The sequence below is a fragment of the Citrobacter sp. Cpo045 genome (genome assembly GCF_030332875.1).
GTDB classification, from domain to species: domain Bacteria; phylum Pseudomonadota; class Gammaproteobacteria; order Enterobacterales; family Enterobacteriaceae; genus Citrobacter; species Citrobacter portucalensis.
Genome location: NZ_JAOWGZ010000091.1, coordinates 346029 through 461371, shown reverse-complemented (window position 1 = coordinate 461371; position 115343 = coordinate 346029). Strand labels below are relative to the sequence as shown.

Annotated in this window: 109 protein-coding genes and 1 tRNA gene (2 of these 110 cut by a window edge); 62 read left to right on the top strand and 48 right to left on the bottom strand. The window is 53.3% G+C overall.

Annotated elements, in window-relative coordinates; all coding sequences use genetic code 11:
- On the top strand, positions 1–343 hold the 3' end of the coding sequence (gene rlmB / locus OGY13_RS10875) for a 23S rRNA (guanosine(2251)-2'-O)-methyltransferase RlmB (protein ID WP_003830482.1). The gene continues 389 nt to the left of window position 1, outside the view; only the last 343 of its 732 coding nucleotides appear in the window; its start codon lies beyond the left edge, outside the window; the stop codon is at positions 341–343.
- 120 nt (positions 344–463) lie between these two features.
- The gene (locus tag OGY13_RS10870) at positions 464–2086 is read left to right on the top strand and encodes an isovaleryl-CoA dehydrogenase (protein ID WP_213752398.1); all 1623 of its coding nucleotides are present in this window, start codon (positions 464–466) and stop codon (positions 2084–2086) included.
- A gap of 86 nt (positions 2087–2172) precedes the next feature.
- On the opposite strand, the gene yjfN is transcribed toward OGY13_RS10870, so the two are convergent.
- Together yjfN and bsmA are read right to left on the bottom strand one after the other, a co-directional pair.
- Positions 2173–2448: a DUF1471 family protease activator YjfN gene (yjfN, locus tag OGY13_RS10865; RefSeq protein WP_079939047.1), complete on the bottom strand. Its 276-nt coding sequence runs from the start codon at positions 2446–2448 to the stop codon at positions 2173–2175.
- A 147-nt stretch (positions 2449–2595) separates the two neighbouring features.
- Positions 2596–2925, bottom strand: a complete 330-nt coding sequence (gene bsmA / locus OGY13_RS10860) for a biofilm peroxide resistance protein BsmA (RefSeq protein WP_057066585.1) — start codon at positions 2923–2925, stop codon at positions 2596–2598.
- 181 nt (positions 2926–3106) lie between these two features.
- Between bsmA and yjfP the strand changes: the two genes are divergently transcribed.
- On the top strand, positions 3107–3856 hold the full coding sequence (yjfP, locus tag OGY13_RS10855; protein WP_213752397.1) for an esterase: 750 nt from the start codon (positions 3107–3109) through the stop codon (positions 3854–3856).
- On the opposite strand, the gene ulaR is transcribed toward yjfP, so the two are convergent.
- Complete coding sequence (gene ulaR, locus OGY13_RS10850) at positions 3853–4608, bottom strand: HTH-type transcriptional regulator UlaR (protein WP_003025646.1); 756 nt, start codon at positions 4606–4608, stop codon at positions 3853–3855. The two genes, yjfP and ulaR, sit on opposite strands and share 4 nt — an antisense overlap.
- Positions 4609–4714: 106 nt before the next feature.
- Positions 4715–5779 carry an L-ascorbate 6-phosphate lactonase gene (gene ulaG, locus OGY13_RS10845; RefSeq protein ID WP_003025649.1) on the bottom strand — a complete coding sequence of 355 codons (1065 nt, stop codon included), beginning with the start codon at positions 5777–5779 and terminating at the stop codon, positions 4715–4717.
- 367 nt (positions 5780–6146) lie between these two features.
- Between ulaG and ulaA the strand changes: the two genes are divergently transcribed.
- From ulaA to OGY13_RS10815, 6 genes are read left to right on the top strand one after another with little or no spacing between them, the layout of a single operon-like run.
- Positions 6147–7544 (top strand): PTS ascorbate transporter subunit IIC, encoded by a 1398-nt coding sequence (gene ulaA / locus OGY13_RS10840; protein ID WP_003830456.1) that lies wholly within the window; start codon positions 6147–6149, stop codon positions 7542–7544.
- A gap of 15 nt (positions 7545–7559) precedes the next feature.
- Positions 7560–7865: a PTS ascorbate transporter subunit IIB gene (gene ulaB, locus OGY13_RS10835; RefSeq protein ID WP_003025655.1), complete on the top strand. Its 306-nt coding sequence runs from the start codon at positions 7560–7562 to the stop codon at positions 7863–7865.
- Between the two features lie 10 nt (positions 7866–7875).
- Positions 7876–8343: a PTS ascorbate transporter subunit IIA gene (ulaC, locus tag OGY13_RS10830; RefSeq protein WP_006686330.1), complete on the top strand. Its 468-nt coding sequence runs from the start codon at positions 7876–7878 to the stop codon at positions 8341–8343.
- 13 nt (positions 8344–8356) lie between these two features.
- The gene (gene ulaD / locus OGY13_RS10825) at positions 8357–9007 is read left to right on the top strand and encodes a 3-keto-L-gulonate-6-phosphate decarboxylase UlaD (protein WP_003025660.1); all 651 of its coding nucleotides are present in this window, start codon (positions 8357–8359) and stop codon (positions 9005–9007) included.
- A gap of 9 nt (positions 9008–9016) precedes the next feature.
- On the top strand, positions 9017–9871 hold the full coding sequence (locus OGY13_RS10820) for an L-ribulose-5-phosphate 3-epimerase (protein ID WP_213752396.1): 855 nt from the start codon (positions 9017–9019) through the stop codon (positions 9869–9871).
- A complete protein-coding gene (locus OGY13_RS10815) occupies positions 9871–10557 on the top strand; it encodes an L-ribulose-5-phosphate 4-epimerase (protein WP_020996261.1) in 687 nt (228 codons plus the stop codon). The genes OGY13_RS10820 and OGY13_RS10815 overlap by 1 nt, the downstream gene beginning before the upstream one ends.
- A gap of 131 nt (positions 10558–10688) precedes the next feature.
- On the opposite strand, the gene yjfY is transcribed toward OGY13_RS10815, so the two are convergent.
- Positions 10689–10964, bottom strand: a complete 276-nt coding sequence (gene yjfY, locus OGY13_RS10810) for a DUF1471 family protein YjfY (RefSeq protein ID WP_003025668.1) — start codon at positions 10962–10964, stop codon at positions 10689–10691.
- Positions 10965–11263: 299 nt separating this feature from the next.
- Between yjfY and OGY13_RS10805 the strand changes: the two genes are divergently transcribed.
- The 6 genes from OGY13_RS10805 to OGY13_RS10775 all read left to right on the top strand — a co-directional run bounded on the left by OGY13_RS10805 (position 11264) and on the right by OGY13_RS10775 (position 14692).
- The gene (locus OGY13_RS10805) at positions 11264–12028 is read left to right on the top strand and encodes a TSUP family transporter (protein ID WP_003830447.1); all 765 of its coding nucleotides are present in this window, start codon (positions 11264–11266) and stop codon (positions 12026–12028) included.
- Between the two features lie 158 nt (positions 12029–12186).
- Entirely contained in the window at positions 12187–12582 is a 396-nt protein-coding gene (rpsF, locus tag OGY13_RS10795; RefSeq protein WP_003025672.1) for a 30S ribosomal protein S6, read from the top strand.
- 6 nt (positions 12583–12588) lie between these two features.
- Complete coding sequence (gene priB / locus OGY13_RS10790; RefSeq protein WP_003025674.1) at positions 12589–12903, top strand: primosomal replication protein N; 315 nt, start codon at positions 12589–12591, stop codon at positions 12901–12903.
- 4 nt (positions 12904–12907) lie between these two features.
- Positions 12908–13135 carry a 30S ribosomal protein S18 gene (rpsR, locus tag OGY13_RS10785; protein ID WP_000135199.1) on the top strand — a complete coding sequence of 76 codons (228 nt, stop codon included), beginning with the start codon at positions 12908–12910 and terminating at the stop codon, positions 13133–13135.
- A gap of 41 nt (positions 13136–13176) precedes the next feature.
- On the top strand, positions 13177–13626 hold the full coding sequence (gene rplI / locus OGY13_RS10780; RefSeq protein WP_003025676.1) for a 50S ribosomal protein L9: 450 nt from the start codon (positions 13177–13179) through the stop codon (positions 13624–13626).
- A 142-nt stretch (positions 13627–13768) separates the two neighbouring features.
- Positions 13769–14692 (top strand): DMT family transporter, encoded by a 924-nt coding sequence (locus tag OGY13_RS10775; RefSeq protein WP_008786017.1) that lies wholly within the window; start codon positions 13769–13771, stop codon positions 14690–14692.
- Positions 14693–14756: 64 nt separating this feature from the next.
- On the opposite strand, the gene OGY13_RS10770 is transcribed toward OGY13_RS10775, so the two are convergent.
- Positions 14757–15407, bottom strand: a complete 651-nt coding sequence (locus tag OGY13_RS10770; RefSeq protein ID WP_032942177.1) for a LysM-like peptidoglycan-binding domain-containing protein — start codon at positions 15405–15407, stop codon at positions 14757–14759.
- Positions 15408–15626: 219 nt separating this feature from the next.
- Here OGY13_RS10770 and bamJ point away from each other — a divergent pair, with 219 nt between their 5' ends.
- Together bamJ and cycA are read left to right on the top strand one after the other, a co-directional pair.
- Entirely contained in the window at positions 15627–16247 is a 621-nt protein-coding gene (gene bamJ, locus OGY13_RS10765) for a BamJ family beta-barrel-assembly machinery protein (RefSeq protein ID WP_032934269.1), read from the top strand.
- Positions 16248–16555: 308 nt separating this feature from the next.
- Positions 16556–17965 (top strand): D-serine/D-alanine/glycine transporter, encoded by a 1410-nt coding sequence (gene cycA, locus OGY13_RS10760; protein WP_008786019.1) that lies wholly within the window; start codon positions 16556–16558, stop codon positions 17963–17965.
- Positions 17966–18112: 147 nt separating this feature from the next.
- On the opposite strand, the gene ytfE is transcribed toward cycA, so the two are convergent.
- Complete coding sequence (gene ytfE / locus OGY13_RS10755; RefSeq protein WP_003025690.1) at positions 18113–18775, bottom strand: iron-sulfur cluster repair protein YtfE; 663 nt, start codon at positions 18773–18775, stop codon at positions 18113–18115.
- A gap of 244 nt (positions 18776–19019) precedes the next feature.
- On the opposite strand from ytfE, the gene OGY13_RS10750 reads away from it, so the two are divergent.
- Positions 19020–20591 carry a methyl-accepting chemotaxis protein gene (locus OGY13_RS10750; RefSeq protein WP_213752395.1) on the top strand — a complete coding sequence of 524 codons (1572 nt, stop codon included), beginning with the start codon at positions 19020–19022 and terminating at the stop codon, positions 20589–20591.
- Positions 20592–20659: 68 nt separating this feature from the next.
- On the opposite strand, the gene OGY13_RS10745 is transcribed toward OGY13_RS10750, so the two are convergent.
- From OGY13_RS10745 to OGY13_RS10735, 3 genes are all read right to left on the bottom strand, one after another.
- Entirely contained in the window at positions 20660–21625 is a 966-nt protein-coding gene (locus OGY13_RS10745; RefSeq protein WP_125363035.1) for a DMT family transporter, read from the bottom strand.
- A gap of 76 nt (positions 21626–21701) precedes the next feature.
- Positions 21702–22526, bottom strand: coding sequence for an AraC family transcriptional regulator (locus tag OGY13_RS10740; protein ID WP_020996259.1), 825 nt, complete (start codon positions 22524–22526; stop codon positions 21702–21704).
- A gap of 81 nt (positions 22527–22607) precedes the next feature.
- Positions 22608–23456 (bottom strand): SDR family oxidoreductase, encoded by an 849-nt coding sequence (locus tag OGY13_RS10735; RefSeq protein WP_213752394.1) that lies wholly within the window; start codon positions 23454–23456, stop codon positions 22608–22610.
- 90 nt (positions 23457–23546) lie between these two features.
- Here OGY13_RS10735 and OGY13_RS10730 point away from each other — a divergent pair, with 90 nt between their 5' ends.
- A complete protein-coding gene (locus OGY13_RS10730) occupies positions 23547–23927 on the top strand; it encodes a winged helix-turn-helix transcriptional regulator (protein WP_032934267.1) in 381 nt (126 codons plus the stop codon).
- A gap of 47 nt (positions 23928–23974) precedes the next feature.
- Here the strand turns inward: OGY13_RS10730 and cpdB are convergent, their stop codons facing one another.
- Positions 23975–25918, bottom strand: coding sequence for a 2',3'-cyclic-nucleotide 2'-phosphodiesterase (cpdB, locus tag OGY13_RS10725; RefSeq protein ID WP_213752393.1), 1944 nt, complete (start codon positions 25916–25918; stop codon positions 23975–23977).
- A gap of 189 nt (positions 25919–26107) precedes the next feature.
- Here cpdB and cysQ point away from each other — a divergent pair, with 189 nt between their 5' ends.
- Positions 26108–26848: a 3'(2'),5'-bisphosphate nucleotidase CysQ gene (gene cysQ / locus OGY13_RS10720; protein ID WP_153753860.1), complete on the top strand. Its 741-nt coding sequence runs from the start codon at positions 26108–26110 to the stop codon at positions 26846–26848.
- On the opposite strand, the gene OGY13_RS10715 is transcribed toward cysQ, so the two are convergent.
- On the bottom strand, positions 26838–27395 hold the full coding sequence (locus tag OGY13_RS10715) for a YtfJ family protein (protein WP_003830421.1): 558 nt from the start codon (positions 27393–27395) through the stop codon (positions 26838–26840). The genes cysQ and OGY13_RS10715 overlap by 11 nt on opposite strands.
- Positions 27396–27723: 328 nt before the next feature.
- Between OGY13_RS10715 and OGY13_RS10710 the strand changes: the two genes are divergently transcribed.
- On the top strand, positions 27724–27930 hold the full coding sequence (locus OGY13_RS10710) for a DUF1107 domain-containing protein (RefSeq protein WP_003025710.1): 207 nt from the start codon (positions 27724–27726) through the stop codon (positions 27928–27930).
- A gap of 66 nt (positions 27931–27996) precedes the next feature.
- Here the strand turns inward: OGY13_RS10710 and paeA are convergent, their stop codons facing one another.
- Positions 27997–29337, bottom strand: coding sequence for a polyamine export protein PaeA (gene paeA / locus OGY13_RS10705; RefSeq protein WP_003830418.1), 1341 nt, complete (start codon positions 29335–29337; stop codon positions 27997–27999).
- 272 nt (positions 29338–29609) lie between these two features.
- Complete coding sequence (gene msrA / locus OGY13_RS10700; RefSeq protein ID WP_213752392.1) at positions 29610–30248, bottom strand: peptide-methionine (S)-S-oxide reductase MsrA; 639 nt, start codon at positions 30246–30248, stop codon at positions 29610–29612.
- Positions 30249–30460: 212 nt separating this feature from the next.
- Here msrA and tamA point away from each other — a divergent pair, with 212 nt between their 5' ends.
- Genes tamA through OGY13_RS10685 form a run of 3 tightly spaced genes read left to right on the top strand, consistent with a single transcriptional unit; the run spans position 30461 to position 36314 of the window.
- A complete protein-coding gene (gene tamA, locus OGY13_RS10695) occupies positions 30461–32194 on the top strand; it encodes an autotransporter assembly complex protein TamA (protein WP_003025718.1) in 1734 nt (577 codons plus the stop codon).
- Positions 32191–35967 (top strand): autotransporter assembly complex protein TamB, encoded by a 3777-nt coding sequence (gene tamB, locus OGY13_RS10690; protein WP_213752391.1) that lies wholly within the window; start codon positions 32191–32193, stop codon positions 35965–35967. Before tamA ends, tamB begins: the two co-directional genes overlap by 4 nt.
- Positions 35968–35969: 2 nt before the next feature.
- Positions 35970–36314, top strand: coding sequence for a gamma-glutamylcyclotransferase family protein (locus tag OGY13_RS10685; RefSeq protein WP_003025723.1), 345 nt, complete (start codon positions 35970–35972; stop codon positions 36312–36314).
- Between the two features lie 57 nt (positions 36315–36371).
- On the opposite strand, the gene OGY13_RS10680 is transcribed toward OGY13_RS10685, so the two are convergent.
- The 3 genes from OGY13_RS10680 to ppa form a co-directional block, all read right to left on the bottom strand.
- Positions 36372–38381, bottom strand: a complete 2010-nt coding sequence (locus OGY13_RS10680; RefSeq protein WP_020996258.1) for a TonB-dependent receptor domain-containing protein — start codon at positions 38379–38381, stop codon at positions 36372–36374.
- A gap of 84 nt (positions 38382–38465) precedes the next feature.
- The gene (gene yncE, locus OGY13_RS10675; RefSeq protein ID WP_128612171.1) at positions 38466–39536 is read right to left on the bottom strand and encodes a 7-bladed beta-propeller protein YncE; all 1071 of its coding nucleotides are present in this window, start codon (positions 39534–39536) and stop codon (positions 38466–38468) included.
- Positions 39537–39735: 199 nt separating this feature from the next.
- On the bottom strand, positions 39736–40263 hold the full coding sequence (ppa, locus tag OGY13_RS10670; RefSeq protein ID WP_003025726.1) for an inorganic diphosphatase: 528 nt from the start codon (positions 40261–40263) through the stop codon (positions 39736–39738).
- A gap of 309 nt (positions 40264–40572) precedes the next feature.
- Between ppa and ytfQ the strand changes: the two genes are divergently transcribed.
- From ytfQ to OGY13_RS10645, 5 genes are all read left to right on the top strand, one after another.
- On the top strand, positions 40573–41529 hold the full coding sequence (gene ytfQ / locus OGY13_RS10665) for a galactofuranose ABC transporter substrate-binding protein YtfQ (protein ID WP_003025728.1): 957 nt from the start codon (positions 40573–40575) through the stop codon (positions 41527–41529).
- A gap of 103 nt (positions 41530–41632) precedes the next feature.
- Complete coding sequence (ytfR, locus tag OGY13_RS10660; protein ID WP_213752390.1) at positions 41633–43135, top strand: galactofuranose ABC transporter, ATP-binding protein YtfR; 1503 nt, start codon at positions 41633–41635, stop codon at positions 43133–43135.
- Positions 43136–43148: 13 nt separating this feature from the next.
- Positions 43149–44171, top strand: a complete 1023-nt coding sequence (gene ytfT, locus OGY13_RS10655) for a galactofuranose ABC transporter, ATP-binding protein YtfT (RefSeq protein ID WP_003830397.1) — start codon at positions 43149–43151, stop codon at positions 44169–44171.
- Positions 44158–45159 carry a galactofuranose ABC transporter, permease protein YjfF gene (yjfF, locus tag OGY13_RS10650; protein WP_008786036.1) on the top strand — a complete coding sequence of 334 codons (1002 nt, stop codon included), beginning with the start codon at positions 44158–44160 and terminating at the stop codon, positions 45157–45159. Before ytfT ends, yjfF begins: the two co-directional genes overlap by 14 nt.
- Before the next feature lie 103 nt (positions 45160–45262).
- Positions 45263–46375 (top strand): methyl-accepting chemotaxis protein, encoded by a 1113-nt coding sequence (locus OGY13_RS10645; RefSeq protein ID WP_191215219.1) that lies wholly within the window; start codon positions 45263–45265, stop codon positions 46373–46375.
- A 76-nt stretch (positions 46376–46451) separates the two neighbouring features.
- On the opposite strand, the gene fbp is transcribed toward OGY13_RS10645, so the two are convergent.
- Complete coding sequence (gene fbp / locus OGY13_RS10640) at positions 46452–47450, bottom strand: class 1 fructose-bisphosphatase (RefSeq protein WP_003830390.1); 999 nt, start codon at positions 47448–47450, stop codon at positions 46452–46454.
- Positions 47451–47625: 175 nt separating this feature from the next.
- Between fbp and mpl the strand changes: the two genes are divergently transcribed.
- Entirely contained in the window at positions 47626–49002 is a 1377-nt protein-coding gene (gene mpl / locus OGY13_RS10635) for a UDP-N-acetylmuramate:L-alanyl-gamma-D-glutamyl-meso-diaminopimelate ligase (protein ID WP_003830388.1), read from the top strand.
- A 99-nt stretch (positions 49003–49101) separates the two neighbouring features.
- On the opposite strand, the gene yjgA is transcribed toward mpl, so the two are convergent.
- On the bottom strand, positions 49102–49653 hold the full coding sequence (yjgA, locus tag OGY13_RS10630) for a ribosome biogenesis factor YjgA (protein ID WP_008786039.1): 552 nt from the start codon (positions 49651–49653) through the stop codon (positions 49102–49104).
- A 95-nt stretch (positions 49654–49748) separates the two neighbouring features.
- Between yjgA and pmbA the strand changes: the two genes are divergently transcribed.
- From pmbA to OGY13_RS10575, 11 genes are all read left to right on the top strand, one after another.
- Positions 49749–51101 carry a metalloprotease PmbA gene (gene pmbA / locus OGY13_RS10625; RefSeq protein ID WP_003830385.1) on the top strand — a complete coding sequence of 451 codons (1353 nt, stop codon included), beginning with the start codon at positions 49749–49751 and terminating at the stop codon, positions 51099–51101.
- Between the two features lie 86 nt (positions 51102–51187).
- Positions 51188–51574 carry a cytochrome b562 gene (cybC, locus tag OGY13_RS10620; RefSeq protein ID WP_003025756.1) on the top strand — a complete coding sequence of 129 codons (387 nt, stop codon included), beginning with the start codon at positions 51188–51190 and terminating at the stop codon, positions 51572–51574.
- Between the two features lie 332 nt (positions 51575–51906).
- On the top strand, positions 51907–52215 hold the full coding sequence (locus OGY13_RS10615) for a glycine dehydrogenase (protein ID WP_003025758.1): 309 nt from the start codon (positions 51907–51909) through the stop codon (positions 52213–52215).
- Between the two features lie 10 nt (positions 52216–52225).
- Positions 52226–52588 (top strand): SFCGS family glycine-rich protein, encoded by a 363-nt coding sequence (locus OGY13_RS10610; RefSeq protein WP_003830384.1) that lies wholly within the window; start codon positions 52226–52228, stop codon positions 52586–52588.
- A 2-nt stretch (positions 52589–52590) separates the two neighbouring features.
- Positions 52591–52890 (top strand): DUF4312 family protein, encoded by a 300-nt coding sequence (locus tag OGY13_RS10605; RefSeq protein ID WP_003025762.1) that lies wholly within the window; start codon positions 52591–52593, stop codon positions 52888–52890.
- A gap of 23 nt (positions 52891–52913) precedes the next feature.
- Positions 52914–53690: a DUF4311 domain-containing protein gene (locus tag OGY13_RS10600; RefSeq protein ID WP_003025764.1), complete on the top strand. Its 777-nt coding sequence runs from the start codon at positions 52914–52916 to the stop codon at positions 53688–53690.
- Between the two features lie 11 nt (positions 53691–53701).
- Positions 53702–54346, top strand: a complete 645-nt coding sequence (locus OGY13_RS10595; protein WP_003830379.1) for a DUF4310 family protein — start codon at positions 53702–53704, stop codon at positions 54344–54346.
- A gap of 78 nt (positions 54347–54424) precedes the next feature.
- Positions 54425–55558 (top strand): amidohydrolase/deacetylase family metallohydrolase, encoded by a 1134-nt coding sequence (locus OGY13_RS10590; protein WP_153687696.1) that lies wholly within the window; start codon positions 54425–54427, stop codon positions 55556–55558.
- On the top strand, positions 55542–56660 hold the full coding sequence (locus OGY13_RS10585) for a DgaE family pyridoxal phosphate-dependent ammonia lyase (RefSeq protein WP_032942188.1): 1119 nt from the start codon (positions 55542–55544) through the stop codon (positions 56658–56660). The genes OGY13_RS10590 and OGY13_RS10585 overlap by 17 nt, the downstream gene beginning before the upstream one ends.
- Positions 56657–57397 (top strand): 2-dehydro-3-deoxy-phosphogluconate aldolase, encoded by a 741-nt coding sequence (dagF, locus tag OGY13_RS10580; protein ID WP_149281799.1) that lies wholly within the window; start codon positions 56657–56659, stop codon positions 57395–57397. The genes OGY13_RS10585 and dagF overlap by 4 nt, the downstream gene beginning before the upstream one ends.
- A 21-nt stretch (positions 57398–57418) precedes the next feature.
- A complete protein-coding gene (locus OGY13_RS10575; protein WP_125363014.1) occupies positions 57419–59332 on the top strand; it encodes a BglG family transcription antiterminator in 1914 nt (637 codons plus the stop codon).
- Positions 59333–59365: 33 nt separating this feature from the next.
- On the opposite strand, the gene nrdG is transcribed toward OGY13_RS10575, so the two are convergent.
- The 5 genes from nrdG to treR form a co-directional block, all read right to left on the bottom strand.
- Positions 59366–59830 (bottom strand): anaerobic ribonucleoside-triphosphate reductase-activating protein, encoded by a 465-nt coding sequence (nrdG, locus tag OGY13_RS10570; RefSeq protein WP_048227187.1) that lies wholly within the window; start codon positions 59828–59830, stop codon positions 59366–59368.
- Between the two features lie 120 nt (positions 59831–59950).
- The gene (gene nrdD / locus OGY13_RS10565; RefSeq protein ID WP_003830363.1) at positions 59951–62089 is read right to left on the bottom strand and encodes an anaerobic ribonucleoside-triphosphate reductase; all 2139 of its coding nucleotides are present in this window, start codon (positions 62087–62089) and stop codon (positions 59951–59953) included.
- A 408-nt stretch (positions 62090–62497) separates the two neighbouring features.
- Positions 62498–64150: an alpha,alpha-phosphotrehalase gene (treC, locus tag OGY13_RS10560; protein WP_213752389.1), complete on the bottom strand. Its 1653-nt coding sequence runs from the start codon at positions 64148–64150 to the stop codon at positions 62498–62500.
- Positions 64151–64199: 49 nt separating this feature from the next.
- On the bottom strand, positions 64200–65618 hold the full coding sequence (gene treB, locus OGY13_RS10555) for a PTS trehalose transporter subunit IIBC (RefSeq protein ID WP_048215055.1): 1419 nt from the start codon (positions 65616–65618) through the stop codon (positions 64200–64202).
- Positions 65619–65775: 157 nt separating this feature from the next.
- Positions 65776–66723, bottom strand: a complete 948-nt coding sequence (gene treR / locus OGY13_RS10550; protein ID WP_032942194.1) for a trehalose operon repressor TreR — start codon at positions 66721–66723, stop codon at positions 65776–65778.
- A 191-nt stretch (positions 66724–66914) separates the two neighbouring features.
- Here treR and mgtL point away from each other — a divergent pair, with 191 nt between their 5' ends.
- From mgtL to OGY13_RS10530, 5 genes are all read left to right on the top strand, one after another.
- On the top strand, positions 66915–66968 hold the full coding sequence (mgtL, locus tag OGY13_RS25045; protein WP_223240846.1) for a mgtA regulatory leader peptide MgtL: 54 nt from the start codon (positions 66915–66917) through the stop codon (positions 66966–66968).
- A 144-nt stretch (positions 66969–67112) separates the two neighbouring features.
- Positions 67113–69821, top strand: a complete 2709-nt coding sequence (gene mgtA / locus OGY13_RS10545) for a magnesium-translocating P-type ATPase (RefSeq protein WP_394804100.1) — start codon at positions 67113–67115, stop codon at positions 69819–69821.
- A 375-nt stretch (positions 69822–70196) separates the two neighbouring features.
- Complete coding sequence (locus tag OGY13_RS10540) at positions 70197–71174, top strand: TRAP transporter substrate-binding protein (protein WP_008786055.1); 978 nt, start codon at positions 70197–70199, stop codon at positions 71172–71174.
- A gap of 62 nt (positions 71175–71236) precedes the next feature.
- Positions 71237–71746: a TRAP transporter small permease gene (locus OGY13_RS10535; RefSeq protein ID WP_020996255.1), complete on the top strand. Its 510-nt coding sequence runs from the start codon at positions 71237–71239 to the stop codon at positions 71744–71746.
- A 30-nt stretch (positions 71747–71776) separates the two neighbouring features.
- Positions 71777–73063, top strand: a complete 1287-nt coding sequence (locus OGY13_RS10530; RefSeq protein ID WP_213752388.1) for a TRAP transporter large permease — start codon at positions 71777–71779, stop codon at positions 73061–73063.
- 91 nt (positions 73064–73154) lie between these two features.
- Here OGY13_RS10530 and ridA read toward each other — a convergent pair whose 3' ends face one another.
- The 4 genes from ridA to pyrL all read right to left on the bottom strand — a co-directional run bounded on the left by ridA (position 73155) and on the right by pyrL (position 75166).
- Positions 73155–73541 (bottom strand): 2-iminobutanoate/2-iminopropanoate deaminase, encoded by a 387-nt coding sequence (gene ridA, locus OGY13_RS10525; protein ID WP_000047544.1) that lies wholly within the window; start codon positions 73539–73541, stop codon positions 73155–73157.
- A gap of 76 nt (positions 73542–73617) precedes the next feature.
- On the bottom strand, positions 73618–74079 hold the full coding sequence (gene pyrI, locus OGY13_RS10520) for an aspartate carbamoyltransferase regulatory subunit (RefSeq protein WP_003025816.1): 462 nt from the start codon (positions 74077–74079) through the stop codon (positions 73618–73620).
- Between the two features lie 13 nt (positions 74080–74092).
- Complete coding sequence (gene pyrB, locus OGY13_RS10515; RefSeq protein WP_003025818.1) at positions 74093–75028, bottom strand: aspartate carbamoyltransferase; 936 nt, start codon at positions 75026–75028, stop codon at positions 74093–74095.
- Between the two features lie 36 nt (positions 75029–75064).
- On the bottom strand, positions 75065–75166 hold the full coding sequence (gene pyrL / locus OGY13_RS10510) for a pyr operon leader peptide (protein ID WP_003025819.1): 102 nt from the start codon (positions 75164–75166) through the stop codon (positions 75065–75067).
- A 238-nt stretch (positions 75167–75404) separates the two neighbouring features.
- Here pyrL and OGY13_RS10505 point away from each other — a divergent pair, with 238 nt between their 5' ends.
- Complete coding sequence (locus OGY13_RS10505) at positions 75405–75857, top strand: YhcH/YjgK/YiaL family protein (RefSeq protein ID WP_048215052.1); 453 nt, start codon at positions 75405–75407, stop codon at positions 75855–75857.
- 108 nt (positions 75858–75965) lie between these two features.
- Here OGY13_RS10505 and argF read toward each other — a convergent pair whose 3' ends face one another.
- Together argF and argL are read right to left on the bottom strand one after the other, a co-directional pair.
- Positions 75966–76970 (bottom strand): ornithine carbamoyltransferase, encoded by a 1005-nt coding sequence (gene argF / locus OGY13_RS10500; RefSeq protein WP_079934455.1) that lies wholly within the window; start codon positions 76968–76970, stop codon positions 75966–75968.
- On the bottom strand, positions 76940–77035 hold the full coding sequence (gene argL / locus OGY13_RS25120) for a putative translational regulatory protein ArgL (RefSeq protein ID WP_370867251.1): 96 nt from the start codon (positions 77033–77035) through the stop codon (positions 76940–76942). The genes argF and argL overlap by 31 nt, the downstream gene beginning before the upstream one ends.
- Before the next feature lie 98 nt (positions 77036–77133).
- Between argL and rraB the strand changes: the two genes are divergently transcribed.
- From rraB to OGY13_RS10485, 3 genes are all read left to right on the top strand, one after another.
- Positions 77134–77559 (top strand): ribonuclease E inhibitor RraB, encoded by a 426-nt coding sequence (gene rraB / locus OGY13_RS10495; protein ID WP_060682821.1) that lies wholly within the window; start codon positions 77134–77136, stop codon positions 77557–77559.
- A 51-nt stretch (positions 77560–77610) separates the two neighbouring features.
- A complete protein-coding gene (gene miaE, locus OGY13_RS10490; RefSeq protein WP_008786061.1) occupies positions 77611–78369 on the top strand; it encodes a tRNA isopentenyl-2-thiomethyl-A-37 hydroxylase MiaE in 759 nt (252 codons plus the stop codon).
- A 165-nt stretch (positions 78370–78534) separates the two neighbouring features.
- Positions 78535–79365 carry a hypothetical protein gene (locus OGY13_RS10485; RefSeq protein WP_060682819.1) on the top strand — a complete coding sequence of 277 codons (831 nt, stop codon included), beginning with the start codon at positions 78535–78537 and terminating at the stop codon, positions 79363–79365.
- A gap of 26 nt (positions 79366–79391) precedes the next feature.
- Here OGY13_RS10485 and OGY13_RS10480 read toward each other — a convergent pair whose 3' ends face one another.
- The 4 genes from OGY13_RS10480 to pepA form a co-directional block, all read right to left on the bottom strand.
- A complete protein-coding gene (locus tag OGY13_RS10480) occupies positions 79392–79895 on the bottom strand; it encodes a GNAT family N-acetyltransferase (RefSeq protein WP_003025856.1) in 504 nt (167 codons plus the stop codon).
- A 206-nt stretch (positions 79896–80101) separates the two neighbouring features.
- Complete coding sequence (locus OGY13_RS10475) at positions 80102–82957, bottom strand: valine--tRNA ligase (RefSeq protein WP_213752387.1); 2856 nt, start codon at positions 82955–82957, stop codon at positions 80102–80104.
- Positions 82957–83400, bottom strand: coding sequence for a DNA polymerase III subunit chi (gene holC / locus OGY13_RS10470; RefSeq protein WP_003830256.1), 444 nt, complete (start codon positions 83398–83400; stop codon positions 82957–82959). Before holC ends, OGY13_RS10475 begins: the two co-directional genes overlap by 1 nt.
- A 119-nt stretch (positions 83401–83519) precedes the next feature.
- On the bottom strand, positions 83520–85031 hold the full coding sequence (pepA, locus tag OGY13_RS10465) for a leucyl aminopeptidase (protein ID WP_003025870.1): 1512 nt from the start codon (positions 85029–85031) through the stop codon (positions 83520–83522).
- Between the two features lie 153 nt (positions 85032–85184).
- Between pepA and OGY13_RS10460 the strand changes: the two genes are divergently transcribed.
- The 3 genes from OGY13_RS10460 (at position 85185) to lptG (ending at position 87480) form a co-directional block, all read left to right on the top strand.
- Positions 85185–85235, top strand: coding sequence for a hypothetical protein (locus tag OGY13_RS10460; protein WP_212723231.1), 51 nt, complete (start codon positions 85185–85187; stop codon positions 85233–85235).
- A 62-nt stretch (positions 85236–85297) separates the two neighbouring features.
- Positions 85298–86398, top strand: a complete 1101-nt coding sequence (gene lptF, locus OGY13_RS10455) for an LPS export ABC transporter permease LptF (protein WP_032942200.1) — start codon at positions 85298–85300, stop codon at positions 86396–86398.
- Complete coding sequence (lptG, locus tag OGY13_RS10450) at positions 86398–87480, top strand: LPS export ABC transporter permease LptG (protein ID WP_008786067.1); 1083 nt, start codon at positions 86398–86400, stop codon at positions 87478–87480. Before lptF ends, lptG begins: the two co-directional genes overlap by 1 nt.
- A gap of 103 nt (positions 87481–87583) precedes the next feature.
- On the opposite strand, the gene OGY13_RS10445 is transcribed toward lptG, so the two are convergent.
- Positions 87584–89101: a helicase HerA-like C-terminal domain-containing protein gene (locus OGY13_RS10445; protein WP_213752385.1), complete on the bottom strand. Its 1518-nt coding sequence runs from the start codon at positions 89099–89101 to the stop codon at positions 87584–87586.
- Positions 89102–89248: 147 nt separating this feature from the next.
- Positions 89249–90268, bottom strand: coding sequence for an NADPH-dependent aldehyde reductase Ahr (ahr, locus tag OGY13_RS10440; RefSeq protein WP_048236253.1), 1020 nt, complete (start codon positions 90266–90268; stop codon positions 89249–89251).
- A 230-nt stretch (positions 90269–90498) separates the two neighbouring features.
- Here ahr and OGY13_RS10435 point away from each other — a divergent pair.
- A tRNA-Leu gene (locus OGY13_RS10435) sits at positions 90499–90583 on the top strand.
- Between the two features lie 222 nt (positions 90584–90805).
- Complete coding sequence (locus OGY13_RS10430) at positions 90806–92245, top strand: tyrosine-type recombinase/integrase (protein ID WP_250153105.1); 1440 nt, start codon at positions 90806–90808, stop codon at positions 92243–92245.
- A gap of 11 nt (positions 92246–92256) precedes the next feature.
- Here the strand turns inward: OGY13_RS10430 and OGY13_RS10425 are convergent.
- Positions 92257–93368 (bottom strand): IS3 family transposase gene (locus OGY13_RS10425; protein WP_213752384.1). Its coding sequence is split into 2 segments (ribosomal slippage): positions 92257–93107 and positions 93107–93368, totalling 1113 coding nucleotides; the frame shifts between segments, so codons are not numbered across the junction.
- Here OGY13_RS10425 and OGY13_RS10420 point away from each other — a divergent pair.
- The gene (locus tag OGY13_RS10420; RefSeq protein WP_284143398.1) at positions 93342–93782 is read left to right on the top strand and encodes a restriction endonuclease; all 441 of its coding nucleotides are present in this window, start codon (positions 93342–93344) and stop codon (positions 93780–93782) included. The genes OGY13_RS10425 and OGY13_RS10420 overlap by 27 nt on opposite strands.
- Before the next feature lie 208 nt (positions 93783–93990).
- Here the strand turns inward: OGY13_RS10420 and OGY13_RS10415 are convergent, their stop codons facing one another.
- The 11 genes from OGY13_RS10415 to OGY13_RS10365 form a co-directional block, all read right to left on the bottom strand.
- Positions 93991–96714: a phospholipase D-like domain-containing anti-phage protein gene (locus tag OGY13_RS10415; protein WP_213752383.1), complete on the bottom strand. Its 2724-nt coding sequence runs from the start codon at positions 96712–96714 to the stop codon at positions 93991–93993.
- 3 nt (positions 96715–96717) lie between these two features.
- The gene (locus OGY13_RS10410) at positions 96718–99564 is read right to left on the bottom strand and encodes an anti-phage-associated DUF1156 domain-containing protein (RefSeq protein WP_213752382.1); all 2847 of its coding nucleotides are present in this window, start codon (positions 99562–99564) and stop codon (positions 96718–96720) included.
- Positions 99564–100151, bottom strand: a complete 588-nt coding sequence (locus OGY13_RS10405) for an anti-phage-associated DUF3780 domain-containing protein (RefSeq protein ID WP_047743273.1) — start codon at positions 100149–100151, stop codon at positions 99564–99566. Before OGY13_RS10405 ends, OGY13_RS10410 begins: the two co-directional genes overlap by 1 nt.
- Complete coding sequence (locus OGY13_RS10400) at positions 100148–103216, bottom strand: anti-phage-associated DUF499 domain-containing protein (protein ID WP_213752381.1); 3069 nt, start codon at positions 103214–103216, stop codon at positions 100148–100150. The genes OGY13_RS10405 and OGY13_RS10400 overlap by 4 nt, the downstream gene beginning before the upstream one ends.
- A 24-nt stretch (positions 103217–103240) precedes the next feature.
- The gene (locus OGY13_RS25115; protein ID WP_371417121.1) at positions 103241–103357 is read right to left on the bottom strand and encodes an excisionase family DNA-binding protein; all 117 of its coding nucleotides are present in this window, start codon (positions 103355–103357) and stop codon (positions 103241–103243) included.
- A 486-nt stretch (positions 103358–103843) separates the two neighbouring features.
- Positions 103844–104107 (bottom strand): hypothetical protein, encoded by a 264-nt coding sequence (locus OGY13_RS10390; protein ID WP_047743275.1) that lies wholly within the window; start codon positions 104105–104107, stop codon positions 103844–103846.
- Positions 104108–104379: 272 nt separating this feature from the next.
- A complete protein-coding gene (locus tag OGY13_RS10385) occupies positions 104380–105252 on the bottom strand; it encodes a phosphorothioated DNA-binding restriction endonuclease (protein WP_213752380.1) in 873 nt (290 codons plus the stop codon).
- A gap of 501 nt (positions 105253–105753) precedes the next feature.
- Positions 105754–107010 carry an NAD(P)/FAD-dependent oxidoreductase gene (locus OGY13_RS10380; RefSeq protein WP_213752379.1) on the bottom strand — a complete coding sequence of 419 codons (1257 nt, stop codon included), beginning with the start codon at positions 107008–107010 and terminating at the stop codon, positions 105754–105756.
- Entirely contained in the window at positions 106997–107251 is a 255-nt protein-coding gene (locus tag OGY13_RS10375) for a (2Fe-2S)-binding protein (RefSeq protein ID WP_048227173.1), read from the bottom strand. The genes OGY13_RS10380 and OGY13_RS10375 overlap by 14 nt, the downstream gene beginning before the upstream one ends.
- A complete protein-coding gene (locus OGY13_RS10370) occupies positions 107248–108351 on the bottom strand; it encodes an NAD(P)/FAD-dependent oxidoreductase (protein WP_213752378.1) in 1104 nt (367 codons plus the stop codon). The genes OGY13_RS10375 and OGY13_RS10370 overlap by 4 nt, the downstream gene beginning before the upstream one ends.
- A complete protein-coding gene (locus OGY13_RS10365; protein ID WP_213752377.1) occupies positions 108348–109289 on the bottom strand; it encodes a 4-hydroxyproline epimerase in 942 nt (313 codons plus the stop codon). Before OGY13_RS10365 ends, OGY13_RS10370 begins: the two co-directional genes overlap by 4 nt.
- Positions 109290–109322: 33 nt before the next feature.
- On the opposite strand from OGY13_RS10365, the gene OGY13_RS10360 reads away from it, so the two are divergent.
- The 6 genes from OGY13_RS10360 to OGY13_RS10335 all read left to right on the top strand — a co-directional run.
- Positions 109323–109505, top strand: a complete 183-nt coding sequence (locus tag OGY13_RS10360; RefSeq protein ID WP_048215035.1) for a hypothetical protein — start codon at positions 109323–109325, stop codon at positions 109503–109505.
- Between the two features lie 92 nt (positions 109506–109597).
- Positions 109598–110413, top strand: coding sequence for an AraC family transcriptional regulator (locus tag OGY13_RS10355; protein ID WP_008786078.1), 816 nt, complete (start codon positions 109598–109600; stop codon positions 110411–110413).
- 138 nt (positions 110414–110551) lie between these two features.
- Positions 110552–111472, top strand: a complete 921-nt coding sequence (locus tag OGY13_RS10350) for a dihydrodipicolinate synthase family protein (RefSeq protein WP_213752376.1) — start codon at positions 110552–110554, stop codon at positions 111470–111472.
- Between the two features lie 14 nt (positions 111473–111486).
- Positions 111487–113094 (top strand): aldehyde dehydrogenase (NADP(+)), encoded by a 1608-nt coding sequence (locus tag OGY13_RS10345; RefSeq protein WP_213752412.1) that lies wholly within the window; start codon positions 111487–111489, stop codon positions 113092–113094.
- Positions 113095–113105: 11 nt separating this feature from the next.
- The gene (locus OGY13_RS10340; RefSeq protein WP_213752375.1) at positions 113106–114707 is read left to right on the top strand and encodes an APC family permease; all 1602 of its coding nucleotides are present in this window, start codon (positions 113106–113108) and stop codon (positions 114705–114707) included.
- Positions 114708–114718: 11 nt separating this feature from the next.
- Positions 114719–115343, top strand: the 5' portion of a protein-coding gene (locus OGY13_RS10335) for an Ldh family oxidoreductase (RefSeq protein ID WP_213752374.1). The gene runs 386 nt beyond the window's last position; 625 of the gene's 1011 nt are visible here — the first part of the coding sequence; its start codon is at positions 114719–114721; its stop codon lies off the right edge, out of view.

Genomic DNA, 115343 nt, shown 5'->3' with positions numbered 1-115343 from the left:
TTCCGCACAGTTGAATGCGACGGCGAAGAAAGTGGCCTGTGGTGCGGCAGAAAGCGTACCGCTGATCCGCGTCACCAACCTGGCGCGCACCATGCGTATGCTGCAGGAAGAGAATATCTGGATCGTCGGAACCGCAGGTGAAGCCGACCATACTCTCTATCAGAGCAAAATGACCGGTCGTCTGGCGCTGGTGATGGGCGCAGAGGGTGAAGGTATGCGCCGTCTGACTCGCGAACACTGTGACGAACTGATCAGCATCCCGATGGCAGGGAGCGTTTCGTCATTGAACGTTTCAGTTGCGACGGGTATCTGCCTGTTTGAAGCCGTCCGCCAGCGCGGCTAATTCATTCTCTATGTCTCTTAAGCCATCCCTCGGGATGGCTTTTTTGTGACCTGAATCCCAGGCACTCTCTTGTCTGGCTGACCATACTTAAAGCGACGGCCATTGAAGGAGGGAGACACAATGCACTGGCAAACGCATACCGTTTTTAACCAACCTGTACCGCTCAATAACAGTAACTTATATTTGTCCGATGGCGCGCTGTGCGAAGCGGTTATCCGCGAAGGCGCTGGTTGGGACAGCGATCTTCTCGCCAGTATTGGTCAGCAGCTAGGGACTGCCGAGTCGCTCGAACTGGGCCGTCTGGCCAATGCTTTTCCACCTGAACTGTTGCGCTACGACCCGCAGGGGCAGCGGCTGGATGATGTGCGTTTTCATCCTGCCTGGCATTTGCTGATGCAGGGATTATGCGCCAACCGCGTACATAATCTGGCCTGGGAAGAAGATGCGAGGCAGGGAACATTTGTTGCCCGGGCGGCCCGTTTCATGCTGCATGCGCAGGTGGAGGCTGGCACGTTGTGTCCGGTGACCATGACTTTTGCCGCCACGCCGCTGTTACTTCAGATGTTACCCGCCCCCTTTCACGACTGGCTTACGCCGCTGCTAAGCGACCGTTATGACTCGCATTTACTGCCAGGTGGGCAAAAGCGTGGGCTGCTTATCGGCATGGGCATGACTGAGAAACAGGGTGGTTCAGATGTGCTGAGCAATACCACTCAGGCAGAACGTCTTGCTGACGGCTCGTATCGGCTGGTGGGACATAAGTGGTTTTTCTCCGTGCCGCAAAGCGATGCCCATTTAGTGCTGGCCCAGGCTAAGGGGGGATTATCCTGCTTTTTTGTGCCGCGATTTTTACCTGACGGGCAGCGTAATGCTATCCGTCTTGAGAGATTGAAAGATAAGTTAGGCAACCGCTCCAACGCCAGCTGCGAGGTTGAATTCCACGATGCGATTGGCTGGCTATTGGGTGACGAAGGGGAAGGTATACGCCATATCCTGAAAATGGGGGGGATGACGCGTTTTGACTGTGCGCTCGGTAGTCACGGTATGATGCGGCGTGCTTTTTCCGTCGCGATTTACCATGCGCACCAGCGGCAGGTCTTTGGCAAGCCATTGATTGAACAGCCGATGATGCGTCAAGTGTTAGGTCGGATGGCGCTACAACTGGAAGGTCAAACGGCGTTACTGTTTCGACTGGCGCGGGCCTGGGACCGTCGTGCTGATGCTAAAGAAGCGCTGTGGGCCAGGTTGTTCACGCCAGCGGCGAAATTCTCCGTTTGCAAAAGCGGTATGCCATTTGTGGCAGAGGCGATGGAAGTGCTGGGTGGGATTGGCTATTGCGAGGAGAGCGAGCTGCCGCGTTTGTATCGTGAAATGCCGGTAAACAGTATCTGGGAAGGCTCTGGCAACATTATGTGCCTTGATGTGTTGCGAGTACTGACCAAACAACCCGGCATATACGAGATGCTCAGTGAAGCCTTTGCGGAAGTCAAAGGGCAAGACCGACATTACGATCGAATGGTACGTCAGCTCCAGCAGCGTTTACGTAAACCCAGCGAGGCATTGGGGCGGGAGATTACGCAGCAGCTTTTCCTGCTCGGTTGCGGGGCGCAGATGTTGCGCTATGCCTCTCCACCTGTGGCGCAGGCCTGGTGCCAAATGATGCTTGATACGCGGGGGGGACTACGATTGTCTGAGCAGGTGCTGAACGATTTGCTTCTGCGGGCAACGGGGGGATTACGGTAATAATATGCCTGATGGCGACGCTTTCGCGTCTTATCATGTCTACAGTTCACTGTAGCTCAGATAAGTTTACGCCATCCGGCAATGTGTTAAGCATAGAGTATGGCCTGTACGCGCCAGTTGTCGGGCTGCTGATCTTCGTACATTTGAATGATCCGATACCATGAGGCACCTTGTTCATCCGCTTTTAACGCGACTATACGTTCTACATCCTGCGGATTTCCTGCAATGTTACTGACAGATATCTGGCCAATTTCATTCAGGCCCGTAACACAGTCAGCACTGGCGAACTCGGCAGACTGCGCCGTAGTATCTACCAGTCCGGCAGAAAGCAGCAGTGAGGATAAGGCAAGTGATTGTTTCATCGTCAGCTCCATTATTCGTACCCCTACACACGGCAGGGCATTCCATCGCGATAATAAACCTCAAGCTTCCTGCTGTTGGTTTATTGTGCACAGGTAAACGCATAGGGGCGCAAAGCAATGTAAAGCTGACTAAATTTCAACCCAATGTTATTTACGATACAAAATAGCCTGTGAATACCATTGGCCTGTCACGATGGTTTCATCCACTAATAAAACCACGTAGTAATCAGCTTTAGCCGCGGCGGCTTTGGCACGGATCTCTGCCAGCGCATCATCCGGAGAGCCTCTTACCAGTGCGCTAACCGTCCCTAATCGCTGTAACCCATTACTCTGGTCACGGCGGATCTCCTGCGGGTGGTCGGCAACGGGCGGTGCGGGTTGCGGCGTTCCCTGTAGCACGCTACAGGCGCTTAAAAACATAACCAACAACAAAGAGGCAAACCGACGCATAACTCTATCTCGTTTCCTGATAGCCATAGTGTAGTGCCTTATTAATTTCCCTTTAGGGGAATGTTCCCGAATTGTTATCTCTCACGCGATTTTCGAATGAAAATGTTGCGAAAGCGTAACCCAGTTCTCAACATTATGAATCATTGCCGAACACATTCGCTTGCGTTAAGTATTGCTGCATGGCATACCAGAAAGAAAGAGGCGACAAATGATCGAAATTGAAACACGACAGTTGGCGGGTATCCCTGTCCTGCACGCCGTTCCGGCTGGCAAACGCGAATGTTCACTCCCTTGTATTATCTTCTATCACGGGTTTACATCTTCAAGTCTGGTTTACAGCTATTTTGCCGTTGCGCTGGCTCAGGCCGGGTTCCGCGTCGTCATGCCAGATGCGCCCGACCATGGCGCTCGCTTCAAAAGCGATGCCAAGGTGCGAATGCACCGCTTCTGGCATATTTTGCAGCAAAGTATGCAGGAGTTTACGACGTTACGTGCGGCGCTGGTGGCGGAAAATTGGCTTTCAGATGAGCGGCTTGCCGTCGGTGGGGCGTCGATGGGGGGAATGACAGCATTGGGCATAATGGCGCGCCATCCCGAGGTTAAATGTGTAGCCAGCCTGATGGGTTCAGGCTATTTTACCCGGCTTGCGCAGACGCTTTTTCCCCCTTTACTGGTTCAGACCCCAGAGCAGCAGGCGGAATTTGATGCCGTTATCGCCCCGCTTGCCGAATGGGATGTTACGCATCAGTTACCACGCCTCGCTGACAGGCCGTTGCTGCTGTGGCATGGACAGGATGATGATGTTGTACCCGCTGTTGAAACCTTCCGCTTACAGCAAGCGCTGATTCAGGCAGGTTTGGACAACAATCTGATCTGCCTGTGGGAAGCGGGCGTACGACATCGCATCACGCCAGAAGCGTTGGCCGCAACAGTGACGTTTTTCCGCCAGCACCTTTAAACGCGCATAATGCTCACGCCCTGGGCTTCAAGCTGTTGCAGAATCTCTGGGTTTGCATTTTTGCCAGTAATCAGCATGTCGATTTGGTCGGCGCGGCTGAACAGCATCCCCGCGCGTTCACCGACCTTACTGCTATCGACCAACACCACCAGTTTGCCCACCACGTTAAGCATCTTCTGCTCCGCCATCGCGGTCAGCATATCGGTTTTATACAGTCCGTCCGCGGTCAACCCTTTGCCACTGGTGAACATCCAGTGCCCGGCATACAGGCTATTTTCACTGCCTTGCGGGCTAAGCGTGATGGATTGGCTTTTGTTATATTGCCCTCCCATGATGATCACGCTGTCATGCTCCTGGTCGATCAGATAGTTCGCCAGCGGCAGATAATTAGTGATGATCTGCACCGGCTTGCCGCACATTTCGCGACCCAGCAGAAAGGCTGTCGATCCGCAGTTGATCACCACGCTTTCACCCGCATTCACAAGCTGGGATGCCGCCTTGGCAATGCGAACTTTTTCATCGTGGTTCTGTGCCTGGTGCAGATTCATTGGCGTCCAGCGCGGTCGCTGCTGGGTAATAGCTTCTGCGCCATTGCGGACTTTCTTGAGTTTGCCGCTTTCATCGAGTTTGTTGATATCCCGGCGTGCTGTGGCGGGTGAAATCCCCAGACGCTCAATCACGTTCTCAACGGTAACAAAGCCCAACTGCGCCAGCATATCCAGCAATATTTGATGTCTTTGTGCTTCAGTCATGAGCTATTCCGATACAAATTGATTTGAAAAGATGATATTTGAAATAGCCTGGAAATACTAAAGTAAATGGGAAAAAATGCCGGGATGGCCCGGCATTTTGTGTGGATCACAAGAACGATTTAAACGGTAAATCCGGTTCAATCGTGAAGCAGTCGTCAAAGCCGCGCGGATAGTGATATTCAAAGTTATCTTTGTCCAGCGGCCAGGTGAACTTGCCACCCACCTGCCAGATAAAAGGCTTAAAGCCATACTTCAGCCGATCCTTTTTCATCTCCCACAGTACGCGGATCTCCTGAGGATCGGCCTGGAAGTTTGACCAGATATCGTGATGGAAAGGGATCACCACTTTTGTATTCAGGGCCTCCGCCATACGCAGCATGTCGGAACTGGTCATTTTGTCCGTAATTCCCCGTGGATTCTCGCCGTAGGATCCGAGCGCGACGTCGATCTGGTGCTCATTGCCATGTTTTGCATAGTAGTTGGAGTAGTGTGAATCACCGCTGTGATAAAGCGTACCGCCCGGCGTTTTGAACAGATAGTTTACGGCGCGGGCATCCATACCATCCGGCAGCACGCCTGCCGCTTTTTGATCGGCAGGAAGCGTGATCAATGCCGTACGATCAAACGCATCAAGCGCATGAATTTCAATATCTTTCACTTTCACCACATCGCCAGGTTTTACCACGATGCAGCGCTCTTTTGGTACACCCCAACCGATCCACAGATCCACACAAGTCTGCGGTCCAATAAACGGCACGTCGTCGGCACAGTTCTGCATGACGGCTGCTGCAACATTTACGTCGATGTGATCGTTATGATCGTGCGTGGCCAGCACCGCATCGATCTGACGAATGGCAAACGGATCAAGAACAAACGGCGTGGTGCGCAGGTTTGGCTGCAGCTTCTTCACGCCCGCCATGCGTTGCATCTGGTGACCGGTTTTCATCAGCGGGTTACCGTGACTCTGTTTACCCGTACCGCACCAGAAATCGACGCAGACGTTAGTTCCGCCTTCAGACTTTAGCCAAATTCCGGTACAGCCAAGCCACCACATAGCGAAAGTGCCAGGTGCGACCTGTTCCTGCTCGATCTCTTCATTGAGCCAGCTTCCCCACTCCGGGAATGTGCTCAGAATCCATGATTCACGCGTGATGCTTTTTACTTTACTCATCGCAATTACCTTCATGTTTGTTCAAGTTGAATCAAATTATGATTTGTTTTGATTGATACTGACATCATTTTCTCAAGAAGGCAATGCGCTGATTTTTGGTGTTGAATGGGAAAATGTGAACAAATTACAACGTGACAAGAGGGTTTATATGAAATGTATTTTTGTATTTTATTGTTTTAAATGAATTTATTTTGACGTGTATGAATTTGAAGTAAATCCACTCTGCAAGTAAGAGAATTATTTGCGTACTTCATCACATTTAATCAAATTCAATCTTGTTGTGATTACTTTTGAAAATTAGAGTGAGGGCACAACATCCTGGGCATCTGTAATGAATGTTCAGCAACTTCGTCTACTGGAGATCGTTATGGAGATCCTCTACAACATCTTTACCGTCTTTTTTAATCAGGTCATGACCAATGCACCGTTGCTGTTGGGTATTGTGACCTGCCTCGGCTACATCCTGTTGCGTAAAAGTGTCAGCGTCATTATCAAAGGCACGATCAAAACGATTATCGGTTTTATGTTATTGCAGGCAGGGTCGGGCATTCTGACCAGCACGTTTAAACCGGTGGTGGCGAAGATGTCTGAGGTTTACGGTATCAATGGCGCGATCTCCGATACCTATGCCTCCATGATGGCAACCATCGAACGAATGGGTGATGCCTACAGTTGGGTAGGGTACGCCGTACTGTTAGCGCTGGCGCTGAACATTTGTTACGTACTGCTACGGCGTATTACCGGCATTCGAACCATCATGCTGACTGGGCACATCATGTTCCAGCAGGCGGGGCTGATTGCCGTCTCTTTCTACATCTTTGGTTACCCGATGTGGACCACCATCATCTGTACCGCGGTGCTGGTGTCGCTCTACTGGGGCATTACCTCCAATATGATGTACAAACCGACGCAGGAAGTAACTGACGGCTGTGGTTTTTCCATCGGTCACCAGCAGCAGTTCGCCTCCTGGATTGCTTACAAAGTCGCGCCGTATCTGGGTAAGAAAGAGGAGAGCGTAGAAGATCTCAAGCTGCCAGGCTGGCTGAATATCTTCCATGACAACATCGTTTCCACCGCGATTGTGATGACCATCTTTTTCGGGGCGATCCTGCTCTCTTTCGGCATAGATGTGGTTCAGGCGATGGCGGGTAAAACCCACTGGACGGTCTATATCCTGCAAACCGGTTTTTCGTTTGCTGTCGCTATCTTCATCATCACCCAGGGCGTACGTATGTTCGTTGCTGAACTTTCAGAAGCGTTCAACGGTATCTCTCAACGTCTGATCCCCGGCGCGGTGTTGGCTATCGACTGCGCAGCGATTTACAGCTTTGCCCCCAACGCGGTTGTCTGGGGCTTTATGTGGGGCACCATCGGCCAACTGATTGCAGTAGGTATTCTGGTTGCCTGCGGCTCTTCCATCCTGATTATCCCAGGCTTTATCCCGATGTTCTTCTCGAACGCCACTATCGGCGTATTTGCTAACCACTTTGGCGGCTGGCGCGCGGCGCTCAAGATTTGCCTGGTGATGGGGATGATAGAAATCTTCGGCTGCGTTTGGGCGGTGAAACTCACCGGTATGAGCGCCTGGATGGGCATGGCGGACTGGTCAATTCTGGCACCGCCGATGATGCAAGGCTTTGCCTCCATCGGCATCGTGTTTATGGCCGTCATTATTCTGATTGCACTGGCTTATATGTTTTTCGCAGGACGCACGTTGCGCGCTGAGGAAGACGCAGAAAAACAACTGGCAGAACACTCTGCTTAATAAGGAGTTCCGATTATGACCGTACGTATTCTGGCTGTGTGTGGCAATGGGCAGGGCAGTTCCATGATCATGAAAATGAAAGTGGACCAGTTTTTAACCCAGTCAAATATTGACCATACGGTAAACAGCTGCGCCGTGGGTGAATACAAAAGTGAACTGAGCGGTGCGGATATCATCATCGCTTCTACGCATATCGCCGGTGAGATTACCGTTTCTGGCAATAAATATGTCGTTGGCGTACGCAACATGCTGTCTCCTGCCGATTTTGGACCAAAACTGCTGGAAGTGATCAAAGCGCATTTCCCACAGGACGTGAAGTAAGGGGCGGCATATGAAATTACGTGACTCGCTGGCAGACAATAATTCCATCCTTTTGCAAGCCGAGGCCAGTACCTGGCAGGAAGCGGTAAAGCTTGGTGTGGATCTGTTGGTTAAGGCCGATGTGGTTGAACCACGCTACTACCAGGCCATCCTTGATGGCGTTGAGCAGTTTGGCCCGTACTTTGTGATTGCGCCTGGCCTGGCAATGCCGCACGGCCGTCCGGAGGAAGGAGTTAAGAAAACCGGTTTTGCGCTGGTGACGCTGAAAACGCCGCTGGTGTTTAACCACGAAGATAACGACCCGGTCGATATTCTGATAACGATGGCGGCAGTTGATGCCAACACTCATCAGGAAGTGGGCATCATGCAGATCGTGAATCTCTTTGATGACGAAGCCAATTTCGACCGTTTACGCGCCTGTCGCACCGCGCAGGAAGTGTTGGATTTAATTGATAACGCCACTGCGGCGGCTGTTTAAAAGGATACACAAAATGTCATTACCTATGTTGCAGGTTGCGCTGGATAACCAATCAATGTCTTCCGCGTATGAAACGACGCGTCTGATTGCCGAAGAGGTCGATATCATTGAGGTGGGCACTATTCTTTGCGTGGCAGAGGGCGTGCGCGCCGTTCGCGATCTAAAGGCGCTTTACCCGCATAAAATTGTGCTGGCGGACGCCAAAATTGCCGATGCGGGAAAAATCCTCTCCCGCATGTGTTTCGAAGCCAACGCTGACTGGGTCACCGTCATCTGCTGTGCGGATATCAACACCACCAAGGGGGCACTGGAGGTGGCGAAAGAATTTAACGGTGATGTACAGATTGAACTGACGGGTTACTGGACCTGGGAGCAGGCGCAAGAGTGGCGTGACGCGGGCATTGGGCAAGTTGTGTATCACCGCAGCCGTGATGCGCAGGCAGCAGGTGTGGCGTGGGGAGAGGCGGATATCAGCGCGATCAAACGCCTGTCCGAGATGGGCTTTAAAGTCACCGTCACCGGCGGTCTGGCGTTGGAAGATCTGCCGCTGTTCCAGGGAATTCCGATTCACGTATTTATTGCCGGTCGCAGCATTCGTGATGCCGCCTCTCCGGTGGAAGCGGCCCGTCAGTTCAAACGTTCTATCGCCCAGCTGTGGGGATAAGGAGCGACTATGTTGTCGAAACAGGTCCCGCTCGGTATTTATGAAAAGGCACTCCCCGGCGGGGAGTGCTGGCTGGAGCGCTTGCAGTTGGCGAAGGAACTGGGCTTTGACTTTGTCGAAATGTCGGTTGATGAAACCGACGCTCGCCTGGCGCGTCTTGACTGGAACCGCGAGCAGCGACTGGCGCTGGTGGCCGCTATCGCCGAGACAGGGATACGGGTGCCGTCCATGTGCCTGAGCGCTCATCGACGTTTCCCGCTGGGCAGTGAAGATGATGCGGTACGCGAACAAGGGCTGGAGATCATGCGTAAAGCGATTCAGTTTGCGCAGGATATCGGTATTCGCGTTATTCAACTGGCCGGTTACGACGTCTATTACCAGCAGGCCAATAACGAAACGCGTCGTCGGTTTCGCGATGGGCTGAAAGAAAGCGTAGAGATGGCGAGCCGTGCACAGGTGACGCTGGCGATGGAAATCATGGATTATCCACTGATGAATTCGATCAGTAAGGCGCTGGGATACGCTCACTATCTCAACAATCCGTGGTTCCAGCTGTATCCCGATATCGGCAATTTGTCGGCGTGGGACAACGATGTGCAGATGGAGCTGCAGGCGGGAATGGGCCATATCGTTGCCGTACACGTGAAAGATACCAAACCCGGCGTATTCAAAAATGTGCCGTTTGGTGAAGGGGTTGTCGATTTCGAACGTTGTTTTGCGACGCTCAAACAGAGTGGGTATTGCGGGCCATACCTGATTGAGATGTGGAGTGAAACGTCGGACGATCCGGCTCGTGAAGTGGCGAAGGCGCGCGACTGGGTGAAAGCGCGTATGGTCAGCGCCGGTCTGGTGGAGGCGGTGTAATGCAAAAACTCAAACAGCAGGTTTTTGAGGCTAATATGGATCTGCCGCGCTACGGGCTGGTGACGTTTACCTGGGGTAATGTCAGCGCCATCGACCGCGAACGCGGGATGGTGGTGATTAAGCCCAGCGGCGTCGACTACCAGACAATGACAGTGGACGACATGGTAGTTGTGGATCTGCACGGCAACGTGGTGGAAGGACGCTATCGTCCTTCTTCCGATACCGCCACCCATCTGGCGCTGTATCGTCGCTATTCCTCTCTTGGCGGCGTGGTGCATACCCACTCAACCCACGCGACGGCATGGGCGCAGGCAGGTCTGGCAATTCCTGCGCTAGGCACGACGCATGCGGACTACTTCTTTGGTGATATCCCCTGCACCCGGGCGTTAACTGAAGCGGAAGTTCAGGATGAGTATGAGCTGAATACCGGCAGGGTGATTGTTGAAACGCTGGGGGAGGTGGAACCTTTGCATACGCCAGGCGTAGTGGTGTACCAGCATGGCCCGTTTGCCTGGGGCAAAGACGCTCATGACGCGGTACATAACGCGGTGGTGATGGAAGAGGTGGCAAAAATGGCATGGATTGCGCGTGGCATTAATCCGGCACTCAGCGCTATCGACAGTTATCTGATGAATAAGCACTTCATGCGTAAGCACGGCCCAAATGCCTATTACGGGCAGAAGTAGGAAAAAACGTTCCGGAGCCAACTCTTCATGGGGATGAGATCGGTCTGGCTTCGGGATTGTTTTGCAAAAAAAGCCCCCAGTGAAGGGGGCAAGTCAAACTGTGGCAATGTTCTCGTTGGTTATTTCTGGTGTTAACGATAAATATCTGCACTGGCGTGCATATTTCCGTTACTACCGGGTTCCCTGGTGAGGATCACGTGGTAGTAGGTTGCGCCTTGCGCATCGGTCTCTTCATTCAGGGCCTGAGTGGCTTCACTTTCAGTGGCGAAGTTATGATTTATGTAAATGACGCCTAAGCTCTGCACATCATCCATGTTCCTGGCCTGATGGTTATCAATTTTGATGGCTGCCGTTGCATTTGCACTGAGCAAAAGCACAGCCAGAAGGGTCAAAACACGGGCTCGCATATGTACCTCCTCGACTGCGGTCTCTGGTTGCCTCTCTCCTGTGAGTGATTAACTTCTGATGTAATTTTAACCGCTACCAGCGCAGTCGATAGCGACCATTTCTGATGCAGTTGTTCAAAAAATTACCGCATAACCATCTTTTCTTTAATTAACAGTCTGCTGGTGTAAACCGCTGCGGTGAAAAAATACCTGCCTTTCGCGCAAAAGCTCTTACCAAATAGTCAATTTAATCGGGTGAGTACGCCGTTTATAGTGAGCCGGATAATTAATATAACTTTATGATAATAAGGCAAAAACTTATGGATACTTCATTCATGGATTTCAGCTATTTCGTGGTTATGTTTATGGTCGCGCTGGTGGCTGGCTTTATTAACGTGGTGTCGGGTGGTGGTGGATTTCTCTCTATTGGCGCACTCTTAATTTCTGGTTTACCCCCGGCTAATGCGCTGGCAACCAATAAAATTCAGGCTCTGGGTAGCTCGCTGACCTCCGGAATTTACTTTTTACGCCGAGGACATATCAACGTGCAGGAGCACAAGTATGTGTTTTTATCTGCCTTTATCGGTTCTGCGCTGGGAACGACGCTTATCCAGTTCATTGAACCGGAACTGCTGAAGAAACTGCTCCCAATCCTGATTATCGCTGTCGCCATTTACTTTATTTTTGCGCCAAACCTTAGCGAACCGAAAAGAAAGCAGCAGGTATCCCTGTTTCTCTTCTCGTTGATCGGTGGGGGATGTATTGGTTTTTATGATGGCTTTCTCGGTGCTGGGGCAGGTTCCTTTTATACCCTCAGCTATATTCTGCTGTGGGGATACAGTATTGATAAAGCGCAAATCCACTCGAATTTTATTAACCTGGCGTCGAACATCGCCTCGATTTTGTTCTTCATTTTCGGCGGTAAAATGATCTGGTCGCTGGGTTTGGTGATGTTTGCAGGGCAATCCCTTGGCGCACGTCTTGGTGCGACAGTCGTACTGACGCGCGGTAAGAAAGTCATCCGACCCATGATTGTCATTGTCTCCATTTGTATCAGCATCAAAATGCTGCTGGATATGTATTAATGGCGACATGATAAATAATCGTACAAGCACCTTGAGTTTACCTGCTGACCCCAGTATTATGACGCGTCATTTTTCAGCCGACCTTTAACACGTTCCTTGCCTCCATGGGCCTCGGCTGACCCAGACAGGAGGCTGAATAATCCGTAAGGAGCAATTCGATGCGTCATTACGAAATCGTTTTTATGGTCCATCCTGACCAGAGCGAACAGGTTCCGGGTATGATCGAACGCTACACTGCTGCCATCACTGGTGCAGAAGGCACGATCCACCGTCTGGAAGACTGGGGCCGCCGTCAGCTGGCTTACCCGATCAACAAACTGCACAAAGCTCACTACGTTCTGATGAACGTTGAAGCGCCGCAGGAAGTGATCGATGAGCTGGAAACTACCTTCCGCTTCAACGATGCCGTTATCCGCAGCATGGTTATGCGTACTAAACACGCTGTTACCGAAGCATCTCCGATGGTTAAAGCGAAAGACGAGCGTCGTGAACGTCGCGATGATTTCGCTAACGAAACCGCAGATGATGCTGAAGCTGGGGATTCTGAAGAGTAATTTCTGATGACCAACCGTCTGGCGTTGTCCGGCACTGTGTGCAGGGCCCCCCTTCGAAAGGTCAGTCCATCAGGAATTCCTCATTGCCAGTTCGTGCTTGAGCATCGTTCTGTGCAGGAGGAAGCCGGGTTTCACCGGCAGGCGTGGTGCCAAATGCCCGTGATTATTAGCGGACACGAAAACCAGGCCATTACTCACAGTATAACGGTCGGTAGCGCAGTGACCGTTCAGGGGTTCATCTCTTGCCACAAGGCAAAGAACGGCCTGAGCAAAATGGTTCTGCATGCCGAGCAGATTGAATTGATAGATTCTGGAGACTAGCCATATGGCACGTTATTTCCGTCGTCGCAAGTTCTGCCGTTTCACCGCGGAAGGCGTTCAAGAGATCGACTATAAAGATATCGCTACGCTGAAAAACTACATCACCGAAAGCGGTAAGATTGTCCCAAGCCGTATCACCGGTACCCGTGCAAAATACCAGCGTCAGCTGGCTCGCGCTATCAAACGCGCTCGCTACCTGTCCCTGCTGCCGTACACTGATCGTCATCAGTAATCGGTCACGGTCCATTAATACGACTTTGAGAGGATAAGGTAATGCAAGTTATTCTGCTTGATAAAGTAGCAAACCTGGGTAGCCTGGGTGATCAGGTTAACGTTAAAGCGGGCTATGCTCGTAACTTCCTGGTACCACAGGGTAAAGCTGTTCCTGCTACCAAGAAAAACGTTGAATTTTTCGAAGCGCGTCGCGCTGAGCTGGAAGCTAAACTGGCTGACGTTCTGTCCGCTGCTGAAGCTCGTGCTGAGAAAATCAACGCACTGGAAACCGTAACCATCGCGTCTAAAGCTGGCGACGAAGGTAAACTGTTCGGTTCCATCGGTACTCGCGACATCGCTGACGCTGTAACTGCAGCTGGCGTTGAAGTAGCTAAGAGCGAAGTTCGTCTGCCGAACGGCGTTCTGCGTACCACTGGCGAGCACGAAGTGAGCTTCCAGGTTCACAGCGAAGTGTTTGCTAAGCTGACTGTAAACGTAGTTGCAGAATAAGTTTTTATTCTGATGACCGCGTAAAAGCGCCGGCCCTGTGCCGGCGTTTTGCTTTTCTGTTCCCCCGCTTTTCTCTCTGGCTATTCTTTATCCTTTTCGGGATAATCACAAAAATAAAACATTATTTCAAAGTGGTGATGGAATGGAACCAACGCACCAACCTCTGTTTGCGCGTAAAAATGTTGTCTACCTGAGCGCAGCGTTCTGCTGTCTGTTGTGGGGGAGCGCCTATCCGGCGATCAAAAGCGGATATGAGATCTTCCAGATTGCCACGGATGACATTCCCTCAAAGATTGTCTTTGCCGGATATCGCTTTCTGTTTGCGGGATTATTGCTGCTACTGCTGGCGGTAGCGCAGCGTAAACCGATTGGCCGGTTAAGCCCGCGTCAGTACGGCCAACTCACGCTGTTGGGGCTAACGCAAACCTCGCTGCAATACATCTTCTTTTACATTGGCCTGGCGTTCACGACGGGAGTGAAAGGGTCCATCATGAATGCGACCGGGACCTTCTTCAGCGTGCTGCTGGCCCATTTTATCTACCATAACGACAAACTGAGCTACAACAAAGCGCTGGGCTGTATTCTGGGCTTTACCGGTGTAATGGTGGTGAACTTTAGCAGCGGAATGGATTTTAGCTTCAGCCTGTTAGGAGACGGCTCAGTAGTGATGGCAGCCTTTATTCTCTCTGCTGCCACGCTATATGGAAAACGTATTTCTCAGACGGTGGACCCGACGGTAATGACAGGGTACCAGTTGGGCGGTGGCGGCCTGGCGTTGGTTATCGGCGGCTACGCTTTTGGCGGCACGCTAACCGTACACGGTGCGTCTTCGGTGGCGATTCTCGGCTACCTGACGTTACTCTCTTCGGTCGCTTTCGCCTTGTGGAGTATTCTGCTCAAGCATAATCGCGTGGGGATGATTGCGCCGTTTAACTTCCTGATCCCGGTTTCGGGTGCAGTGCTGTCGGCAATATTCCTCGGTGAAAACATTCTCGAATGGAAATATGCGGTAGCGCTGGTGCTGGTGTGTTCGGGGATCTGGTGGGTGAACAAGGTGAAACGCTGACGTTTCACCTTGATGCCTGATGGCGCTATCTCTTATCAGGCCTGGAATCGCGGGGTCACAGTGCTTAACGGGCGCGGATAAAACTGCCGTTAGGCTGGCGGGTAAACAGTACCTGCTGACCATTCCCGGTATCAATGGTTAATCCCGTCACCACGCCATTGGCATTCTGCCTGATCTGTATCATCTGACCGTCTTTCAGATTGCTCAGTGGTTTTCCGGCGCCTTCAACCTGTGCCATCGCATACACATCGGTTGGCGGGAGGTTATGGTCACGGAATACCTGCGCCAGCGTTTTACCTGAGTCTACGCGGTAGGAGCGCCACTGCTGGTCAATTCCGCTATCCTGTTGGAAAGGTTGTGTCTGCGGCTGAGATTGCTGGACCTGAGGCTGGGCATCAGGTTCTCCTTCCTGGATTGGCTCTGGCGCAACCGGAGCGACCTGGCCGGGATCATTTTGCGGCGGGACAAGCTGTGCCTGCAGCTGAGCCTCGGTCGGTGGCTGCGATTGTGACTGTAAATCCAGCTGGGCAGTACGCGTCACCACAGGGGTATCGCTGGTGTCACTGGAAGGGAGCAGGAAACCTATCACCAACACAATAGCAGCAATAATAATGCCGCGGCGGTGCATAGGCGGTAGCGGGTCCATAATGCGAAAATTGTCCGGTGCATGCCAGATTTTCGCCAGGGTTGGTTTTAATTCAAAGCGCCCGGGCATGGCTTTCCTCCTGCTCCGCGTCTCGTTCCTCGATCATAGAGTATAGATGGCTAACGCTATGATGTTCGTCATATTACCCGCTTTCGTGACGTCAACGCGGGATATTCCTATTGTTTATGTTTCCTCGCGATTTGTCATCTGTTCCCGAGACAAAGTTTTACCGGATGCGGCATGGCTGATATGCTGCCCGCTACTTTACATCCGATGAAAGGAAATATGATGGCTAACCCGACTTTTGACACTATCGAAGCGCAAGCAAGCTACGGCATTGGTTTGCAGGTAGGACAACAGCTGAGCGAATCCGGACTGGAAGGACTGTTGCCTGAAGCGCTGGTAGCGGGTATCGCTGACGCGCTGGAAGGTAAGCACCCGGCAGTGCCGGTTGATGTTGTGCATCGCGCACTGCGTGAAATCCACGAACGTGCTGATGCAGTTCGTCGCGAGCGTTTCCAGGCTATGGCGGCTGATGGCGTCAAATATCTGGAAGAAAACCGTGAGAAAGACGGTGTGAACAGCACTGAATCTGGTTTGCAGTTCCGTGTTCTGACCCAGGGTGAAGGTGCTATTCCGGCACGTACTGACCGCGTTCGCGTGCACTACACCGGTAAGCTGATCGATGGTACCGTGTTTGACAGCTCTGTCGCACGTGGCGAACCGGCTGAATTCCCGGTTAACGGCGTAATCCCAGGCTGGATTGAAGCGCTGACCCTGATGCCGGTAGGTTCCAAATGGGAACTGACTATTCCTCAGGAACTGGCTTACGGCGAGCGTGGCGCTGGCGCGTCCATTCCTCCGTTCAGCACGCTGGTGTTCGAAGTTGAGCTGCTTGAGATCCTGTAAGCAGTGACTTCTGTTCCCCCCGAAGCCGGGGGGAGCAAAAAAATAGCGTGAAAAGCTATAGTTACGTCGTTGTCGATATTTTATCTTGCAAATGCCCCATCAGCGTGTATTTTTGTGAGCTGATTCGCGCTATCAGAGTGATATGACACTCACTTTAAACATTAAATTAACATTATATCTAAATCTTAGTATTCATCCCGCCAATTCTTACCTAATATCGATGAGTCCTGATAACAGGATCGTCGTATCATAGACACACTAAAGGCCGTAGAGCCTGAACAACACAGACAGGTACAGGAAGAAAAAACATGGTAGATCAGGTAAAAGTCGACACCGCTGAAGAGGCGTCGTCTGAACAGTCGCTACGGCGCAATCTCACAAACCGTCATATTCAACTTATTGCTATTGGTGGCGCTATCGGTACTGGCCTGTTTATGGGCTCCGGTAAAACCATCAGTCTCGCCGGACCGTCGATCATCTTTGTGTATATGATCATCGGTTTTATGCTGTTTTTCGTGATGCGCGCAATGGGTGAATTGCTGCTCTCGAATCTGGAGTACAAATCGTTTAGTGATTTTGCCTCTGACCTGCTCGGGCCATGGGCCGGGTATTTTACCGGTTGGACCTACTGGTTTTGCTGGGTCGTTACCGGGATGGCAGACGTTGTCGCGATTACCGCGTATGCGCAATTCTGGTTCCCCGAACTCTCAGACTGGGTCGCCTCGCTGGCGGTGATCGTGCTACTGCTGAGCCTTAACCTCGCCACCGTAAAAATGTTCGGTGAGATGGAGTTTTGGTTCGCGATGATCAAAATCGTTGCCATTATCGGCCTGATTGTCGTCGGTCTGGTGATGGTGCTGACGCACTTCCAGTCGCCAACCGGCGTTCAGGCATCGTTTACGCACTTGTGGAATGACGGTGGCTGGTTCCCGAAAGGTCTGAGCGGCTTCTTTGCCGGCTTCCAGATAGCGGTGTTCGCATTTGTGGGTATTGAGCTGGTGGGTACGACCGCAGCAGAAACCAAGGATCCGGAGAAATCTCTGCCGCGCGCCATTAACTCGATTCCAATCCGTATCATCATGTTCTACGTGTTCGCGCTGATCGTGATTATGTCCGTTACACCGTGGAGCTCGGTAGTACCAACCAAGAGCCCATTCGTTGAACTGTTTGTGCTGGTTGGTCTGCCTGCTGCGGCGAGCCTGATCAACTTTGTGGTGCTGACTTCAGCTGCCTCTTCTGCAAACAGCGGCGTGTTCTCTACCAGCCGTATGCTGTTCGGTCTGGCGCAGGAAGGCGTTGCGCCTAAAGCGTTTGCCAAGCTGTCTAAACGCGCAGTTCCGGCGAAGGGTTTAACCTTCTCCTGTATCTGTCTGCTGGGCGGCGTGGTGATGCTGTACGTGAACCCGAGTGTGATTGGCGCCTTCACCATGATCACCACCGTATCTGCGATTTTGTTCATGTTCGTCTGGACCATCATTCTTTGCTCGTACCTGGTGTACCGCAAGCAACGTCCTCACCTGCATGAAAAATCAATCTACAAGATGCCGTTAGGCAAGCTTATGTGCTGGGTATGTATGGCGTTTTTCGTCTTCGTACTGGTACTGCTGACGCTGGAAGATGATACCCGTCAGGCGCTGATCGTCACGCCGTTGTGGTTCATCGCGCTGGGTCTGGGCTGGTTGTTTATCGGTAAGAAACGTATGGCAGGCGTGCGTTAATCGCTAAGACGTGAGATGTAGGCCGGATAAGGCGTTTACGCCGCATCCGGCACTATGCTGGCGGGATTGCCTGATGCGGCTTCGCCTTATCAGGCCTACGTTCGAGGTCGTTGTAGGCCCGGTAAGCGCTAGCGCCACCGGGCTTTTTTATTCACCTGCGAGGGCACGCGGGAACAACACATTGTTTTCCAGGCTGATGTGTTCCATCAGGTCGTCAATCATCTCGTTAATGCCGTTATACATGGCTTTCCAGGTGGTGCAGGCCTCTGGTGGCGGCGTTACGTTATGGGTGATGTGTTTGATCACTTCCACCAGTTCACCCGCATCGTCATGTTCGCTTTCCATCACGCTGATTGGCCCCATCGCCTGGCTACCCATGCCCTGTTTGATCATCGGGAACAGGATCTGTTCTTCTTTCATCATGTGGCTGGACAGCTCTTCATGCAGCATGGTCAGGTTTTTCGCCAGACCGCGCGGTACGTTCGGTTTGTCTGCGTGAACGCGTTCAACTTTAGTGGCCTGCAGGATCAGCTCCGGCAGCTGTTCGCGGTGTCTGTCGTGATAACGCACGATGATATGGTCGATGATTTCAGCCAGAGCCACGGTACGCCAGTCTTTCTCCAGCGGCTGTTCAGCCAGCTGCGCGAGCTGCGCCTCAATAACGTCTAAATCCAGCTCTTTACGCGCGGCAGCGCGTGCCAGCGTTTGCTTACCGCCGCAGCAGTAATCCATATCGTATTTACGAAACAGGGCCGAAGCGCGAGGAATAGAGAGCGCCAGTTCACCTAAAGGTTGATCGCGATAAGACATTGCCGTTACCTCATTCTCAATAATATAAGATGTATTTTAAATGCAACTTATGACGAAGGATATAACCCTTTCGGGGTGGGGTGTTTTGTGATGAGCGTCACGAAAATTTCTTATCTCGTTAAGATGCTGAATCTTATTGGAAAGGAGAAGTACGGCGAAAAAAGCCGCACGACAGGATTAAATAAGCGCACGCCGCTGCCGATAGTTAGACCTCAGACAATACCTGCATAATAAAAGGCTACAGATGTTCAAACGAATCAAAGTGATAACCTTACTTATCACCGTGTTACTCGCGCTGGGCGCAATGCAGCTCATCTCCGCGGGCGTCTTTATTGGCGCACTCAATAACGATAAGCAGAACTTTAACGTGTCTCAACTTTCCAGCCAGAACGTGGCCGAGTTTACCGATGCGTGGATTAGCCTGAACCAGGCTCGCGTCACGCTCAACCGGGGCATGCTGCGTTTACAGGGAACGATGGCCAGCGATATTAACGGCGGTCAGTTGCAGGAGCTGGTGAACACGGCAAATCGCCTGTTGGCCGAATCGAAAGAGCATTACGATAAATACTACGCTCTGCCGGAAACGCCGGGGCTGGATGAGCATCTGGCCGATCGACTGGAAGAGCAGTACGGCATCTATTCTGCGACGCTGGCAAAAATGAACGCGCTGCTGGCTGAAGGAAAGCTGGAAGAGATGTTCAAGCAGAATGCCGAGCAAAAGCAAACGGCCATGCAGGAAGTTTATCGGGAATGGCGTAGCGCGCAAACGGCGCTGGCCGCTGCCGGAGTGCAGGACAATGAGAGTGATTACCAGAAGATAATCTGGCTGCTGTCCGTGGTGATGCTGATTGTCGTCACCGTGATTATCGCCAGTTGGCTGGCGATGCAGCGAGTGCTGCTCAAGCCGCTCCACGAGGTGATGGGACATATTCGCCACATTGCCGCCGGTGACCTGACGCACCCCATCAGCGCCGATGGCAGCAATGAAATGGCGCTGCTGGCAAGTAACGTCCGTGACATGCAGCAGGCGCTGGCGAATACGGTCAGCGTGGTGCGTGACGGGGCCGATACCATCTATACCGGTGCGGGTGAAATCGCCGCAGGCAGTAACGATCTCTCTTCACGTACCGAGCAGCAGGCCGCCTCTCTGGAAGAGACCGCAGCCAGCATGGAACAACTTACCGCAACCGTGAGACAGAACGCAGATAACGCGCGTCAGGCGACCAGTCTGGCAAAAAATGCTTCACAGACGGCGCAAAAAGGCGGAACCGTGGTTGATGGTGTGGTGCGTACGATGGATGAAATCGCCACCAGTTCCAGCAAAATCGCGCAAATTACCAATGTTATCGACGGTATTGCCTTCCAGACCAATATCCTTGCGCTAAACGCGGCGGTGGAAGCGGCGCGTGCGGGCGAGCAGGGGCGCGGATTTGCCGTGGTCGCAGGCGAGGTTCGGACGCTGGCGCAGCGTAGCGCTCAGGCGGCGAAGGAGATCAAAGCGCTGATAGATGACTCAGGGAATCGGGTCAATGCCGGTACGGCGCTGGTGCATGAAGCGGGTGAAACGATGGCGGAAATAGTTAGCGCCGTGACCCGCGTGACCGACATCATGGGGGAGATTGCCTCAGCTTCTGATGAACAAAGTCGGGGTATCGATCAGGTAGGCCAGGCGGTTGCCGAAATGGATCGCGTCACGCAGCAAAACGCCTCGCTGGTAGAAGAGTCCGCTTCCGCCGCTGCAGCGCTTGAAGAGCAGGCCGCACGGTTGAACCAGACGGTAGCGGTGTTTAAGGTGTCGCGCCGGATGGCGGCGTAAACGCCTTATCCGGCCTACATGAGATCGTACAGTCCTTGTAGGCCGGATAAGCAGCGCCATCCGGCATATTATGATTGTGAAACTACCACGACGCTCAGTTTCTGCGGCTTGGCTCTGACGGCTATCACCACCCCAACCATCAGCAGCGCAATACCGCTAACCGTCAGCAGAGGTGGAAATTCCTCGCGCAGAATAAAGGTGTACAACAGGCCAGCCAGCGTTTCGAAGACAATCAACGGGCCGAGGATCACCGTCGGCAATTTTTGGCTGGCGACGTTCCAGCACAGTGCGCCAACCCACGAACACAATACCGCAATGGCTATCATCAGACCGATAAACACGCCCGGACGCGGACCGAAGGGTAGAGCGAAGTCCGGTGTTTGCCCGTTCAGCCACAGGCAGGCGGCAATGTAACCGAGCAGAGAAACGGGCAACGTTACCAGAGCCTGGGCCGTCGCCCACATCATCGGGTGCTTATCCGGGTTCTCGCGCAGCCAGCGGGCATTACGCAGCGCATACCATGCCCAACACACCACCGAGACAAGCGCCAGCGCGATGCCGGAACCATAACGCCAGCCACTAAAGTCTGGTAACCCCTGATTCAGCTCCGAGATATTCACGCACAGCAGTCCTATACCAATCAATACCAGCGCAGGCGACAGACGCCACCATGATAATTTGCCGTCACGCTGGCTGTAGAGTAGGTTAGCGAAGACCGGGATCACCACCGGCAATGTACCAATAATCATCGTGGAGACCGGTGCGCCGGTGCGCTGGATGGCGCTTGCCAGGCAAACGTAATAAATCAGATTCCCCATCATTGTTAGCGTCAGCGCAGTTACCCAGTCTTTCCGCACGAGTTGACGCAGGCGCGCACGTCCCAGCCAGGCAATCGGCAATGCGATCAGCCCCAGCGCCAGATAACGCCCCATCGACTGCAATACCGCCGGGTATTCCGGTACGATCAGCGGTCCAACAAAAATTAATCCCCACATCAGCCCGGCCAACAGGGCATACAACACACCGCTAATCATTTTGGACATCCACATCGTTTAACAATACGTCGAGTGTAGGCAGGAAAAATGCTGCCGTATTGTATGAGATTGCTGATCAACGCCGGACGACTTGTTTCTGATAACGCACCGGCGTAATGCCGTAGCGATGGGTAAACGCGCGGGTGAGATGCGACTGGTCGGTGAGGCCGGTTGCGGCGGCGACCTCTGCGGCGGGCATACCGTAAGTGAGAAAACCTTTGGCTCGCCACAACCGGATCGCCATCAGCATCTGGTGCGGCGTGACGTGGAAATGAGACTTAAACTGGCGCTGAAAATGCCAGGGACTCAGCGATGCAACCCGCGCCAGCTCGTCGAGCGTGACCGGATGCATATAATTATCGTGCAGATACTCACGTACCCGTTCAAAGCGATGCGCCCCCTCCGTTAATACTGGCGCATGGCGGGCCAGCGGCTGGAACGTGTCGATCAGATCGAGTAGAAGGCCTTTTTGCGCCAGCGGATCTTCAGTGTTCCACAGGCCGTGGATCAGCGAGCAGATCTGGCGCGAGCGCAGCGGATCGTGACGCGTTACGTCATGAAACCACCAGTGGCGGATCCCGGTGACCTCTTCCAGAAGGTCGGGTTCAAGATAAATCATCCGATAGCGCCAGCCGTCGGCGGTTTCGGCTTCGCCGGTATGCAGCTCATCGGGATTCATGGTGACGACGGAATGGGCGGGGGCAACATACTGCGTGCCGCGATAGCGAAAACGTTCGGCTCCGGCTTCTATCGCGCCAATGCCAAACGCTTCATGGGTGTGCGGCTCGAAAGCGTAACGCGAGATGTGTGCATGATACAGCTCAACGCCCGGCACCTGCGCCAGATGGCGAAAGCGGGCGCTGTCTTTCTCATCAATAAACTGCTCAGGTACACCTTGCACGTTTTCTCTCCCCACGCATCATCCTGTCATTATCAGAGAGGATGCGCGGGGATGCCACCACAATTAACTAATTTTTAACACTTACACGATGCCTTTGACGCTGTCAGCCAACGAGGTGGTCGGGCGACCAATCAGTTTGCTCAGCGTATGGCTGTCGTCGAACAGACCACCTTTGGAGGCGCCAGTGTCTGAGTCAGCCAGCATGTCCGCCAGCCCGGCAGGCAGGCCTACACCTTTTAGCGCGGCGGCAAAATCTGCTTCGCTCAGGTTCTGATACACCACTTTTTTACCACTCTGTTTTGCCAGCTCGGCAGCCAACTGGCTCAGGGTCCAGCCTGCGTCGCCCGCCAGTTCATAAGTTTTACCGGCGTGACCGTCTTCACTGATGACGCGCGCGGCGGCAGCGGCATAGTCGTCGCGGGTCGCTGAGGCGATTTTGCCTTCACCTGCAGCCCCGATAAACACGCCGTGTTCCAGTGCAGCCGGTGCGCTGGCGAGATAGTTTTCGGTGTACCAGCCGTTACGCAGCAGCGCGTAGGCGATACCGGATTCAGCCAGCATCTTCTCGGTTGCCACATGCTCATCAGCCAGCCCCAGCGGGGAGGTGTCGGCGTGCAGCAGGCTGGTGTAGGCGATGAATTTCACGTGCGCGGCTTTCGCTGCGTTGATCACGTTACGATGCTGCGGGGCACGTTGTCCCACTTCGCTGGAGGAGATTAGCAGTAGCTTGTCGATGCCCTGTAAGGCAGCCGTCAAGGCGGCTTCATCGCTGTAATCCGCCTGACGAACGGTAATGCCCTGCTGGCTAAGCGCCGTCGCTTTAGCGGGATTACGCACAATTGCCACAATCTGGCTGGCAGGAACGGTTTTCAGCAGAGATTCAATAACGTGTTGGCCCAGTAGGCCGGTGGCGCCGGTAATTGCGATCATGGAGTGACTCCTTGGTATTGGTCTTGTGTTTAATCACGCTAACACCTAAACTAACTTTTAGTAAGTACGCACAAAAAGGTTAGTATGAAAATGACAGCTTCGACGCTCTCCCAGCAGTTACGCGATGGCAACTTGTTTGCCGAACAGTGTCCCTCCCGTGAGGTGTTAAAACACGTCACCAGCCGCTGGGGCGTGTTGATTCTGGTGGCGCTGCGCGACGGTACGCACCGTTTCAGCGATTTGCGCCGTAAGATGGGCGGGGTCAGTGAAAAGATGCTGGCGCAATCCCTGCAAGCGTTAGAGCATGACGGGTTTATCAATCGGGTGTCGTATCCGGTGGTGCCGCCGCACGTGGAGTATAGCCTGACGCCGTTGGGTGAGCAGGTGAGCGATAAAGTCGCCGCGCTGGCGGACTGGATAGAACTGAATTTGCCGCAGGTTTTAGCGCAGCGGGACGAACGGGCTGCGTAGTTTTGTAGGCCGGATAAGACGCTATTGCGCCGCATCCGGCACGAAAATTACTTACTTAAATCCAGCTGATAAATAGCGAAACCGATGTCATCGGTCGCGACTTTCTTCAGCGGATACTGGCCTTTCTCTTTAATAAATGCCGCGGCTTTATCAGACGGTGATGTTTCAAAGCGAATATCCAGTGGTGTATCGCTATGAATTGGCGCCAGACGCCAGTTGTTATCTGCCGCCGGGTGAATTTCACCGGCACGCTTCGTCTCAGCACCAATCCAGGCCGCCAGCACCGAGCGGTTTTCATCCGGAGAAGCAAACGCGATGTGGCTGTCGCCGGTTCCGGCAAACTTACCGCCGTAGGCGCGGTAGTTGTTGGTCGCGACGAGGAAGGTGGCATTCGGATCGATTGGTTTGCCGTTAAAGGTCAGATTTTTAATACGTTCCGCTTTCGGGTTAATGGTCTGACATTCACCGTCGTAGCGAGCAGGTTGTGAAACATCAATCTGATAATTCACGCCGTCAATCACGTCGAAGTTATAGGTACGGAAGCCATCCCAGTTAATCAACGACTGTGGTTTGCTGCTGTGGATATCAATCTGATTGAACTGCCCGGCGGAACATTCCAGCCACTCTTTCACCTCTTTGCCACTGGCTTTCACTACCACCAGGGTGTTGGGATAAAGATACAAATCAGCGGCGTTACGGAAGGTTAACTGGCCTTTTTCGACTTCTACGAAGCTTGCCGGATCGTTCTTGCGTCCACCGACCTTAAACGGCGCGGCGGCGGAAAGTACCGGCAGTTTTGCCAGATCCGGATCGCCCTGAATAAAGTGTTCCACATAGGCTTTCTGCGCGTTGTTCACCACCTGTACGGTCGGGTCATCCTGTACCAGCGCCAGATAGCTGTACATGTTGTCGGCGGATTTACCGATCGGTTTGCTGACAAACTCACGCGTGGCGTCGTGATCGGCTTTCAGGATCTCAACGATTTTTTTGTCTTCTGCTGCCAGTGATTTTTTGGCTGCGGCGTCATAGATCGGGCGCGCCTCGGCTTTCGCCTGAGTGACCTGCCATTTACCGCTGTCGTTATTCAGCACTAAATCCACCACGCCCAGGTGATCGCCCCACATACCCGGCATCACAGCAGGAACCCCATTCAGCGTACCTTTTGTGATATCTGCGCCTTTAATATTGGCAAAGTCTTTACCCGGGAAGACGGCGTGAGCGTGACCAAACATAATGGCATCCACGCCCGGTACTTCGCTGAGGTAATAAACGGAGTTTTCCGCCATCGTTTGATATGGGTCGGCAGAAAGCCCGGAGTGAGCAACCACCACCACGACATCGGCGCCTTTTTCTCTCATTTCCGGAACGTATTTGCGTGCAGTTTCCGTAATGTCGTTCACCGTGACTTTGCCGCTGAGGTTGGCTTTATCCCAGGTCATAATCTGCGGTGGCACAAAGCCAATATAGCCAATCTTCAGCGTTTGCTTGTTCCCTTCCTTGTCGACCACCTCAGTGTCTTTGATCAAGTAAGGCGTAAATAGCGGCTTCTTGGTCTTAACGTCGATGATATTGGCGTTAACGTAAGGGAATTTCGCCCCGGCCAGCGCGTTGTACAGATACTCCAGACCGTAGTTGAATTCATGGTTGCCGAGGTTACCCACCGCGTAATCCAGGGTATTCAGCGCCTTATATACCGGGTGAGTTTCGCCCGCTTTCAGCCCCTTGGCCGCCATGTAATCCCCGAGCGGGCTGCCCTGAATCAGATCGCCATTATCAACCAGCACGCTGTTTTTGACTTCACCACGCGCAGCGTTGATCAGACTTGCCGTACGTACCAGACCGAATTTTTCAGTCGGTGTATCTTTGTAATAATCGAAATCCATCATATTGCTATGCAAATCAGTGGTTTCCATTATACGCAGATCGACGGTCGCGGCATTGACGCTGGCTGCAATCAGCGTTGCCAGAAGCGTTGCACTAAACTTAATCATCAGGGGGCATCCTTTTAAGATCTAAGCCACAAAAGAAAATGTATATAAATCTTCTTGCTTACAGAACTGTGAATCATGACATGAATATAGCGTTTAAAACCGCAGACGCTATCACAGTTGGCGGATCCCCTGACGATCGGGTATAAGTAAAACAACGAGTTAACACCACTGACAGAAACGAGGTGGAGAATGCTAGAACATGTATGCCAGCTTGCACGGAACGCGGGCGATGCCATTATGCAGGTCTACAATGGAATCAAACCGATGGAGATTACCAGCAAGCAGGATGATTCTCCGGTCACGGCGGCAGATATCGCCGCGCATACGGTGATCCTCGAAGGATTACTGGCGCTGACGCCGGATATTCCGGTTCTGTCTGAAGAGGCGCCTCCTGGCTGGGATGTTCGCCAGCATTGGCAGCGCTACTGGCTGGTAGACCCGCTGGACGGGACCAAAGAGTTCATTAAGCGTAACGGTGAATTTACCGTCAATATTGCGCTGATCGAGAAAGGAAAGCCGGTTCTGGGCGTGGTTTACGCGCCGGTAATGAAAGTGATGTACAGCGCAGCAGAAGGTAAAGCGTGGAAAGAAGAGTGCGGCGTACGCAAACAAATTCAGGTTCGTGACGCGCGTCCGCCGCTGGTGGTCATTAGCCGCTCGCATGCCGACAATGAGTTAAAAGAGTATCTGCAACAGTTGGGCGAGCACCAGACCACCTCGATTGGCTCATCGCTGAAGTTCTGCCTGGTGGCGGAAGGGCACGCACAGCTGTATCCGCGTTTTGGGCCAACCAACGTGTGGGACACCGCCGCTGGTCATGCCGTTGCCGCCGCAGCCGGAGCGCACGTTCACGACTGGCAGGGGAAACCTCTGGATTACACCCCACGTGAATCGTTCCTCAACCCCGGCTTCCGCGTCTCTATTTACTGAGTAATTTGTGCAGCAGGGCAATTACCTGCTGCACCTCTTCCTGCGTTAATGCGCCATCTTTTGCCCACTGCACGCGTCCGTCCTTGTCGAGTACGACGATAGCGGAACTCTCTTCATCCAGTTGCCAGGCTTTACGCGCAATGCCATTGCTGTCGACAATGAATTGCGACCACGGGTAGAGCTTCTTATTGCTCTCCAGACTGCTGCGCACAAACATACCGGAGCCGGGAATGGCGTCATCCGTGTTGACAATAGTAGTGGTCTGGTATTTGTCGTGCGGCAGGTTGGCGGCTTTGATTGCCTCGATCAGCGTCGCATTTTTCTCTTTGGCGGAGGTGCGTCCGGCAATGTGTTGCACAATTCGCACTTTGCCTGGCAACTGCGCGCTATTCCAGCTTTTGTAGCTAAACTTATCGTTATCGAGAATCAGTTCGCCGCGATCGGCGATCCCCACCGGCGGTACGCGCTGGTCAGTCTCAAACTTATGTGCGGAGGCAATCATCGGCAGTAGCAGGCACGACAGCGCCAGCAGTTTTCGTAAGGTCATAGGTTTTCCTTCTTTCTTTTATTTTGCAGGTGATCCGACCACTTGGGTCTGGAATTTAATCATATGTGCGAATGATGCTTTTTCCCGCAAGCGCGATGCCAGTTTGCGGACGGGCGCACAAATCCTGCGAAAAATGAAGGCTTATACTGAAGACAGCGAAGCGTTGAAAAGATAATTCTGAATAATTGTAACTTGAAGGTAAATAAACTTATACACGCTGGAAACATCAACGAGATAGTCTATAGTCATAGGGCATTAAAATTTGCGCCTGAGGATTGTCGGACCGATTGTGGTACCGCAAAGGCGTAATGCTCAGCAGGAGACAACAATGAAAATTTTCCAACGATACAACCCGCTGCAGGTGGCGAAGTACGTGAAGATCCTGTTTCGTGGACGGTTATATATCAAGGATGTAGGCGCTTTTGAATTTGATAAGGGTAAGATTCTTATCCCAAAAGTGAAGGACAAACTGCATTTTTCCGTGATGTCCGAAGTTAACCGTCAGGTCTTGCGTCTGCAAACTGAGATGGCTTGATCAAAGTGCTATGCAGTAGTTAAAAAAACGGCTCCTGATGGGAGCCGTTGATGTTTCTGTAAGGTGTTAAGACGCCTTTGCCTCTTCTTTTGCATCTGGCAGTTTTGGTACCAGAACGGTAGGTTTACTGTCCAGACGCGTCACCAGCAGCTGATCGATCTTGTAGTTATCGATATCCACCACTTCAAATTTGTAACCTGAATACTTCACCGAGTCGGTGCGTTTCGGGATTTTACGCAGCATGAACATCATAAAGCCGCCGATGGTTTCATAGTTGCCGGACTGCGGGAACTCGTCGATATCCAGCACGCGCATTACGTCATCAATCGGTGTACCGCCGTCGACTAACCATGAGTTTTCATCACGTGCCACAATCTGCTCTTCCAGACCCTGACCTACCAGATCGCCCATCAGCGTCGTCATAACGTCGTTGAGGGTGATAATCCCCACCACCAGCGCGTACTCGTTCATGATGACGGCAAAGTCTTCGCCTGCGGTTTTGAAGCTTTCCAGCGCTTCAGAGAGCGTCAGCGTGTCCGGGACGATCAGCGTATTGCGGATCTGTACGCCGCTGTTCAGCGCCATGCTTTGGTTTGCCAGTACGCGGTTGAGGAGATCCTTTGAATCAACATAACCAATGATGTGGTCGATATCTTCGTTACACACCAGGAATTTGGAGTGCGGATGTTCCGCCACCTTGTTCTTCAGGCTTTGCTCATCTTCATGGAGATCGAACCAGATAATATTCTCGCGCGAGGTCATTGAAGACGGGACGGTACGGGATTCCAGTTCGAACACATTTTCAATCAGCTCATGCTCCTGCTTGCGCAGAACACCCGCCAGCGCACCCGCTTCGACCACGGCGTAAATGTCGTCCGAGGTGATGTCGTCTTTACGCACCATTGGGATCTTAAACAGACGGAAAATGTTGTTTGCCAGACCGTTAAAGAACCACACCAGCGGGCGGAAGACCAGCAGGCAGAAGCGCATCGGGTTGATGATACGCAAAGCCACAGCTTCTGGCGCAATCATACCGATGCGTTTCGGGGTTAAATCCGCGAACAGGATGAACAGGCCAGTAACCAGCGAGAACGACAGAATAAAGCTTAACTGTTCGGACAGCTCTGGAGTGAAGTACTTCGAGAAAAGGCTGTAAAACGCCGGGGAGAATGCTGCATCACCGACGATACCGCCGAGAATGGCGACCGCGTTAAGGCCAATTTGCACGACGGTAAAAAACATGCCGGGGTTTTCCTGCATCTTCAAAACACGTTGTGCGTTTACGTTGCCTTCATCGGCAAGCAGTTTAAGTTTTATTTTGCGTGATGCAGCAAGCGAGATCTCAGATATCGAGAAAAACGCACTCACGGCGATCAGGCAGAGAATGACTAAAATACTGTTTAACATATCTTATCCGACCGTTCGGGTCAGATCCTCGGAAGGGAGAAGTTGATACTCGTCGTCTTTCAAGCTGCAGGTGAGTTAGCTGCACTCATTCACCCCAGTCACATAGTTCTCTATGCTCCTGGGGATTCACGAGTTTGCCGCCTGCCTGCAACTCGAAATCCTTAGAGTATAAATCCAATGGAATATTCATTGAAAACCGGCTCGTGGAAGTGAGCCGGTAAATTCAGAAGCTAGTATAGCGTAAGGTACTGTAAAGTCGCCAGAGGGGGAAATTATCCTTGTGGGGGCAGGCAAACACCAATACCACCAATGCCACAATATCCGTAAGGATTTTTGTGCAGATACTGCTGGTGATCGTCCTCGGCATAATAGAACGGGGTTGCCGTAGTGATTTCCGTGGTAATGGTGCGCTCGTCGCCTGCGGCGGTCATTGCTGCCTGAAAACGTTCAAGGCTGGCCTGTGCGGCGGCGGTTTGTTCCGGCGTTAACGGGTAAATGGCGGAGCGATACTGCGTGCCCTGGTCGTTCCCCTGACGCATGCCTTGAGCCGGGTCGTGATTTTCCCAGAACACCTGCAGCAGTTGTTCGTAGCTGATAACATGCGGGTCATAGACGATGCGTACCGCTTCGGCATGCCCGGTATCGCCAGAACACACTTCACGATAGGTTGGGTTTGGGGTGTAGCCGCCGGTGTACCCGGCTGCGGTGCTGTATACCTCGGGTAATGACCAGAATAAACGTTCAACGCCCCAGAAGCATCCCATGGCGAAATAAGCTATCTCCATACCGTCGGGCACGTTGGTCATCGAATGTTGGTTAACCGCATGCAGCGTTGCCACTGGCATCGGGGTGTTGCGTCCAGGTAGCGCATCTGCTTGAGTAACAAGATGCTTTCTATCAAATAAACTCATGGCCGTTCTCCCGAAATCAGTCATTTGGGTTAAGGTTGTAACGAGACGCGTCTTTGCCCACAATAAACGGCGTGAATACGTCTAGAGTTAAACATAAGAAATATTTGGGTTGTCGTCTGTTTTTCAACTCTTATTGTTGATTTTTTGTTAAGCCGAGGAACGGCATAGTATTTTTTTCCAGGGGTGGGAAAAAAGGATATTCAGGAGAAAATGTGCCACATATCCGTCAGTTATGTTGGGTGGGATTACTGTGCTTAAGTGGCTCCGCCGCCGCCGCGAATGTTCGCTTACAGGTCGAAGGATTATCAGGACCGCTGGAGAAAAACGTCCGTGCGCAGCTGTCCACGATTCAAAGTGATGAAGTCACTCCAGACCGACGCTTTCGTGCGCGCGTTGATGATGCCATCCGCGAAGGGCTAAAAGCGCTGGGCTACTTTGAGCCGACCATTGATTTTGAACTGCGTCCACCGCCGGCAAAAGGCCGCCAGGTGCTGATTGCCAAAGTGACCCCCGGCGAGCCGGTGCTGATTGGTGGCACTGAGGTGATTTTGCGCGGTGGCGCGCGTACGGATAAAGATTATCTGGATCTGCTGAAAACACGCCCGGCAATCGGCACCGTGCTGAATCAGGGGGACTATGACAACTTCAAAAAGTCACTCACCAGCGTGGCGCTGCGCAAAGGCTACTTCGATAGTGAATTTAATAAAAGCCAGCTCGGGATAGCGCTTGAGCGTCGCCAGGCGTTCTGGGATATCGATTACAACAGCGGCGAACGCTATCGCTTTGGGCATGTCACCTTTGAAGGCTCGCAAATTCGCGATGAGTATCTGCAAAATCTGGTGCCCTTTAAAGAAGGTGAAGAGTACGAGTCGAAAGATCTGGGCGAACTGAACCGTCGTCTGTCGGCGACCGGATGGTTTAATTCCGTGGTCGTCGCACCGGAGTTTGATAAAGCCCGCAAAACCAAGGTGCTACCCCTGAAAGGCGTGGTCTCACCGCGAACCGAAAACACCATCGAAACCGGGGTCGGTTATTCAACTGACGTCGGGCCACGGGTGAAGACCTCGTGGAAAAAGCCGTGGATGAACTCCTACGGGCACAGCCTGACGACCAGCGCCAGTATCTCGGCGCCAGAGCAGGTGCTTGATTTCAGCTATAAAATGCCGCTGTTAAAGAACCCGCTGGAGCAGTATTACCTGGTACAGGGCGGCTTTAAGCGTACCGATTTAAACGACACCGAGCAGGATTCCACAACGCTTGCGGTTTCCCGTTACTGGGACCTCTCCAGCGGCTGGCAGCGCGCGATTAACCTGCGCTGGAGCCTCGACCACTTTACCCAGGGTAATGTCACCAACACCACTATGCTGCTCTATCCGGGCGTGATGATCAGCCGGACGCGTTCACGCGGCGGCCTGATGCCTGTCTGGGGCGATTCCCAGCGCTACTCTATTGATTACTCGAACACGGCCTGGGGTTCAGATGTTGATTTCTCCGTTTTCCAGGCGCAAAACGTCTGGATCCGCACGCTGTACGACAGGCATCGCTTTGTGATGCGCGGTAATCTCGGCTGGATTGAAACCGGAGACTTCGACAAAGTGCCGCCGGACCTGCGTTTCTTTGCCGGGGGCGATCGCAGTATTCGCGGCTACAAATACAAATCTATTTCGCCGGAAGGCAGCGACGGCAAGCTGAAAGGGGCCTCCAAGCTGGCAACCGGCTCGCTGGAATACCAGTACAACGTGACCGGTAAATGGTGGGGGGCGATGTTTGTCGATAGCGGCGAAGCGGTCAGCGACATTCGCCGAAGCGATTTCAAAACCGGTGCCGGGGTCGGCGTACGCTGGCAATCGCCGGTTGGACCTATCAAGCTCGACTTTGCCGTCCCGGTCGGCGACAAAGATGAACATGGTTTACAGTTTTACATCGGTCTGGGGCCTGAATTATGAGTTTATGGAAGAAGATAAGCCTCGGCGTGCTGATTTTTATCCTGCTGTTGTTAGGCTCGGTGGCGTTCCTCGTCGGTACCACCTCGGGCCTGCATCTGATCTTCAAAGCCGCTAATCGATGGGTTCCGGGTCTGGAAATTGGTCAGGTCACCGGCGGCTGGCGGGATTTATCGCTCAAAAATATTCGCTACGACCAGCCTGGCGTGGCGGTGAATGCTGGTGAAGTGCATCTGGCCGTGGGGCTTAACTGTCTGTGGGACAGCAGCCTGTGCGTCAACGATCTGGAGCTGAAAAACATCAACGTGGCGATCGACAGCAAAAAGATGCCGCCATCCGCGCCGGTTGAGGAAGAAGAGAGCGGTCCGCTTAATCTTTCCACGCCTTACCCCATCACGCTTTCGCGCGTGGCGCTGAACAACATCAATATCAAAATCGATGACACCACGGTTTCAGTGCTGGATTTTACTTCCGGCCTGAACTGGCAGGAAAAAACGCTGACGCTGAAGCCAACGTCATTACAGGGGCTGCTGATTGCTCTGCCTAAAGTGGCGGAAGTGGCACAGGAAGAGGTTGTCGAACCGAAGATTCAAAACCCGCAGCCGGATGAAAAGCCGCTCGGGGAAACGCTAAAAGATCTGTTCTCAAAGCCGGTACTGCCGGAAATGACCGATGTCCATCTGCCGCTCAATCTCAATATTGAAGAGTTTCGCGGCGAGCAGCTGCGTGTGACCGGGGATACGGATTTAACAGTACATAGTATGCTGCTGAAAGTGAGCAGCATAGACGGCAACATGAAGCTCGACGCGCTGGATATCGACTCGAATCAGGGAACGGTAAAAGCCAGCGGCACGGCGCAACTGACCGACACGTGGCCGGTTGATATTACGTTAAACAGCACGCTAAACATCGACCCGTTAAAAGGCGAAAAGGTGAAGCTGAAGGTTGGCGGCGCGCTGCGCGAACAGCTGGAAGTCGGCGTCAATCTGTCTGGTCCGGTAGATATGGACCTGCGTGCGCAGACGCGCCTGGCAGAAGCCGGATTGCCGCTCAACATTGAGGTGGTGAGTAAGCAGGTTTACTGGCCGTTTACCGGTGAGAAACAGTTCCAGGCCGATGACATCAAGCTCAAACTGACCGGCAAGATGACCGACTATACGCTGTCGATGCGTACCGCCGTGAAAGGTCAGGATATTCCTCCGGCTACCATCACGCTGGATGCCAAAGGCAACGAGCAGCAGATTAATCTCGACAAACTCAGCGTTGCGGCGCTGGAAGGGAAAACCGAGCTGAAAGCGCTGGTGGACTGGCAGCAGGCGATCAGCTGGCGCGGGGAGCTAACGCTGGATGGTATCAATACCGCGAAAGCGATCCCGGACTGGCCGTCAAAACTGAATGGCCTGGTGAAAACGCGCGGCAGTCTGTACGGCGGAAGCTGGCAGATGGAAGTTCCTGAGCTGAAGCTGACCGGCAACGTGAAGCAGAACAAGGTCAATGTGAACGGCTCGCTGAAGGGGAACAGCTACCTGCAGTGGACGATTCCGGGCCTTCATCTGGAGCTGGGACGCAACAGTGCGGACGTAAAAGGCGAACTGGGGGTTAAAGACCTCAACCTCGACGCGACGATTGATGCCCCAAGCCTGGATAACGCGCTGCCGGGGCTGGGCGGTACGGCGAAAGGGCTGGTAAAAGTTCGCGGTACGGTTGAAGCGCCGCAGCTGCTGGCGGATATTACCGCCCGTGGTCTGCGCTGGCAGGAACTTTCCGTTGCTCAGGTGCGCGTCGAAGGCGATGTGAAATCGGCCGAGCAAATCGCCGGTAATCTCAACGTTCGCGTAGAGCGGATTGTACAACCTGACGTGAATATTGGTCTGGTGACGCTCAACGCCAAAGGCAGTGAAAAGCAGCATGAACTGCAGTTACGCATTCAGGGTGAGCCGGTTTCAGGGCAACTGGATCTTGCCGGGAGCTTTGATCGCAAAGAACAGCGCTGGAAAGGGGAGTTAAGCAATACCCGCTTCCAGACGCCGGTCGGTCCGTGGTCGCTCAACCGGGCTATCGCGCTGGATTATCGTAATCAAGAACAGAAAATTAGTATCGGGCCGCACTGCTGGAACAACCCGAATGCGGAGCTGTGCGTACCACAAACCATTGATGCCGGTGCAGAAGGTCGCGCGGTGGTGAATCTTAACCGCTTCGACCTGGCGATGCTAAAACCGTTTATGCCGGAGACAACCCAGGCCAGCGGTGTGTTCACCGGCAAAGCTGATGTGAGCTGGGATACCACCAAAGAGGGGCTGCCACAGGGGCAGGTCACCCTGAGCGGACGTAACGTGAAGGTCACGCAAAGCGTGAATGATGCCCCGCTCCCCGTGGCGTTTGAAACGCTGAATCTGACCGCCGACCTGCACAATAACCGTGCCGAGTTGGGCTGGCTAATTCGTCTGACCAACAACGGGCAGTTTGACGGACAGGTGCAGGTAACGGACCCGCAAGGGCGTCGTAATCTGGGCGGTAACGTCAATATTCGCAACTTCAATCTGGCGATGGTGAACCCTATCTTCTCGCGCGGTGAAAAAGCGGCAGGGATGATCAACGCCAACCTGCGGCTGGGCGGCGATGTGCAAAGCCCGCAGTTGCTCGGACAGCTGCAACTGAGTGGTCTGGATATTGACGGTAACTTCATGCCGTTTGACATGCAGCCAAGCCAGTTAGCCGTTAACTTCAATGGAACACGCTCAACGCTGGCGGGCGTGGTGCGTACGCAGCAGGGAGAAATTAACCTGAGCGGCGATGCCGACTGGAGTCAGATAGACAACTGGCGGGCGCGTGTTGCGGCTAAAGGCAGCAGGGTGCGTATTACCGTACCGCCGATGGTCCGCCTCGACGTATCGCCGGACGTGGTCTTTGAAGCCACGCCGAGCCTGTTTACTCTCGATGGCAACGTGGATGTGCCGTGGGCGCGTATCGTGGTACATGACCTGCCGGAAAGTGCGGTTGGGGTTTCCAGCGATATGGTTATGCTTAACAACAACCTGCAGCCCGAGAAACCGCAGACCGCCGGTATTCCGATCAACAGCAACCTGAATATCCACGTCGGTAACAACGTGCGTCTTGACGCCTTTGGTCTGAAAGCGCGTCTGACGGGCGATCTGAAAGTGGTGCAGGATAAGCAAGGTCTGGGGCTTAACGGGCAAATTAATATTCCGAGCGGTCGTTTCCACGCCTATGGTCAGGATCTGATTGTGCGTAAGGGCGAGCTGTTGTTCTCCGGTCCGCCGGATCAGCCGTTGCTCAACATCGAAGCGATTCGTAACCCAGATGCCACCGAAGACGACGTGATCGCTGGCGTTCGCGTCACCGGTACCGCCGATGAACCGAAGGCGGAGATCTTCTCCGACCCGGCAATGTCGCAGCAAATGGCGCTTTCCTACCTGCTACGTGGACAAGGGCTGGATAGCGAACAGAGCGATAGCGCAGCGATGACTTCAATGCTTATTGGTCTGGGGGTTGCACAAAGTGGTCAGGTTGTGGGTAAAATCGGGGAGACATTTGGCGTAAGCAATCTGGCTCTGGACACGCAAGGGGTGGGCGACTCATCTCAGGTGGTTGTCAGCGGATACGTACTGCCAGGTCTGCAGGTGAAATATGGTGTGGGTATATTTGACTCCTTAGCGACACTCACGCTACGTTATCGTCTGATGCCTAAGCTATATCTGGAAGCAGTGTCTGGCGTAGATCAGGCACTTGATTTGCTCTATCAGTTCGAGTTTTAGCAATGCGAATATTTGTCTACGGCAGTTTACGAACCAAACAAGGCAACAGCCACTGGATGACCAATGCCCTGTTGCTGGGAAATTTCAGTATCGATAACTACCAGTTGTACAGCCTGGGCCACTATCCAGGCGCGGTTCCGGGAAATGGAACAGTACACGGGGAAGTTTATCGTATTGATAACGCCACGCTGGCAGAGCTTGACGCTCTGCGTACCCGCGGCGGTGAATACGCACGCCAGTTAATTCAAACGCCGTACGGAAGTGCATGGATGTACGTGTACCAACGTCCGGTTGATGGCTTAACGCTGATTGAAAGCGGTAACTGGTTAGACAGAGACCAGTACTGATATATCGCCTACCAGAATAAACAACGCCGCCTTCGGGTGGCGTTGTTTATTAAAGGCTTAAAACTCCACGCGCGCGCCGAGGTTATAGCGGCGTCCTTCCACCTGCGCGGATTCATTCCATGCAGTCGTCAGTTTCGGATCTTCATCCAGCACGTTGTAGATCCCTGCCATCAGCTGCGTGTGCTTATTGAGCTTATAACGTACGCCTACGTCGACCATCGTGTAGTCATCGTACTTATAGTTATTGCCGCTGTTGCGGTTACTGCTGCGGTAATTCACCGTACTCCATACGTCCAGACTCTGCGTTGCCGCCCAGTTCAGCGACAGGTTCGCCATATGGCGCGGATAATCGTTGAGCGCGTAGCCTTTGTTTACGCCGCTTTTCTGTTCGCTATGGTTCCAGGTGTAGTTAGCGTTGGCTTTTACATCGGCGCTAATCTGCCAGTCGGCATTCAGTTCTATGCCGTACACGTCCGCTTTGCTGACGTTGAAGTATTTACTGACGGAGTCCGCCTTGTAGCCATTCACGGAGCACTGATTCGTCGATGTAGTTTCGCAAATGGTTTGTTCAGCAATTTTGTCTTTGAACTGCGTATAGAAGACGGTGCTATCCAGTGACAGCGCATTCCCCGTCCAGTAGAGGCCCAGCTCAGAGTTAACGCTTTGTTCTGGTTTCAGATCGTCGTTACCGACGGTCAGGAAGGGATAAGGTACGGTCGAGCCGTATGGGGTGACAAAGTCGCTGGATGTCGCACGCAGCTCAGGTTTTTTATAACCAGCGGAAACGCCGCCCTTCAGCGCCCAGTCATTGCTGAAGGCCCAGTTACCGTACATTTTCGGCGTAATATGTGTGCCAAAGTTATCATCCTGGTCCATACGCGCTGATGTAGTCAGGATAAAGTCGTCAATGCTCCAGCCGTCTTCAGCAAACAATGCCCAACCGTTACGGCTGATTTTTGTCACTGGCTCAGATCCGGGCAGCGTTTTGTTGGCCACATCAAAGCGGTCATTCAGCTCTTCGCGGGTGAAATTCGCCCCAACGGTCAGTTTATGGTTGTCGAGCGTGAAGGTGGTTTGCGAATTAGCGACGTAGTTCTCCATCTGTACATACTGCGGCGACTGGCCGTCATAAACGTACTTCGAACGGCCTTTTTCATAGTTTATGTAGTTGGTCGTTGCAATGGTGTCGTCGGCATACCAGCCGGTATGCGTTAAGGTGGCGGCGTTACGATCGAACAGCCATGACCACGGCGCGCCGCGCTTCTGGGTACGGTTTTTCTCCTGCTCACCGGTGACCACATTGAGGTCGAACAGGTTATTTTCGCTAGCGGCCAGGCCCAGCGTCATATCAACGGATTTACGGTTGTGTTTACCGAAATAGTTATTGCGATCGTCATCGCGACGGTCGAGCCAGTCGGCCGCTACGCTAAGGCCGAGAACATCGGGCACAATCGGCCCCATGGTAAACAGATTCATCTGGCTGGTATTACCCAAATACTGGTGTTCCTGAAGCCAGGTATTGGCGGCAATTGCCGTCGTCCACTCTTTTGCGCCATACGGTTTTTTGGTAATCACGTTGACCACACCGCCGATGGCATCTGAGCCGTACAGCGAGGACATGGGCCCGCGGATAACTTCGATACGCTCAATGGCCTCCATCGGCGGTAAGAAGTTGGCTTCAGTACCGATGTCATGTCCGTAAGGGCGAGATTCACCGGTATTTTGTTTGACGCTGTTGACCATAAACGCGGTATAGGACGGGTCCATGCCGCGAATCATAATGCTGCCAGCGTTCATACCGCTGCTGTTGGTGACCGAGACGCCAGGAAGGTTTTTAATCGCTTCACCAATGCTACGGTCCGGCTGAATATCCAGCGTTTTACGATCGATAACGGAAATGGTGGCCGGCGCTTCGCGCTTTTGCTGCGAGAACCCGGATGCGGTGATCACCATTTCATCTTCGCTATTGCGTGAGGTTTCGGTGAGTTCTTCTGCCTGAGTGGGGAAAATAACACCGCCTGAGAATGCAACGATCCCTGTCAGCGTAATAAGTTGACGCGTTTTCATAATATAGACACCTGAAAAGTAAAAAATAAAAGCATCACCTTGCAGCCCAGAAAAGCTGCAAGGTGTCAGAAGCGTTTTTAATTATTAATATTTGGAGAGGTCGATTTTCAGCACGTAGTCGGGCTTCACACCGGTCATTTTTTCCGGCTGTTTGACGCTGACATACAGGGTGTTGGCATCAGACGAGAGCGCCAGGCTGTTAGGTAACGCATTGGTTTCAATGCTTTGTTTTACCTGATAAGTCTTGCTGTCCACAATGCTGATGCGCTTTGCATTACGGTGGGTGATATACACTTCCTGGCGCTTTTCGTTATATATCACTGCCAGCGAGTTGATAACCTTAATGGGCGCAATAACCTTACCGGTATTAATATCAACAACCAGTACATCCGCTAAATCAGGATCGGTCAGGAATGCGCGATTATTTTTTGCATCCAAAGCAATATTCAGGAAAAAATGTTTTTTGCCTGGCTCAATACTAAAGCGGTTAATAATTTGATGGTTAGTGGTATCCAGCGTAATAAGTTCGTTGCGGCCATTTACGACATACAGGCGGTTCTTATTGGCATCTACGGCCATGCCGGTCGGATACTGGCCCATGTTTTCAAGGGTGGCGATTTTCTCGCGCTTTTGCGTATCCACCACCCAGACAATACCCTTTTCAGCCACGCCGGAAACGTACAGGCGGTGATGCTGTTTATCGAGCACCATTTCGCGGGTATGGACAATTTCTTTCGGGTTTTTGGCTTCGCTCAGTTGCAGTATCGCCAGCTCTTTACCGCTGCGGGTATCAATGAGCGTGACCGAACCCTCCAGCGTGTTACCGACATAGAGCACCTGGTTTCCTGCATCCAGGGCAGTGGCAAAGGCACGACGGCTGGTTTCGATAACTTCAGTCGTGGTGAGCTTCTCCAGATCGAGTTTATAGATAAGCCCGCTGGTTTTATCTTTATCAAACGACGGCGACGAGGCAGCAAAAAGCGCATTCTGCTGGCTATCAACCGCCAGTTCATACACGCCGTTGCCAACGTCGCGGGTCAGAAAATCTTGCTCAGGTAGCGTCTGCGCCACGCTGGACAGGCTGGTAAATAACAGTGCTGTGGCGAGAGCCACGCAGGAATAGCGTTTCAGGGACTTCACATTGTGGAGGTTCATTGACTTTTATTCACATTTATTTACATACTGAGAATGATAATGAGATCAAATCTCATTCGCAATTAAGATAAATGAAATGTGACTACCCAATCTGGTAGGTCAAAAAGAAAACAGCGAAGGGGAGGGGGAAAAGAAAGTAGAAATTAAAAAACCCTTACTAACCAGGGGCTGGCGTTCAGGGCTTTAAGCTAACGCGAACTTACTTCTTCGCGCGCTCGAAGGAAGCAACGATTTCAGCTTTAGCAGCTTCAGCGTTGTCCCAACCGTCAACTTTCACCCATTTGCCCGCTTCGAGATCTTTGTAGTGTTCGAAGAAGTGGGTGATCTGCGCTTTCAGCAGTTCCGGCAGGTCGGTCACATCTTTGATGTGATCGTATTCTTTGCTCAGCTTGGTGTGCGGTACCGCAACCAGTTTCGCATCTTCACCGGATTCGTCGGTCATTTTCAGTACGCCAACCGGACGGCAGCGGATCACTGAACCTGGCTCCAGTGGGTACGGAGTCGGGACCAGAACGTCTACCGGGTCACCGTCCAGAGACAGGGTGTGGTTGATGTAACCGTAGTTGCACGGATAGAACATCGCGGTGGACATGAAGCGGTCAACGAACAGGGCGCCGCTCTCTTTGTCAACTTCGTATTTGATCGGATCTGCGTTCGCAGGGATCTCGATAACAACGTAGATATCTTCCGGCAGGTCTTTACCGGCAGGGACGTTGAGTAAGCTCATGTCTGTTTCCTTTAAATAAGCTATGGCAAACAAGTGGCGGGTATTATAGCCAACTCGCGCGGAATGTCTCCGCTTGTTTTCGCTTTCTCTGCGTGCATTTTCTTCTTTTTACCTCTCTCTCGTGACAGAAAAATCCATATCTTCAGCCGCATTTTTCATAGTGAGATGAAAGCGATTACAAAGTTGTGATTAACGTTTTATTTACTTTTTTGAAGTGTGATGTAACGCAATCCGTTACATGCTCAATTGTCTATAGTTTTTTCGCAACGGTTAATTAACCAACAATAATCACCCTACGAGGACGCACTTATGTGGAAGCGCTTACTTTTAGTCACAGCAGTTTCGGCAGCCATGTCGTCTATGGCAATGGCAGCCCCTTTAACCGTAGGATTTTCGCAGGTTGGCTCTGAATCCGGCTGGCGCGCCGCAGAAACCAACGTCGCGAAAAGCGAGGCCGAAAAGCGGGGAATTACGCTGAAAATCGCTGATGGCCAGCAAAAGCAGGAAAACCAGATTAAAGCAGTCCGCTCATTTGTTGCGCAGGGCGTCGACGCCATCTTTATTGCGCCGGTCGTGGCAACGGGTTGGGAGCCGGTTTTAAAAGAAGCTAAAGATGCCGACATTCCGGTCTTTTTGCTCGATCGTTCCATCGATGTAAAAGACAAATCTCTCTATATGACCACCGTCACCGCCGACAACGTGTTGGAAGGTAAATTGATCGGCGACTGGCTGATTAAACAAGTGGACGGCAAGCCGTGTAACGTCGTTGAGCTGCAAGGGACCGTTGGGGCCAGCGTGGCGATCGATCGTAAGAAAGGCTTTGCTGAAGCTATTGCCAGTGCGCCAAACATCAAAATTATTCGCTCTCAGTCCGGTGACTTCACCCGCAGTAAAGGGAAAGAAGTGATGGAGAGCTTTATCAAAGCGGAAAACAACGGCAAGAACATCTGTATGGTTTACGCCCACAACGATGACATGGTGATCGGTGCGATTCAGGCGATCAAAGAAGCGGGCCTGAAACCTGGCAAAGATATTCTCACCGGTTCTATCGATGGCGTACCGGATATCTACAAAGCGATGATTGACGGTGAAGCCAACGCCAGCGTCGAACTGACGCCGAATATGGCCGGCCCGGCATTCGACGCGCTGGAGAAATTCAAAAAAGACGGCACGATGCCTGAGAAGCTGACCATTACCAAGTCGATCCTCTATCTGCCGGATACGGCAAAAGAAGAGTTAGAGAAGAAGAAAAACATGGGCTACTAAGCCTTCATGAAAATGCCGGGGGCGCTGCGCTTGCCCGGCCTACATTACGCTCTTTTGTAGGCCGGATAAGCGTAGCGCCATCCGGCGTGATGCAGGGGGAACCATGACCACCGACCAACATCAGGAAATCCTCCGCACCGAAGGATTAAGCAAATTCTTTCCCGGCGTCAAAGCGTTGGATAACGTGGATTTCAGCTTGCGTCGTGGTGAGATTATGGCGCTGCTGGGAGAAAACGGAGCCGGCAAATCGACGCTCATCAAAGCGCTGACCGGCGTTTACCATGCCGATCGCGGCACTATCTGGCTTGAAGGCCAACCGATCACCCCCAAAAACACCGCCCATGCCCAACAACTGGGGATTGGCACCGTGTACCAGGAAGTGAACCTGCTGCCCAATATGTCGGTTGCCGATAACTTATTTATTGGTCGTGAACCGCGGCGCTTTGGCCTGCTTCTGCGCAAGCAGATGGAAAAACGCGCGACGGAGCTGATGGCGTCATACGGTTTTTCCCTCGACGTGCGCGAGCCGCTGAACCGCTTTTCCGTGGCGATGCAACAAATCGTCGCCATCTGTCGGGCGATCGATCTCTCCGCGAAAGTGCTGATCCTCGATGAGCCGACCGCCAGCCTTGATACCCAGGAAGTTGAAATGCTGTTTGGCCTGATGCGACATCTGCGCGATCGGGGCGTCAGCCTGATCTTCGTCACCCACTTTCTTGATCAGGTTTATCAGGTCAGCGATCGCATTACCGTTCTGCGTAACGGCGGCTTCGTTGGCTGCCGTGAAACCCGAGAACTGCCTCAGATCGAACTGGTCAAAATGATGCTGGGCCGTGAACTGGATACCCATGCGCTACAGCGTGCGGGCCGCACGTTGCTGAGTGATAAACCGGTGGCGGCATTCAGCGGCTTTGGCAAAAAAGGCACCATCGCGCCATTTGATCTACAGGTGCGTCCCGGTGAGATCGTCGGTCTCGCCGGACTACTGGGATCCGGGCGAACGGAAACGGCGGAGGTGATCTTCGGTATTAAACCCGCCGACAGCGGAAGTGCGCTGATCAAAGGCAAACCGCAGACTTTGCGCTCGCCACATCAGGCTTCGTGTCTGGGGATCGGTTTCTGTCCGGAGGATCGCAAAACGGATGGCATTATTGCCGCCGCTTCGGTGCGGGAAAACATCATTCTGGCATTGCAGGCGCAGCGCGGCTGGCTGCGACCTATTCCCCGGAAAGAACAAAACGAGATTGCCGAGCGGTTTATCCGCCAGCTTGGTATTCGTACTCCGAACGCTGAGCAGCCGATCGAATTTCTCTCCGGCGGCAATCAGCAAAAAGTATTGCTCTCGCGTTGGTTACTGACCAAACCGCAGTTCCTGATCCTCGATGAACCCACGCGTGGGATCGACGTTGGCGCGCATGCGGAGATCATTCGCCTGATCGAAACGCTGTGCGCGGATGGTCTGGCGCTGCTGGTCATTTCATCCGAACTGGAAGAGTTAGTGGGCTATGCCGATCGGGTCATTATTATGCGCGATCGCAAACAGGTGGCCGAGATCCCACTGGCTGAACTGTCCGTACCGGCGATCATGAACGCCATTGCGGCCTAAGGAGACTATGGTGATGCCTCAATCTCTCCCTCAATCCAATCCGTCTAAACGGCGGTTCCGTTGGCCAAAGGGGATGCCACAGCTGGTGGCGTTACTGCTGGTGCTGCTGGTGGATAGCCTGGTCGCCCCGCACTTCTACCAGGTGATTTTGCAGGATGGTCGGTTGTTCGGTAGCCCGATTGATATTCTCAACCGCGCCGCGCCCGTGGCGCTGTTGGCGATTGGTATGACGCTGGTGATTGCTACCGGCGGCATCGACCTTTCCGTGGGGGCCGTCATGGCTATTGCTGGCGCTACTACTGCGGCGATGACGGTGGCCGGGCACAGTCTGCCGGTAGTGCTGCTTGCCGCCTTAGGCTCCGGCATTCTGGCTGGGCTGTGGAACGGGATTCTGGTGGCCATCCTCAAGATCCAACCGTTCGTCGCTACGCTTATTCTGATGGTGGCCGGGCGCGGAGTGGCGCAGTTGATCACCTCCGGGCAGATCGTCACCTTCAACTCGCCAGAACTGTCATGGTTTGGCAGCGGCTCGCTCTTACTATTCCCCACGCCGGTAATTATTGCACTGCTCACGCTGGTGGTGTTCTGGCTGCTGACGCGGAAAACGGCGCTGGGTATGTTTATCGAAGCGGTGGGTATCAACATTCGTGCGGCAAAAAACGCCGGGGTGAACACCCGCATTATCGTGATGCTCACCTATGTGCTGAGCGGCCTGTGCGCGGCTATCGCTGGCATTATCGTCACGGCGGATATTCGCGGGGCAGATGCCAATAACGCCGGATTATGGCTGGAGCTGGATGCCATCCTGGCGGTGGTTATTGGCGGCGGTTCGCTGATGGGCGGGCGCTTTAACCTGCTGCTGTCGGTGGTAGGCGCATTGATTATTCAGGGCATGAACACCGGGATTTTGCTGTCGGGCTTCCAGCCGGAACTGAATCAGGTGGTCAAAGCCGTGGTGGTGTTGTGTGTGCTGGTCGTGCAGTCGCAACGCTTTATCAGCCTGATAAAAGGAGTGCGTGGTCATGATAAAACGTAATTTACCGCTGATGATCACCCTCGGCGTGTTTGTGCTGGGTTATCTCTACTGCCTGACGCAGTTTCCCGCTTTTGCTTCCACCCGGGTCATTTGCAATATCCTGACCGATAACGCCTTTCTGGGCATCATTGCCGTAGGCATGACTTTCGTAATCCTCTCTGGCGGGATCGACCTTTCCGTTGGCTCGGTGATCGCCTTTACCGGCGTATTTCTGGCAAAGGCCATTGGCTATTGGGGCATTTCCCCGCTGCTGGCGTTCCCTTTGGTTTTGCTGATGGGCTGCGCGTTTGGTGCGTTTATGGGGTTACTGATTGATGCGCTGAAGATCCCGGCATTTATTATCACCCTGGCGGGAATGTTCTTCCTGCGCGGCGTCAGCTATCTGGTCTCAGAAGAATCCATCCCAATTAATCATCCGGTTTATGACACGCTCTCAAGCCTGGCATGGAAAATTCCCGGCGGTGGTCGCCTGAGCGCGATGGGATTGCTGATGCTGGCGGTTGTCGTCATCGGCATATTCCTGGCGCACCGTACGCGCTTTGGTAATCAGGTTTACGCGATTGGCGGCAACGCCACCTCTGCCAACCTGATGGGCATCTCAACCCGCAGCACCACCATCCGCATTTATATGCTGTCTACCGGGCTTGCGACGCTTGCCGGCATTGTCTTTTCCATTTACACCCAGGCGGGCTATGCGCTGGCGGGCGTTGGCGTCGAACTGGATGCGATAGCCTCAGTTGTGATTGGCGGAACGCTACTCAGCGGTGGGGTCGGTACAGTGTTAGGGACGTTGTTTGGCGTCGCTATTCAGGGGCTGATCCAGACCTACATTAATTTTGACGGCACATTAAGTTCCTGGTGGACGAAGATCGCGATTGGCATTTTATTGTTTATTTTTATAGCGTTACAACGCGGTCTGACGGTGCTTTGGGAAAATCGTCAAAGCTCGCCGGTTACCCGAGTGGGTACGGCGGCAACACCAAAGTAACATCCTGATTTTGCACAAAACATTTAAATACCTAAACTTTTTCCGGTTGTAGTCGATAGGTTCTGTACAGGTCTGTTTTAACCCTACAACCGGAAATATAACGATGCCAAAATCCCTTTCAATTCGATCAAGTTTGTTGGTGTTATTGTCTCTGCTGACGTTCCTTCTGCTACTGACCGGTAGCATGGGGCTATATGCGTCTACCCGTGTCATTACCTCGTTGATTTATCACGGTATTATGAGCGCTGCAATGTTGGCTGCTATCGCATTGCTGGCGGTCATTTGGTTTATGCTGCGAAATAAGTTTCTCAAACCGTTGGATAACATGGTTGAGCAACTGGAACGTCTGGCTACGGGGGATTTGTCGCCGGTTACCGCGTTGTCGGCCAGCGCCGAATTCAACCGCCTGAACGCAGCAATGGATGACATGCGCCATGCGCTGGGCGACTCGGTACAGCGCGTACGCGATGCCAGCTCGCAAATTGATATTGGCAGTCGTGAACTGACGGCCGGTAACCAGCATCTGGCGCAACGCACTGAATCGACAGCCACTTCGCTGGAGCAGACCGCCGCCAGCATGGAAGAACTCACGGCGACGGTGAAACAGAATGCGCAGAACGCGGAACAGGCGCACCAGCTGGCAAAATCGGTGTCGGATACTGCCGATCGCGGTAGCGAAATGGTGTGCTATGTGATCGAGAAAATGCGCGATATTTCCGGCAGTTCCAGCCGAATCGCCGATATCCTCAGCGTGATTGACGGCATTGCTTTCCAGACCAATATTCTGGCGCTCAATGCTTCCGTTGAAGCGGCGCGAGCTGGTGAGCAGGGGCGGGGCTTTGCGGTTGTGGCAGGTGAAGTGCGTAATCTGGCCAGCCGCAGCGCCGAGGCGGCCAAAGAGATCCGTACGCTAATCAGCGATTCGCACACCCATGTGGGGGAAGGCAGTGAACTGGCGCAGCAGGCGGGCGAAACCATGGATGAAATCGCGACCGAGGTTATGCGTATGACCAAACTGATGCGTGAAATTGCCAGTGCGTCCCAGGAACAGAGTCGCGGCATAGAGCAGGTGAATATCGCGGTAATTCAGATGGATGAAACGGCGCAGCAAAACGCGGCGCTGGTGCAGCAGTCTTCAGCGGCTACCCGCTCGCTGGAAGAGCAGTCTTCAGCGCTAATCGAAGCAATGGCCGTATTTAAGCTACAGAAAGCGTAAGCAGACGATGGATTTTGTAGGCCGGATGGCAACGCTACGCGTTTTATCCGGCCTACGTCCGTGCGATGAATGATACTTACGCGTCCGGGAACTCGCGGATAAAGCGTTCTACATCTTCAACCATATGGTCGTTACCCACGAAGAAGGAGCGGCGCTGGTGCAGGCTTTCTGGGGTGATATCCAGAATGCGTTCTTTACCATCGCTGGCTTTGCCGCCCGCCTGCTCGGCCAGGAAGGCCATCGGGTTGCATTCATACAGCAGACGCAGTTTCCCTTGCGGGTGGCTGGCGGTGCTTGGGTACAGGTAGATCCCGCCTTTCAGCAGATTGCGATGGAAATCCGCAACCAGAGAGCCAATGTAGCGCGAGGTATACGGGCGCTGGGTTGGCTTATCTTCTTCCTGGCAGAATTTAATGTACTTCTTCACGCCGTTCGGGAATTTGATGTAGTTGCCTTCGTTAATGGAGTACGTGCTGCCTTTCGCCGGGAAGCGCATACGTTCCTGGCTGAGGCAGAATACGCCCAGAGAAGGATCGTAAGTGAAGGCATGTACGCCACAGCCGGTGGTATACACCAGCATGGTGGAAGAACCATAAACAACGTAACCTGCAGCAACCTGCTTGTTGCCCGGTTGCAGGAAATCCTCTTCCGTGACCGGTGTGCCGACTGGGGTTACGCGGCGGTAAATAGAGAAAATCGTACCGACAGAGACGTTAACATCGATGTTGGATGAGCCATCCAGCGGATCCATTAGCACAACGTATTTAGCGTGTTCACAGCCTTCAAAGACGACGATTTCATCTTCTTCTTCTGAGGCAATGCCCGCCACAATGTCGCGCGCCTTCAGTGCAGCTTTCAGTTTTTCGTTCGCGAACAGATCGAGTTTTTGCTGAACCTCTCCCTGCACGTTCTCAGCACCGCTGGCACCCAGGATATCGACCAGACCGGCCTTATTGATATCGCGGTGGATGATCTTGGCGCCCAGCTTTATTGCCGACAACAAAGCAGTGAGCTCACCGGTAGCATGAGAAAACTCGTGCTGCTTTTCGACAATAAATTCACCTAACGTTTTCATAACACTTTCCCTGCAATTTATGTGGAGTAAAGCGACCGCAACAATATTAACAAATATTTCCTTTGTTGCGCTTAGGTGAATCGCGCCAGCAAACTGCGGAATATCCTGAAATGCGTTTCTCACTTGCCGGACATGTGCGTAAAATGGCCCCCAGATTAAAAAAGGATAGTGACGTATGCGCATTCATATTTTGGGAATTTGTGGCACTTTCATGGGCGGTCTGGCGATGCTGGCGCGCTCGCTCGGTCATGAAGTAACCGGTTCGGACGCCAATGTGTATCCGCCGATGAGTACCTTACTTGAGAAGCAAGGCATTGATCTGATTCAGGGTTACGATGCCAGCCAGCTCGACCCACAGCCGGACCTGGTGATCATCGGCAATGCCATGACCCGTGGTAATCCGTGCGTGGAAGCGGTGCTGGAAAAGAACATTCCGTACATGTCTGGCCCGCAGTGGCTGCATGACTTTGTCTTGCGCGATCGCTGGGTACTGGCGGTTGCGGGTACGCACGGCAAAACCACTACCGCCGGAATGGCGACCTGGATCCTCGAAGCCTGCGGCTATAAACCTGGCTTTGTGATCGGCGGCGTTCCGGGCAACTTTGAGGTTTCCGCGCGCCTCGGCGAGAGCGACTTCTTCGTGATTGAAGCGGATGAGTACGACTGTGCGTTCTTCGACAAGCGTTCTAAATTCGTGCATTACTGCCCGCGCACGCTGATCCTCAATAACCTTGAGTTCGATCACGCGGATATCTTTGACGATCTGAAAGCTATTCAGAAACAGTTCCATCACCTGGTGCGTATCGTGCCGGGCCAGGGACGCATCATCTACCCGGAAAACGACATCAATCTGAAACAGACGATGGCGATGGGCTGCTGGAGCGAACAAGAGCTGGTGGGCGAACAAGGTCACTGGCAGGCGAAAAAGCTGACCACCGATGCCTCCGAGTGGGAAGTGTGGCTGGACGGTGAAAAAGTCGGCGAAGTTAAGTGGGGCCTGGTGGGCGAGCACAACATGCACAACGGCCTGATGGCGATTGCAGCCGCGCGTCATGTTGGCGTCGTGCCTGCGGATGCGGCCAATGCATTGGGCTCGTTCATCAACGCTCGTCGCCGTCTTGAGCTGCGCGGTGAAGCCAATGGCGTGACGGTGTATGACGATTTTGCCCATCACCCGACGGCCATTCTGGCAACGCTTGCGGCACTGCGCGGTAAAGTGGGCGGCACGGCGCGCATCATCGCGGTGCTGGAACCTCGCTCGAACACCATGAAAATGGGTTTGTGCAAAGATGACCTGGCGCCGTCGTTAGGGCGTGCAGACGAAGTGTTCCTGCTGCAACCCCCGCACATTCCGTGGCAGGTAGCAGAAGTCGCTGAAGCCTGCGTTCAGCCGGCACACTGGAGCGGCGATGTGGATGCACTGGCAGATATGGTGGTGAAAACCGCACAGCCTGGCGATCACATTCTGGTGATGAGCAACGGCGGGTTTGGCGGCATCCATCAAAAACTGCTGGATGGTCTGGCGAAGAAAGCTCAGGCAGAAGAAGAGTAAAAAAATGCCCGGTGGCGCTACGCTTACCGGGCCTACAACGGATCGTAGGCCGGATAAGGTATTTGCACCGCCATCCGGCACTTTCGGCGGACGAAGAGGTTAGGCCTCGTTTTCCGCCAGTTCACGCAGATACTGGAAGATCTGGCGGGAAGATTTTGGCGGCTTGTTGCCCGCTTTTTCTTTCCTGGCGTTACGCACCAGCGAACGCAGTTGCTGACGGTCGGCGTCAGGCCACAGGTTCATCACTTCTTCGATAGCTTCATCGCTACCGTCAACCATACGGTCACGCAGTTGCTCCAGCTTATGGAAGACAACGACCTGTTGGTTGTGACGGTTTTTCAGCTTGTCCAACGCCTGACGGATAGGATCAACATCGCGCTGGCGCAACATTTTGCCAATCAGCTGCAGCTGACGACGGCGACCTTCCATCTTAATACGCTGGGCCAGCTCAATCGCGGCACGTAAATCCGCATCGAGCGGGATTTTATCCAGCGCGTTTTTCCCCAGTTTTACCAGTTCCACACCCAGGTGTTTTAACTCCTCGGCGTCACGTTTTATTTCACTTTTACTGACCCAGATAATTTCATCGTCTTCGTCTTCGATGTCATCACCGGGAACGTCGTCGAGCCAGTCTTCGGGCTGCTTAGTCATGTCAGGCTCCTTAAAAAAAGAGGCTAATGTTACCAGTTAAGATGCGCACTGAAAAACGGTTCTCTGTTAGACTTCAGAGAAACTCTCTCTACATTATGGCATTTGCGATGAAAGTAATCTCACAAGTTGAAGCGCAGCGTAAGATTCTGGAAGAAGCAGTCTCGACGGCACTGGAATTAGCATCAGGTAAGTCGGATGGCGCGGAAGTCGCTGTGAGCAAGACCACGGGTATTAGCGTCAGCACCCGTTATGGTGAAGTGGAGAACGTCGAATTCAATAGCGATGGTGCACTGGGGATTACGGTTTACCACCAAAACCGTAAAGGCAGCGCATCGTCCACCGATTTAAGCCCGCAGGCGATTGCACGCACCGTGCAGGCCGCGCTGGACATTGCACGTTACACTTCGCCGGACCCGTGCGCGGGCGTGGCAGATAAAGAACTGCTGGCCTTTGATGCGCCCGATCTGGACCTGTTCCACCCGGCGGAAGTTTCCCCTGACGAAGCTATCGAACTGGCTGCCCGCGCTGAACAGGCGGCACTACAGGCCGACAAACGCATCACCAATACCGAAGGTGGCAGCTTTAACAGCCACTATGGCATCAAAGTGTTTGGCAACAGCCACGGTATGCTGCAGGGCTACTGCTCCACGCGCCATTCTCTTTCCAGCTGCGTAATTGCAGAAGAAAATGGTGATATGGAGCGCGATTACGCCTACACCATTGGCCGGGCGATGGGCGATCTGCAAACGCCGGAGTGGGTGGGGGCAGATTGTGCTCGCCGTACCTTATCTCGCCTGTCTCCGCGTAAGCTGTCCACCATGAAAGCGCCGGTGATTTTCGCCAATGAAGTGGCGACCGGACTGTTCGGACACCTGGTTGGCGCCATTGCAGGCGGCTCGGTGTACCGCAAATCCACCTTCCTGCTCGACTCGCTGGGCAAGCAAATTCTGCCGGAATGGCTGACCATTGAAGAACATCCGCACCTGCTGAAAGGGCTGGCGTCTTCACCGTTCGACAGCGAAGGCGTACGGACCGAACGCCGCGACATTATTAAAGACGGTGTGCTGACTCAGTGGCTGCTGACCAACTATTCCGCACGTAAGCTGGGGCTTAAGAGCACCGGTCATGCAGGCGGGATCCACAACTGGCGAATTCCGGGACAGGGTCTAAGCTTCGAGCAGTTGCTCAAAGAGATGGGCACAGGTCTTGTGGTTACCGAGCTGATGGGACAGGGCGTAAGCGGCATTACCGGCGATTACTCGCGCGGCGCGGCGGGCTTCTGGGTCGAAAACGGTGAAATTCAGTACCCGGTGAGTGAAATTACCATCGCCGGTAACTTAAAAGAGATGTGGCGTAATATCGTCACCGTCGGCAACGATATTGAAACGCGCAGTAATATTCAGTGTGGTTCGGTCCTGTTGCCGGAGATGAAGATCGCCGGGCAATAATATCCGTCATACTTCAAGCTGTGGCGTGAATTATTGAGGGTATCTGGCGTTTGTTTATTTTTGAATAATAAAAAAGGAAGTGAGCAATGCGTAAACACCTGTTAGCGATCGTCGCAGCTTCAACGCTGGTTCTTGGTTCTTCTGCGTTTGCAGCCGATCTTGAAGACGATATGGGGATCCTCAACGACAACCTGAAAATCGTCGAAAAAACGGATAATGCGACTGAACTGAAAGATGCGTTAACCAAAATGCGTGCAGCTGCGCTGGACGCGCAAAAGGGAACGCCGCCGAAGCTGGAAAACAAATCCCCGGACAGCCCGGAGATGAAGGATTTCCGTCACGGTTTTGACACGCTGATCGGCCAGATTGACGGCGCGCTGAAGCTGGCGAACGAAGGTAAAGTTAAAGAGGCGAAAGCTGTTGCGGAAGAGCTGAAAACCACGCGCAACGAAAACCACAAGAAGTTCCGCTAATCTGCGCTATCCGGCCTGCATACCCGTAGGTCGGATACAACACCCCGCTACTGCACGCCCCATAAGTAAACGCTATACCCATCACATTTTTTCATTTTTATCGCCCATTCATTGTTCGCACTTCCTTCCATTTTTCTGCTCGCTCTTGCGATCTCAATCACATTATTCCAGTGATAAATCGTGGTTCCAGCTCTTTTTGCGGCACAGATCACTATCGCTGCACACCTTTCCACTTCGAAGTGGAAAACAACTCGCTACAAACTCATAACCTCCGTCGCTAATTTACCCTCAGAGACATTAACGGGGTAAGACGAGTGAATAACGGAGCTGTAATGAATGACATGGGGGAATCGGTGGAACTGGCCGACCGCATGCTGGCGCAGGTGTATGCCTTGCTGCGTGAACGCAACATTATTCCCAACGCCGTACAGGAACAGATGCTGACGTCGCATGTTCGCGCCATGGCGCACCGCTCGGTAACGGGTGAACCCTTACCAGAGGTCGATGCCAGCTTGTTTGATGAAATATCTGCCGAATCAATGGCGCTTGCCCGCGACGTGGTCGCCGAGTTTGGCAATCTTCCTGAGGAAGAGGCCTGGCTGCTGTCGGTGCACTTCGAAGTCGCGAAAGACAACCTTTAAGGAGCAAAAGATGGAACAGATTACCGTAGTGATTGGCGATCGTCTGGGTAAAGGCCAGAAAGTGGCGGCAGGCGTAGAGAAAGCGGGTGGCCGTGCCGTTGTGGTGCCGGGCGTTGCAGCAGATATGAAGCTGGGTGACGTGATGAAAGCGGAAAACGCCACCTTTGGTATCTCGTTTTGCGGCAGCGGTGGTGCGGGTGCGATTACCGCGCAGACCAAATACGGCTACAAGGCGAAATACGGCATGCGCTCGGTCGATGAAGGGGTAACCGCCATCAACGAAGGGTGCAACGTACTGGGATTCGGCTTTATGGACAAAGAAGAGCTCGGCGAGCGCCTGGTGCAGGCGTGGCAAAAGAAACACGGCGCTTAAGCATGAAAGAGCAATTCACCACCACGGTGAGAGTCACGGGTAAGGGCGAGACCAAAGCTCGCGCCTTTGCCGATGCCCTGAACCACGTTCAGGCTGCGGTGATGAAAGCGTCGCCGCATATCTTACTGCGTATTGAGCCACAGGATGTGCAGGTTGTTCAAGCGCGTGAATCGGTGCGTAAAGAGGCGTTTTTATTCCTCTTTTTGCGCCGGGAAAGACGCACTTTCAGCGTGGAGCTGGACGTGACCGTCAACGTGACTGCCATCAATCTCGACAAGGTGGATTTCGTTACGCAACGCTGATTTTTCTATTAAAAGGCATAATTATGTTCCTGATAATATTAATAAAATCGCTCATCATCGGCGCGTTGGTTGGCGTTGGTGTCGGCGCTGGGGCTGCACGCATGTTTCATGCGCCTACCACTCAAGGGATGGGCGCGTTTCGTACTCTGGGAGAACTGAATTCCTGCGAAGGGGATCCGGCTTCTCACTTCTCGTTCGGCCTGGGTTTCTTCTTTAACGCCTGGGCTTCCTCTGTTGCGGCGGGGGCGTTCACGCAGGACGTCGACCATCGCATCATCCCCAACTGGGGCGCCGCCGCGCTGATGATTAAAAATCGCAACGTCGGTGAAACGCTGCACGACCCCAAACGCATGGCAATTGCCTGCGGCGTTATCGGGATGATCGTGGTGACCTTCCTGAACCTCACCGCATCATCCGTACCGGAAGCGTTGCAGGTTACCGCCGTCAAGGTGCTGGTGCCCGCGGCTAACCTGCTGGTTAACACCGTGATGCCAGTAATCTTCTGGCTGGCGGCGATCGACGCCGGTAAGAAATCTGGCTTCTGGGCCACCGTTTTTGGCGGCGCGGCGCAGCTGATCATGGGTAACGCCGTTCCGGGTCTGGTTCTCGGCATTCTGATCGGCAAAGGTGTTGAAGAGAGCGGCTGGAACCACGTCACTAAAGTGATGATGGTGGCTATCGTCGCGCTGTTTGTCCTGAGCGGCTTCTTCCGTGGCTTCGACATGAAGATGATCGAATCCTTCCATCTGACCGTGCCTAACTGGCTCGAACTTATCCACAACTCGCTCAGCGGCAAATAACGGAGGTCATCATGGAACAGAATAAAGGTTTTTGGTTCGCTGACTGGTCGTTCCCGATCTTCGTGGGCCTGCTCTCCTCTGGCGTGTTTGCCGGAACACACATGTACTACCTGTACGGTATTGGCGCATTTAACGAAGTGGCTTTTGTGGCGATGCTGAAGGCGGGAATGGATACCGGCTCCTACGGAGCGGTGGCGGCATTTGGCGCAAGCTTTCTGTTTGCCCGCATCATTGAAGGTTCGCTGGTGGGGATTTTGGATATCGGCGGGGCGATTCAAACCGGGGTTGGGTTAGGTGTTCCGGCGCTGCTGCTGGGCGCGGGCATTATCTTCCCGGTCGCCAACTTCGCCGCCTCGCTGGTCACCGGTCTGGTGATTGGTCTGGCGATTGGCTACATCATCATTCTGGCGCGTAAGTTCACCATCAACCAGAGCGACTCGACCTACGGTGCGGACGTCATGATGGGGGCCGGTAACGCCTCCGGACGCTTCCTCGGGCCGTTGATTATCCTCAGCGCGATGACGGCTTCTATTCCGATCGGAATCGGTTCTCTGGCTGGCGCGCTGCTGTTTTACCTGTGGCAAAAACCGATTACCGGCGGGGCGATCCTCGGCGCAATGATCCTCGGGTCCATCTTCCCGATTGCCATTAGTTGATGGTGTGTCGTTGTAGGCCTGATGGCGGCTGCGCTTATCAGGCCTACACGATCGCCCCCATTTCAACAGGAGAGAGACATGTTTGATTTACTCCTGCGCCGTGCGCGCCTCGTTGACGATACGGTGAGCGATATTGCGCTCAAAGACGGCAAGATCGCGGCGTTGGGTGACGTTGATGGTCCGGCGCTGAAAACCATCGAGCTGGGCGGTGAGTGCTACGTCAGCGCAGGCTGGATTGACTCCCACGTTCATTGCTACCCGAAATCCCCGATTTACCACGACCAGCCGGATAGCGTTGGTATTGCGACCGGCGTCACTACCGTAGTGGATGCGGGCAGCACCGGAGCGGATGACATCGACGATTTTTACACCCTGACCCGGGAAGCTGCCACCGAAGTGTACGCGTTGCTGAATATCTCCCGCGTTGGGCTTATCGCCCAGAACGAGCTGGCCAACATGGCCAATATTGACGCTGATGCGGTACGAGAGGCGATGAAACGCCACCCTGATTTTATCGTCGGTCTGAAGGCACGTATGAGCAGCAGCGTAGTCGGTGAAAATGGCATCACGCCGCTGGATCGCGCCAAAGCGATGCAAGCGCAGAACGGTGACCTGCCGCTGATGGTGCACATCGGCAACAACCCGCCGGATCTGGATGAGATCGCCGAACGCCTGAGCGCGGGTGACATCATTACCCACTGTTACAACGGTAAGCCGAATCGCATTCTGACACCGCAAGGTGAGCTACGGGCGTCAGTGACGCGGGCGATTTCACGCGGCGTGCGTCTGGACGTTGGGCATGGCACCGCCAGCCTGAGCTTTGCGGTGGCAAAACGCGCTATCGAACTGGGTATTTTGCCGCACACCATCAGCTCCGATATTTACTGTCGTAACCGTATCAGCGGCCCGGTGCATTCCCTGGCGAATGTGATGTCGAAATTCCTCGCCATTGGGATGTCGCTGCCGCAGGTCATTGAATGCGTTACCGCCAATGCCGCCGATGGTCTGCGCCTGAAACAGAAGGGGCGGCTGCAGGTCGGTCTGGATGCCGATTTAACCCTCTTTACGCTTAAGCGCCAGCCAACCGTGCTGGTAGATGCAGAAAACGACAGCCTGCAGGCTGAACAACTGCTGGTGCCGCTTGCCGCAATACGTGCGGGCAAGGGCTATATGACCGAACAAGGGAGCACGGAACATGCCTTCGATTTTTGAGAAATACGATTTAAAACAGGTGATTAATACCTCCGGCCGCATGACGGCGCTCGGCGTTTCCACGCCGCGACCAGAAGTGGTTGAAGCCGCGATGGCGGGGATGAACCAATATTTCGAGATGAAAGACCTGGTCAATAAAACCGGCGACTACATCGCGAAATTACTGGAAGTGGAAGGGGCAACGGTTGTCTCTTGCGCATCGGCCGGGATCGCCCTGTCGGTGGCTGGCGTATTGGTTAAAGACAGCGACTGGCTGCTGGAGAACCTGCACGTCACGCCCATCGAGAACAACGAAATCGTGTTGCCCAGAGGTCACAACGTCAACTTTGGCGCACCGGTGGGCACCATGGTAGCGCTTGGCGGCGGCAAGTTAGTGGAAGCCGGTTATGCCAACGAATGTTCCGCGGCACAGCTGGCGGCGGCCATTACACCGCGTACGGCGGCCATTCTGTATATCAAATCTCACCACTGCGTCCAGAAAAGTATGCTCAGCGTGGAGCAGGCTGCGGTGGTGGCGCGTACGCATAATCTGCCGCTGATAGTGGACGCGGCGGCGGAAGAGGATTTGCAGTGCTACTACCGGGTTGGTGCAGATCTGGTGATTTATAGCGGCGCCAAGGCGATAGAAGGACCAACCAGCGGTCTGGTGATTGGTAAAACCCAATATGTTGAGTGGGTGAAGCGCCAGACGGCGGGGATTGGCCGGGCGATGAAGGTGGGCAAAGAGGGAATTCTTGGACTGACCTGCGCCATCGAACTGTATCTGAACGCGCAGAAAGAGAGCGGCGCGGAGATGGTCGAGAAAATGACGCCGTTCATTAATGCGTTGAACCAGCTTAACGGCGTGAGCGCCCGCGTGGTGTGGGATAGTGCAGGGCGCGACATCGCACGCACGGAAATTAAGTTTGATGAAGCGGTAACCGGGATCGCCACGGGGGAACTGGTCGACGCGCTGAAACAGGGGGAGTACGCGATTTACTTCCGTGGTTACAAAGCCAATGAAGGCATTATCGAAGCCGATGTGCGCAGCGTCGATCGCGCGCAGCTGGAGATTGTGGCCCGTCGAATTGGTGAAGTGATTTCGCAGGAGAAAAACGCATGAAACTGACCCCTAACTTTTATCGCGACCGCGTCTGCCTGAACGTACTGGCAGGCTCCAAAGAAAATGCCCGGGATATTTATGCGGCGGCGGAAGGACACGTGCTGGTTGGCGTGTTGTCAAAAAATTACCCGGATGTCGCAAGCGCGGTAGCGGATATGCGTGAATACGCGGCCCTTATCGACAATGCGCTCTCCGTGGGGCTGGGGGCGGGCGATCCTAACCAGTCGGCGATGGTCAGTGAAATCTCCCGTCAGGTGCAGCCACAGCATGTCAATCAGGTCTTTACCGGCGTGGCCACCAGTCGCGCGCTGCTGGGCCAGCAGGAGACAGTGGTCAATGGTCTGGTCTCGCCAACCGGCACGCCGGGCAGGGTGAAAATCTCCACTGGTCCGCTAAGCAGCCAGACGCCGGACGGTATTGTGCCGGTAGAAACCGCGATTGCGCTGCTCAAAGACATGGGCGGTAGCTCAATTAAATACTTCCCGATGGGTGGCCTGAAATGCCGTGACGAGTACATTGCGGTCGCGCAGGCCTGCGCCCGTCATGACTTCTGGCTGGAGCCAACCGGCGGTATCGATCTGGATAATTTCACTGAAATCCTGCAAATTGCCCTCGATGCCGGAGTGAGTAAAATCATTCCTCACATCTATAGTTCGATTATTGATAAGGTGAGTGGTAACACTCGTCCGGACGACGTACGCCAGCTGATGGCGATGACCCGGGCCTGCGTAGGCTAACTGACTGATGAGGAAACTGACGTGCGATTCCCCAACCAACGTTTAGCACAGCTGTTTGACATGTTGCAAAACGAAGCGCTTCCACAGGACGAGCTGGCGCAGCGGTTGTCGGTTTCCACACGCACCGTACGGGCGGATATCACCGCGCTAAACGCGCTGCTCACCCAGTACGGCGCACAGTTTGTCCTCAGCCGGGGTAATGGTTATCAGCTCAAAATTGATGACCCGGCAAGCTTTCACACCCTGCAAACGCAGCAGCCCAATACGTTGCTGCGCATCCCACGCACCAGCCAGGAACGGATACACTGGCTGGTGGTGCGTTTTCTGACGTCGGCTTTCTCGCTGAAGCTGGAAGATTTAGCTGATGAATGGTTTATCAGCCGCGCGACGCTGCAAAACGATATGGCTGAGGTGCGCGAGCATCTGCAACGTTATCATCTGACGCTGGAAACGCGTCCCCGTCACGGCATGAAGCTGTTCGGCAGCGAAATGGCGATCCGCGCCTGTTTGACCGATCTGCTGTGGACGCTGGCGCAGCAGGATCCGCAGCATCCGTTAGTGACGCAAGAAGCGCTGAATGCGGGGCTTCCTGAACAGTTGCAACCCGTTTTGCAGGACATTTTTGCCCGTTTCCATATTCGTCTGACCGATGAGGGCGAGCTGTTTTTACGCTTGTACTGCGCGGTGGCGGTACGGCGGATTAGCGAAGGATATCCACTCCCGGATTTTGCCGCAGAAGAAGCCGATCAATCGGTGTGCCTGGCCACGCGGGAAATCGCGGCGGTACTGCACCGCCTGGCAGACAAACCGCTTTCCGTTTCCGAAGAAAACTGGCTACAGGTGCATATTGCTGCCCGCCAGGTTCAGGAGATCGCGCCCAGTGCTATCAATGCGGATGATGACGAAGCGTTGGTCAATTACATCCTGCGTTTTATCAACACCCAGTACAACTACAACCTGTTGAATGATAAACAGTTGCATGCTGACCTGCTGACGCATATTAAGACGATGATCACCCGGGTGCGTTACCAGATAATGATCCCCAATCCGCTGTTGGAAAATATTAAACAGCACTACCCCATGGCGTGGGACATGACGCTGGCCGCCGTCTCGGGATGGGGAAAATATACGCCGTACACCATCAGTGAAAATGAGATTGGCTTCCTCGTGCTGCATATTGGCGTCGGGCTGGAGCGTAGTTACAACATCGGTTACCAGAGACAGCCGAAGGTTCTGCTGGTATGCGATGCCGGAAATGCGATGGCGCGGATGATTGAAGCGGTACTGGCGCGTAAGTATCCGCAGATAGAGATCGTCGATACCGTAACGCTTCGCGACTACGAACAGCGGGAAAGCATCAGCGAAGATTTTGTCATCTCAACCGCGCGGATTGGTGAAAAAGATAAGCCGGTGGTGATGATTGCGCCGTTCCCTACCGATTATCAGCTGGAGCAGATTGGCAAACTGGTGCTGGTCGACAGAACCCGTCCGTGGATGTTGAACAAATTCTTCGATGCCGCCCATTTTCGTGTGATTGACGAGCCAATGGATCAACAAACGTTGTTCAAAACCTTATGCCGTCAGTTGCAGGATGAAGGTTTTGTCGACGCGGAGTTTCTTGATTCGGTGGTTGAGCGCGAGGCCATCGTCAGCACCATGCTGGGTGACAGCATTGCCTTGCCGCACGCCCTTGGTCTGCTGGCAAAGAAAACGGTGGTCTACACCATCCTCGCCCCGCAGGGTATCGCCTGGGGCGATGAAACGGCCCACGTGATCTTCTTGCTCGCCATCAGCAAGAGTGAATACGAAGAGGCGATGGCTATCTACGATATCTTCGTCACCTTCCTTCGCGAACGCGCGATGACGCGACTCTGCGCGTGTCGCAATTTCACCGAGTTCAAAGCGGTTGCGATGGAGTGTGTGAGCCGTTTTTGAGAGGCGGATAACAGAATGTTTACCGCCTGAAAGTTAACGCAAATGATGTACAACCTGGTTGCTGCTACCGCGCCAGATCAGCGCCGGGTCTTTAAGATCCTGCACAAATTTACCATCGACCAGCACGTTGATGAGATCCACCACCTGCATTTGTGCGGCGTTGAGTTCATCAAGCTTGTAGCCAGTCCACACCCAGATATCTTTCCCCGGACACTCAGCGTGAATACGCTGTACCAGTTGCAGGATATCCGGCACGTTTTGCGGATGCAGCGGATCGCCGCCGGACAGCGAAATACCCTGGCGAGGGATTCGCGTGTCGTTCAGATCGGCAATGATCTTGTCTTCCATCTCTTTGGTAAACGGCTGGCCGGAATTGAGTCGCCAGGTGCTTTTGTTATAGCAGCCAGGGCATTCATGCACGCATCCCGACACAAACAGGGTGCAGCGAGTTCCTGGGCCGTTAACGATATCGACAGGATAGTATTGATGGTAGCGCATAGCGGGTGTCCAGAAAGCATGTAGGCCGGATAAGGTGCTTGCACCGCATCCGGCAACATTGTGATGCCTGATGGCGACGCGATTGCGTCTTATCAGGCCTACGGCCTTTGCAAACGGAAATTAACCTATCTGCCCATTACCTAAATGCTTAACGCGGCGCTTCACTTCTTCCTGCTTACCGGCGTTAAACGGACGAGCGTCCGGGCTGCCTAAATAACCGCATACGCGGCGGGTGACCGACACGCGCGCGGCGTCGTGGTTACCACATTTCGGGCAGGTAAAGCCTTTGCTGGTGCACTCGAACTCACCGGTAAAGCCGCACTCGTAGCATTCATCGATTGGCGTGTTGGTCCCGTAATACGGCACGTGCTGATAGCTGTAATCCCAGACGTCTTCCAGTGCTTTCAGGTTGTGCTGAATGTTCGGGTACTCGCCGTAGCAAATGAAACCTCCGTTCGCCAGCGGCGGGTACGGCGCTTCGAAATCGATCTTGTCGTACGGGTTAACCTTTTTCTCCACGTCGAGGTGGAAGCTGTTGGTGTAGTAACCTTTGTCGGTAACACCCGGCACCACGCCAAACTCGGCGGTATCCAGACGGCAGAAACGATCGCACAGGTTTTCGCTTGGTGTACTGTACAGACTAAAGCCGTAGCCGGTTTCGTCTTTCCACTGATCGACTGCCTGACGCAGACGTTCCACAATGGCGATAGCTTTAGCGCGAAGCTGCTCGCTGTCGTACAAGTGTTTGTCGCCAAACAGCGCGTTGATGGTTTCGTGAATACCAATGTAACCCAGAGAAATCGACGCGCGGCCGTTTTTAAAGATTTCAGACACGTCATCATCTGCTTTCAGACGCACGCCGCAGGCCCCTTCCATATACAGGATCGGTGCAACGCGGGCCTTCACGCCTTCCAGACGCGCAATGCGGGTCATCAGCGCTTTACGCGCCAGGATCAGACGGTCGTCGAGCAGTTTCCAGAAGGTGGCTTCATCGCCATGAGCTTCCAGCGCGATACGCGGCAGGTTAAGGCTGATAACGCCGAGGTTGTTACGGCCATCGTGAACCTGTTCGCCGTTCTCGTTTTCCCATACGCCCAGGAAGCTACGGCAGCCCATTGGCGTTTTGAACGAGCCGGTCACTTTAACCACTTGATCGTAGTTCAGGATGTCCGGATACATACGCTTGCTCGCGCACTCCAGCGCCAGCTGCTTGATGTCATAGTTCGGATCGCCAAACTTGTGGTTCAGACCGTCACGAATCGCAAACACCAGTTTCGGGAACACGGCGGTTTTACGATTTTTACCCAGGCCGGCAATGCGGTTACGCAGAATGGACTGCTGGATCAAACGCGATTCCCAGCTGGTTCCCAGGCCGAAACCGAAGGTGACGAACGGCGTCTGACCGTTGGCGGTATGCAGGGTATTCACTTCATACTCAAGGGACTGGAATGCGTCGTAGCACTCTTTCTCGGTACGGGAATGCGCATAACCGTCGGCATCTGGGATCTGCCACTCTTCAGCGGTTTTGCGATGCTTATTAAAGCTCTCGGTCACGAAGGGGGCGAGAACTTCGTCAATACGGTTAATGGTGGTACCGCCATAAATATGGCTGGCAACCTGCGCGATAATTTGCGCGGTGACCGCCGTCGCGGTGGAGATGGATTTTGGCGGCTCAATCTCCGCGTTACCCATCTTAAAGCCCTGCGTCAGCATACCTTTCAGGTCGATCAGCATGCAGTTAAACATTGGGAAGAACGGAGAGTAGTCGAGATCGTGATAGTGAATATCACCACGCTCGTGCGCCTGGACGACATCACGCGGCAGCAGGTGTTGACGCGCATAGTGTTTGGCGACGATACCGGCCAGCAGGTCGCGCTGGGTCGGGATCACTTTGCTGTCTTTGTTGGCGTTTTCGTTCAGCAGAGCAGAGTTGGTTTGCTCAACCAGACCACGAATTTCCTGGTTCAGACGGCCACGTTTTTCACGCTGTATATCACGGTCGTGGCGATATTCGATGTACGCACGGGCGAGTTGTTTGTACGGACCAGACATCAGCTGGTTTTCAACCGCTGTCTGGATCTCGTTGATATCGACCTGGCTGCGCTCATTCATCTGGCTACTAACGACTTCTGCGACGGTGGCACAGTAATCTGCGTCATCGACTCCCGCTGCTTTAGCTGCACGCAGAATGGCTTCTTTGATGCGCTCTGATTTAAACGGCACTTTACAGCCATCTCGTTTCATCACATGCGGTGTCATGATCACTCCATATTTATAAGAACAGGTTATCCACAGAGGTTGGAGAAGCGGCCATGGCTTTATTCATCTATCTGGCCAATGACTTCCCGCAATCCTGACCCACTTTATCCACAATTCCACCGTTAAACGGTGCACTGTAGTTGTAGCAATTGTAGTCGATTAATACAACATATTGGGTCGGCGTGCATTTTAAGTTCTATATGTAGTGATTTGCATCAAGGATGTTTACGATTTATTTGATGTAGCGCAAAGTAAAAATCGGAGCGTACAGATGACGGGCAGTACAGCGATTGTAAATTGTGGGCAGAAAATTCTGATTAATTATTCAACAAAAACAGGAAGCTAAGCTAAGCGTATATAGCAACGCCCGGTAGCGCTATGCGTACCGGGCCTGAACATAATTGCAAGCTATTTTTGCACCCACCAGACGGCCTCAAAAGGACGCAGTGTCATTTCCCCAGGTTGGCTGGCAACCTCGGCATAGTTGTGCATCAGCACCTGCCAGTTTCCGTCGGTCTGGGCTGGCTGCCAGCTCTGAAAGGTACCGCTCAGATTGGCAATGACCAGCAGCCGCTGCCCTTGCCACTCTCGTTGATAGCACCACAGATGCGGGCTGTCCGGTAGCAGATCCTGGTAGTCGCCCCAGGTGATAACCGGCTCCGCTTTGCGCAAGGCGATCAGCTTCTGATAGGTGTAGAACACCGAGTCGGTATCGTTCAGTGCTGCCGCCACGTTGATGTCTGCTGCGTTGTCACACAGATTGATCCACGGCTCGCCGTAGGTGAAGCCCGCGTGTTTGCTGCTATCCCATTGCATCGGCGTGCGGCTGTTATCGCGTGATTTACTGGCGAGGATCGCCAGCAGTTCTTGCGCATCGCGTCCCTGGCCGTTCAACTCGGCAAACATGTTATGGCTTTCCACATCGCGATAATCGGTAATCTGGCGGAAGTGCGGGTTGGTCATGCCAATCTCTTCACCCTGGTAGATGTAGGGGGTGCCCTGCATGCCATGCAGCACCATCGCCAGCATTTTGGCCGACGGAACGCGGTATTTACCTTCATCGCCAAAACGCGACACGATGCGCGGCTGATCGTGGTTACACCAGAACAGCGCGTTCCATGCCTGATTGTGCATGCCCTGCTGCCAGTGGTGGAACAGGGTTTTTAGCGCCACATAATCGGGTTTTGCTAACGTCCACTTCTCACCGTTGGGGTAATCCACTTTCAGGTGGTGGAAGTTAAAGGTCATCGACAGTTCACTACCATCTTGTGCGGCGTACTGCTGGCAATGTTCAAGCGTAGTGGAAGACATTTCGCCGACCGTCATCAGGTTGCGTGGAGTAAAAACATCGCGGTTCATCTCACGCAAAAATTCATGCGCGCGTGGGCCGTCGGTATAAAAACGGCGTCCATCGCCGTCGGGATCGTTCGGGAAGTCCTGATCTTTAGAGATAAGATTCACCACGTCGAGGCGCAATCCGTCCACGCCGCGATCGGCCCAGAACTCGCACACTTTCTTTAGCTCGGCGCGTACCGCCGGGTTTTCCCAGTTCAGGTCGGCTTGCTCCGGAGCAAAGAGGTGCAGATAGTACTGCTCGCTTTCGGCGTGCCAGCCCCAGGCGTTGCCGCCAAACTTGGAGCGCCAGTTATTTGGCGGGCAGTCTGGCGTGCCATCGCGCCAGAAATAAAACTGACGATACGGGCTGTCTTTATCCAGCGCTTCACGAAACCAGGCGTGCTGGGTTGAGGTGTGGTTAAACACCATGTCGAGAATAATACGGATGCCGCGCGCTTTCGCCTGCGCCACCAGTTCATCAAAGTCTTCCAGCGTGCCGTAGGCCGGATCGACAGACGTGTAGTCTGCGACGTCGTAACCGTTATCAACCTGCGGCGAAATATAGAACGGCGTCAGCCAGATGGCATCAACGCCCAGCTTTTGCAGATAGTCGAGGCGCTGCGTCACGCCGCGTAAATCTCCGGTGCCGCTGCCAGTGGTGTCCTGAAAACTCTTGGGGTAAACCTGATAGATAACGCCGTTTTGCCACCAGTGGGGAATATTCATGGTTGTTTCCTGGAAATACGCTGGGGCGCAACTGCGCCCCGAAGAAAAGTTAGACAATCTGTAATGTGCCCAGACGGTGTTTACGCTGGTAAACGAATGAGGTCAGTACCATTGGGATGACAATCGCAATGACCATCGCCATGCCAAAGACCTGCCAGTAAGTCGGCTGGATGGAGAGGATGCCCGGCAAACCGCCGACGCCAATCCCGTTCGCCAGCACACCGTTCAGGCCGCACAGCAGTCCGGCGAGACCGGAGCCGATCATCGCGCACAGCATTGGGAAGCGGTATTTCAGGTTGATCCCGTACATCGCTGGTTCAGTTACCCCGAGATAGGCGGAGATCGCGGCAGGAACGGAAATTTCACGTTCGTTGTGTTTGCGACTGGAGATAATGATCCCGACCACCGCAGAGGCCTGAGCGATATTCGACAGTGCGATCAGTGGCCATACCGGCGTGCCGCCCATGCTCTGAATCATCTGCATGTCGATAGCCAGCGTGGTCTGATGCACACCGGTGATCACCAGCGGGGCGTACAGGAAGCCGAACAGCGCCGCGCCAATCGGAGCAAAACTGCCGGTCAGCAGATGACGGACCGCAAACGCGACACCGTCGCCAATCATGCGGCCAAATGGACCGATAAAGGCGTGCGCAAGGAATACCGCAAGGATCAGCGAGCACACCGGGACGATCACCAGATACAGGTAATCCGGGACGATGCGCTTCATGCGTGTTTCAATAAACCCGAGCGCCAGCCCGGCCAACAGTGCCGGAATGACCTGCGCCTGGTAGCCCACTTTCTCAATGCTGAACAGGCCGAAGTTCCACACGTCCGGCACCTGCTGACCGAGCAAATAGGCGTTCATCAGTTGCGGAGAAACCAGGGTCACGCCCAGCACAATACCGAGGATCGGCGTACCGCCCATTTTCTTGACCGCCGACCAACAAATCCCGACCGGCAAATAGAAGAAGATCGCTTCGCCAATCAGCCACAGGAAGTCATAGAGGGTTTTCAGCGAAGGATGCATCTGCGCCAGCGTCTGCCCGTTACTCATGGGCAGATCGCCGATCACGTTACGGAAACCTAAGATCAGGCCGCCGCTAATCAGTGCTGGCAGCAGCGGGAAGAAGATCTCCGCGAAGTGAGAAATCAACTGCTCGTGCCATTTCATATTCTGCCGCGCCGCTTTCTTTGCCTGCTCTTTGTCGGCACTGGCTTGTCCGGTGGTCGCCAACAGCGCTTTGTAGTAATCGCCCACCTCGGTGCCAATTACCACCTGAAACTGCCCGGCGTTGGTGAAGCAGCCTTTGACCATTGGCAACAATTCGATCTCTTTCGGCCTGGCGTTTGCAGGCTGATTCAGCACAAAACGCAGGCGAGTAATGCAGTGACTCACTGTAGCGATATTGTCGCGCCCGCCAACCAGCTCAATTAGCCGGTCAATGTCTGCTTGTTTTATTTTGCTCATGATGGTGTGTGTTCCCCGTAGACCGGAAAAGACGCTGTTGCGTCGTCATTCGGCAACTCTCTCGTTGTTGGCGCCAGAGTATATCTTCGATGAATATTTAAAAATGGGAACGTTCCCGAAACGCAGCGAAGATCACAAATTAATGCTCAGAAAGCGATCAGGAGAGGGTGGAAGGAATAACGATTTGTCGTGGTTCGCTGCGGCCGTTGATCTGTTCGATCAGCTGCGAGGCCGCTTGTCGCCCGGCTTCGGCGTATCCAGGATCGACGGTGATAATTTCCGGATGGAGGAATTTCATCAGCGGCGTGCTGCCCACGCTCGCCAGCTGCAGGTTCTCAATCCGCTGCTCCTGCAGGTATTTGCTGACGCCAAGGGCAAGGGTATCCGTCGCACAGACTAAAGCGGTGGTTTCCGGGGTGATGACGTTGGCGGCCTGCTCATAGCCCTGCTTCATGGCCAGACCCGGCAGCGCGGCCACAGGATGCAGTTTGTGTTTTTTACAGAATGCCAGGTAAGCCTCATGGCGGCGTTTACCAGTGGTCACATCGCTATGCGGAACACCAAGAAAGCTAATATGGCGATGCTCGCGTTCGTATAAACGCTGCATCAGGGTACGAATGGCACCCTCATCGTCATAGCAGACGGAGGCAAAGCCTTTTGCATCTCTTGCCAGCAGCACCAGAGAATCTTGCCAGGAGGCGAGCATGGCTTCAGTAATGCCGGTAAAACCAAACAGCACCACGCCATCAATGTTGCGGCGTCTGAGCATGCCGAGATGTTCTTCAACCAGCTCGGGCGAGAACTGGCTTTCCATCATGATCGGATCGTAGCCCTGTTCATAAAAGGCGGGCAGCATGGTCTGCACGGCGAGATTTTCCGAAAGCGAGTCCAGACGCGTGACGATAATCGCCACCACCTTGTCGCTTTGTCCGCGCATAGCGCGTGCGGAGCGGGAAGGGGAAAAACCGTGCTGATTCATCACCGCCTCAACGCGTTCGCGGGTGCGTTCACTCACGCCGCTTTCATTGTTGAGCACACGGGAAACGGTTGATTTTCCCACACCGCTTAAGCGGGCGATGTCTTTAATGGTCAGCCGATTTTGCATCCTGTTTTCCCGTGTTGCGTGTGAAGTTATGCCAAATAGAGAATAACTTTACTCAAGCGCGGCGCAATGGGCAAAGTCTGGTATACGTTTGGTTTAGTTTCCATGGTTTATCATACCGCCATAATTGCCACAAACCTTATGGTTTTCTGCGTATAATCCGCGGCGCAAATCATTCACTTACCGGAGGCTATATGGATCCCGATCCCACCCCTCTCCCGAGATGGAGAAACAACCCTTTCCGGTAAGCCTGTCTTTCACTGTCTTACCGGAACAGTAAGACAGTGACGTTCTGACGTCCCTGTTGTGATTTTAATATTGCCACCAGGCAAGGCTTTGCCACGCCTGAAGGATTTACTGCGCCTGTTTATACTGGTGCAGAGGGACTGCCTATGTTCAAAAATATGACTCGCCAGCTGTTTGCCCGGCTAAGCCGCCATTTACCACATCGTCTGGTGCATCGCGATCCGTTGCCGAATGCTCAGACCGTTGCCAGCACACCGATCCCGCCATCGCTGAGCGAACATTGCCTGAAAATGGCGCTGATGGACGAAGACGCGCTGTGGAAAACGTTCGGCGCTCATCCGGAAGGCTTAAACGCCGCAGAAGTCGAGAACGCCCGCGAAATACATGGCGAGAACCAGTTGCCGGCACAGAAGCCGTCACCCTGGTGGGTGCATCTGTGGGTCTGCTATCGCAACCCGTTTAATATACTGCTGACCATTCTCGGGGCGATTTCCTATGCCACCGAAGATCTGTTTGCCGCTGGCGTCATCGCCCTGATGGTCGTCATCTCTACGCTGCTGAATTTTGTGCAAGAGGCGCGTTCCACCAAAGCGGCTGATGCGCTGAAAGCGATGGTCAGCAACACCGCCACGGTGCTGCGCGTCATCAACGAGAAAGGGGAGAACGGCTGGGTTGAACTGCCGATCGACCAGTTGGTTCCCGGCGATGTCATCAAGCTGGCGGCAGGGGATATGATCCCGGCCGATCTGCGCGTGGTGCAGGCTCGTGACCTGTTCGTCGCCCAGGCTTCGCTGACCGGTGAATCGCTGCCGGTGGAGAAAGTGGCAACCAGCCGCGATCCGCAGCAAAGCAACCCGCTGGAATGCGATACCCTGTGCTTTATGGGCACCAACGTGGTGAGCGGCACGGCGCAGGCCATCGTGATTTCAACCGGCGCCAACACCTGGTTCGGGCAACTGGCGGGTCGCGTCAGCGAGCAGGAAAGCGAGCAGAATGCCTTCCAGAAAGGGATCAGCCGCGTCAGCATGCTGCTGATCCGCTTTATGCTGGTGATGGCGCCCATCGTGCTTATTATCAACGGTTACACCAAAGGTGACTGGTGGGAAGCGGCGCTGTTTGCCCTGTCTGTGGCGGTGGGACTGACACCGGAAATGCTGCCGATGATCGTCACCTCAACGCTGGCGCGTGGGGCGGTGAAGCTGTCAAAACAAAAGGTCATCGTCAAACACCTCGACGCCATCCAAAACTTTGGCGCAATGGATACCCTGTGCACTGATAAAACCGGCACCCTGACTCAGGATAAAATTGTACTTGAGAATCATACGGATATCTCTGGTAAACCCAGCGAACATGTCCTGCATTCTGCGTGGCTGAACAGCCATTATCAGACCGGGCTGAAGAATCTGCTGGATACGGCGGTGCTGGAAGGTGTGGACGAAGAATCAGCCCGCCAGCTCTCGACTCGCTGGCAGAAAATCGATGAGATCCCGTTTGATTTTGAACGTCGCCGCATGTCGGTAGTGGTGGCAGAAGAAACCGATGTGCACCAGTTGGTCTGTAAAGGGGCGCTACAGGAGATCCTCAGCGTATGTACCCAGGTGCGTCACAACGGTGAGATAGTCCCGTTAGATGACAACATGCTGCGTCGGGTGAAACGCGTTACGGACACGCTGAACCGCCAGGGGCTGCGTGTGGTGGCGGTGGCGACGAAATACCTGCCAGCGCGTGAAGGTGATTACCAGCGTATTGATGAATCAGATCTGATCCTCGAAGGCTATATTGCGTTCCTCGATCCGCCGAAAGAGACCACCGCACCTGCGCTTAAAGCGCTGAAAGCCAGCGGCATTACGGTGAAAATCCTCACTGGCGATAGCGAACTGGTGGCGGCAAAAGTGTGTCATGAAGTGGGGCTGGATGCGGGCGATGTGGTTATCGGTAGCAGCATTGAAGGGTTAAGCGATGATGAGCTGGCTCGGCTTGCTCAGCGCACCACGCTGTTTGCCCGTCTGACGCCAATGCACAAAGAGCGCATTGTCACGCTGCTCAAGCGCGAAGGCCATGTGGTCGGCTTTATGGGCGATGGTATAAACGATGCCCCGGCACTGCGCGCGGCGGACATTGGTATCTCCGTTGACGGCGCGGTTGATATTGCGCGTGAAGCGGCGGATATCATCCTGCTGGAAAAGAGCCTGATGGTGCTGGAAGAAGGGGTGATTGAAGGACGCCGTACCTTCTCTAACATGCTGAAGTACATCAAAATGACGGCCAGTTCAAACTTCGGTAACGTGTTTAGCGTGCTGGTGGCGAGCGCCTTCTTACCGTTCCTGCCGATGTTACCGCTGCACTTACTGATTCAGAACCTGCTGTACGATGTATCCCAGGTGGCGATTCCGTTTGATAACGTCGACGAAGAGCAGATCAAAAAGCCGCAGCGCTGGAATCCCAGCGAATTGGGCCGCTTTATGATCTTCTTTGGACCGATCAGCTCGATCTTTGACATTCTGACCTTTTGCCTGATGTGGTTCGTCTTCCATGCCAATACTCCTGAACATCAGACGTTGTTCCAGTCTGGCTGGTTCGTGGTGGGCCTACTGTCGCAAACGTTGATTGTGCATATGATCCGTACCCGTCGCGTGCCGTTCATCCAGAGCCGCGCCGCGTGGCCGCTGATGCTGATGACGCTGGTGGTGATGGTCGTCGGCATTGCATTACCGTTCTCGCCGCTGGCCAGCTATCTGCAATTGCAGGCATTGCCGCTGAGCTACTTCCCGTGGCTGATTGCGATTCTGGCGGGTTACATGACATTGACTCAATTAGTGAAAGGTTTTTATAGCCGTCGCTACGGCTGGCAGTAAACATCAAACGCCTCAGCAGGATGGTGTTAATACCATCCTGCATTCCTCATTTTCATTCGAAGATATTACTTCGCAACATTAGTGTTTTATTTTTATTGAAATGCTAACGGGTGTTATTAGTATCAAATCGCCTTCCTTGCGTTGTTTTTTTATCAATAAAACGATCTGCATTGCAAAAATGAAACAGTGTGCTAAAAATTTTAAGCATCTGCGATTTTTTGTGAACGCAGTCATCGAAATAAATTGTTACACCAGTTAGTCTGCACAGGTAACGTCGTTAAGAAAGTTTCTCGCTGCCCGTTTTTAATTCCGGCAGTCATTTGCTCTGCAAGCTATTCCTGTTAATGGATATTATGAACTTCTGGAGAAGGACAAATGAAACTGACAAAAAACCTGTTAAGTCTATGTATTGGCGCGTCTGTATTACTGATGAGTCATGCAACGCTGGCACAAACTTTTCGCGCCGCAGATGTGCATCCGGCTGATTACCCTAACGTTGTTGCTGTCAAACATATGGGGGAAAAACTTAGCGCCGCGACCGACGGGCGTCTGGAGATTAAAACATTTCCTGGTGGCGTGTTAGGCGATGAAAAACAGATGATTGAACAGGCGCAATTAGGCGCTATCGATATTATTCGTGTCTCAATGACGCCTGTTGCCGCCATTCTCCCTGAAATTAACGTGTTTACCCTGCCATATATTTTCCGCGATGAGGACCATCTGCATAAGGTTCTCGACGGCATGATCGGTCAGGAGATTGGCGACCGTCTGACGGCTAATACCAAATCGCGGCTGGTGTTTCTCGGCTGGATGGATGCCGGCACGCGTAACCTGATCACCAAAAATCCGGTGGTGAAACCGGAAGATTTACACGGTATGAAAATCCGCGTTCAAGGAAGTCCGATAGCGCTGGATACCCTGAAAGCGATGGGCGCTAACTCCGTTGTCATGGGCGTCAGTGAAGTATTTAGCGGCATGCAGACCGGCGTTATTGATGGCACGGAAAATAACCCGCCAACGTTTGTTGCGCATAACTATTTGCCGGTCGTGAAAAACTATACCTGGAGCAAACACTTTATTATTCCTGAGCTTTTTCTGTTTTCGAAAGCTAAATGGGATAAGTTGAAAAAAGAAGATCAGGATCTCATTATTAAACTCGCCAAAGAAGCACAGATAGAGCAACGAAAACTTTGGCAGGATTATAATGCGAAATCACTGGAGACCATGAAAGCCAACGGCGTTCAGTTCCACGATATTGATACGGACTATTTCTATAAAGCCACGCAGTCAGTGCGGGATAATTATGGTAAAGACCACCAGGATTTGATCAAACGTATTCAGGATGTGAAGTAATTCATCAGGTGGAGGATATCAACCCTCCGCCTGAATCTTTTGATTAATTCGAGGTGATAATTATGGGTGAATGCTATTCATCGGTAATGGATTTTCTTTATCGGGTGTCAATGTGGATTGCCGGTATCGCATTATTGGTCATGGTCGCCATTATCCCCATTGGTATATTCGCGCGTTATGTTCTGAATAACGCCCTGTCATGGCCTGAACCCGTCGCTATTCTCTGTATGGTGACATTCACCTTTATTGGCGCGGCGGTAAGCTATCGCGCAGGCTCGCATATTGCGGTAAGTATGGTGATTGACCGTCTGGGGGATGCTTCCCGCCGTTATTGCTCGGTAATCGCAGACGTTATGTTGGTGGCGATAAGCCTGTTTATCCTCTGGTACGGAACCAATCTCTGTCTTGAACTGTGGGACCAGCCCGTGGCGGAATTCCCGCTTTTAAGCGCCGGGCAAAACTATCTTCCGTTGCCGATTGGCTCTGCCATAACGCTGCTGTTTATCGCTGAAAAGATTTTCCGTGGTCCGCAGTACCAACGTCCCGTTGTCATGCTGGGATCGACCAGCTAGTTACCGCCCCCATTTCAGAAAGGAAAGCAGATGGATGCATTTATTCTCGTCTTTACGCTCGGCATTATGCTGGCGATTGGGGTACCGGTAGCGTACGCGGTTGGCATTAGCGCCATCATTGGGGCCTGGTATATTGATATTCCGCTGGAAGCGGTAATGATCCAACTGACCAGCGGGGTGAACAAGTTCTCTCTGTTAGCGATCCCATTCTTTATTCTGGCTGGGGCAATCATGGCCGAAGGGGGAATTGCGCGGCGACTGGTGAACTTTGCCTATATTTTTGTTGGTTTTATCCGCGGCGGACTGTCGCTGGTAAACATTGTGGCATCAACCTTTTTTGGCGCTATTTCCGGATCGTCTGTGGCTGATACCGCGTCCATCGGTTCGGTAATGATCCCGGAGATGGATAAAAAAGGTTATCCGCGTGACTTTGCCGCAGCGGTAACGGCCAGTGGTTCGGTACAGGCGATTCTTACGCCGCCCAGCCATAACTCGGTTATCTACTCGCTGGCGACCGGCGGCACGGTGTCGATTGCCGCGCTGTTCATCGCCGGGATCCTGCCGGGGCTGCTGTTAAGCCTCAGCCTGATGGTGATGTGCGTGGCTTTTGCACACAAGCGCGGTTATCCAAAAGGAGAACGTGTACCGTTTCGCCAGGCGCTGACGATTTTCGTTGATACGCTGTGGGGCCTGATGACCGTTGTGATCATCATGGGCGGTATCCTGTCAGGTATCTTTACCGCAACGGAGTCTGCGGCAATTGCCTGCCTGTGGGCCTTCTTTGTCACCATGTTTATCTATCGTGACTATAAATGGTCTGAGCTGCCGAAGCTGATGTTCCGCACGGTGAAGACGGTCACTATCGTCATGATCCTGATAGGTTTTGCCGCCGCGTTTGGGGCCGTCATGACTTATATGCAGTTGCCGATGCGTATCACTGAAGCCTTCACCAGCATCTCGGACAACAAATACGTCATCCTGATGTGTATTAACATCATGCTGCTGCTGATCGGTACGCTGATGGATATGGCACCGCTGATCCTCATTCTGACGCCGGTTCTGCTGCCGGTGACCAACGCGCTCGGCATTGATCCGGTCCATTTCGGCATGATCATGCTGGTGAACTTAGGGATCGGCCTGATTACGCCGCCGGTAGGTTCGGTGCTGTTTGTGGCCAGTGCGGTGAGTAAACAGAAAATAGAGCAGGTGGTGAAGGCGATGTTGCCATTCTACCTTGTGCTATTCCTGGTGCTGATGCTCGTGACGTACATTCCGGCGATTTCGCTGTTCCTGCCGAAACTGTTTGGCGTGATGTGATAAATGCCCGGTGGCGCTTACGCTTACCGGGCCTGTAAACGACCCGTGCATTGGCCGGACGAGGCGAAGCCGCCATCCGGCACAAGGAGACTTAGCGACGAACGGCGATCGCTTCAATCTCGATTTTCACGTCTTTCGGCAGACGGGCAACTTCCACGCAAGAACGCGCCGGGAAGGTCGCGTTGTGTTCGGTGAAGAACGCTTCGTAGGTCGCGTTTACGGTTGCGAAATCGTTCAGGTCTTTAACGAAAACGGTCGTTTTTACGATGTCGCCCACTTTCAGGCCTGCTGCTTCAACGATAGCTTTTACGTTTTCCAGCGACTGACGTGCCTGAGCGGACACGTCTTCCGCTACGGCACCGGTTTTCGGATCGACCGGGATCTGACCGGAAGTGATTACCATGCTACCCAAGTCAACGCCCTGAACGTATGGGCCGATTGCTGCTGGTGCATTTTCCGTCGCGATAGTCTTGCTCATGATTTCTCCTGAATTACAGCGGTAGTAGAATGTTCCCGCTCATTATAGGGAGCCGGGATCTCATAACCAACCCCAATTAGTTGGCCAGCACCACATAATGCGAAAACTCTTTTTCACAGTATTTGCATTTGAGTGCGATGTCATCGGCACGCTTTTTCACTGCAAAACTGGAGGAAACCGGCTCAGCATGGCTGATACAGTTGCTGTTCGGGCAAACCAGTACATTGTCGATACGCTCTGGCAGGCTCGGACGTGATTTACCCACCACGTCGTAATCGTCAATGCGGTTTACCGTTGCCTGCGGGGCGTACAGGGATAGCTGGTTTACCTGCTCATCGGTCAGGAACGTGTTTTCAATTTTAATCAGGTCCTTACGGCCCATCTCGCCTGACGGCAGGTTCAGGCCGATGGTGATACGCTGGTCAGTTTCCGTCAGTTTAAACAGCGTCAGCAGCTTAAAACCAACCTGTGCGGGAATATGGTCAATCACGGTGCCACGTTTGATGGCTTCAACCTGCAGTTTGTTATCGTGTGTCATCTCTTTTTCTCCCTTACAGTGCCAGTTCGCTATTCAGTACCAGTGCCAGTAACGCCTGGCGGGCGAAGATGCCGTTGCCAGCCTGCTGGAAATACCAGGCGTGCGGCGTCTTGTCGACGTCGGTGGTGATCTCATCGATACGCGGCAGCGGATGCAGTACCTTCATGTTTGCTCTGGCGCCGTTCAGATCGCTGGCGCGCAGAACAAACTGCGCTTTCACGTTGGCGTATTCGGACGGGTCCAGACGCTCTTTTTGTACGCGGGTCATATAGAGGATATCGACCTCCGCCATCACCTCTTCAATAGTGCCGTGGAGGCTCCAGGCGATACCTTTTTCATTCAACATATCCAGAATGTATTGCGGCATCGCCAACGCGTCCGGGGCGATGAAGTAGAAACGGTTACCTTCGAACTTCGCCAGCGCCTGGGTCAGGGAATGGACGGTGCGGCCATATTTCAGGTCACCCACCATGGCGATGTGCAGATTGTCCAGGCGACCCTGAGTTTCCTGAATGGTGAACAGATCCAGCAGCGTTTGGGTGGGATGTTGGTTGGAGCCGTCGCCTGCGTTCAGTACCGGAACGTTACCGGAGAACTCCGTAGCCAGACGCGCGGCGCCTTCCTGCGGATGGCGCATTACGATGGCGTCGACATAGGTGCTGATGACGGAAATAGTGTCGGCCAGCGTTTCACCTTTTTTGCCCAGAGAGGTATTGCTGCTGTCAGAGAAACCCACCACGCTGGCGCCCAGGCGATGCATGGAGGTTTCAAAGGATAAACGGGTGCGGGTTGAGGCTTCAAAGAAGCAGCTGGCGATAACCTTATGCTTTAACAGCTCCGGCTGTGGGTTAGCTTTTAATTTCGCCGCTGTTGCGAGGACCAGATTGAGGTCATCGCGGCTGAGGTCGTTTATGGAAATGATGTGTTTTTGATAGAGCGGGTTAGCCATGTTTATCTCCTGACGCCTGGGCAAAAAAAAAGCCCCTCAATTGAGGGGCTCGGAATGGGTGATCAACGGAAAGAAAAACGGCAGGCCAGCGTCCTTTTTCAGACGCGGTAAGACAAAATGTCGTACACACTGAACCATACATCCTCCCGGCAAATTGTCCGCGATTATACTCAGCTCCGTTATGGGATCAAGCGAAAAATGCACAAATTATTCATCGCAAACGATTCTCATGAATATTCATTCACCCTGAATGCCAAACAGCAACAATGAGATAAACATGCGTTGACGCAAAATATCGGCAAATAGCAGTAGTATGGCAGACCGTTTTTTCGTATAACAACTAAAATGAAACGATGTTTTAATTAAGGGGTTTAAGATGATTGTCGGCAATATTCACAACCTGGATGCCTGGCTGCCGGAAGAGCTGCGTCAGGCGATTGAACACATTAAAGCGCATGTGACGGATGAGACGGAAAAAGGTAAGCACGACATCGACGGCGATCGCCTGTTTTATCTGATTGCTGAAGATATGACGGAGCCGTTTGCACAGCGCCGCGCTGAATATCACGCGCGCTATCTGGATATTCAGATTCTGCTCAAAGGTCAGGAAGGCATGACCTTCAGCACGCAGCCTGCGGGCGCGCCGGAAACTGACTGGCTGGCGGATAAAGATATCGCTTTCCTGCCGGAAGGAGTACAGGAAAAAACGGTGGTGCTGAACGAAGGTGATTTCGTTGTGTTCTATCCGGGCGAAGTGCATAAACCGCTGTGCGCGGTCGGTGCACCAGCGCTGGTACGCAAAGCCGTGGTGAAAATGCGGGTGGCATAAGCGTATTTGCCGGGGGGGCGGCTTCGCCTTGCCCGGCCTACGGGAGCGCGGTTGTAGGCCGGATAAGATGCTTAGCATCGCCATCCGGCATTCTTTTCATCCATGCTCTTACTTCGCCAGCGTCGCCACCATCACCGCTTTGATGGTGTGCATCCGGTTTTCTGCCTGATCAAATACGATACTGGCGGGGGATTCAAAGACCTCATCGGTCACTTCCATTCCACCGTGCAGACCATATTCCTGTGCCATTTGTTTGCCAAGCGTGGTTTGATCGTCATGAAACGCGGGCAAGCAGTGCAGGAATTTCACCTGCGGATTGCCGGTCAACGCCATCATCGCGCTATTAACCTGGTACTTACGCAGCAGCGCAATACGTTCGGCCCACTTCTCTTTTGCCTCGCCCATTGATACCCAGACGTCGGTATAGATGAAGTCTGCGTCTTTCACGCCCGTGGCGACATCTTCGGTCAGCGTAATATTGCCGCCGTTTTTCTGTGCCAGCGCTTTGCACTCCGCAACCAGACTTTCTTCCGGCCAGCAGGCCTGCGGTGCGACCAGACGCAGATCCAGCCCGGTTAACGCGGCGGCTTCCAGCATGGAATTACCCATATTGTTGCGGGCATCACCGGTGTAGACCAGCGTCATCTCATTAAACGCTTTACCCGGCAGGTGTTCATGCATAGTTAACAGATCCGCCAGCAGCTGGGTGGGATGAAACTCGTTGGTTAATCCGTTCCACACCGGAACTCCGGCATATTCCGCCAGCGTCTCGACAATCTCCTGACCGTGGCCCCGATACTGAATACCGTCGTACATACGGCCGAGTACGCGGGCGGTGTCTTTGATCGACTCTTTATGGCCAATCTGGCTGCCGCTCGGCCCGAGATATGTCACGCGCGCGCCCTGATCGTATGCGGCAACTTCGAAAGAGCAACGGGTACGGGTTGAGTCTTTTTCGAAGATGAGCGCGATGTTTTTACCGGTGAGCTTTGCGACTTCAGTGCCGTTTTTCTTATCCGCCTTCAGCTGTGCGGCGAGCTGAAGCAGTGACGTGAGTTCAGCAGAGGTGAAATCAAGCAGTTTCAAAAAATGTTTCTGATAAAACGCAGACATGGTTCCCTCACATGGCTTAGGCCATTTATTGAATTAAAATTCAATTTATATGGATGTTTATTCATTTGCAACCTTGTTTAACAAATCTTTCCTGGAAAGGTGGAGGCAATGACAGCGGTATGTGACAATAAGAGTATCGGCAGGACATTATGAGGAACGAGCCATGGCAAACCCGGAACTACTGGAAGAACAGCGTGAAGAAACGCGCTTGATTATTGAAGAGTTACTCGAAGATGGCAGCGATCCAGACGCGCTGTACACCATCGAGCATCACCTTTCCGCGGATGACTTCGAAACCCTGGAAAAAGCGGCAGTAGAAGCCTTCAAGCTGGGTTATGAAGTGACCGAGCCGGAAGAGCTGGAAGTGGAAGAAGGCGACACGGTTATTTGCTGTGACATTCTGAGCGAATGTGCACTGAATGCGGAGTTGATCGATGCTCAGGTTGAGCAACTGATCAACCTGGCCGAAAAATATGATGTGGAATACGACGGTTGGGGCACCTATTTTGAAGACCCGAACGGCGAAGAAGGTGAAGACGGCGACGATGAAGACCTCGTCGACGAAGATGATGACGGCGTGCGTCACTAAGTCATCAACTGACCTGCGGTAGCCCAGGCTGCCGCAGGCCAAGGACAACGTATGGATTACCTGCAAATACTCTCCCCGATCCACAACTTCCTGCACTGTAAAACGCCCCAGGCCTGGCTTGATAAAGCGCGAGACCCGGCGAATCTCCCACTGTTATTGACCGATCACCTCGTCTGTGAGCTGAAAGCGGCGCAAACGGCGATGCTGCTGGTGCGTAAGTATGTCGCAGATAAACAGGGATCGCAGGCGCTGCTGGACTGGCTGAAACCCTATGAAGCGTTTGCTTTCAGAGAAGGGGATGAGCCGGATTTTATCGCGCTGAATAAACAGATAAGCAAAAGCGTGATGCCGCAAACCGACGACCCGTGGGGACGCAAGCTTATCGACAGCATGGTTTTGCTGATCAAAGAAGAGCTGCATCACTTCTGGCAGGTGCGTGAGGCGATGATGAGCCGCAACATTCCCTATATTAAGATTACCGCCAGCCGTTACGCTAAAGGCATGCTCAAAGAGGTACGCACCCACGAGCCGCTGACGTTAATCGATAAACTGATTTGCGGGGCTTATATTGAGGCGCGTTCCTGTGAACGGTTCGCCGCGCTGGCACCGTATCTGGATGACGATTTGCAGGCGTTTTATCTGTCGCTGCTGCGATCCGAGGCGCGGCACTATCAGGACTATCTGGCGCTGGCGCAGCAGGTTTCGGCTGATGATATCAGTAGCCGGGTGCGGTTCTTTGGCGAAGTAGAAGCCGCGTTGATCACCTCTCCTGACGATGAATTCCGTTTTCACAGTGGTGTGCCAGCTTAATTCCTTTCTTTGACGCGCGGTGTCCATCGCCGCGCGGTTTAATCCTTCCTGTTTCTGTTAGCAAAATCTGGTGGCTGGAAATCGCTCGCTGCTGCCGTAATAATCAAAACACACGAAGGGGAAATATATCCCCGTAACAGAGATGATTTGGCATAAGGATGGTTAATGAACTGGGCACACGTTTTGTTGGCAGGTTATATCGGGGCGGTGATTGCTATCGTCGTCGGCATGTTTCGCAAAAAAGGCTGGCTGGGCAAGATCTCCGGCGCGGTGGTTTTTGTGGTGGCGATCATCGCGTGGAATCTGTTTGATGTGCACTACCTGATCCCACGCGAAAGCCCGGATTATGGTCTGACCGAAGAGCAGCAATTTGAAAAGGCGATGCTCTCCAATCCGGCGTTTCAGGTGATTAAGGAGCAGGAACCTGAGCTGACACAAAAAATTATCAGCCAGGCAGCGCAGATGAAGAAAGCAGGGAGTAGCGAACAGCAGGTTATCGACGCGATACAGCCGCAAATTCTTCAGTTGCAAATGGCAAGATTGCAGCAGGCGCCAGATGCCAATGTCATTGAATATATGAAGATTAACCTTGAGCAGATCGCTGCTGTGGCCAAAATAGGTGATGACGAATGCTTCCGCTTTCTGTTTCCGGCAGTGAAAGGGGGGATTAACCCGGCACGCCTGGTTCCGCGTGAGATCATGAACCGTCGTATGGCGAGTGATATGAGTATGATGCGTGCTGCCTATGGTCCGAACAAACATACGGTCACGGCAGAAGAGAAACAGCTGGCGTTGCAGGATCTGCAAGCAATAAGCCCTGGGCTAGTACAGCGCTATGGGCCGGATATTCAGATCATGGCCGATCCGACTAAAGCGATCGGCAAAGAGAAGATTGCCTGTGAGATAGTGCAGGATCTCTGGTCACAGGTGCTGAAGCTGCCAACCGCCCGCGCGGCTGGCGTTATTCGACTGATGCTCTCAGCCGAGATGCAGTAACGCGGCTAAAGCCTCTCGGCATAAGGTCAGAGGGGCTTTAACATCCGCACTTCACAATCCACGTGCCCGGTACAGCCCAGCGCTTCGCTGATATGCTCAAAGCCTAAATGCTCATACAGGCGGATTGCCTCAGTCAGAAACGCTGTGGTCTCCAGATAGCACTGTTTAAAACCCTGCTCGCGGGCATGTTCGAGCGCCATCAATGCCAGCTTTTTCGCCAGCCCCTGACCGCGCGCGCTCGACAGGAAGTACATCTTTTGCAGCTCGCAAATGTCCGGTTCACTACATCCTAACGGCGCAACGCCGCCGCCGCCCACGACTTCACCGTTTTGCTCAACCACCCAGTAGGCCGCGCCCGGCTGGCTGTAAACCTGGAACAGTTCGTCCAGATTAGGGTCGGCAACGGTATAGCCTTTATCGGCGGTAAGCCCGTATTCAGCGGAAACTTTGCGGATCACGCGGGCAATGGCGGCGTTATCATCGGCAGAAATTCGGCGCAGCGTTGCCGCGACGGAGGTAATGGCACTCATAGCGAACTCATGACATAAAAGTGAGACATATGCAGTTAATACCACTGCGGCGAGGGGAAGCGCAAGCGAGGATAATTCAATAAAAAGCCTCTGAGCATATGCGTCAGAGGCTTTATCGTCTGCAGTGTCGGATGCGCTACGCTTATCCGACCTACGATGACGGTGCCCGTTTGCCGGATAAGAGCAGCGCTATCCGGCATAGGCAATTACAGCGCGGCGATGACCGCCTGCTGTTCAATCAGCTTCGCTTTGGCTTCTGCGTAACCGTCCAGCTTCTCACGCTCTTTGGCGATAACCGCTTCCGGTGCGCGGGCAACGAAACCTTCGTTGGAAAGTTTGCCTTCGATACGGGCAATCTCGCCTTCGATTTTCGCCACTTCTTTCGCCAGACGTGTCAGCTCATCTTCTTTGTTGATGAGGCCAGCCATTGGGATCAGCAGTTCGGCGCCGTCGATGATTTTGGTCACGGAGACCGGGCCTTTGTCATCGGCTGGCAGCACGGTAATGCTTTCCAGACGTGCCAGGTTCAGCAGGAAGCTACGGTTGTCGTTCACGCGACGCATCGCATCAGCGCTGCAACCACGCAGCAGCAGCTCCAGCGGTTTGCCCGGGGCGATGTTCATTTCCGCACGGATGTTACGTACGGCGACGATCGCCTGCTTCAGCCATTCGGTATCGGCCAGCGCCGCTTCATCAACCTGCGCTGCGTTATATTCCGGGAACGGCTGCAGCATGATGGTATCTGCAGTGTTGCCACAAATCACTTTCACGCGCTGCCAGATGGTCTCGGTGATGAACGGAATGATTGGGTGCGCCAGGCGCAGCAGACCTTCCAGCACGGTGACCAGCGTATTGCGGGTGCCGCGCAGTTCAGATTCGGAACCACCGTTCATGACCGGCTTGGTCAGCTCCAGATACCAGTCGCAGAACTGGTTCCAGGTGAACTCGTACAGAATGCCCGCGGCGATATCGAAGCGGAAGTTATCCAGCGCTTCGCGGTACGCTTTGATGGTCTGGTTGAATTCAGCGAGGATCCAGCGGTCCGCCAGAGACAGGGTCATTTCGCCGCCGTTGAAGCCGCAATCCTGATCTTCGGTGTTCATCAGTACGAAGCGGCTGGCGTTCCACAGCTTGTTACAGAAGTTACGGTAACCTTCCAGACGCTTCATGTCCCAGTTGATATCGCGACCGGTAGAGGCCAGCGCCGCCAGGGTGAAACGCAAGGCGTCGGTGCCGTGCGGCTCGATGCCGTCCGGGAACTGCTTCTCGGTACGTTTGGCAATTTTCTCAGCCAGCTGCGGCTGCATCATGTTGCCGGTACGTTTCTCCAGCAGTTCTGCCAGAGAGATACCGTCGACCATATCCAGTGGGTCAATCACGTTGCCCTTGGATTTGGACATCTTCTGGCCTTCGTCGTCACGAATCAGACCGGTCATGTAGACGGTCTTGAACGGAACCTGCGGCTTGCCGTTTTCATCTTTGATGAAGTGCATGGTCATCATGATCATGCGGGCAATCCAGAAGAAGATAATGTCGAAGCCGGAAACCATCACGCTGGTTGGGTGGAACTGACGCAGTGCGTCGGTATTTTCCGGCCAGCCCAGCGTAGAGAAGGTCCACAGTGCAGAAGAGAACCAGGTATCGAGAACGTCTTCGTCCTGGCGCAGCGCAACGTCGGCACCGAGGTTGTTTTCCTGACGCACTTCGTCTTCGGTACGGCCAACGTAGACATTGCCGTCGTTGTCATACCATGCCGGGATGCGGTGACCCCACCACAGCTGACGGGAAATACACCAGTCCTGAATATCACGCATCCAGGAGAAGTACATGTTTTCGTACTGCTTCGGTACGAACTGGATGTCGCCGTTCTCAACCGCTTCAACCGCCGGTTTTGCCAACACGTCGGCACGGACGTACCACTGGTCGGTCAGCATCGGTTCGATAACCACGCCTCCACGGTCGCCGTAAGGTACGGTCAGGTCGTGCGGTTTAATTTCTTCCAGCAGGCCCAGCGCATCAACGGCGGCAACCACCGCTTTACGCGCAGCAAAACGTTCCAGCTTCTGGAACTCAGCCGGGATTTCATTGGAGTAAACGTCGGACTCTTCGCCTTTGGTGTCGTATACTTCCGCGGTTTCGCGGATGTCGCCGTCAAAGGTCAGAATGTTGATCATCGGCAGGCCGTGACGTTTCCCGACTTCGTAGTCGTTAAAGTCGTGCGCCGGGGTGATCTTCACGCAACCGGTGCCTTTTTCCATGTCGGCGTGTTCATCACCGACGATCGGAATGCGGCGGTTAACCAGCGGCAGGACAACGAATTTGCCGATCAGATCTTTATAACGCGGATCTTCCGGGTTGACAGCCACGCCGGTATCACCCAGTACGGTTTCCGGACGGGTGGTGGCGACGACCAGGTAATCTTTACCGTCTGCGGTTTTTGCGCCGTCAGCCAGCGGATAGCGGATGTGCCACATGGAGCCTTTAGACTCGCGGTTTTCCACTTCCAGATCAGAAATAGCGGTGCGCAGTTTCGGGTCCCAGTTGACCAGACGCTTGCCACGGTAGATCAGATCTTCTTTGTACAGGCGAACAAAGACTTCTTTCACGGCATTGGAAAGACCTTCGTCCATAGTGAAGCGTTCGCGCTCCCAGTCAACGGAGTTGCCGAGACGGCGCATCTGACGAGTAATGGTGCCGCCGGATTCCGCTTTCCACTGCCAAATTTTGTCGATAAACGCTTCGCGACCGTAGTCGTGACGGGTTTTACCTTCTTCAGCGGCAATCTTACGCTCAACCACCATCTGGGTAGCGATACCCGCGTGGTCGGTACCGGCCTGCCACAGGGTGTTTTTACCCTGCATGCGCTGGTAGCGAATCATGGTATCCATGATGGTTTGCTGGAAAGCATGACCCATATGCAAACTGCCGGTGACGTTCGGCGGCGGGATCATGATGCAGAAGGACTCTTTGCTTTCATCGCCGTTAGGTTTGAAATAGCCCTGCTTTTCCCAGTGCTCGTAAAGCGGCTGTTCGATATCTTGTGGGTTGTATGTCTTTTCCATTATTTCCAGGTTGCCGTATTCAGGTTAAAACCAGCCACGCGGTAAGCTTTGTAGCGATCGCGTGCCGATTGTTTCAAAGAATCTTCGTAAGGAACGAAGTCTATCACTTCTGTGAAAGCGGTGGCAAAATCTGCAAAGCCAACGCGCAAACTGATGAGCAGGTCGCGCGGGCTGCTATTGCGTTTCTCCGGCCAGGCAATCTCTACCGGCGCGCCACCTCTGGGGCCTTCTCCCGCCAGATTATGCGGAACAAAACTTTCTGCCGGTCTCGCCCACAGAGCTTCATCCAGTCGAAGAGCCTGCTTTTCGTTTTCACAGGCGATCAGCACGCGCTTGCCAGCACGCCAACGTTCTGCGGCAATTTCACACACCAGTTGTTCAACGGCGCTTAAGCCATCGACGGTGTTGTCATTGTCCAGAATATAGAACGTTGCGTTTCTCATGATATGGGGCTTCTTGTTGTGGATTTAAATGCAAAGCCGGGTGGCGCTACGCTTACCCGGCCTACGGTTGAGTGACGTTGTAGGCCGGGTAAGGCGAAGCCGCCACCCGGCGTTTTACATCACTCTTCGCCGTTAAAACCGGCACGATTGAGCAGGAACTGCGACAGCAGCGCGACCGGACGACCGGTTGCGCCTTTGGCTTTCCCTGAACGCCATGCGGTACCAGCGATATCCAGGTGCGCCCAGTTGTACTTACGGGTAAAGCGTGACAGGAAGCAGCCCGCGGTAATGGCACCGCCAGGACGTCCGCCGATGTTCGCCATATCCGCAAAGTTGGACTCTAACTGCTCCTGGTATTCATCACCCAGCGGCAAACGCCACGCGCGGTCACCAGCCTGCTCGGACGCACCGATCAGCTCATGCGCCAGCGGGTTGTGGTTCGACATCAGGCCGGTGATGTGATGGCCCAGCGCAATCACGCACGCGCCGGTCAGGGTCGCGACGTCAATCACCGCTTCTGGCTCAAAGCGCTCGACGTAGGTTAACACGTCGCACAGCACCAGACGGCCTTCGGCATCCGTATTGAGCACTTCAACGGTCTGTCCAGACATCGTGGTCAGCACGTCGCCTGGGCGATACGCGCGGCCACCCGGCATGTTTTCACAGCCCGCCAGCACACCGACAACGTTGATGGGGAGCTGAAGCTCGGCCACCATGCGCATCACGCCGTATACCGCTGCCGCGCCGCACATGTCGTATTTCATCTCATCCATGCCTTCGGCTGGTTTGATGGAGATACCGCCGGAGTCAAAGGTTAATCCTTTACCGACCAGCACAATCGGACGCGCGTCTTCGGACGGATTGCCTTTGTACTCGATGACCGACATCAGCGACTCGTTCTGCGAGCCGTGACCGACGGCCAGATAAGAGTGCATGCCCAGCTCTTTCATCTGCTGCTCGCCGATTACACGGGTCACAACATTTTTGCTGTAGCTGTCTGCCAACTGGCGCGCCTGAGAGGCCAGGTAGGCGGCGTTACAGATGTTCGGCGGCATGTTGCCAAGATCTTTTGCCGCTTTAATGCCGGCGGCGATCGCCAGACCGTGTTGGATCGCACGCTCACCGCTGGTCAGTTCGCGGCGAGTCGGCACGTTGAAGACCATTTTACGCAGCGGGCGACGTGGCTCACTTTTGTTGGTCTTCAGTTGATCAAAGCTGTACAGCGTTTCCTGTGCCGTCTCAACGGCCTGACGCACTTTCCAGTAGTTATTGCGCCCTTTGACGTGCAGCTCAGTCAGAAAGCAGACGGCTTCCATTGAGCCTGTGTCATTCAGGGTATTGATGGTTTTCTGAATGACCTGCTTGTACTGGCGCTCATCAAGTTCGCGCTCTTTGCCACAACCAATAAGGAGAATTCGCTCAGACAGAACGTTAGGAACATGGTGCAGCAACAGGGTTTGACCCGGTTTGCCTTCCAGTTCGCCGCGACGCAGCAGTGCGCTGATGTACCCGTCGCTGATCTTGTCGAGCTGCTCTGCAATCGGAGAGAGGCGGCGTGGTTCAAAGACACCCACGACGATGCACGCACTCCGCTGTTTCTCCGGGCTACCGCTTTTTACACTGAACTCCATGCACTACGCTCCTGAATCTTAAAGACAACGGCGGTGGCTACGGATAGAATTGCAAGCTTTCGTAACTCATACCCGCTGTTGCGGTGACTTCGTGTTAATCTTAACGTTATTACGGCATTGGCACGTCAGAACAATTTCTGAGAGGTGGATCCGTTGAGTATAATGATCTTAGCGACGATTTCGACGACTCAAGAGAATAAATGACGTTTAAGCCATGAAACAAGCTAAATTCCGGCAAAAGACGGGTTTTTACGGGCGTATTTAAAGTGATAATCATAAGATATCTGGTTCGGGAAACGCTCAAAAGCCAACTTGCGATCCTATTCATCCTGCTTTTGATCTTCTTTTGTCAAAAGTTGGTCAGGATCCTTGGTGCGGCGGTTGACGGTGATATCCCGGCAAATCTGGTGCTCTCGCTGCTGGGGCTGGGCGTGCCAGAAATGGCGCAACTTATCTTGCCCTTAAGCCTGTTCCTCGGGCTGTTGATGACGCTGGGCAAACTGTATACCGAAAGCGAAATTACGGTTATGCACGCCTGCGGGCTGAGCAAGGCGGTGCTCGTGAAAGCGGCGATGGTGCTGGCGCTGTTTACCAGTATTATTGCGGCGGTCAACGTGATGTGGGCCGGGCCGTGGTCCTCCAGACATCAGGACGAAGTCCTGGCGGAGGCGAAAGCGAACCCCGGTATGGCGGCGCTTGCTCAGGGGCAATTCCAGCAGGCGACCAACGGCAGTTCGGTGCTGTTTATCGAAAGCGTTGACGGCAGCAACTTCAAAGACGTGTTCCTCGCGCAAATCCGCCCGAAAGGCAACGCTCGTCCTTCGGTCGTCGTAGCCGATTCCGGACATCTTACCCAGATGCGTGATGGCTCTCAGGTCGTGACGCTGAACCAGGGGACGCGCTTTGAAGGTACCGCGCTGCTGCGCGATTTCCGCATTACCGACTTCCAGGATTATCAGGCGATTATCGGTCATCAGGCCGTGGCACTGGATCCAAACGATACCGACCAGATGAACATGCGTACGCTGTGGACGACCGACACCGATCGTGCCCGCGCGGAGCTGACCTGGCGTATCACGTTAGTATTCACCGTATTTATGATGGCGCTGATGGTTGTACCGCTGAGCGTGGTGAACCCGCGTCAGGGGCGCGTGCTGTCGATGCTGCCAGCAATGCTGCTCTATTTGCTGTTCTTCCTGGTTCAGACGTCGCTGAAGTCGAACGGCGGTAAAGGTAAGCTGGATCCAGTGTTCTGGATGTGGACGGTTAACCTGGCGTATCTGGCGCTGGCGATTGTGCTTAACCTCTGGGATACGGTGCCGATGCGCCGCTTACGTGCCCGTTTTATGCGTAAAGGAGCGGTATAATGCAGCCTTTTGGTGTACTTGACCGCTATATCGGTAAAACCATTTTCACCACCATCATGATGACGCTGTTCATGCTGGTGTCGCTCTCCGGGATCATCAAGTTCGTTGACCAGCTGAAAAAAGCCGGGCAGGGGAGCTACGATGCGATGGGCGCCGGGCTGTATACCCTGCTCAGTGCGCCGAAAGATATTCAGATCTTCTTCCCGATGGCGGCGCTGCTGGGGGCATTGCTGGGGCTGGGCATGCTGGCCCAGCGTAGTGAACTGGTGGTGATGCAGGCTTCTGGCTTTACCCGTATGCAGGTGGCGTTGTCGGTGATGAAAACCGCGATTCCGCTGGTGCTGCTGACGATGGCTATCGGCGAATGGGTCGCGCCACAAGGCGAACAGATGGCGCGTAACTACCGTGCGCAGCAGATGTACGGCGGCTCGTTGCTCTCTACCCAGCAGGGGTTGTGGGCGAAAGACGGTGACAGCTTTGTCTACATCGAGCGGGTGAAAGGCGACGCAGAGTTAGGCGGGATTAGCATCTACTCGTTTAACGACAAGCGCCGTCTGCAGTCTGTACGCTACGCTGCGAGCGCGACGTTTGACCCGGAACAGAAGGTCTGGCGTTTGTCGCAGGTGGATGAATCCAACCTGACCGATCCGAAGCAAATCACCGGCTCGCAAACGGTGAGCGGCACCTGGAAAACCAACCTGACACCCGACAAGCTCGGCGTTGTGGCGTTGGATCCTGATGCGCTGTCGATTAGCGGTCTGCATAACTACGTGAAGTACCTGAAGTCGAGCGGCCAGGATGCCGGACGCTATCAGCTCAATATGTGGAGCAAAGTCTTCCAGCCGCTGTCTGTAGCGGTCATGATGCTGATGGCGCTGTCGTTTATCTTTGGTCCGCTGCGTAGCGTCCCGATGGGCGTGCGCGTGGTGACAGGGATTAGCTTTGGCTTTGTGTTCTATGTGCTGGACCAAATCTTTGGCCCGCTGACGCTGGTGTACGGCATTCCGCCGATTATCGGTGCGCTGCTGCCAAGCGCCAGCTTCTTCCTGATAAGCCTGTGGCTGATGCTACGTAAGTCGTAATCACAGTAATCGTAGGCCTGATGGCATTGTGCTTTTCAGGCCTACTCCGGACCCGTAGGCCGGATAAGGCGTTTCCGCCGCCATCCGGCAACGTAACACGGGGCTAGCGTTTTCTCCCGCCCATCAAACTCCCCAACATGCCGCGAATTATCTGATTGGTAACCTGTCGCGCCGCGCTTTTCGCCACGCTCTGCACTACGCCATCGCGTTTACCGCCGCGCGGTCCGGTGCTGCCAAACAGAATATCCTTCAACCCACCGAGAATACCGCCATCCACATCGACAGCTTTACCGTTGGCGGGAGGTGTATTTTGCTGCTCGGTACTGGCCTGCACGCCTTGCTGTAAACGTTCATAGGCGGACTCGCGGTCGATCTCTTCTTCATATTTACCGTACAACGAAGAGTGATTAATCAGCCCGTTGCGCTCGTCGTCCGTCACCGGTCCCATCCGTGAGCATGGCGCAATCACCATCGCCCGTTCAACCACGGACGGGCTGCCTTTGGCGTCCAGAAACGACACCAGCGCCTCACCGGTACCCAGCTCCTGAATGGCTTTTTCGGTATCAAATGCCGGGTTGGCGCGCATGGTTTGCGCCGCGCTTTTCACCGCTTTCTGGTCTTTCGGCGTGAACGCGCGCAAGGCGTGCTGCACGCGGTTCCCCAACTGACCAAGCACGTTGTCCGGAATATCCGACGGGTTTTGCGAGACGAACCACACGCCGACCCCTTTCGAGCGGATCAGGCGGATCACCTGTTCGATTTTATCCAGCAGCACCTGCGGAGCATCGTTGAACAGCAGGTGCGCTTCATCGAAGAAGAACACCAGTTTTGGTTTCTCCAGATCGCCCGCTTCCGGCAACTGTTCATACAGCTCGGAGAGCATCCACAGCAGGCTGGCGGCGTACAGTTTGGGCATCTGGTAGAGCTTCTCGGCGCTGAGGATATTAATCATCCCTTTGCCGCTGGCGTCAGTACGCATCCAGTCTTTGATGTCCAGCATCGGTTCGCCAAAGAAGTGCGCAGCGCCCTGTTGCGCAGCGCCCTGTTGCTCCAGCGACAGCAGCCCGCGCTGGATCGCCCCGACCGAGGCGCTACTGATATTGCCGTACTGATTCTGGAAGGATTTAGCGTTATCGCCAATGTACTGGGTGATGGCCCGCAGGTCTTTGAAATCGAGCAGCAACAGACCCTGGTCATCGGCAATACGGAAGATAATATCCAGCACGCCGGACTGCACGTCGTTGAGGTTCAGCAGACGGGCCAGCAGCAGCGGACCGAGGTCTGATACCGTGGCCCGCACGGGGTGACCTTTTTCGCCGAAGATATCCCACACCGTGACCGGATTAGCATGCGGTTGCCAGTCGGTAATGCCGATGTTATTCAGGCGGGCGAGCAGCTTTTCAGAGGCTTGTCCTTCCTCGGCCACACCGGTTAAGTCACCTTTCACATCGGCCATAAATACCGGCACGCCAATCTCGGACAGCGATTCGGCCAACTTCTGTAGCGTGACGGTTTTACCGGTCCCGGTCGCGCCGGTAATCAGCCCGTGACGGTTGGCCATGCCTGGCAGTAAAAACAGTTCGGTGTCCGGCGTGCGGGCAATTAGCAGGGGTGCGCTCATTGAGATTTCCTCCATTTATCCTGCCTGGAGTATAGGCAACCGTGACGCACTCTTCACCGCTAAATTACGGAGATTGTGAGGAGAATTTAACCTGTCTGGAATAGCGGGGAGAATAGCCGGGAAGCTTACGCCACCCGGCAAAGATGATCAGAAGTCTGCTTTAAGCACTACGCGGTAGCGGGCCTTACCGTCACGCACGTGCTGGATGGCTTCGTTAATTTGCGACATCGGGTACAGTTCGGTGGTGGGCGACACCTTGCTGCGCCCGGCAAACTTCATCAGTTTGCGCAGTTCGAACGGCGTACCTGTTGCCGAACCGGAGATGCTGCGATCGCCGGCTATTAAGGTGAACGCCGGAACCGGCAGCGGCTTCAGCACCGCACCGACGGTATGGAAGTTACCGCCGTAGGCCAGCGCTTCAAAATAGGGCTGCCAGTCGAGATCGACGTTAACCGTGTTAATAATGAGATCGAACTGGCCCGCCAGCGCTTTTAGCGCATCCGGATCGCGGCTGTTGACCACTTTATCCGCCCCCATTGCCAGCACTTCCTGCTCTTTCGCCGGATTGGAGCTGAACGCGGTCACTTCGCAACCCATCGCGTGTAACAGCTTAATGGCGATATGCCCCAGGCCGCCGATGCCGATCACCCCGACGCGGCTGGTGGCGGTGATATGGTGCATCAGCAGCGGTTTGAACACCGTGATGCCGCCGCACAGTAAGGGGCCAGCTGCCGCCAGATCGATGCTCTCCGGCAACGGGATCACCCACTGCCAGTCGGCCCGCAGCTTCTCGGCAAAGCCGCCGCGATTAAGAATTGTGGGAACAGACCCTTCCAGACAGTTAATCTGATTACCGCTGATACAGGCATCGCAGTGCCCGCAGCTGCGCGCTGTCCAGCCAACGCCGACGCGCTGACCAACCTTCAGACCTTTATCTTGCGCCGCGCTGCCGAGCGCCGCCACGCGACCAATCACCTCATGCCCGGCAACCAGCGGATACTGAGAGAATCCCCATTCGTTGTCGATCATCGACAAATCAGAATGGCAGATACCGCAGTAATCGACCTGGACTTCGACATCTTCCGGCTTAAGCTCGCCCGCATCATATTCATAGAGTTCGAGTTCGCTGCCCGCCGCTTTTGCAGCGTAGCTTTTTATCATCGACATCGTGTTTCCCTCAGTATGGTGTTGAACTGGAAGTGTAGAGCATGGGGAAACGGGACGCTTCGCAGAAGGGGGGATTAAGGAGGGTCTTGCGTGGGCGAAACCGTGATGTTGATTGCAGCTACGAAAGGTAATGCTGAAATTTTCAACACTTAGCGAGCCGGACACACGCTGGCACTTGCATGGTGGCGCACGACAGGTATAATCCACAACGTTTTCCGCATCCCTTCCGTGCCGGAGTGGCGAAATCGGTAGACGCAGTTGATTCAAAATCAACCGTAGAAATACGTGCCGGTTCGAGTCCGGCCTTCGGCACCAAGTGATGCAATAATTAGCTACCTAAGGGTGGCTTTTTTTGTGTCCATTTTCGTCCAAATTCGTCCATATCCGTCTGTAATTAAAAGATAATTTATTTTTCGACAATAACCACATTTATTTTGTTGTCTTTCCATGTTGGTCATTTTTCATCCATTGACATCCACACGATTTGGGGGCCAAATTGGGGGCTTAGACGTAGTTCGATAATAGTGAGGCCCCCAAATGGCACTAACAGATCGCGCTATAGTCCACGCCAAGCCTTGTGGCAAGCCGTATAAGCTCAGTGACTCGCATGGACTTTACCTGCTGGTTAACCCTAACGGTTCAAAACGCTGGTACATCAAGTACCGCTTTGTAAAAAAAGAGAAAAAGCTCGCTTTAGGACCTTATCCGCTTTTGACGCTTGCACAGGCAAGACGCATGCGTGAAGAGGCCCAATTACTGCTGATTTCCGGCATCGATCCGAGTGCACACCGAAAGGCTGAACGCCTTGCTATAACGCCGGAACATACGTTTGAGTCCGTAGCACGCGAATGGGTCTCCAGCAACGTGAACTGGTCGGCGGAACATAAGAAGCGAGTGTTGCGTTATTTCGAGCTTTACGTCTTTCCCACGAACGGTAGCTGCGACCTTACCAAAATGAAGGTCAAAGACCTGCTGGTACCCATCAAAGAGGTGGAGAAAGCGGGCAAACTGGATGTCGCTTCTCGTCTCCAGCAACGTACCGCCTGCGTGATGCGCTACGCCGTCCAGAACGGCATTATCGATCATAACCCCGCATCAGATTTAACCGGCGCGGTCTCCACGCCCAAAGTTCGTCACCACCCGGCGTTGGATCTGAATCTTATTCCTGATTTCCTGGAAAGAATCGACGATTACAAAGGCCGTCAACTGACTCAACTGGCGGTAAAGCTGGCGCTGCTGCTGTTTATCCGCTCCAGCGAACTGCGCTTTGCCCGCTGGGATGAAATTGACCTGCGTAACGCCATGTGGACAATCCCCGCCGAGCGTGAGCCGATCCCCGGCGTTAAATATTCAGCGCGTGGGGCGAAGATGCACTCCCCACACTTGGTCCCATTGTCACGTCAGGCCATCGAACTGCTGCACGAGGTGCGGCAGCATTGCCGACCGGGAACTGAACTGGTATTCCCCGGCGATCATAACTACCGCAAACCGATGAGCGAAAACACCATCAACAAAGCGCTGCGGGTGATGGGCTACGACACCCAGAAAGACGTCTGCGGCCACGGTTTTCGCACTATGGCCTGTAGCGCGCTGGTGGAGTCGGGCCTGTGGTCAAGCGACGCGGTAGAGCGCCAGATGAGCCATCAGGAGCGTAAGCGCGTGCGGGCGGCGTATATCCATAAGGCGCAGCATCTCGAAGAACGTCGGGAGATGATGCAGTGGTGGGCGGATTATCTGGATGCAAACCGGTTCAGGCATGTTGTGCCGTATGGCTTCAAAAAGTCGGCGGGAGGCGCACTCGACCATATGAGTTTCCAGGAACGCAATGACCGGCAGCTAGAGGAGCTGAAAGCCAAATTACTGGCTGACTCGGAATGGCTGACGGCGTCTGAATTATCCGCAAAAGCGGGCTTTCGTTCCGCCGATCCTGATGCTGGTCCGAAAGGCTGGAAAGCCGCCGGGAAGATATTCTTGTAAATAGACCCGTTTTAGTTCCAGGCATTTTTTGAGACCCCGGCCAAATGATTGTGTTGCCGATATTCCTCCGGCGTCATATTGTTCAGTGATTCATGCGGGCGTTCACAGTTATATTCTGACACCCATCTTTCCGTGATTTCCCGCACTTCATTCAGCGTTCTGAACAGATAAAAATCGAGTATTTCTGTACGGTATGTTCGGTTAAAGCGCTCAATAAAAGCGTTCTGCGTCGGCTTACCCGGCTGAATAAATTCCAGTTTTACTGCATGTTGCTCTGCCCATTCAGCCAGTGCAAGTGAGATAAATTCCGGACCATTATCCATGCGTAGCATGACCGGATAGCCGCGATTTGCCGCGATCCTGTCGAGTACACGGACCACGCGCAAAGCTGGCAGATTCAGATCGATTTCAATCGACAATGCCTCACGGTTAAAGTCATCAACGACATTGAACGTGCGAAAACGACGGCCACAGACCAGAGCATCATGCATAAAATCGACAGACCAGCTCTGGTTCAGCGCTTCCGGTGTGGCCAGTGGCGAGGGATTACGCACCGGCAACCGTTGTTTGCCTTTACGGCGAAAATTCAGCTTCAGCAGACAATAAATACGATGGATCCTTTTGTGATTCCACGGGTATCCCTGCCGCCGCAGAACCTGGAAAAGTTTTGGAAAACCATACCATGGGTATCGCTCTGCCACTGCCTGCAACGCGACAATAACGGGTTCGTCCCGCGTGATATCCGGACGGTAATGGTAAACTGTTCTGCTCAGGTTCAGACTCCGGCAGGCCTGACGGATACTGAGTCCAAATGTCGTTATCAGATGAGTGACCAGCTCACGCTTAAAGGCTGGTTTTAAAGCTTTTTTTCGATAACGTCTTTCAGCGCCCGGTTCTCAAGGCTCAGGTCGGCAAACATCTGTTTGAGACGCCGATTCTCGTCCTCAATATCCTTGATCTTTTTAATATCAGAAGCCTCCATGCCGCCGTATCTGGACTTCCAGTTGTAGTAGGTGGCTTCAGAGATACCGGCCTCCCGGCAGACATCTTTAACGGTTCGTCCGGCTTCAACCGATTTAATTACGGCAATGATCTGATGCTCAGTAAAACGGGCTTTACGCATAGCGATCTCCTTTGTTGGCAGAGTGATTATGCCGGCGGATCTCTAAATGTGAATGGCACGATTATGCGGGATACTTACACTTACACTGACCGTGGGAAAGATATTATTGCTTCGCCTGAAGGCTTTGGGTTCGAAAATCCGCGCATTATTGTGGAGGTGAAGCACCGGCGGGAACAGATGAGCAGCCAGCAAATTCGTAGCTTTATCGGTGGCCGTCATAAAGACGATCGCGGGCTGTATGTCAGCACAGGCGGATTCAGCAAGGATGCGCGCTATGAGGCCGATCGTTCTACAATCCCGTTGACACTATGGACGCTTGACGATCTGGTTCGTGCGTTAGTGGAAAACTATGAGCAAGTGGATATTGAGACTAAGTTATTGGTGCCGCTTAAGAAAACGTACTTGCCTGCATGAAAAATTTGCTACGCCTGTATATACAGGCGTAACTGTAACTTGTGGTAAGGTACTAAATATTCGCTCGAAATGGATACCCTGAAAGATAGATTTACTCAGATTTGTACCAATAACTTTGATCGAGTCATGATGTAGCCCTCTAAAAAAGAGCATCCAATATAATTGTGCAGGACCTTGGCTGAGGGGGGGCATCAACATCACAACATAATTAGCTTCCCCACGGTTCGCTGAGCTTACTTACAATGTCCCTACGTGACAGTACTGTAGCGCAACGTTCCCAGAGATGAGCATCAGGATCGAGAGTACCGCGATACTTAACGGAGAACGCATCTTGAGCTTTCTTTCGTTCATGCATGTATTCATCCATGCGAGTGTTGAGTTCTTCCTCGTTGTCGATCCATTCATCATCAATCGTATCGGGAAGGCTACCAAAAATGTCGTATGTATCGCGTAAGCGTTCCGACAGCACGTTATAAACTTTCTCGTCTTGTGTTTCGCTGTACACAAGATTGAGCATATCCACAAACTTACGTGTTTGACCAAAACGTTTGATTCGCCCGAGGCGCTGCTCTAAACGGGATGGGTTCCAGGGAAGGTCGACATTGATGAGTGTTCCTAAGGTTTGCAGGTTTAAGCCTTCACAGGCGGCATCCGTAGCAACCACTAATAGAATCTCGCGCGTCTTCACGGCGGATTTAATCAATTCACGTTCAACGTTATTAAACTCTTCTCCCCTGAATAGGCCGCTTTTACCAACGCCAGCATAAACAGCGACCACTTCGCCTTTTAAGGACTTGGCCAGTTCTTTCGCTATCCACACCGCCGTGTCGTAATACTGACTGAAAATAATACAGCCGTGTTCCAACCAAGTTTTTCCATCGGTACGGAATTCCGTTAAGAACCATTTCACAGTGTTCAGTTTTGAGTCAACGGCTTCGGGGCGTGACAGTTGTGTTTCAATCTCTCTTAAACAAGCGACTTCCGCAGGAGTCATTTCCGAGAGCACATGCTCAACGTCTTCAATCAGATCTTCGTCTTCATCAGACACCGTATGTTTCAGCATTTTTTGAGCAGTTTTTAAGCCCGATGCAAAACTTGAGCAGATCCGTTGCAGCATCAGGGATTTCATGAAGCCTGCTGATCGAGTACGTGATTGAAGCAGCTTACTGAATTCTTCTGCCTTTTCGTAAGCGACTTGGAACGGTGTATTAGTCGGAATGCCAAGCCCCACAAACCGCGACTGATACTGAGCCAGGTTGCGCGTTATGGGATGTGTATTAACACCAACTCGTTCTAACAGACCATCATCTTCGAGTTGTTTACGCTTGCGCAGCACTGTATGGCGTAGAACAGGATTGTTTTCTTTAAAAAAACCAAGGGTCATGCATTCCGAGAGCCAAAGGCTCTGAATCATATAGTCGAGGTCTTCGAAACGATGCGAACAGCCAAAGGACTTATTATCAATCGACAGGTAGTCACGAATTTGCTGAACAATGTGGTGCTCATTACCCGGGGGCAAGGGATTGCTTAGCCAATGCCAAACTTCAGCCTCAGATGTTACCTGAGCTCTGCCGGTGATCAGCGGAATCGCTTGTTCGTGGTCATGCCATGGCGATAGAGCATCGCCTAACACAAACTCCGCACCAGAATTCAAAATGCCCAACAAATCCCATAGCTCGCGTACGTCAGTTTGAATCGGGGTGGCAGTCCCCAGTATCAGGTGGCGTGTACGCCTACCCATTTGCTGCATGAAAGCCATAAGATTATTCGGCTCTGAAGCCTGAGCACCCAAGCCACCGCGAGCGCGGGCCTTGTGTGCTTCATCAAGAATAACTGTACCGAAACGATTCTTCAGCAACATCCCTGCTTCTTTCACAAAGTCCATCTTCTCCCGTTGATGCATAATCAGTCCGGTAGAGACAATGGCAATTCGATAGGGGCATTTTTTAATGGAGGTGGCATCACCTCGGGGTGAGAGTATTTGCCCTTCTACTCCGATCCAAACTTTATTCTGGGAGGACCAAACCGCAGCAGGCACGCCGAGCTTGTCCATCATCTCAATTTGCCACTGAATCGTGAGTGTAGAAGGTGCCAAAATCAGAACGGGGCCATCATCTAACAAAGCACTGACTAATGCGCTAGTTGCCATGGATAATGTTTTACCAACACCCACCTCATCAGCCAATAGCAGGCGAGCCTTGCCATAGATCTCCCTATGTTCCAGAAACATAGTCACAAACGAACGCTGCCAGGGCTGTAGCTGTTCACCTCCGCGATAGATCGGCGCTTCCGCCATCGCCGCCGCCGGGATTTCCTCTGGCTTTAATACTTCAACGGTGACTTCACGCCGGTTAGCTACACGGTTGATTTCGGCCAATATCGCTTCGGGCAGTGGCACGCCATCATTCCAGAGCACCCAAAATTCCTTCTCTATCCAATCAGCACTTTCTTCATCATCATCTTGCCAAACCAGTTCGTAATTGTGAGTGAACGCGCTTTTAGATTCATTTACCGAACCAATGAAAGACTTACGGCTGCCATCTGCATAATGAATTGAGCCCGCTTTACCGTGAAGGAATAACCGTTCTCTGGGAACTACACGAATCTCAACATTTCCCGACTGCAATAGCTGATCCAGGATCTGATAGCGTTCCTTTTTCAGAAGCGCCTCAGCTTCTACATCCACCTCATTCCAGCGTTCTTTAAGCGCTGTATTCCGACCTGTAGCTACCTGAAAGTCAGCCAGATCAAGCTCAGAGTTACAGATGATCTTAACTTCTGAGATTTTTGCAATCTCTTCTCCGACCAGCTCAAAAATGGAGCTTCTGAAATAGCCTGCGATACGGAAGTATTTGGCAGCCCCTTTTAATGATTCAGCCAGGAATTCTGTATCCAATCTTTCTGTGCGAGAAGAAAAACGCCGAATCGCCATCAATTACAGCCTCTGGTTTCGAATAGCTTCCGCAAGAACACGCGCACAGCTTGCTTCCTGCTCTGGGTTGAACGTTTTCGTGCCTTTTAAGCCCTCACGCTTCTCTGCCAGGTAATCGGCCATTTTTGCAAGCAGTTGCTTATTTGGCAGGTAGTTCGGGCAGTTCTCCATTAGATGCAAAAGCACATCATCCACTTCTACGTCTTTCGAGAGCTCAAACAAGGCATAGAGCAGCGACCGTAGCGGAGTACCAGCCATTTCGGCATCACCTGCCATCATGGCACTTTTGAACTCTGTCGATAGTTTAAGGCGCGCAGAATTAGCCTTTGAGGCATCACTCATTAGTTGAGCAAAGTGGTGAACCTTGAACGCCTTTGCGAAGTTCTGATAGTTATCCAAGGTTTTTGCACCTTGATGCTCCATCTCGGCCATCTTCAGATAGAAGCGTTCAACTGCTTGGAGCTTCTGCCATTCGCCTTTCTCAAAACCTACTGGTACCAAGAACTGAACAGCAGTTTGCACCGCGAAATCAATCAACTCATCAACGAAAGTCTTTTTGCCTTTTTGGCGTGGCGCCTCGGCTTCCGTCACCATGTCTTTACCGTCGATACGGGAATAGGCTGTGAGCACTTTCAAAGCAGCTGCATAACCGGCCATTTGCAGGTCTGCATCGGTGTACAGGCCCTCGGCGCCTTGGGCACGAACTTTTTTGTCCAATCCGATTAACGATTCAACTTGTTCTTTAACTGCTTCTTCAATTTCCCACCCTAAATCATCACGAAAGGTTTCTAACGCCTGATGGCGCTTACGCAAAATCAGAATGATGGTGCCTTTTACGTTAGAACCACCACGTAATGCAGAGTCAGTTTCAGTCACCACGTACCACGCCGCCGTTACCTGTAAGCCGCTGGCCCAAATAATATTGGCCATGTCCGCCCAAATGGCACCACTTTGATGGGTAAACATCAGCACCTGCAAGCCATTGTCTGGCATCTTCTGCGCCATCTTTCGATAGGCAGCGACCATACCCGTGCGGAAGCCGTCGTCCTCCCCCTTTATAGCGATAGATCGCCTACTATCCCATATCCAATGGGCAAACTCCTTTGGAGGATTTTTTCGTAACCAAGCAATAAAGAATTCTGTAATCTCTTCATACTTCACCGCATCTCCATACGGAGGGTCAGTTACGTATATATCATTTTCAACTTCAATATCATGTGCCGGATGGCAGTTTACAAACGCTTTGGCCGGTAACGGAAAGCTATAAGTTTTCTCTAGCAGATATTTAGAAGAAAATGAGAATGGTCTAACTCCATAGTTGTAAAAAGTATTTAGAGCCTGATTATAGAATGTTTGAGAGATTGATTCGCGCGCAGCACCAGTTCCGTACCGACATAGTTTTGTGGACCAATCTAACAGCCTACTAAATGATACATATAGCTGCTCTGAGAAAACCGGGTCAGCTAGGAGTGTTTTCTTTAGGAGCCCTAACATCAAAAGCTGCCTAGGAGAAAACAAGTGATGCCAATAAGTCCAACCCCTGGTTCTAATAGGCTCATCAGTCTTATCACCTGCTTCTATCGCCATATCTGGGATATAGCCTTTTTGCTGCCATTCATTAAAGTGAGAAGAAACGTATTCAACTACTTTAGCTTCCCGATTTAGATCATCATGATTGACGGACCGAAACTCGGTTTCGAGGCGAGATTTTCCATCGATCATTTTCTCCCACTGAACGCAATAGAGGCGCTCTTGAAAAATGTCTTCCTTTCTTGGAGTGAAGTCGCTCTTTTCCCACTTTCGCAGAGCTGAAGTTGTGACTCTTCCAACCCGAACGTCACCACGGATACTACTAATCTTTGATCTATAATGCTGCCCCGGCTCAGGACTATGAATCAAATAGCCGCCATCAAAGGTCGGATTATCCAACGCTTCCATTTCATTCTTATCGTTGCAGTACTTAACCTCAATTTCATAACGCTTTTCCGATTCAACTGGAATTAAACTGACAACTACAAACTTGCTTGCACTAACTACAAGTGTCGGAAGAACTGGAACCGACCAGCCACTTTCTGGACAAATTACTTCAACGCAATAAAGGTATGCCTTTGCTCTCCAGCCTCGACCATCAACCTCAACTTCAAGCTCATCAATTTCTTGCTGAACTCTTTCAACCAATTTGGCTTGAGCCGCCGCAAGACCTGATTTGCTCTTCGCCGGCGCGCCGACGACATTGAAACTCCCCCATGTCAACAAGCATGCCATAGGATTTAAATCAGAGGCATATACATTGCAACCGAGTCGAGCGGCTTCAAAAGGAATCTGACCAGAGCCTGCAAATACGTCTGCAACCTTTGGTCGATGACCAAAGCGTGCTATTCCCATTTGCTCGACTAACTCAGGAATCGAGTTTGCGGAGGTTCCTAAATGAGCATTAACTCTCCCCCAAACAAGGGCAAAAAGAGAGTCCCCAACTTCCTCCGCACGCTTTCCTGCGCGAACCTGATCATTAAACGGAAGAACTAAGTAATCCCCAATGTCTTCTCGTTTTGAAGCAGGCAAATTCTCTTCGATTCGCCTTTGCATTGCTTCGGGGGCCATCCCCATGAGAAGCTCAAAAATCTCCAAATCTTTAAGGCGGTCCTCTGTCACAGGCAACAGCGAACCCAAAATGCAAGCCTTATTCAAAACTAGCGGTTTTCGACCTTTCCAATAACTACCCAATGCAACTAAAGTTTTACTTTGTACCGCGCTTTGTTCTTTAAAACTTTCAGCAGATATCTTTTGTACTGGAAACAAGTGCTCAATCAGCGCTGGCTTGTCTTTCCATTCAAATGGTTGCAACGCCATCAAAACTCTCCTTTTTCCATAAACCCAAACAGATCCTGGGGATCTTCTTCAATTTGAAGCTTTTTAGACTTGGGTTTCTTTTTGATTTCCAACTTGATTTTGGCTCCATCCGATAGCGCACAATAGAGTGCTTTACGCCAGCCACGCTGTGTTTGATCGTCTCGACCCGCTTCCGCAGCCGTTTTACTATAAAGCCACCATCTTTCTTCTGGGCGAAGAGCCAGCCATTTTTGACAAATAATCAGGCACTCATCGGGTGAGGCATGTTCTGCAGCCCAGCCGAGCACACACAGCTCGCGCCCTAGAAAGCGGTCAAGCTTCACTTTGCCGGTAGACCAATTACCAGAACCTTGCTTCTTCATCTTTAGGCGAGCATTAAAATCCCGGCGGGCGTCGTCACGAATCTTAGTCCACAGTTCCCTAGCCAATATCAGGCGACGTTCTACGGTTTCCCGGCGCGATTCATCACCATCGAAGCCATAGTCTTCGCAGATCACAACTGCGTCACGGGGGGCAGCGGGAATTTCCACATAGAAGTGATGCATGCCGAATTCTGGCGGCGCTCCAAAATCAACGGTTTTACTCATCGTTGCTCCACCTCACCATTACCAATTTCAATGCCAAGCTGCTTAGTAAATTGTTCAAGATCATAGCCTGTTTGGGTGTAGGCCTTTTTGAAGGTCATTACTACAGGGGCTTCTGGACTCAGTACGGTTTGCAAGTGTGTTAATGCGGTTTCAATGAATTCAGCGGTGATTTTCATTTCCCCTAGCGACATGTGTATTACTTTTGGCGCAGAGCCAACCATCAGGCTAACCTGCTCGAATTCAATACCTTTCTCTTTGGCGATTTTCAGTCCTGCGTAGGTTTTTGCCGAGCTATCCATACGTTTTGGCGAAGGGCTTACCAAAGTGGCAGGCTTATCTTTAATAATTGGGATTTCTTTGGAGCCAGACGCGGCAAAGGTGAAGTTTCGTTTTTCTTCTAGTCCATCACATTCAGCGAAGACATAGACCGTGGTTTCCGCATCACTAAGCTGGATTGGCGCTGAGTAGGTTTCGCCGTTACGCGCTTCTGAACCATCAAGTGTGTATTTAATGGTGCCCTTGGGTGCAACAAACAGCTCGACTGTTCTCGCAACCTCATCAAAGCGATTACGTAATGTCAGGCGGTTATTCCAAGTCTTTGGGTCGCCGGTAAGGTTTTTACCCGTAGGGTCTACTGCCAAAAACTGCACTCGCAATGCCTTGGTTGCAAGAGTGTTTTCACTGAGTACTGGGCTGCTTTCGGTGACAGCACAGTCTTCGGCGTAGTGAATACGAGGACTGTTACCTGCATTGGCAACGTCAATTTTAAGGCGAACAGTACCTGCGTCATCCGGCGATAAATCTTCACTGATGATAACTTCTGTGGTTTTGGGCTTGGGCTTTTTCGTAATGTAGCCATTGCCCAAGTCTTCCCACACACCACGCTGGTAGGCTTCAATCGCAAGTTGATCGAAGCCACGGCTTGGCACCCAAGGCATCTGTGTTTTTTGCTTCATCTTATCGAGCAAATCAGTCTTTCTTGCCTCGTCAAGGGTACCGAACAGCAAAGACTCAGCCCTGGCACGCAGTGCGTCGAAGTTTTCGGTGATCTGTGTGTAGAGCTTAATCGGATCGGAGGTTAGGGTTTTAACTACCTGACGTTCACCGTTATAGGGCTCGTTGGACGGATAAGTGCTATCGAGCGCTTTGGGTCGCAAAACATCTTCACCGCGATTGTTGCCGGGGAATAGGAGCTTGTCGAAAACGGAGAGCACAGTAGTTTGGAAGTCTTGCTCGTACTGCGCTTTCTTCTCATCCAGCTCTTTACGCTGCGGGTGAGACGCAGGTATCTCGTTGTCGGCTTTGGTAACAGCATAAACGTGGCGCGCTGCTTTCTCGATGCTGGCAATAGAGGACTTGTCGCCTGTTAATACCAGGATGTTGTTTTTGTTCACTAAACCTTTGAAGAAGTTACCTACTATACCTGGCGGTGTTTTGCCATCAGGGCTGATGATTAATAAGGCCCGCCCACTTTTCAGCGTGGCCTCTGCTTCATCCATTTCAGGCAACGGTAGTACTTTTTCGTAAGCTTCTTTTGTTACAGGCCTATACATTTCTTCCAGTCGATGGCGAATTAACTCATCTACCTTATTTTGAGGCGACTTGTCTGCGTAGCCTTGAAGTTTTTTGGTGAGATTTTCTTGGTGACTGAAGTAATTGCGCCCTTCTTGTGTTTGATGCAAATACCAAGCTGATTTAGCAAGTTCAGTGAATGCGTTTCGGTAGTCACTACCCTGATGGTTAGGATCAATCAAACATTCCAGCATTTCGCTCTCGGTTAAGCCCTTAACTGAGTTCACTGCGGTGGAGAGGCTGGCTGTTAGCAATAGCGTACCAACCTGTTGCGCATAATGGTTGCCGTTATTGAGGTCAATGATCTGAGCATGAGCGCTGTCGGTGGAGTCCCAAAGATCTCTTGCGATAACATCGCGCATTTCTGAAATTTCAGCCAGCTTCTCACGAACATCGTGTATCGAAAGATCAAAGTGTTGGGCACCGATCAAATACACCTCTTCATCGCTTTCCCACACCGATTTAAGCAGTCTAGAAACCAACTCCATCAAACCACGGGTTTGTTTGAACTTTTCGTTTTCTTTGAATAAAGCAACGATGCTTTTAAAGCTTGGATGGAATGGGTAAGTAGATTCGATGTCATTTGCTAATGCTTCTGCACTGCGCTCTACGGTCTTGGCTTTAGCGGCTTCCGCAAGTCTTGAAGCATAGACCGACGCAATTTCAGAGACCTCACTTTTGTCTGGCAGAGACAAAAACAAACGTTTACGCAGAATCTCGTAGATTTCATTGGATTCAAGGTTTACCGGCGTAATGGATACCTCGGCGCGCCCGAGTTCTTGCGTAGCATCATCCAATGCACGCTGAATCAGTTTGCCTCCTGTATCGTAGGCTGCCTCAAGATCGGAAACTACAATACATACATTCTTTTTCTTCTGCGCTGCAGTCAACATATTGGAAAAAGCCCGTGTCACTACATCAGCTATAGTTCCTTGCCCAAGGACTTGGGTGCTGTAGTAGTGGAAGTATGGTGGCATTTCGTCCAACAAGATTAGGATGGGTTCCTCACCATCAAAGATATTTATCCATGCTTGTTCATCTGGAGCTTTGGCTCCTGATTCCCAGTACTCTCTGAATACACCCTCTCGACCTAACTGCCGAGCGATCTCACCCCAGAAATAGGAATGGGGATTATTGCGTCCATTGAATGCTGCTATTTTGGCTGAACCATAATCTGATTGGTATGGCATTGATCCTAAGTGGCTATTTCGAAGGGCAGCATCTTTGGCTAATAAGCCAAAGCCGACCATCAAGTGGGTTTTACCACCACCCATAGCTTGCTTCAGGTGGAAAACAGTATCGTTTGATTTACCGGCTAAGCGAGCCATACCCTTGGAGAGCAAAGTTTTAAAACCGTCAGTGATGAAGGTCTTTTTAAAGTACTCTTGGCCATTGGTGTCGTTGATGATTTGATCAAGCTGTTCAATCTGGTCGCCGACATTGATTTCCAAGGCCTTCGGTTGCAACTGGCATGCACTACGTACGGTTTTCATTAAACTGCTCCTAAATTTGCTTTTTTATTCTTGATTACTGTTTTCACCAGCTTTGCCATCGCGTATCCAGCCATCTACTTCATCCTTTTTAAATTTCCAAAGGCGCCCAATCATGTGTGCAGGTATACCCTTCTTTGCGATCTACTTGTATACCGTGTCTAGCTTAATTTTGAGGTAATCTGCAATCTTATCAACGGATAACCATCTGTCTTCTGCTTTGGACTTTATTGGGCATTTTTTGGGCAAAAAAGGTTGAGGAACCACATAGTTATAGGGTTACATCGTAACAAACGAGGCTTAAAATTGTCAGGATAGAATAGTAATAGTTATTGTAAGCGTAAAGCCACTGCCGCCTGTGATTCTGGTCCCAATATCGTTAGATTGGAACTCCTTCTAAACCAGATGGATCTATATTCATGGAAAACGCTGCTGTCTGGCGAACTGAATCACGCATGGTCTACTCCATACGCATCCGCCAACTGTATACCTTGGAAGATGGCCAGATGGGGTTGTGGATGGACGCCTTTAAAGCAAGATGTTCTACTCGTTTGACCTTTTCAGGCTCCATAAGCTGAAGGGCATTTTGAAGGTAGCCTGCGGTATCGAAATCGCCAAATGGATCAAAACTCATGCAGTGGCTTTTTTATGAAGGTGCTTTTGTTCGCGGAAGTAACGTCCCTGAAGCTGTAAAATTTCAGATTTACTGAGTACACCTTTCTTTTTAAGGTTTACCAGTAATTGCTCAACGTTATCCAGCTCGACAGAGTCATCGGCAAGTGCAGTAATGGTCACAGCAACGCGGCTCATGCCATCACGGTTAGCTGTAACATTGTTATCTTTTGCCAGCTGTTGAACATAGCTAGCGACACTAACGATAGTTTTTTGGGTCATGTGGCCATCCTCAGTTCCTGGTTAAGTTTTAGCATATCGAGGTTGTAGTGTCTTCAGAACTGCACTAAACACATCATATGTGGTGTGGAGGGCTGATGAGGCAATTTAGGGTTAGGATAGGAATTGTCGATGAGTGATAATCACGCAACTTTGTGATCTTCCACGCAGTATTCAATTTTATGTCCCATTTTGGGGGCAAATCCCCAAAATAAAATCTCACAACCCATTAATTTTCAATGAATTAAAAGAAAAGGCGAGTCCGGCCTTCGCACTCACCCCCTAAACACCTCCTTCCTGTGCCACTCCACAAAACCTTCTTTTGGATAATTCTCGCGCATCATCGGCAGCGCTATCGATTTACCGTCGAAATCCCAGAATAGTCTGCCCACCATACCGCTGCCATTCACTGCGGGTGATACCTGAATTCGCATACTCTCATCCAGCCCAATCGAACCTTTATCAAAGGCTTTATGATGAATTGCACACAGCGCCAGGCCGTTCGAAATCTCGCACGGACCGCCGTGCTGTTTCCATTTGATATGGGCGGCTTCCAGGGCGACTGAGGTGCTGTCGTGGCGCATATTGAAGCCACAAATGGCGCATTCATAGTTATAGGCTCGTAGAACCTGCTGGCGGAACAACGGGTCCCGCTGTTTGCGGATTTGCAGGATATCAAATCCCAGTTCATCCGCGATCTCTTCCTGGATGCTTTCGGTGAAGTGAGCCTCGAGAATTTGCTGTGCCAGGGTGTTAATGAGGTTTTTGCTCTTTTTCAGTAGGGCAAAATGCTGTTCATCAAAACCTCCCGCAACGTTATGCGTCACCAGTTCTCCGGCGGGGGGCTGTTTGCTGCTGCTGGATGTTGAGCAATGCTCGGCGTTTTGGAGCTCCCAGAATCCATCGCCCTGTAAGCGCCAGAAGGGCATATCCGGGCGGTACTGCGCGCGCTGTGGTCCAAATCGCTCCAGCAGGCTATGCAAAGGGGCGCGAACTTCTGAACCGTAATCAAACAGGCGGTCATGGCCTTGCTGATACCCCGCCAGCACGTGAAGCAGCAGTAGGGGCTTGTGCGGCGCGCGCTGTTCGCCTTTACGCCAGATGGTGATGTCAGCAATTGCCTGTTGCAGGGATTTACTGGAAGTCATTGATTTCATTTTCGGGTAAATAATTGCGATTTTGCTCGCAAAATATCACTTAATCAAGCGTTGCTGTGTCTATTACGGCCAACACTAAAAATAATATTCATTATCGAATTCGCAGATTAAATAAAACACTTTTTTCGCCATATTATTTTAAAGTTATTCATGCTCATTCATAGGGGTGTTTTATAAAAATAAACCTTGCTTTAGTAAGTGTTATTTTTTCTAACCATATGGAAAGAAAAGGTTATTTCCTGGGGTGTTATGCTGGTTTCTGCTTGTTAATAAAAGCAATATCGGTAATTTGAAGTGTTGGGTTTATCATATTTTAAACATGCATGACATTCCCTTTATATTTTTGAATGTTTGGCATAAATAGGACGCTCGGTTCCCAATACACAGAGCGAAATAGATATGGGTGAAGATAAAAATTAATCCCTTTGACGAAATGGTCTACGGATACACCACATCAAAAAAGGCGCCAGTGGGCGCCTTTATACCTGACCATCACCCCTCTGGTTTTGCTAGATGGATAAGCGTGTCGATACGCGCAGGGGAGAGCGGTTCGCGCGGCTGCGGCAGCGGCCAGCCGTACAGCCAGCGGGCGCTGGTGGCGCAGACTTTTCCCTGGCAGGCCCCCATTCCACAGCGTGATGCGAGCTTTGCCGCTTGCCAGCTTTCGGCGTTTTGCACGTCGCCACAACGAATATCCTCACAACGGCAGAGCAGCGTATCTGCGGTGGTCGCGGCTTTTAGCGACTCCGGCAGCGCAAACGTCGTATGCAACGCCTGGGCAAAACGCTGCCAGCGGGCGCGCGCGGAGATGGCGCTTTGGGCCTTTTGCGGACAATTTGCGGCGGCATAGCCGGCAATTTCTCCCTCGGCTAACGCCAGCTCGCTGCCGCCAAAGCCGGTGCATTCTCCTGCCGCATAGATATCCTGCACGCTGGTGCGTTGCGCCGCATCGACCCAAATAGCCTGATTTTCTGTTTTGCAGCCAAAGATTGCGCCAGGTTCTATATTCGGTACCAGCCCATAGCCAATGGCCAGCCTGTCGCAGGCGATCTCCCGGATTTGTCCCTGGTGGCGCACGGTCACTGACTGCAGACAGGGATCACCCTGCGCTTGGATGACCTGGCTTGCCGGATGATAACGGGCTGGAAAGAGCTCGCCGAACTGACGCAATTTTTCAGGCCAGCGCCATAGCCCGGTTGCGAAACGGGCCAGTGCGGTCATCGGGGCCTGTTCGATGATGGCGACAATATTCCCGCCAGCGCGTTTCACCGTACTGGCGACCGCCAGCAGAAGAGGACCGCTGCCTGCAATGACCACGCGTTCCCCCTTGAGTTGCAGGCCATGTTTTATCTGCGCCTGCAGGCCTCCGGCCCCCGTCACATTGGGTAGTGTCCAGCCGGGAAAAGGCAGCGAGAGTTCTCTGGCGCCGCAGCATAAAATCAGCCGCTGCCAGCGGATTTCGCCGCAGTCGTCTGCGGTTTCGAAGACTACGGAATGTGGGGTGGGGCGGGCAATTAGCCGGGCACCGCTCAGCAGTGTGATGTTGGGATGTTCCGCCACCGCCTGACGAAGCCGTCTGGCGTGCCGGGGGAGTGAGACCTGCGGCCCGTCGCGCCAGATTTGCCCGCCGGGGCGCGGGTTATCATCAAGGATTATCACTGATTTTCCACAGCGTGCGGCAGCCAGTGCCGCCGACAATCCGGCAGGCCCTGCGCCAAGGATCAGGATCTCACAGTCAACGCTTTGCATGATGGCTCCTTTCAATCACCATTTCAGGCTGGCATTCCGTCTGGCAGGCCAGCACCCGGTGTCCGTTCACCGTGACGCGGCACTCCTGACACACCCCCATTCCGCAGAAGGGCGCGCGCAGTTGACCACTCACCGAACGACGGGTCACGCCGTTGCCCACCAGGACCAGTGCTGCTGCAATACTCATTCCGACGGGAACCTCACAGGTCTGGCCGTCGATAATTACGTTCAGGGTCGTCATGCGATGGCCTCCTGCTTGTGCAGGCGAGCGGGAAGCCAGGCATCCGGGGACACCGCCGGGCGCTCGCCAAGGATCTGGGCGCAAAGTAACTCGGCGGTTGCTGGCGCGGTTGTGACGCCGAGTCCTTCATGTCCCAGCGCCAGCCAGATACCCGGACGCGCAGGATGTGGGCCAATCAGCGGGTTACCGTCAGCCGATGCCGCGCGAAAACCGCTCCAGCAACGGATGATATTTAGCGTCTCCAGAGAGGGTAAAAAATGGCGCGCGCGCGCCAGCATCTGTGCCAACAGGGGGAGATCAACCTCGCGGTCGGTGTTATCAAACTGGCGGGAGGAGCCAATCAGCAACTGTCCGGTGGGGCGTGGCTGAATGTTAAATGCCACTGAGGTGCCGCCTGCATGGGCGCTGGCACCGTATCCCAACTCTACCAGCTGGTGGCTGAGCAAGGGGCCGTAGCGGTCGGTAATCGCCAACTGGCCTTTTTTGGGTCTGAGCCAGTTTTCACCCAGCAGCATATTGGCACCCAGACCGCTGGCGATGACGATGGCGCGTGCGCGCAGTCGTTTGCCGCTGTGTAGAGTGACGTAAGGGGCATCAACAGTGAGGGCGCTATCCCGAAGGTGCGTTAAATCGGCATCGTTAATAAACCAGCGGGCGACGTTTGGGGCGTAAACTATCCCGTCGCCGGGGACCCACAGCCCGCCAGTGAGTCCGGTGGTGAGCAGCGGTTCGCGTGCGGCGAGCCGATCGCGGGTCTGCATTTCACTGACAACCTGGTATTGTGCCATCCGTTGTTGCTTTTCTTCTGCCAGCGCAAGCTCTTGCGGCGTTTCCGCCAGCCACAGCGTGCCGCATCCGCGCCAGGCACAGCTTTCCGGCATCCGGGGCGTCAGTTTGCGCCAGCTCTCCAAGGACCAGGCGGAGAGTGCGAGCTCCGCAGGATCGTCATCCATGCACACCAGGTGACCCATACCCGCCGCCGTCGCGCCCGCATTGCCGTCATCGACCAGCGTGACTCGCTGCCCGCGAGCGGCCAGTTGCCAGGCGCAGGCGGCCCCGATAATCCCGGCACCGATGACGATGACGTCACTTTCGATCACAGTGAGATCCCCCAGCAGAACGGATCTTCAGGATTGAGGATCAGCTTATTATCACCACAGACCCATGCCTCTCCGCGGATCGTCGGGACGATCTTGTCGCCATGCGGCACGAAATGCGCCGTAAATTCGCTGCCGATGATGCTCGCCTGCCGCCAGGATTCTCCGGATTTGAGTTTTCCATCTTCTGCCAAACAGGCCAGCTTAGCGCTGGTGCCGGTGCCGCAGGGCGATCGATCCCAGGCTTTACCGGGGCAGAGTACAAAGCTGCGGCTGTCCGCGCGATCATCTTCTGCAAACAGTTCGATGTGATCGATAATGCCGTCATGTTCGCCACGGATGCCTGCACGATCTAACCCTTCACGGATTGCCCATGCGTACTCCGTCAATTCAGGGATCTTTTCCGGCGAGACCGCGAACGGATGATCGTTGACGAGGAAGAACCAGTTGCCGCCCCAGGCGATATCACCCGTTACCGTACCGTGGACGGTTTCAACCTGTACCTGCTTACGCCAGCGGTAGGCCGGCACGTTTTCGACCGAGACGCTGCCGTCTTCGTGCAGTGTGGCCGTCACATCGCCCACCGGCGTTTCAATCAGATGTTTACCGGGTTGAATGCGCCCAAGCCATGCCAGCGAGGCAATCAGCCCGATGGTGCCGTGACCGCACATGTTCAGAAAGCCGCAGTTATTAAAGAAGATGACTCCCGCCGTGGCATGTGGCGAAACCGGTTCACAGAGCAATGCACCGACCAGAACGTCGTTACCGCGTGGCTCAAGAATAATGGCTTTACGCCAGTCGTCGTAGTCGCGGGAAAAGCGCTCGCGACGCTCGCTCATGTTCCCCGTTCCCAGATCCGGAAAGCCGTCGATGACCAGGCGAGTGGGTTCACCGCCGGTGTGAGAATCAATCACTCTCAGTTCACTGTACTGTGCTGTCATAGGATCTCCGGGAAGTTAATGTTTTGTTGCTAAATGCTGACGCAAGCCTTGCGTCCCGGCTTGATCGCTTTCGTCACCGCAAATGACGAAATCAGCATAATGACCGCTGTCATCGTTAAGGCATTATCATATTTATTTGTTATTAATCATTTTGTTAGTGACGTGGTAAACCAAAATAGGCAACTGCGCCAGTGGCTGGAAAAGGGGAAATTATAAATCTACGGCAGGATCGCAAAACGCAGTAAGGATGCTTGCTAGGTTAACAAAAAGTTAATAAATATTCAGATCACTAATCGGGAGGAAGCGTGATGTCCTGTGTGATTAATGATGTGCGGGCCCCGTCGCCGGTGCCTGAAGTGGCTGAACTTAGCCAGATATGTGAGGGGTTGGCGCGTCAGCGTCCGGACAATATCCAGACGTTGCTCCATGCGATGGCATTGATTGCGCCGCTGCTCAATGCCATTCCGAATGTGGTTTTTTTTATCAAAGATGTGCAGGCCCGCTATTTGATGGTCAATATGACCCTGGCACGACGCTGCGGGTTTAAGACGGTCGTTTCTCTGCTGGGTAAAACCTCTGCTGATGTTTTCCCTTCAGCGCTTGGGCTGGGCTATACCGAGCAGGATATGCGGGTGCTGCGCGAAGGGGTAACGCTGCGCGATCAGCTGGAAATGCATCTCTACAACGGTCGTGAACGCGGCTGGTGTTTGACCCAGAAGCTGGCGCTGCGGGATGCGCAGGGCCAGGTCATCGGTATGGCGGGGATTTCACACGATCTGCAGGAAGCGCAGGCGCGTCACCCGGCGTGGCAGCGGCTGGCGATCGTCGACGATCATATCCGCAACCATTATCACCGTCCCATCGCGATGGAAGAACTAACCGCCCTGAGCGGCATGTCGGTGGCGCAAATTGAGCGCTACTGTAAGCGTATTTTTCATCTCACGCCGCGCCAGATGATCCACAAAGTTCGGCTGGAAAAAGCCACCGAACTGCTGGCGGGCGATACGCCGATTACCGATATTGCGTTGCAGTGCGGTTATACCGATCACAGCGCGTTTAGCCGCCAGTTTAAGGCGATGACGGGCTCTACGCCGCGTGATTTTCGCATTACGCTTGCCGGGTAAGACACACTCACTGTGCTAATTTCGTCATCAAAGAGGAAGAAAACCACCAAGCAGTCGGTCGCCTGAAACGTCAATCTGTCAGTGAATATTCACCATTCATTCACTTTAAATTAACAAATTAACGACAAGGAACCGAACATGAGCAAGAAAGCCATTCACTGGAGCGGTGTATTCCCGGCAGTCAGCACCCAGTTTCGTAGCGATTATTCCCTGGATCTGGATGCCACCCATACGGTGATGAAAAACCTGGTCAAGGATGGTGTTTCTGGCCTGGTGGTGTGCGGCAGCGTGGGGGAGAACACCTCTCTGACAACGCAGGAAAAGCTACAGATCATCGAAGTAGCGAAAGATGCAGCGGGCGGTCAGATCCCAGTCATTGCGGGGGTGGCCGAATTCACCACCGCGTTTGCACAGAAGATGGCGAAAGAGGCAGAGCGCGTGGGCGTCGACGGTATTATGGTGATGCCTGCGCTGGTGTATTCCTCAAAACCGCATGAAACAGCGGCCCACTTCCGCAGTGTGGCTACGGCTACCGACCTGCCTATCATGGTGTACAACAACCCGCCGATTTACAAAAACGACGTGACGCCGGATATCCTGGCGACGCTTGCCGACTGCGACAACATCGTCTGTTTCAAAGACTCCTCCGGCGATACCCGCCGTTTTATCGACCTGCGTAACTCTGTTGGCGACCGCTTTGTGCTGTTCGCTGGGCTGGATGATGTGGTGGTCGAGAGCGTTGCCGTTGGGGCGGAAGGCTGGATCTCCGGAATGTCGAACGCCTTCCCGCGTGAAGGGGAGACGTTGTTCCGCCTGGCGAAACAACAGCGTTATGAGGAAGCGATGGCGCTTTACCGCTGGTTTATGCCGTTGCTGCATCTGGATGCGCGCCCGGATCTGGTGCAGTGCATCAAGCTCTGTGAAGAATTGCTGGGGCGTGGCAGCGCCATTACCCGTCCACCGCGTCTGGCGCTGGAAGGGGATACCCGTGCGCAAGTGGTGGCGATTGTTGAGAAGGCGCTGGCGACCCGTCCACAGCTGCCGGATGTTGGCCTTTAAGTAAAGGAGTGATGATGACGCTACCTCTCTCTGTTTCGGGTCAGCAGTTTATCGCCGGACGCCGCGTGGCAAGCGGTGAGGCGACGCTGCCAAGCCTGCGTGCCGCTGACGGCAAGCTGACCGGATACCATTTTTACCCGGCCTCTCGTGAGGAGGCCGCCGCCGCGGCGGAGGCGGCTGACCAGGCGTTTCCTGTCTATTCACAGACAGCGCCAGACGTGCGTGCCCGCTTTCTCGACACCCTTGCCGACGAGTTGGATTTGCTCGGCGAGGATTTTTTCGCCATAGCCCACCAGGAAACGGCACTGCCGCTGGCGCGGTTACAGGGAGAGCGCACCCGTACCAGTAATCAGCTACGCATGTTTGCCGGGGTGCTGCGTCGGGGCGATGCCTTTGGCGTACGCATTGACACCGCACTCCCTGACCGCCAGCCGCTGCCGCGCCCGGACCTGCGTCAGTATCTGACCGCGCTTGGCCCGGTGGCGGTGTTCGGGGCCAGCAATTTTCCGCTGGCCTTTTCTACGGCGGGAGGCGATACCGCATCCGCGCTGGCGGCGGGTTGTCCGGTGGTGGTGAAAGCCCATCCCGGACATATGGCGACGGCGGAATTTACTGCCCAGGCGATTGTGCGTGCGGTCGCGGCATCTGGCCTGCCTGCGGGCGTTTTTAACATGATTTTCGGCACCGATATTGGCGCGGATCTGGTTCGCCATCCGGCGATTCAGGCGGTGGGTTTTACCGGTTCGCTGCGCGGCGGTAAGGCGCTCTGGCAGCTGGCGCAGCAGCGTCCGCAGCCGATCCCCGTCTTTGCGGAAATGTCGGCCATTAATCCGCTGATTATTCTGCCGCAGGCCGTCGCCACGCGGGCAGAAACGCTGGCCAATGAGCTGGTGTCCTCTTTCACTTTGGGATGTGGGCAGTTTTGTACCAAGCCGGGGCTGATCCTTGTCTTACGCGGCGAGGGTATGTCCAGCTTCACGCAGGCGCTGAAGGTCGCGGTTGACCAGGCACCGGCACAGATCATGCTGAATGCCCCGACGCTTGCCCATTATGAAGAGGGTGTCAGCGCGCTTGAGGCACATCCGCATATTCAGCGTTTGGCAGGGTCTGATGAATCGGTTATCGGCCGCGCGCAGGCCCGGTTGTATCAGGCTCCGGCTTCGCTGCTGCTGGCACAGGATCCACTGCTACAGCAGGAGGTGTTTGGCCCGCTGGCGGTATTGGTCGAGGTGGCCGATGAGGCGGAGTTGCAGTCCATTTTGTGCGTGATTCCGGGCCAACTGACGGCTACTGTGCACGCCGAATCTGATGATGGGCCGCTGGCGCAGCGCCTGCTGCCAGCCCTCACCGAAAAAGCGGGACGCGTTTTGTTTAACGGTTATCCAACCGGTGTCGAGGTTTGTGATGCCATGGTGCACGGTGGTCCGTGGCCTGCCACCACCGATGCTCGCGGTACCTCGGTAGGGACGCAATCCATCGACCGTTTTTTACGCCCGGTATGCCTGCAAAATGTGCCTGCCGCGCTGCTTCCGCCTGCTGTCCAGGATGACAACCCTCTGAACCTGCTGCGCCTGATTAACGGGCAGTGGACCCGGGAAGCCATTTCCCCCTCTGTTGACTGAAGGGCATGACCATGACGATTCACTCTACGCACCAAACACAGGCCCGCGTTGCTGAGGTGGGTAAATTTAAAAAGCAGCTAACGCTAACCGACCTGACGTTTATTGGGCTTGGGGCTATCTTCGGTTCCGGCTGGCTGTTTGCCGCAAGCCATGTGGCATCGATTGCCGGACCTGCGGGCATTGCCTCGTGGGTCATCGGCGGGATTGCCGTTCTGCTGTTAGGGATTGTCTATTGTGAGCTGGGCGCGGCACTGCCTCGTGCCGGGGGGATTATCCGTTATCCGGTCTTTTCCCACGGTGAGTTGATGGGGTATCTGCTTGGATTTATTACGCTGATTGCGTTTTCAAGCCTCATCTCCATAGAGATTGTTGCTGCGCGGCAGTATGCGGCAGCATGGTTCCCGATGCTGACTCAAACTAGCTCAAGCGACCCAACGCTGCTGGGATGGGTGGTGCAGTTTTTGCTGCTGTGTTTGTTCTTCGGGCTGAATTACTACAGCGTAAAAACGTTTGCCCGTTCCAATAACATCATCAGTATTCTGAAATTTTTGGTGCCGCTAGCGGTCGTTGTGACGCTATTTACCTTTTTCAAACCTGAGAACCTGCACGTTCAGGGGATTGCACCCTTTGGTATGTCGGGCGTTGAGGCTGCGATTAGCGCCGGTGGGATCATCTTCGCCTACCTGGGGTTGACGCCAATTATTTCTGTGGCGAGTGAAGTAAAGAATCCGCAGCGTACCATCCCGGTGGCGCTGATTTTATCCGTGGTGCTGTCGACGATTATTTACGTGCTGTTGCAGCTGGCATTTCTTGGCAGTATTCCGACCGATATGCTGGGTGGCGGCTGGGCGGAGATCAGCAAGCAATTCTCGCTGCCGTACCGGGATATCGCCATTACGCTCGGTATGGGCTGGCTGGCGTTTATGGTGGTGTGCGACGCGATTGTCTCCCCAAGTGGTACCGGCAATATCTACATGAACGCCACGCCGCGCGTGATTTATGGTTGGGCGAAAGCAGGCACCTTCTTTAAGACGTTTACCCACATCGATAAAGAGTCTGGCATTCCGCGTCCGGCGCTGTGGCTGACCTTTGCATTGTCTATCTTCTGGACATTGCCGTTCCCGTCATGGGAACAGCTGATAAGCGTGGTGTCGGCGGCGCTGGTACTGAGCTACGCCATTGCCCCGGTCACGGCGGCGGGGCTACGTCGTAATGCACCGGATTTGCCGCGCCCATTCCGCGTGCGTGCCTTCGGGATTATCGGTCCGGTGTCGTTTGTGATTTCGGCGCTGATTGTATTCTGGTCTGGCTGGGGCACGCTGTCATGGCTGCTGGGACTGCAGATTGTGATGTTTGTCGTCTATGTGCTTTGCAAATCAAAAGTGCCGGTACACACCGTGAGTCTGGCGCAGCAGGTGAAATCGTCTCTGTGGCTTATCGCTTTCTACGCGCTGATTATGCTCTTCTCCTGGCTGGGCAGTTTTGGGGGCACAGGGGTGATTGGTCATCCGTGGGATACGGTGGTGGTAGCGGTGATGTCGCTGGGAATTTACTACTGGGGTGAGCGAACCTGTCTGCCGCGGGCTAACTTTACCGGTGATGAAGAAGAGTAAAGGAGTCAGTCATGGAGATGGTAAACCTCTCGTTAACAGAGGCTTATGCGCTGGCATATAAGGTGCTGCGCGGGAACGGATTCAGTGAAGCGCATGCCGTGGCGATCGCGACAAACGTGACCCACGGTGAGCGTGATGGCTGTGCCTCGCATGGTTTGTGGCGGTTGCTGGGGATTGTGGAGACGCGACGTAAAGGAAAGGTGTCACCTGACGCTGAGCCGGTTGTCACCGATACCGCACCGGCCATTGTGAAGGTGGACGCCGGTGGGGCATTTTCTCTGCTGGCATTCGAGCGCGCGCTTCCACTGCTGATAGAAAAGGCGCGCCACAGCGGTATTGCAGCCCTGGCGATTAACCGCTGTGTGCACTTTTCGGCGCTGTTTGCCGACGTTGAGCCGCTCACGGAGGCGGGGCTGGTGGCGCTGGCGACGACGCCCAGCCATGCGTGGGTTGCTCCCGCAGGCGGGACGCAGCCGCTTTTTGGCACTAACCCGATAGCATTTGGCTGGCCGCGTGAAGAAAAATCCCCGTTTATCTTCGACATGGCCACCAGTGCGGCGGCACGGGGAGAGATCCAACTCCATCAACGGGCGGGAAAAGCGGTGCCGGAAGGGTGGGGGATTGACGGTGACGGTC

Bases quoted from the DNA above. Each gene is read 5' to 3' on its own strand.
- OGY13_RS10870 (WP_213752398.1), top strand. From the start codon at position 464: ATGCACTGGCAAACGCATACCGTTTTTAACCAACCTGTACCGCTCAAT.
- yjfN (WP_079939047.1), bottom strand. From the start codon at position 2,448: ATGAAACAATCACTTGCCTTATCCTCACTGCTGCTTTCTGCCGGACTG.
- bsmA (WP_057066585.1), bottom strand. From the start codon at position 2,925: ATGGCTATCAGGAAACGAGATAGAGTTATGCGTCGGTTTGCCTCTTTG.
- yjfP (WP_213752397.1), top strand. From the start codon at position 3,107: ATGATCGAAATTGAAACACGACAGTTGGCGGGTATCCCTGTCCTGCAC.
- ulaR (WP_003025646.1), bottom strand. From the start codon at position 4,608: ATGACTGAAGCACAAAGACATCAAATATTGCTGGATATGCTGGCGCAG.
- ulaG (WP_003025649.1), bottom strand. From the start codon at position 5,779: ATGAGTAAAGTAAAAAGCATCACGCGTGAATCATGGATTCTGAGCACA.
- ulaA (WP_003830456.1), top strand. From the start codon at position 6,147: ATGGAGATCCTCTACAACATCTTTACCGTCTTTTTTAATCAGGTCATG.
- ulaB (WP_003025655.1), top strand. From the start codon at position 7,560: ATGACCGTACGTATTCTGGCTGTGTGTGGCAATGGGCAGGGCAGTTCC.
- ulaC (WP_006686330.1), top strand. From the start codon at position 7,876: ATGAAATTACGTGACTCGCTGGCAGACAATAATTCCATCCTTTTGCAA.
- ulaD (WP_003025660.1), top strand. From the start codon at position 8,357: ATGTCATTACCTATGTTGCAGGTTGCGCTGGATAACCAATCAATGTCT.
- OGY13_RS10820 (WP_213752396.1), top strand. From the start codon at position 9,017: ATGTTGTCGAAACAGGTCCCGCTCGGTATTTATGAAAAGGCACTCCCC.
- OGY13_RS10815 (WP_020996261.1), top strand. From the start codon at position 9,871: ATGCAAAAACTCAAACAGCAGGTTTTTGAGGCTAATATGGATCTGCCG.
- yjfY (WP_003025668.1), bottom strand. From the start codon at position 10,964: ATGCGAGCCCGTGTTTTGACCCTTCTGGCTGTGCTTTTGCTCAGTGCA.
- OGY13_RS10805 (WP_003830447.1), top strand. From the start codon at position 11,264: ATGGATACTTCATTCATGGATTTCAGCTATTTCGTGGTTATGTTTATG.
- rpsF (WP_003025672.1), top strand. From the start codon at position 12,187: ATGCGTCATTACGAAATCGTTTTTATGGTCCATCCTGACCAGAGCGAA.
- priB (WP_003025674.1), top strand. From the start codon at position 12,589: ATGACCAACCGTCTGGCGTTGTCCGGCACTGTGTGCAGGGCCCCCCTT.
- rpsR (WP_000135199.1), top strand. From the start codon at position 12,908: ATGGCACGTTATTTCCGTCGTCGCAAGTTCTGCCGTTTCACCGCGGAA.
- rplI (WP_003025676.1), top strand. From the start codon at position 13,177: ATGCAAGTTATTCTGCTTGATAAAGTAGCAAACCTGGGTAGCCTGGGT.
- OGY13_RS10775 (WP_008786017.1), top strand. From the start codon at position 13,769: ATGGAACCAACGCACCAACCTCTGTTTGCGCGTAAAAATGTTGTCTAC.
- OGY13_RS10770 (WP_032942177.1), bottom strand. From the start codon at position 15,407: ATGCCCGGGCGCTTTGAATTAAAACCAACCCTGGCGAAAATCTGGCAT.
- bamJ (WP_032934269.1), top strand. From the start codon at position 15,627: ATGGCTAACCCGACTTTTGACACTATCGAAGCGCAAGCAAGCTACGGC.
- cycA (WP_008786019.1), top strand. From the start codon at position 16,556: ATGGTAGATCAGGTAAAAGTCGACACCGCTGAAGAGGCGTCGTCTGAA.
- ytfE (WP_003025690.1), bottom strand. From the start codon at position 18,775: ATGTCTTATCGCGATCAACCTTTAGGTGAACTGGCGCTCTCTATTCCT.
- OGY13_RS10750 (WP_213752395.1), top strand. From the start codon at position 19,020: ATGTTCAAACGAATCAAAGTGATAACCTTACTTATCACCGTGTTACTC.
- OGY13_RS10745 (WP_125363035.1), bottom strand. From the start codon at position 21,625: ATGATTAGCGGTGTGTTGTATGCCCTGTTGGCCGGGCTGATGTGGGGA.
- OGY13_RS10735 (WP_213752394.1), bottom strand. From the start codon at position 23,456: ATGATCGCAATTACCGGCGCCACCGGCCTACTGGGCCAACACGTTATT.
- OGY13_RS10730 (WP_032934267.1), top strand. From the start codon at position 23,547: ATGACAGCTTCGACGCTCTCCCAGCAGTTACGCGATGGCAACTTGTTT.
- cpdB (WP_213752393.1), bottom strand. From the start codon at position 25,918: ATGATTAAGTTTAGTGCAACGCTTCTGGCAACGCTGATTGCAGCCAGC.
- cysQ (WP_153753860.1), top strand. From the start codon at position 26,108: ATGCTAGAACATGTATGCCAGCTTGCACGGAACGCGGGCGATGCCATT.
- OGY13_RS10715 (WP_003830421.1), bottom strand. From the start codon at position 27,395: ATGACCTTACGAAAACTGCTGGCGCTGTCGTGCCTGCTACTGCCGATG.
- OGY13_RS10710 (WP_003025710.1), top strand. From the start codon at position 27,724: ATGAAAATTTTCCAACGATACAACCCGCTGCAGGTGGCGAAGTACGTG.
- paeA (WP_003830418.1), bottom strand. From the start codon at position 29,337: ATGTTAAACAGTATTTTAGTCATTCTCTGCCTGATCGCCGTGAGTGCG.
- msrA (WP_213752392.1), bottom strand. From the start codon at position 30,248: ATGAGTTTATTTGATAGAAAGCATCTTGTTACTCAAGCAGATGCGCTA.
- tamB (WP_213752391.1), top strand. From the start codon at position 32,191: ATGAGTTTATGGAAGAAGATAAGCCTCGGCGTGCTGATTTTTATCCTG.
- OGY13_RS10685 (WP_003025723.1), top strand. From the start codon at position 35,970: ATGCGAATATTTGTCTACGGCAGTTTACGAACCAAACAAGGCAACAGC.
- OGY13_RS10680 (WP_020996258.1), bottom strand. From the start codon at position 38,381: ATGAAAACGCGTCAACTTATTACGCTGACAGGGATCGTTGCATTCTCA.
- yncE (WP_128612171.1), bottom strand. From the start codon at position 39,536: ATGAACCTCCACAATGTGAAGTCCCTGAAACGCTATTCCTGCGTGGCT.
- ppa (WP_003025726.1), bottom strand. From the start codon at position 40,263: ATGAGCTTACTCAACGTCCCTGCCGGTAAAGACCTGCCGGAAGATATC.
- ytfQ (WP_003025728.1), top strand. From the start codon at position 40,573: ATGTGGAAGCGCTTACTTTTAGTCACAGCAGTTTCGGCAGCCATGTCG.
- ytfR (WP_213752390.1), top strand. From the start codon at position 41,633: ATGACCACCGACCAACATCAGGAAATCCTCCGCACCGAAGGATTAAGC.
- ytfT (WP_003830397.1), top strand. From the start codon at position 43,149: ATGCCTCAATCTCTCCCTCAATCCAATCCGTCTAAACGGCGGTTCCGT.
- yjfF (WP_008786036.1), top strand. From the start codon at position 44,158: ATGATAAAACGTAATTTACCGCTGATGATCACCCTCGGCGTGTTTGTG.
- OGY13_RS10645 (WP_191215219.1), top strand. From the start codon at position 45,263: ATGCCAAAATCCCTTTCAATTCGATCAAGTTTGTTGGTGTTATTGTCT.
- fbp (WP_003830390.1), bottom strand. From the start codon at position 47,450: ATGAAAACGTTAGGTGAATTTATTGTCGAAAAGCAGCACGAGTTTTCT.
- mpl (WP_003830388.1), top strand. From the start codon at position 47,626: ATGCGCATTCATATTTTGGGAATTTGTGGCACTTTCATGGGCGGTCTG.
- yjgA (WP_008786039.1), bottom strand. From the start codon at position 49,653: ATGACTAAGCAGCCCGAAGACTGGCTCGACGACGTTCCCGGTGATGAC.
- pmbA (WP_003830385.1), top strand. From the start codon at position 49,749: ATGGCATTTGCGATGAAAGTAATCTCACAAGTTGAAGCGCAGCGTAAG.
- cybC (WP_003025756.1), top strand. From the start codon at position 51,188: ATGCGTAAACACCTGTTAGCGATCGTCGCAGCTTCAACGCTGGTTCTT.
- OGY13_RS10615 (WP_003025758.1), top strand. From the start codon at position 51,907: ATGAATGACATGGGGGAATCGGTGGAACTGGCCGACCGCATGCTGGCG.
- OGY13_RS10610 (WP_003830384.1), top strand. From the start codon at position 52,226: ATGGAACAGATTACCGTAGTGATTGGCGATCGTCTGGGTAAAGGCCAG.
- OGY13_RS10605 (WP_003025762.1), top strand. From the start codon at position 52,591: ATGAAAGAGCAATTCACCACCACGGTGAGAGTCACGGGTAAGGGCGAG.
- OGY13_RS10600 (WP_003025764.1), top strand. From the start codon at position 52,914: ATGTTCCTGATAATATTAATAAAATCGCTCATCATCGGCGCGTTGGTT.
- OGY13_RS10595 (WP_003830379.1), top strand. From the start codon at position 53,702: ATGGAACAGAATAAAGGTTTTTGGTTCGCTGACTGGTCGTTCCCGATC.
- OGY13_RS10590 (WP_153687696.1), top strand. From the start codon at position 54,425: ATGTTTGATTTACTCCTGCGCCGTGCGCGCCTCGTTGACGATACGGTG.
- OGY13_RS10585 (WP_032942188.1), top strand. From the start codon at position 55,542: ATGCCTTCGATTTTTGAGAAATACGATTTAAAACAGGTGATTAATACC.
- dagF (WP_149281799.1), top strand. From the start codon at position 56,657: ATGAAACTGACCCCTAACTTTTATCGCGACCGCGTCTGCCTGAACGTA.
- nrdG (WP_048227187.1), bottom strand. From the start codon at position 59,830: ATGCGCTACCATCAATACTATCCTGTCGATATCGTTAACGGCCCAGGA.
- nrdD (WP_003830363.1), bottom strand. From the start codon at position 62,089: ATGACACCGCATGTGATGAAACGAGATGGCTGTAAAGTGCCGTTTAAA.
- treC (WP_213752389.1), bottom strand. From the start codon at position 64,150: ATGAATATTCCCCACTGGTGGCAAAACGGCGTTATCTATCAGGTTTAC.
- treB (WP_048215055.1), bottom strand. From the start codon at position 65,618: ATGAGCAAAATAAAACAAGCAGACATTGACCGGCTAATTGAGCTGGTT.
- treR (WP_032942194.1), bottom strand. From the start codon at position 66,723: ATGCAAAATCGGCTGACCATTAAAGACATCGCCCGCTTAAGCGGTGTG.
- mgtA (WP_394804100.1), top strand. From the start codon at position 67,113: ATGTTCAAAAATATGACTCGCCAGCTGTTTGCCCGGCTAAGCCGCCAT.
- OGY13_RS10540 (WP_008786055.1), top strand. From the start codon at position 70,197: ATGAAACTGACAAAAAACCTGTTAAGTCTATGTATTGGCGCGTCTGTA.
- OGY13_RS10535 (WP_020996255.1), top strand. From the start codon at position 71,237: ATGGGTGAATGCTATTCATCGGTAATGGATTTTCTTTATCGGGTGTCA.
- OGY13_RS10530 (WP_213752388.1), top strand. From the start codon at position 71,777: ATGGATGCATTTATTCTCGTCTTTACGCTCGGCATTATGCTGGCGATT.
- ridA (WP_000047544.1), bottom strand. From the start codon at position 73,541: ATGAGCAAGACTATCGCGACGGAAAATGCACCAGCAGCAATCGGCCCA.
- pyrI (WP_003025816.1), bottom strand. From the start codon at position 74,079: ATGACACACGATAACAAACTGCAGGTTGAAGCCATCAAACGTGGCACC.
- pyrB (WP_003025818.1), bottom strand. From the start codon at position 75,028: ATGGCTAACCCGCTCTATCAAAAACACATCATTTCCATAAACGACCTC.
- pyrL (WP_003025819.1), bottom strand. From the start codon at position 75,166: ATGGTTCAGTGTGTACGACATTTTGTCTTACCGCGTCTGAAAAAGGAC.
- OGY13_RS10505 (WP_048215052.1), top strand. From the start codon at position 75,405: ATGATTGTCGGCAATATTCACAACCTGGATGCCTGGCTGCCGGAAGAG.
- argF (WP_079934455.1), bottom strand. From the start codon at position 76,970: ATGTCTGCGTTTTATCAGAAACATTTTTTGAAACTGCTTGATTTCACC.
- argL (WP_370867251.1), bottom strand. From the start codon at position 77,035: ATGAATAAACATCCATATAAATTGAATTTTAATTCAATAAATGGCCTA.
- rraB (WP_060682821.1), top strand. From the start codon at position 77,134: ATGGCAAACCCGGAACTACTGGAAGAACAGCGTGAAGAAACGCGCTTG.
- miaE (WP_008786061.1), top strand. From the start codon at position 77,611: ATGGATTACCTGCAAATACTCTCCCCGATCCACAACTTCCTGCACTGT.
- OGY13_RS10485 (WP_060682819.1), top strand. From the start codon at position 78,535: ATGAACTGGGCACACGTTTTGTTGGCAGGTTATATCGGGGCGGTGATT.
- OGY13_RS10480 (WP_003025856.1), bottom strand. From the start codon at position 79,895: ATGAGTGCCATTACCTCCGTCGCGGCAACGCTGCGCCGAATTTCTGCC.
- OGY13_RS10475 (WP_213752387.1), bottom strand. From the start codon at position 82,957: ATGGAAAAGACATACAACCCACAAGATATCGAACAGCCGCTTTACGAG.
- holC (WP_003830256.1), bottom strand. From the start codon at position 83,400: ATGAGAAACGCAACGTTCTATATTCTGGACAATGACAACACCGTCGAT.
- pepA (WP_003025870.1), bottom strand. From the start codon at position 85,031: ATGGAGTTCAGTGTAAAAAGCGGTAGCCCGGAGAAACAGCGGAGTGCG.
- lptG (WP_008786067.1), top strand. From the start codon at position 86,398: ATGCAGCCTTTTGGTGTACTTGACCGCTATATCGGTAAAACCATTTTC.
- OGY13_RS10445 (WP_213752385.1), bottom strand. From the start codon at position 89,101: ATGAGCGCACCCCTGCTAATTGCCCGCACGCCGGACACCGAACTGTTT.
- ahr (WP_048236253.1), bottom strand. From the start codon at position 90,268: ATGTCGATGATAAAAAGCTACGCTGCAAAAGCGGCGGGCAGCGAACTC.
- OGY13_RS10430 (WP_250153105.1), top strand. From the start codon at position 90,806: ATGGCACTAACAGATCGCGCTATAGTCCACGCCAAGCCTTGTGGCAAG.
- OGY13_RS10420 (WP_284143398.1), top strand. From the start codon at position 93,342: ATGCTCAGTAAAACGGGCTTTACGCATAGCGATCTCCTTTGTTGGCAG.
- OGY13_RS10415 (WP_213752383.1), bottom strand. From the start codon at position 96,714: ATGGCGATTCGGCGTTTTTCTTCTCGCACAGAAAGATTGGATACAGAA.
- OGY13_RS10410 (WP_213752382.1), bottom strand. From the start codon at position 99,564: ATGGCGTTGCAACCATTTGAATGGAAAGACAAGCCAGCGCTGATTGAG.
- OGY13_RS10405 (WP_047743273.1), bottom strand. From the start codon at position 100,151: ATGAGTAAAACCGTTGATTTTGGAGCGCCGCCAGAATTCGGCATGCAT.
- OGY13_RS10400 (WP_213752381.1), bottom strand. From the start codon at position 103,216: ATGAAAACCGTACGTAGTGCATGCCAGTTGCAACCGAAGGCCTTGGAA.
- OGY13_RS10390 (WP_047743275.1), bottom strand. From the start codon at position 104,107: ATGACCCAAAAAACTATCGTTAGTGTCGCTAGCTATGTTCAACAGCTG.
- OGY13_RS10385 (WP_213752380.1), bottom strand. From the start codon at position 105,252: ATGACTTCCAGTAAATCCCTGCAACAGGCAATTGCTGACATCACCATC.
- OGY13_RS10380 (WP_213752379.1), bottom strand. From the start codon at position 107,010: ATGCAAAGCGTTGACTGTGAGATCCTGATCCTTGGCGCAGGGCCTGCC.
- OGY13_RS10375 (WP_048227173.1), bottom strand. From the start codon at position 107,251: ATGACGACCCTGAACGTAATTATCGACGGCCAGACCTGTGAGGTTCCC.
- OGY13_RS10365 (WP_213752377.1), bottom strand. From the start codon at position 109,289: ATGACAGCACAGTACAGTGAACTGAGAGTGATTGATTCTCACACCGGC.
- OGY13_RS10360 (WP_048215035.1), top strand. From the start codon at position 109,323: ATGCTGACGCAAGCCTTGCGTCCCGGCTTGATCGCTTTCGTCACCGCA.
- OGY13_RS10355 (WP_008786078.1), top strand. From the start codon at position 109,598: ATGTCCTGTGTGATTAATGATGTGCGGGCCCCGTCGCCGGTGCCTGAA.
- OGY13_RS10350 (WP_213752376.1), top strand. From the start codon at position 110,552: ATGAGCAAGAAAGCCATTCACTGGAGCGGTGTATTCCCGGCAGTCAGC.
- OGY13_RS10345 (WP_213752412.1), top strand. From the start codon at position 111,487: ATGACGCTACCTCTCTCTGTTTCGGGTCAGCAGTTTATCGCCGGACGC.
- OGY13_RS10340 (WP_213752375.1), top strand. From the start codon at position 113,106: ATGACGATTCACTCTACGCACCAAACACAGGCCCGCGTTGCTGAGGTG.